This is a genomic window from Ktedonobacteraceae bacterium, assembly GCA_035653615.1.
Classification (GTDB): domain Bacteria; phylum Chloroflexota; class Ktedonobacteria; order Ktedonobacterales; family Ktedonobacteraceae; genus DASRBN01.
This window is the reverse complement of sequence record DASRBN010000037.1, coordinates 1-115,343: the sequence shown is the minus strand read 5'-3', so window position 1 is coordinate 115,343 and position 115,343 is coordinate 1. Positions and strand designations below refer to the sequence as shown.

The 115,343-nt window shown below is 53.5% G+C and carries 100 protein-coding genes, 2 tRNA genes and 2 pseudogenes (1 of these 104 running past the window's edge); 36 read left to right on the top strand and 68 right to left on the bottom strand.

Translation table 11 applies throughout. The features are described from left to right. Positions 1-1,541, bottom strand: partial view of a tetratricopeptide repeat protein gene (locus tag VFA09_21675; GenBank protein HZU69894.1) — the 5' portion only. 724 nt of this gene lie to the left of the window's left edge; 1,541 of the gene's 2,265 nt are visible here — the first part of the coding sequence; the start codon lies at positions 1,539-1,541; its stop codon lies off the left edge, out of view. Positions 1,542-1,858: 317 nt separating this feature from the next. Here VFA09_21675 and VFA09_21670 point away from each other — a divergent pair, with 317 nt between their 5' ends. After that, positions 1,859-2,053: a hypothetical protein gene (locus tag VFA09_21670; GenBank protein HZU69893.1), complete on the top strand. Its 195-nt coding sequence runs from the start codon at positions 1,859-1,861 to the stop codon at positions 2,051-2,053. 6 nt (positions 2,054-2,059) lie between these two features. On the opposite strand, the gene VFA09_21665 is transcribed toward VFA09_21670, so the two are convergent. The 5 genes from VFA09_21665 to VFA09_21645 all read right to left on the bottom strand — a co-directional run bounded on the left by VFA09_21665 (position 2,060) and on the right by VFA09_21645 (position 6,113). After that, entirely contained in the window at positions 2,060-2,398 is a 339-nt protein-coding gene (locus VFA09_21665; GenBank protein HZU69892.1) for a hypothetical protein, read from the bottom strand. Positions 2,399-2,438: 40 nt separating this feature from the next. Continuing rightward, complete coding sequence (locus tag VFA09_21660; protein HZU69891.1) at positions 2,439-3,092, bottom strand: alpha-ketoglutarate-dependent dioxygenase AlkB; 654 nt, start codon at positions 3,090-3,092, stop codon at positions 2,439-2,441. Positions 3,093-3,383: 291 nt separating this feature from the next. Beyond that, complete coding sequence (locus tag VFA09_21655; GenBank protein HZU69890.1) at positions 3,384-4,367, bottom strand: ring-cleaving dioxygenase; 984 nt, start codon at positions 4,365-4,367, stop codon at positions 3,384-3,386. 223 nt (positions 4,368-4,590) lie between these two features. Next, complete coding sequence (locus tag VFA09_21650) at positions 4,591-4,968, bottom strand: response regulator (GenBank protein HZU69889.1); 378 nt, start codon at positions 4,966-4,968, stop codon at positions 4,591-4,593. Further along, positions 4,965-6,113, bottom strand: a complete 1,149-nt coding sequence (locus tag VFA09_21645; protein HZU69888.1) for a PAS domain-containing sensor histidine kinase — start codon at positions 6,111-6,113, stop codon at positions 4,965-4,967. Before VFA09_21645 ends, VFA09_21650 begins: the two co-directional genes overlap by 4 nt. Before the next feature lie 659 nt (positions 6,114-6,772). Here VFA09_21645 and VFA09_21640 point away from each other — a divergent pair. Next, positions 6,773-8,509, top strand: a complete 1,737-nt coding sequence (locus VFA09_21640; GenBank protein HZU69887.1) for a hypothetical protein — start codon at positions 6,773-6,775, stop codon at positions 8,507-8,509. Positions 8,510-8,546: 37 nt separating this feature from the next. Here VFA09_21640 and VFA09_21635 read toward each other — a convergent pair whose 3' ends face one another. After that, the gene (locus VFA09_21635; protein ID HZU69886.1) at positions 8,547-8,771 is read right to left on the bottom strand and encodes a hypothetical protein; all 225 of its coding nucleotides are present in this window, start codon (positions 8,769-8,771) and stop codon (positions 8,547-8,549) included. Between the two features lie 735 nt (positions 8,772-9,506). On the opposite strand from VFA09_21635, the gene argH reads away from it, so the two are divergent. Genes argH through argF form a run of 3 tightly spaced genes read left to right on the top strand, consistent with a single transcriptional unit; the run spans position 9,507 to position 13,222 of the window. Continuing rightward, on the top strand, positions 9,507-10,892 hold the full coding sequence (argH, locus tag VFA09_21630) for an argininosuccinate lyase (protein HZU69885.1): 1,386 nt from the start codon (positions 9,507-9,509) through the stop codon (positions 10,890-10,892). A gap of 14 nt (positions 10,893-10,906) precedes the next feature. After that, positions 10,907-12,172, top strand: coding sequence for an argininosuccinate synthase (locus VFA09_21625; GenBank protein ID HZU69884.1), 1,266 nt, complete (start codon positions 10,907-10,909; stop codon positions 12,170-12,172). Positions 12,173-12,205: 33 nt separating this feature from the next. After that, positions 12,206-13,222 carry an ornithine carbamoyltransferase gene (gene argF, locus VFA09_21620; protein ID HZU69883.1) on the top strand — a complete coding sequence of 339 codons (1,017 nt, stop codon included), beginning with the start codon at positions 12,206-12,208 and terminating at the stop codon, positions 13,220-13,222. Positions 13,223-13,404: 182 nt separating this feature from the next. Here argF and VFA09_21615 read toward each other — a convergent pair whose 3' ends face one another. Next, a complete protein-coding gene (locus tag VFA09_21615) occupies positions 13,405-14,985 on the bottom strand; it encodes an AMP-binding protein (protein ID HZU69882.1) in 1,581 nt (526 codons plus the stop codon). A gap of 337 nt (positions 14,986-15,322) precedes the next feature. Between VFA09_21615 and VFA09_21610 the strand changes: the two genes are divergently transcribed. Continuing rightward, a complete protein-coding gene (locus tag VFA09_21610; GenBank protein HZU69881.1) occupies positions 15,323-17,116 on the top strand; it encodes an MFS transporter in 1,794 nt (597 codons plus the stop codon). A gap of 158 nt (positions 17,117-17,274) precedes the next feature. Here the strand turns inward: VFA09_21610 and VFA09_21605 are convergent, their stop codons facing one another. From VFA09_21605 to VFA09_21590, 4 genes are all read right to left on the bottom strand, one after another. Further along, positions 17,275-21,006: an AAA family ATPase gene (locus VFA09_21605; protein HZU69880.1), complete on the bottom strand. Its 3,732-nt coding sequence runs from the start codon at positions 21,004-21,006 to the stop codon at positions 17,275-17,277. Continuing rightward, positions 21,003-22,352, bottom strand: a complete 1,350-nt coding sequence (locus tag VFA09_21600) for a metallophosphoesterase (GenBank protein HZU69879.1) — start codon at positions 22,350-22,352, stop codon at positions 21,003-21,005. Before VFA09_21600 ends, VFA09_21605 begins: the two co-directional genes overlap by 4 nt. Before the next feature lie 53 nt (positions 22,353-22,405). Continuing rightward, entirely contained in the window at positions 22,406-24,154 is a 1,749-nt protein-coding gene (locus tag VFA09_21595; GenBank protein ID HZU69878.1) for an ATP-binding protein, read from the bottom strand. Positions 24,155-24,291: 137 nt separating this feature from the next. Further along, positions 24,292-25,584 carry a DNA double-strand break repair nuclease NurA gene (locus VFA09_21590; protein HZU69877.1) on the bottom strand — a complete coding sequence of 431 codons (1,293 nt, stop codon included), beginning with the start codon at positions 25,582-25,584 and terminating at the stop codon, positions 24,292-24,294. Positions 25,585-26,103: 519 nt separating this feature from the next. Between VFA09_21590 and aceA the strand changes: the two genes are divergently transcribed. Together aceA and aceB are read left to right on the top strand one after the other, a co-directional pair. Then, a complete protein-coding gene (aceA, locus tag VFA09_21585) occupies positions 26,104-27,456 on the top strand; it encodes an isocitrate lyase (protein ID HZU69876.1) in 1,353 nt (450 codons plus the stop codon). A gap of 124 nt (positions 27,457-27,580) precedes the next feature. Beyond that, positions 27,581-29,182, top strand: coding sequence for a malate synthase A (aceB, locus tag VFA09_21580; protein ID HZU69875.1), 1,602 nt, complete (start codon positions 27,581-27,583; stop codon positions 29,180-29,182). 152 nt (positions 29,183-29,334) lie between these two features. Here the strand turns inward: aceB and thrS (VFA09_21575) are convergent, their stop codons facing one another. The 4 genes from thrS (VFA09_21575) to VFA09_21560 form a co-directional block, all read right to left on the bottom strand. After that, positions 29,335-31,173 (bottom strand): threonine--tRNA ligase, encoded by a 1,839-nt coding sequence (gene thrS / locus VFA09_21575; protein HZU69874.1) that lies wholly within the window; start codon positions 31,171-31,173, stop codon positions 29,335-29,337. Between the two features lie 499 nt (positions 31,174-31,672). Further along, positions 31,673-33,469 carry a threonine--tRNA ligase gene (thrS, locus tag VFA09_21570; protein ID HZU69873.1) on the bottom strand — a complete coding sequence of 599 codons (1,797 nt, stop codon included), beginning with the start codon at positions 33,467-33,469 and terminating at the stop codon, positions 31,673-31,675. Positions 33,470-34,029: 560 nt separating this feature from the next. Then, positions 34,030-35,955, bottom strand: coding sequence for a prolyl oligopeptidase family serine peptidase (locus VFA09_21565; GenBank protein HZU69872.1), 1,926 nt, complete (start codon positions 35,953-35,955; stop codon positions 34,030-34,032). Positions 35,956-35,968: 13 nt separating this feature from the next. Beyond that, positions 35,969-36,994 carry a dipeptide epimerase gene (locus VFA09_21560; GenBank protein HZU69871.1) on the bottom strand — a complete coding sequence of 342 codons (1,026 nt, stop codon included), beginning with the start codon at positions 36,992-36,994 and terminating at the stop codon, positions 35,969-35,971. A 442-nt stretch (positions 36,995-37,436) separates the two neighbouring features. Here VFA09_21560 and VFA09_21555 point away from each other — a divergent pair, with 442 nt between their 5' ends. Next, positions 37,437-38,765 (top strand): hypothetical protein, encoded by a 1,329-nt coding sequence (locus VFA09_21555; GenBank protein ID HZU69870.1) that lies wholly within the window; start codon positions 37,437-37,439, stop codon positions 38,763-38,765. A 94-nt stretch (positions 38,766-38,859) separates the two neighbouring features. On the opposite strand, the pseudogene VFA09_21550 reads toward VFA09_21555, so the two are convergent. Next, a pseudogene (locus VFA09_21550) lies at positions 38,860-39,078 on the bottom strand (thioredoxin family protein). Between the two features lie 12 nt (positions 39,079-39,090). After that, positions 39,091-39,546 (bottom strand): thioredoxin family protein, encoded by a 456-nt coding sequence (locus tag VFA09_21545; protein ID HZU69869.1) that lies wholly within the window; start codon positions 39,544-39,546, stop codon positions 39,091-39,093. Between the two features lie 423 nt (positions 39,547-39,969). Between VFA09_21545 and VFA09_21540 the strand changes: the two genes are divergently transcribed. Then, complete coding sequence (locus VFA09_21540; GenBank protein ID HZU69868.1) at positions 39,970-40,584, top strand: LysE family translocator; 615 nt, start codon at positions 39,970-39,972, stop codon at positions 40,582-40,584. Positions 40,585-40,958: 374 nt separating this feature from the next. Continuing rightward, on the top strand, positions 40,959-41,267 hold the full coding sequence (locus VFA09_21535; GenBank protein ID HZU69867.1) for a hypothetical protein: 309 nt from the start codon (positions 40,959-40,961) through the stop codon (positions 41,265-41,267). A gap of 70 nt (positions 41,268-41,337) precedes the next feature. Here VFA09_21535 and VFA09_21530 read toward each other — a convergent pair whose 3' ends face one another. From VFA09_21530 to VFA09_21520, 3 genes are read right to left on the bottom strand one after another with little or no spacing between them, the layout of a single operon-like run. Next, on the bottom strand, positions 41,338-42,156 hold the full coding sequence (locus tag VFA09_21530; GenBank protein ID HZU69866.1) for a MerR family transcriptional regulator: 819 nt from the start codon (positions 42,154-42,156) through the stop codon (positions 41,338-41,340). A gap of 53 nt (positions 42,157-42,209) precedes the next feature. Further along, the gene (locus VFA09_21525) at positions 42,210-42,671 is read right to left on the bottom strand and encodes a nitroreductase/quinone reductase family protein (GenBank protein ID HZU69865.1); all 462 of its coding nucleotides are present in this window, start codon (positions 42,669-42,671) and stop codon (positions 42,210-42,212) included. After that, the gene (locus tag VFA09_21520) at positions 42,664-43,263 is read right to left on the bottom strand and encodes a hypothetical protein (protein HZU69864.1); all 600 of its coding nucleotides are present in this window, start codon (positions 43,261-43,263) and stop codon (positions 42,664-42,666) included. Before VFA09_21520 ends, VFA09_21525 begins: the two co-directional genes overlap by 8 nt. Positions 43,264-43,623: 360 nt before the next feature. Here VFA09_21520 and VFA09_21515 point away from each other — a divergent pair, with 360 nt between their 5' ends. From VFA09_21515 to VFA09_21505, 3 genes are all read left to right on the top strand, one after another. Next, positions 43,624-44,121, top strand: a complete 498-nt coding sequence (locus VFA09_21515) for a MarR family winged helix-turn-helix transcriptional regulator (protein HZU69863.1) — start codon at positions 43,624-43,626, stop codon at positions 44,119-44,121. Positions 44,122-44,230: 109 nt separating this feature from the next. After that, on the top strand, positions 44,231-45,970 hold the full coding sequence (locus tag VFA09_21510; protein HZU69862.1) for an ABC transporter ATP-binding protein: 1,740 nt from the start codon (positions 44,231-44,233) through the stop codon (positions 45,968-45,970). 88 nt (positions 45,971-46,058) lie between these two features. Next, positions 46,059-47,960, top strand: coding sequence for an ABC transporter ATP-binding protein (locus VFA09_21505; protein HZU69861.1), 1,902 nt, complete (start codon positions 46,059-46,061; stop codon positions 47,958-47,960). A gap of 35 nt (positions 47,961-47,995) precedes the next feature. On the opposite strand, the gene VFA09_21500 is transcribed toward VFA09_21505, so the two are convergent. From VFA09_21500 to VFA09_21480, 5 genes are all read right to left on the bottom strand, one after another. Further along, positions 47,996-48,187, bottom strand: a complete 192-nt coding sequence (locus VFA09_21500; GenBank protein ID HZU69860.1) for a hypothetical protein — start codon at positions 48,185-48,187, stop codon at positions 47,996-47,998. Further along, positions 48,184-48,648: a MerR family transcriptional regulator gene (locus VFA09_21495; protein HZU69859.1), complete on the bottom strand. Its 465-nt coding sequence runs from the start codon at positions 48,646-48,648 to the stop codon at positions 48,184-48,186. Before VFA09_21495 ends, VFA09_21500 begins: the two co-directional genes overlap by 4 nt. Positions 48,649-49,332: 684 nt before the next feature. Then, the gene (locus VFA09_21490; protein ID HZU69858.1) at positions 49,333-50,589 is read right to left on the bottom strand and encodes a rhomboid family intramembrane serine protease; all 1,257 of its coding nucleotides are present in this window, start codon (positions 50,587-50,589) and stop codon (positions 49,333-49,335) included. Between the two features lie 4 nt (positions 50,590-50,593). Next, positions 50,594-51,406, bottom strand: a complete 813-nt coding sequence (locus tag VFA09_21485; GenBank protein HZU69857.1) for a rhomboid family intramembrane serine protease — start codon at positions 51,404-51,406, stop codon at positions 50,594-50,596. Between the two features lie 273 nt (positions 51,407-51,679). Then, entirely contained in the window at positions 51,680-52,045 is a 366-nt protein-coding gene (locus tag VFA09_21480) for a hypothetical protein (GenBank protein HZU69856.1), read from the bottom strand. Between the two features lie 634 nt (positions 52,046-52,679). Here VFA09_21480 and VFA09_21475 point away from each other — a divergent pair. The 5 genes from VFA09_21475 to VFA09_21455 all read left to right on the top strand — a co-directional run bounded on the left by VFA09_21475 (position 52,680) and on the right by VFA09_21455 (position 58,595). Beyond that, on the top strand, positions 52,680-54,197 hold the full coding sequence (locus tag VFA09_21475; protein ID HZU69855.1) for a sialidase family protein: 1,518 nt from the start codon (positions 52,680-52,682) through the stop codon (positions 54,195-54,197). 136 nt (positions 54,198-54,333) lie between these two features. Next, complete coding sequence (locus VFA09_21470; protein HZU69854.1) at positions 54,334-55,806, top strand: sialidase family protein; 1,473 nt, start codon at positions 54,334-54,336, stop codon at positions 55,804-55,806. Between the two features lie 182 nt (positions 55,807-55,988). Then, positions 55,989-56,474 carry a hypothetical protein gene (locus VFA09_21465; GenBank protein HZU69853.1) on the top strand — a complete coding sequence of 162 codons (486 nt, stop codon included), beginning with the start codon at positions 55,989-55,991 and terminating at the stop codon, positions 56,472-56,474. Between the two features lie 2 nt (positions 56,475-56,476). Further along, positions 56,477-57,142 (top strand): hypothetical protein, encoded by a 666-nt coding sequence (locus tag VFA09_21460; protein ID HZU69852.1) that lies wholly within the window; start codon positions 56,477-56,479, stop codon positions 57,140-57,142. Further along, positions 57,126-58,595 carry an MFS transporter gene (locus VFA09_21455; protein HZU69851.1) on the top strand — a complete coding sequence of 490 codons (1,470 nt, stop codon included), beginning with the start codon at positions 57,126-57,128 and terminating at the stop codon, positions 58,593-58,595. Before VFA09_21460 ends, VFA09_21455 begins: the two co-directional genes overlap by 17 nt. Before the next feature lie 134 nt (positions 58,596-58,729). Here the strand turns inward: VFA09_21455 and tatC are convergent, their stop codons facing one another. The 16 genes and pseudogenes from tatC to VFA09_21375 form a co-directional block, all read right to left on the bottom strand. Continuing rightward, positions 58,730-59,569, bottom strand: a complete 840-nt coding sequence (tatC, locus tag VFA09_21450) for a twin-arginine translocase subunit TatC (GenBank protein HZU69850.1) — start codon at positions 59,567-59,569, stop codon at positions 58,730-58,732. A gap of 196 nt (positions 59,570-59,765) precedes the next feature. Beyond that, positions 59,766-59,951: pseudogene (gene tatA / locus VFA09_21445) on the bottom strand (twin-arginine translocase TatA/TatE family subunit). A gap of 120 nt (positions 59,952-60,071) precedes the next feature. Next, the gene (locus tag VFA09_21440) at positions 60,072-60,356 is read right to left on the bottom strand and encodes a hypothetical protein (protein ID HZU69849.1); all 285 of its coding nucleotides are present in this window, start codon (positions 60,354-60,356) and stop codon (positions 60,072-60,074) included. Then, on the bottom strand, positions 60,310-61,095 hold the full coding sequence (locus VFA09_21435; protein ID HZU69848.1) for a sigma-70 family RNA polymerase sigma factor: 786 nt from the start codon (positions 61,093-61,095) through the stop codon (positions 60,310-60,312). The genes VFA09_21440 and VFA09_21435 overlap by 47 nt, the downstream gene beginning before the upstream one ends. Before the next feature lie 199 nt (positions 61,096-61,294). Further along, positions 61,295-61,531, bottom strand: a complete 237-nt coding sequence (acpP, locus tag VFA09_21430) for an acyl carrier protein (GenBank protein ID HZU69847.1) — start codon at positions 61,529-61,531, stop codon at positions 61,295-61,297. Next, positions 61,531-61,977, bottom strand: coding sequence for a transcription antitermination factor NusB (gene nusB, locus VFA09_21425; GenBank protein ID HZU69846.1), 447 nt, complete (start codon positions 61,975-61,977; stop codon positions 61,531-61,533). The genes acpP and nusB overlap by 1 nt, the downstream gene beginning before the upstream one ends. 108 nt (positions 61,978-62,085) lie before the next feature. Beyond that, a complete protein-coding gene (locus VFA09_21420) occupies positions 62,086-62,418 on the bottom strand; it encodes an Asp23/Gls24 family envelope stress response protein (protein HZU69845.1) in 333 nt (110 codons plus the stop codon). A 225-nt stretch (positions 62,419-62,643) separates the two neighbouring features. Next, a complete protein-coding gene (gene fabD, locus VFA09_21415; GenBank protein ID HZU69844.1) occupies positions 62,644-63,669 on the bottom strand; it encodes an ACP S-malonyltransferase in 1,026 nt (341 codons plus the stop codon). 61 nt (positions 63,670-63,730) lie between these two features. Then, the gene (gene rpmF, locus VFA09_21410) at positions 63,731-63,922 is read right to left on the bottom strand and encodes a 50S ribosomal protein L32 (GenBank protein HZU69843.1); all 192 of its coding nucleotides are present in this window, start codon (positions 63,920-63,922) and stop codon (positions 63,731-63,733) included. 52 nt (positions 63,923-63,974) lie between these two features. Further along, complete coding sequence (locus tag VFA09_21405) at positions 63,975-64,505, bottom strand: DUF177 domain-containing protein (protein HZU69842.1); 531 nt, start codon at positions 64,503-64,505, stop codon at positions 63,975-63,977. Between the two features lie 687 nt (positions 64,506-65,192). After that, positions 65,193-65,630, bottom strand: a complete 438-nt coding sequence (locus tag VFA09_21400; protein ID HZU69841.1) for a RidA family protein — start codon at positions 65,628-65,630, stop codon at positions 65,193-65,195. 206 nt (positions 65,631-65,836) lie between these two features. Then, the gene (locus tag VFA09_21395) at positions 65,837-66,475 is read right to left on the bottom strand and encodes a hypothetical protein (protein ID HZU69840.1); all 639 of its coding nucleotides are present in this window, start codon (positions 66,473-66,475) and stop codon (positions 65,837-65,839) included. 53 nt (positions 66,476-66,528) lie between these two features. Beyond that, a complete protein-coding gene (coaD, locus tag VFA09_21390; protein HZU69839.1) occupies positions 66,529-67,035 on the bottom strand; it encodes a pantetheine-phosphate adenylyltransferase in 507 nt (168 codons plus the stop codon). 143 nt (positions 67,036-67,178) lie between these two features. Beyond that, positions 67,179-69,953: an ATP-dependent DNA helicase RecG gene (gene recG, locus VFA09_21385; GenBank protein HZU69838.1), complete on the bottom strand. Its 2,775-nt coding sequence runs from the start codon at positions 69,951-69,953 to the stop codon at positions 67,179-67,181. Between the two features lie 55 nt (positions 69,954-70,008). After that, positions 70,009-70,341 carry a DUF5615 family PIN-like protein gene (locus VFA09_21380; GenBank protein HZU69837.1) on the bottom strand — a complete coding sequence of 111 codons (333 nt, stop codon included), beginning with the start codon at positions 70,339-70,341 and terminating at the stop codon, positions 70,009-70,011. Further along, the gene (locus tag VFA09_21375) at positions 70,338-70,670 is read right to left on the bottom strand and encodes a DUF433 domain-containing protein (protein HZU69836.1); all 333 of its coding nucleotides are present in this window, start codon (positions 70,668-70,670) and stop codon (positions 70,338-70,340) included. Before VFA09_21375 ends, VFA09_21380 begins: the two co-directional genes overlap by 4 nt. Positions 70,671-70,947: 277 nt before the next feature. Between VFA09_21375 and VFA09_21370 the strand changes: the two genes are divergently transcribed. Further along, positions 70,948-71,637, top strand: coding sequence for a hypothetical protein (locus tag VFA09_21370; GenBank protein HZU69835.1), 690 nt, complete (start codon positions 70,948-70,950; stop codon positions 71,635-71,637). A 55-nt stretch (positions 71,638-71,692) separates the two neighbouring features. On the opposite strand, the gene VFA09_21365 is transcribed toward VFA09_21370, so the two are convergent. After that, entirely contained in the window at positions 71,693-72,877 is a 1,185-nt protein-coding gene (locus VFA09_21365; GenBank protein ID HZU69834.1) for an ArsA family ATPase, read from the bottom strand. A 410-nt stretch (positions 72,878-73,287) separates the two neighbouring features. On the opposite strand from VFA09_21365, the gene VFA09_21360 reads away from it, so the two are divergent. The 5 genes from VFA09_21360 (at position 73,288) to VFA09_21340 (ending at position 77,218) form a co-directional block, all read left to right on the top strand. After that, positions 73,288-73,956, top strand: a complete 669-nt coding sequence (locus VFA09_21360; protein ID HZU69833.1) for a thiamine pyrophosphate-dependent enzyme — start codon at positions 73,288-73,290, stop codon at positions 73,954-73,956. 22 nt (positions 73,957-73,978) lie between these two features. Further along, positions 73,979-74,872, top strand: a complete 894-nt coding sequence (locus VFA09_21355) for a transketolase C-terminal domain-containing protein (GenBank protein ID HZU69832.1) — start codon at positions 73,979-73,981, stop codon at positions 74,870-74,872. Between the two features lie 187 nt (positions 74,873-75,059). After that, the gene (locus VFA09_21350; protein HZU69831.1) at positions 75,060-75,320 is read left to right on the top strand and encodes a hypothetical protein; all 261 of its coding nucleotides are present in this window, start codon (positions 75,060-75,062) and stop codon (positions 75,318-75,320) included. Between the two features lie 8 nt (positions 75,321-75,328). After that, positions 75,329-75,724, top strand: a complete 396-nt coding sequence (locus VFA09_21345; protein HZU69830.1) for a hypothetical protein — start codon at positions 75,329-75,331, stop codon at positions 75,722-75,724. Positions 75,725-75,940: 216 nt separating this feature from the next. Beyond that, the gene (locus tag VFA09_21340) at positions 75,941-77,218 is read left to right on the top strand and encodes a serine/threonine-protein kinase (protein HZU69829.1); all 1,278 of its coding nucleotides are present in this window, start codon (positions 75,941-75,943) and stop codon (positions 77,216-77,218) included. Between the two features lie 114 nt (positions 77,219-77,332). Here the strand turns inward: VFA09_21340 and VFA09_21335 are convergent, their stop codons facing one another. The 17 genes from VFA09_21335 to VFA09_21255 all read right to left on the bottom strand — a co-directional run bounded on the left by VFA09_21335 (position 77,333) and on the right by VFA09_21255 (position 93,608). Next, entirely contained in the window at positions 77,333-77,566 is a 234-nt protein-coding gene (locus tag VFA09_21335; GenBank protein HZU69828.1) for a hypothetical protein, read from the bottom strand. A 489-nt stretch (positions 77,567-78,055) separates the two neighbouring features. Next, the gene (leuS, locus tag VFA09_21330) at positions 78,056-80,527 is read right to left on the bottom strand and encodes a leucine--tRNA ligase (GenBank protein ID HZU69827.1); all 2,472 of its coding nucleotides are present in this window, start codon (positions 80,525-80,527) and stop codon (positions 78,056-78,058) included. A 157-nt stretch (positions 80,528-80,684) separates the two neighbouring features. Further along, a tRNA-Ala gene (locus VFA09_21325) sits at positions 80,685-80,760 on the bottom strand. A 297-nt stretch (positions 80,761-81,057) separates the two neighbouring features. Then, positions 81,058-81,130, bottom strand: a tRNA-Ala gene (locus tag VFA09_21320). Between the two features lie 190 nt (positions 81,131-81,320). Beyond that, positions 81,321-82,367, bottom strand: coding sequence for a hypothetical protein (locus VFA09_21315; protein ID HZU69826.1), 1,047 nt, complete (start codon positions 82,365-82,367; stop codon positions 81,321-81,323). Positions 82,368-82,452: 85 nt separating this feature from the next. Continuing rightward, positions 82,453-83,391, bottom strand: coding sequence for a hypothetical protein (locus VFA09_21310; GenBank protein HZU69825.1), 939 nt, complete (start codon positions 83,389-83,391; stop codon positions 82,453-82,455). 15 nt (positions 83,392-83,406) lie between these two features. Further along, entirely contained in the window at positions 83,407-83,895 is a 489-nt protein-coding gene (locus VFA09_21305; GenBank protein ID HZU69824.1) for a hypothetical protein, read from the bottom strand. A gap of 63 nt (positions 83,896-83,958) precedes the next feature. Beyond that, positions 83,959-84,555, bottom strand: a complete 597-nt coding sequence (locus VFA09_21300) for a hypothetical protein (GenBank protein HZU69823.1) — start codon at positions 84,553-84,555, stop codon at positions 83,959-83,961. Further along, positions 84,542-87,127 carry a baseplate J/gp47 family protein gene (locus VFA09_21295; GenBank protein ID HZU69822.1) on the bottom strand — a complete coding sequence of 862 codons (2,586 nt, stop codon included), beginning with the start codon at positions 87,125-87,127 and terminating at the stop codon, positions 84,542-84,544. Before VFA09_21295 ends, VFA09_21300 begins: the two co-directional genes overlap by 14 nt. Next, a complete protein-coding gene (locus VFA09_21290; protein HZU69821.1) occupies positions 87,127-87,558 on the bottom strand; it encodes a GPW/gp25 family protein in 432 nt (143 codons plus the stop codon). Before VFA09_21290 ends, VFA09_21295 begins: the two co-directional genes overlap by 1 nt. Beyond that, a complete protein-coding gene (locus tag VFA09_21285) occupies positions 87,555-87,896 on the bottom strand; it encodes a hypothetical protein (protein ID HZU69820.1) in 342 nt (113 codons plus the stop codon). The genes VFA09_21290 and VFA09_21285 overlap by 4 nt, the downstream gene beginning before the upstream one ends. 10 nt (positions 87,897-87,906) lie before the next feature. Then, the gene (locus VFA09_21280) at positions 87,907-89,430 is read right to left on the bottom strand and encodes a phage baseplate assembly protein V (protein ID HZU69819.1); all 1,524 of its coding nucleotides are present in this window, start codon (positions 89,428-89,430) and stop codon (positions 87,907-87,909) included. Then, positions 89,427-90,179, bottom strand: a complete 753-nt coding sequence (locus VFA09_21275; GenBank protein ID HZU69818.1) for a hypothetical protein — start codon at positions 90,177-90,179, stop codon at positions 89,427-89,429. The genes VFA09_21280 and VFA09_21275 overlap by 4 nt, the downstream gene beginning before the upstream one ends. Then, the gene (locus VFA09_21270; protein ID HZU69817.1) at positions 90,167-91,186 is read right to left on the bottom strand and encodes a hypothetical protein; all 1,020 of its coding nucleotides are present in this window, start codon (positions 91,184-91,186) and stop codon (positions 90,167-90,169) included. The genes VFA09_21275 and VFA09_21270 overlap by 13 nt, the downstream gene beginning before the upstream one ends. A 5-nt stretch (positions 91,187-91,191) precedes the next feature. Further along, positions 91,192-91,674, bottom strand: a complete 483-nt coding sequence (locus VFA09_21265; protein HZU69816.1) for a phage tail protein — start codon at positions 91,672-91,674, stop codon at positions 91,192-91,194. Beyond that, positions 91,675-92,913 carry a phage tail sheath C-terminal domain-containing protein gene (locus VFA09_21260; protein HZU69815.1) on the bottom strand — a complete coding sequence of 413 codons (1,239 nt, stop codon included), beginning with the start codon at positions 92,911-92,913 and terminating at the stop codon, positions 91,675-91,677. 8 nt (positions 92,914-92,921) lie between these two features. Further along, positions 92,922-93,608 carry a hypothetical protein gene (locus tag VFA09_21255; protein ID HZU69814.1) on the bottom strand — a complete coding sequence of 229 codons (687 nt, stop codon included), beginning with the start codon at positions 93,606-93,608 and terminating at the stop codon, positions 92,922-92,924. 367 nt (positions 93,609-93,975) lie between these two features. Between VFA09_21255 and VFA09_21250 the strand changes: the two genes are divergently transcribed. Further along, positions 93,976-94,770 (top strand): hypothetical protein, encoded by a 795-nt coding sequence (locus VFA09_21250; GenBank protein HZU69813.1) that lies wholly within the window; start codon positions 93,976-93,978, stop codon positions 94,768-94,770. Positions 94,771-94,784: 14 nt separating this feature from the next. On the opposite strand, the gene VFA09_21245 is transcribed toward VFA09_21250, so the two are convergent. After that, positions 94,785-95,837: a DUF1611 domain-containing protein gene (locus VFA09_21245; GenBank protein ID HZU69812.1), complete on the bottom strand. Its 1,053-nt coding sequence runs from the start codon at positions 95,835-95,837 to the stop codon at positions 94,785-94,787. A 521-nt stretch (positions 95,838-96,358) separates the two neighbouring features. On the opposite strand from VFA09_21245, the gene VFA09_21240 reads away from it, so the two are divergent. The 3 genes from VFA09_21240 to VFA09_21230 all read left to right on the top strand — a co-directional run bounded on the left by VFA09_21240 (position 96,359) and on the right by VFA09_21230 (position 99,880). Next, positions 96,359-98,596 (top strand): serine/threonine-protein kinase, encoded by a 2,238-nt coding sequence (locus VFA09_21240; protein HZU69811.1) that lies wholly within the window; start codon positions 96,359-96,361, stop codon positions 98,594-98,596. 102 nt (positions 98,597-98,698) lie between these two features. Next, positions 98,699-99,190, top strand: a complete 492-nt coding sequence (locus tag VFA09_21235) for a hypothetical protein (protein ID HZU69810.1) — start codon at positions 98,699-98,701, stop codon at positions 99,188-99,190. 57 nt (positions 99,191-99,247) lie between these two features. Beyond that, positions 99,248-99,880: a molybdenum cofactor guanylyltransferase gene (locus VFA09_21230; protein ID HZU69809.1), complete on the top strand. Its 633-nt coding sequence runs from the start codon at positions 99,248-99,250 to the stop codon at positions 99,878-99,880. A gap of 234 nt (positions 99,881-100,114) precedes the next feature. Here VFA09_21230 and VFA09_21225 read toward each other — a convergent pair whose 3' ends face one another. The 4 genes from VFA09_21225 to purB are packed head-to-tail and all read right to left on the bottom strand — an operon-like array spanning position 100,115 to position 104,898. Further along, the gene (locus tag VFA09_21225) at positions 100,115-100,819 is read right to left on the bottom strand and encodes a class I SAM-dependent methyltransferase (protein HZU69808.1); all 705 of its coding nucleotides are present in this window, start codon (positions 100,817-100,819) and stop codon (positions 100,115-100,117) included. A gap of 3 nt (positions 100,820-100,822) precedes the next feature. After that, positions 100,823-101,989 carry a type 2 isopentenyl-diphosphate Delta-isomerase gene (gene fni / locus VFA09_21220; GenBank protein ID HZU69807.1) on the bottom strand — a complete coding sequence of 389 codons (1,167 nt, stop codon included), beginning with the start codon at positions 101,987-101,989 and terminating at the stop codon, positions 100,823-100,825. Then, the gene (locus VFA09_21215) at positions 101,979-103,559 is read right to left on the bottom strand and encodes a hypothetical protein (GenBank protein HZU69806.1); all 1,581 of its coding nucleotides are present in this window, start codon (positions 103,557-103,559) and stop codon (positions 101,979-101,981) included. Before VFA09_21215 ends, fni begins: the two co-directional genes overlap by 11 nt. Before the next feature lie 28 nt (positions 103,560-103,587). After that, positions 103,588-104,898 (bottom strand): adenylosuccinate lyase, encoded by a 1,311-nt coding sequence (gene purB, locus VFA09_21210; protein ID HZU69805.1) that lies wholly within the window; start codon positions 104,896-104,898, stop codon positions 103,588-103,590. 94 nt (positions 104,899-104,992) lie between these two features. Here purB and VFA09_21205 point away from each other — a divergent pair, with 94 nt between their 5' ends. The 5 genes from VFA09_21205 (at position 104,993) to VFA09_21185 (ending at position 109,899) form a co-directional block, all read left to right on the top strand. Beyond that, entirely contained in the window at positions 104,993-105,832 is an 840-nt protein-coding gene (locus VFA09_21205) for a hypothetical protein (protein ID HZU69804.1), read from the top strand. A gap of 416 nt (positions 105,833-106,248) precedes the next feature. Further along, positions 106,249-106,458: a 50S ribosomal protein L31 gene (gene rpmE / locus VFA09_21200; GenBank protein ID HZU69803.1), complete on the top strand. Its 210-nt coding sequence runs from the start codon at positions 106,249-106,251 to the stop codon at positions 106,456-106,458. 77 nt (positions 106,459-106,535) lie between these two features. Further along, entirely contained in the window at positions 106,536-108,056 is a 1,521-nt protein-coding gene (locus tag VFA09_21195) for a glycosyltransferase (GenBank protein HZU69802.1), read from the top strand. A 103-nt stretch (positions 108,057-108,159) separates the two neighbouring features. Continuing rightward, positions 108,160-109,203 carry a DUF1385 domain-containing protein gene (locus VFA09_21190; GenBank protein HZU69801.1) on the top strand — a complete coding sequence of 348 codons (1,044 nt, stop codon included), beginning with the start codon at positions 108,160-108,162 and terminating at the stop codon, positions 109,201-109,203. A gap of 27 nt (positions 109,204-109,230) precedes the next feature. Next, on the top strand, positions 109,231-109,899 hold the full coding sequence (locus VFA09_21185) for a dual specificity protein phosphatase (protein HZU69800.1): 669 nt from the start codon (positions 109,231-109,233) through the stop codon (positions 109,897-109,899). Here the strand turns inward: VFA09_21185 and VFA09_21180 are convergent. Further along, positions 109,842-110,732, bottom strand: a complete 891-nt coding sequence (locus tag VFA09_21180; GenBank protein HZU69799.1) for a Cof-type HAD-IIB family hydrolase — start codon at positions 110,730-110,732, stop codon at positions 109,842-109,844. The genes VFA09_21185 and VFA09_21180 overlap by 58 nt on opposite strands. A gap of 224 nt (positions 110,733-110,956) precedes the next feature. Between VFA09_21180 and VFA09_21175 the strand changes: the two genes are divergently transcribed. Further along, the gene (locus VFA09_21175) at positions 110,957-112,423 is read left to right on the top strand and encodes an HD domain-containing protein (protein HZU69798.1); all 1,467 of its coding nucleotides are present in this window, start codon (positions 110,957-110,959) and stop codon (positions 112,421-112,423) included. Between the two features lie 54 nt (positions 112,424-112,477). Here the strand turns inward: VFA09_21175 and VFA09_21170 are convergent, their stop codons facing one another. Next, positions 112,478-113,551, bottom strand: coding sequence for a tetratricopeptide repeat protein (locus VFA09_21170; GenBank protein HZU69797.1), 1,074 nt, complete (start codon positions 113,549-113,551; stop codon positions 112,478-112,480). Between the two features lie 515 nt (positions 113,552-114,066). After that, complete coding sequence (locus VFA09_21165) at positions 114,067-114,855, bottom strand: hypothetical protein (protein HZU69796.1); 789 nt, start codon at positions 114,853-114,855, stop codon at positions 114,067-114,069. Between the two features lie 272 nt (positions 114,856-115,127). Here VFA09_21165 and VFA09_21160 point away from each other — a divergent pair. Next, the coding region (locus VFA09_21160) for a hypothetical protein (protein HZU69795.1) at positions 115,128-115,343 on the top strand (216 nt) is incomplete at its 3' end.

The following is a 115,343-nucleotide window of genomic DNA, read 5'->3' as shown; positions in this document are numbered from 1 at the left end:
CGAATGGCGAGGCTTTGCTGATGCAAGGCCTGAGATTGAGCATGGAATCCATGAACATACAGAAAAGCTCCGGCCTGGTACAGTAGTTGTGCTGACTGCGGGAAGTGGAGTTCGTATTGTGCGATGAGAGCGGCACATTGCTCGATATGGGGCAGGTAATACTGTACATCATACTGATAGTTTTTGTCGGTGCTATAGTCGATCTCAGGAAAAGCTCTATTCATCGCTCGCACGGCGCGCTCGGCCCAGGTGCGTTGCGTCTGCTGATCCATGCTGTCGCGGTGGACGATTTGCACGAGGCGATGAATAGAGAGCGTGTGGGTGCTTGCGTTGCGGCGCAGCAGGGAGTAGCGGCGCAGCACGCGCAGGGCTTCGTTCAACTTCGAGGGGCTGATGGCGGTAGCTTCGAGGATGGGACCCAGTTCAGATGCGCCTCGCGCCAGCATCTCTTCGGGGATGACATCCGGGGCCAGGAACGTGCATACGCACAATACATCGGCAGCGGCAGCGCTCTCCTTTTTGACCTGCTCAAAGGAGAGCGTCCAGGTGGTGGCAACCGTACCGGGATAGCCGAGCAAGAGCTCGCTGCGATGCTCCAGTAATGCTTTGCGGTTGACTGCATAGATGCTCAGGTAATCCTGCAGGCTGCACCCGGTTTCTTCGATATAGGCGCCGGCCTGCACGATGGCCAGCGGCAATCCCTCGACCTCTTTGACGATGCGCTCGGCGGCGGCACGATCCTGCGGCTGCGCTTGATCGAGGGTGTCCTCTATCTCCAGCAGTTTAGCGCAATGCAGCAGCAGCAGGGAGCCATCCTGCTGGTTCAATTGCTGCACTTCGATGCTGGCGGCAATGCCGCCCGAAGCCTGGGCACGGGTGGTGTAGAGCACAAAGCCTTTGTGGTTGGCAGGCAGAAACTGTCGTGCCTGCGGCAGGTCATCAGCGTTGTCCAGGATCATCAGCCAGCCTTCGTGGGTCGCCAGCCAGCGCTTGACGGCGTTTACGATCTGGTGTTGATGCTGCGAGTCTTTTTCCGGCAGCTTGAGCGAGTTGGCCAGTTTCACAAAGTCGGCGATGAGGGTGTCGCTGCTGGCGGCCAGCACCCAGAAGACATGAGTATACTCGTGGCTATAGCGAAAGGCGTATTCAGCCGCTGTCTGAGTTTTGCCGATGCCGCCGAGCCCATAGAGCGCCTGTGCCTGAGTCAACGCGGCCACACGCGTGGTCGAGAGCCGTTTGTTCAGCGTTTCTAGCAGCTTTTCGCGGCCCGTGAAATAGGGACTCTGGGCAATGGGGATATCCACTATCCTGTCATCGGATGATGGTGGAGATACTAAACCAAGCTCGGCAGGTGTTTTGCCGAAGAGTTCGCTGAGTTTCCGCTGATAATAAGCGCTGGGAGAGGTTTTGTTTTTTTCCCAGCGGCTGACATTGACGTCTGTCGTACCCAACTCCCTGGCCAGATCCTTCTGCGTCCAGCCTTGCTCTGCGCGAGCCTTACGCAGGCGAGTATTCACGGAGGATATCCTGTCATCTGTCATCGCTCCCTGCCTCCTTACAAATTGCGCCCGTTTTGCGAGTGGGAAGCAACACCTGGAACCTGTATCCGCTGCTATCGAGATCTATCTGATAAATTTTTGATAAAAATACGACTGGTTGCTAGCAATCAGATAGCGCATACTTCGTATAGAGTTGGCATGGCGAGTTCCCAGATGGCTACTACGTTTCTTGCTTCCCATTGTACCGGTACTCGCGCGCCAACGCAATAGCTCTCTCTTATCAGAGAGACGTTGTTTTGTACGCGGTCTCAATTCATCGTAGAGGTGAAAGATCGCAACAGAGAGGGGAAGGAAAGGCTATGCGAACGGTCCAGGTGCGCGTCCACTGCGCCGATAGGAACTCAGAGCTGCTTGCAGGTGATGAGCAGCGCAATGAGCTCATGATCGAGGATATCGTGGGTAGGGCATTATTGCAGGTTTTCGAGATGGTGCCTGTCGATATTGTGACCATCAATTGCTCTCCCGAAGACGACGATGGCGATGAAGAGTCCTGAAAGCTATCAGCGAGAGGTGGCGCTGCGCTGATGCTGGCTCAACACCTTCTCCAGGCGCCGTACCTCGGCGTCCGGCCTGGTTTCTTCATGCCATAGCTCCAGGGGAATGGCGGAGAGAGGATGCCCGCGCTCCTGCATCTGCTCCTCAAGTTTCAAGATGTCCTCTGCCACCTCCCAGAGGCGTTCCGGCGCGGCATATCCCAGGCAATCTTGATCCTGATCCCAGTAGCAGGTAATCCTGCCTTTCAGGCCGCCTTTGCGCAGGAGAAAGTACCAGTCCCCGAACTGCGCGACCAGTTCAAAGTTCCGGGCTGCTATGAGTTTGCTTTGGAGTTCCTGGAGCATGTGCATTTCCTTTCTGCCCGCGACAGCCTTTTTTGGGAAATTATTCATATTGCCTGATGGTGATACTGATCCTGACGGGGTCGAGGCCAAGCTCAGCAGGCCTGGTATCTGGAATGATTTTCTTGACGCTGTGATAGCAGTAGCGATGCTCTCCGCCAAAGATGAATACGTCACCGGAATGAAGCACGATTTCCTCATACGGCCCGAAACGCTCAAGGCCGCCAAATTCGAAGATGCCGTCTTCGCCAAAGCTAATAGAGATGACAGGCCGGTTGATTTTCTCTTCATAGTCCTGGTGGCGTCCAATGGATGCGCCAGGGGGGTAGTAAGACAGGTAGGCCGACTGTGCCTCATACTCAAATCCGTAGGCATCTGCAACTTCTTTGCAAACAGCGAGAATGCTTGCAGGGATGGGCGGAAATGGCTCTCCTGTTGTGGGATGCTTCTCAACGTACCTGGAACCGCAAGGGGGTGCATAATATCCCCAGCGCCCAAAGTTGGTGTTTTTGTAGGTGGCCTGTATGACGTTTCCCCCTGCGAAACAGCTTTCACAGTTGCCACTACAGTCACGCCTGCCTATGCCTCTGCGAGGCGCGTAGTTGCTGTAGAGAGGCGCGGCGCTGATGAGGCTGCTACAATCCTGCAGAAGCTGTTTTTGTTGGTCGATATCCAGTGTTTTGACTACCCCGTACATACATGTTCCCTTTCTGAGAGCAAGAGCGAAATGATTCGTTATCCCCACCTGCTCAGGCATCAGGCAGGCAGTATCACCTATTCATTTTAACGAAAAAAGAAGAGAATTCGTCGCATTCGCTGGCCAATAGCTGAGATTCGGATAGCATGTCTCCTATCATAAGGAGATTATACAAAGCGCGGGTGAGGAATGCAAGGGGAAACGTCTGTACAGTTCCATTGCAGAAAGGACATGAAAAACGGGCAATGGTGGAACTGGTCTCACCATTGCCCGCCTTGTGGAAGTTCAGCATTACCGGCTGAGAGGCGTCAGATCAACAGGTGTGATCGGCTTCAAATGGGCCTCGATAAGCTGGCGTTTCGGCTCCAGGAAAGGCGGCAGCGAGAGCCTTTCTCCGAGCGTATCGACATCTTCATCAATGGTAAAACCTGGCTCATCGGTGGCAATTTCGAAGAGTACCCCTCCCGGCTCGCGGAAGTAGATGGAGCGGAAGTAGAAACGATCGATGACAGGAGTCACGCCTGGATGAACTCTGGCGATGCGCTCCCTCCACTGGCGATGCTCTTCATAATTTGGGGTGCGGAATGCGACGTGGTGAACGCCTCCAATCCCGACGAAGCGATGGAAAGGAGCCTGGGGATCGACCTCCACATGCACCTCGGCGCCCGCTCCTCCGGGGCCGACCTCGAAGATAGTGACAGGCGTTTGCTGGGGGGTGGAATACGAGCCGGCGCGCCGGAAACCAAGCACTCCGGTCAGAAAACGCTCCGAGGATTCGAGCGAACGCAACGTGAGCCGCACGGCATAGAAGCCACGAATCGCCATCTCGGCAGGAACGGGACTCTTACGCCAGGGCGTGCTTACCAGCTTTCCGCCATCGTCGACCAGTTCGAGACGCTGCCCTTCGGGGTCGCGAAATGGCAGCACCAGCTGATCACCGTCCCCGCGCGTCTGAATACCATCATGAGAAACCTGGAAATTCTCAAAACGTCTGACCCACCATTCGAGCGCGTCGCGACCGGTAACGCCAAGAGATAGAGTTGAGATTGTTCCCGCGCCGGGGCGTTGAAATCCGATATCGGGCCATTCAAAGAAAGTAAGGTCGGTGCCAGGACGACCAAGTTCGTCGCCGTAGAAGAGGTGATAGGCAGAGACATCGTCCTGATTGACGGTCTTCTTGGTCAGGCGCATGCCAAGCACCTGTGTATAGAACGCGACGTTGCGGGAAGCGTTGCCGGTTACCGCCGTCACGTGGTGAATGCCACCTAATTGCATTGTTGTTGCTCCTTGTAGGACAAAGCTTAAACGAATAAACCCGGCTGCCGGGGCCGCATTCATTTATACAAGCTCATTTGCAGACAAATCATTCTATCATGAAGAACACATACACCGGCCAGTCTATTTCAATGCCGAAGAGCCTGCTTAGAAAGATTCTTCCCCATTCGCTCCGCTCACGGCTTCGGCATCTTGCGCTCAGCATGACACGAATTGGCGGCCCCTACGCTCCAGTGGCGCCATTCTCTTGCAGGTGGTAGGCGACTTTTGATAAGAAGTCTTCCATTTCGAATGGTTTGTCCAGGAAGTCTTCGACGCCGAGGGCCTCTGCTTCCGCTTTGGCCATGGGATGGGCGGAGACCATAAGGATAGGGATATGCATTGTCTGCGGCTGGCTTTTGAGATAGCGGGCAAGCTCACGCCCATCTTTGCCATAGATGAGGACATCCAGGATAATCAGGTCCGGCAGGAGATGGGCGTCGAGTTGTTGCAGTTCGTTGCCCTGATTGCTTGTTTCAATGAGGTAGCCAGCATCTTCTAGCATGACCTGCATGATTTCGACGATATCTGGCTCATCTTCGACGATGAGGATTTTCTTCATAGATGTTCCTTTTCTCTTGCAAGGGGTAGAATGACAAAAAAGGTGGCCCCTTGATCTGGCCGGCTCTGTACGGCCATATGCCCATTATGACGTTTGACGATTTCATTGGCAAGATAGAGGCCAATGCCGAGGCCGGAGAATGGTTTCTGTGTGGTGTCGCTGACCTGGTAAAAGCGCTCGAAGATTCTTTCCTGGTGCGCTTCGGCGATGCCGATGCCAAAATCCTGGACACTGACGATGGCGGAATCCCCGTCCTGCAGGATATGAACGAGAATGCGGTCGGCACCAGGCGAAAATTTGGCGGCGTTGGTGAGCAGGTTGACGAAGACCTGTTCAAGGCGGCCGCGGTCACCATAGATGGGTAAGTGCCGGGGGGCATCAAGCAGGATGGTATGCTGCGTTAAACTACCTTGAATAGCCTGGATGGTTTCATGAAGCAGTTCATACAGATCAAATGTCTGTTCTTCTAGTGGAAACGTGCCTGTTTGTATACGAGAAAGATCCAGCATGTCTTTGATCAAGCGCATGAGCCTGGTGAGCTGGCTATCAATTTTGATGAGAAAGTGCAGCGACGACTGGTCGCCCTGTTTTTGCAGGCGATGCTGCAAAATCTGGGTGAAGCCTTTAATGCTGGTGACGGGTGTGCGGAGTTCGTGGCTGGCCATGACGATGAAGTCATCTTTGCGGCGCTCGTTTTCGCGCTGCTCGGTGATATCTTCAATGGCGAGCAGGATTCGCTTCAGCCTGGTGCCGCGCAAGTGAATCTCGCGGGCATTGAGCAGCATGATTCTCCTGCCGATATGCGGGAAATCATGCTCGACCTCGAAATTATCAAATGGGTTATTAGCGGGCAAGATGCGTTCGAGCAGTTCTTTCAAGCGAGGTATATTCCATTGACCATTGCCAAGTTCGTAGATGAATAAGCCTTCGGTTTCGCGCGGAAAGACTTTGAAGGTTTCATAGAAGTAGTTATTCGCCTTGATAATGCGCATCTCGCCATCCAGCACGACCAACGAGTGCCGGACGGTTTCAACAATTCCCTCGGTCAATTCCTGCATATCACGCAGTATGACATCTATTGGTGCAGGTGTTTCTTCTCTCCTCTCAACAGAGATACCAACAATCGGCTGGTCTGAAGTTGACATTCACTTCTATCCCTTTCTTAAGGATCGCGACCCCACCGGACGACAGCAAGATGCCGCCCCTACCCTGCCCGAAGCGCCCGCGGAAAGCCCATCCAGGGTAGGGACGACATCTTATGAACTCTTGCGGTCGCCCGGGTTTCTCCCCGATACACCCTGCTTTATTGAAATGTATTTTCAAAGCTCGCGGATCGAAATGCGCTTCGCTGATGAAGGCCGCGAACACAATGTACCAACGATCACGGGCTGGCAGCTTCCTATGAAGGAGTATAGCCCCTACAATTGAAGGCACGTACCGCGGCAACAAATGGTTTCATCGCGAACCTCTACTATCATAGTGTACTCTACATTATAATGTTCATGTAATTCTAAGGAAATATTGTGACTTCTCCTGGCTTATGGCCGTATGTACATGACGATGCCGGAACAAGGGGGGACGAGATGGATGGGGGACACCTCTTATGGAAATTGAAAACCGGATAGGGGAAGCCTGTAGGGACGGATTGTAAGGAAAGGAAGTTTTTGTGGCGCTCAAGGTAGGGACTGGCACGGGTGCGAAGAATGATCGGGAAGATAGCCTTTACTCCAGGGGAATATCAGCGCGAAAACCATTGATGATGGTATCTCTCATACTGCTAGTTGTACTGGCAGGGGGTGTTCTTTTGTCTTTCACGAGCAGGGTTTTCTGGTTACCTGCTGTATTGCTAGAGCAGGTACTTTTCGCGGGGACATCCGCGGCTGGAGCAATGCCGGAGTCACTTTCTCTGCTTACAAACGCAACAGGAACGGGTATATTGATAGGGATGCTGGTAGGAGTTTTCGCGCTTTACTTGCTCGCCGTGCGTTCCCTGCCCCGTCTTGTATCACATCGTTTTGTGCTGGTCTCTACGCTGCTATCAGGAATAGCTTATGTATGTATTCCAATCGTCACGTCACAAGATATATTTTCTTATATCGCCTATGCGCGCATGGGTATTATCTACCACCTGAATCCCCTAACGACGTTGCCTACCAAAATTGCGTCTGACCCGGTCTATACACTCCTCTATTGGACGAAGCAGCCGTCGGCCTATGGCCCGGCATGGACTATGATAAGCTGCTCGCTGCAATGGATTGCTTTGCTGTTGGGATTGCGGCACCTGTTGTCAATGGAACTACTCTTACGCCTGCTTGGGCTGTCGATGCTGCTTGGGTCAACACAGTTGATCTGGTCAATCAGCGGGCAATTACAGGGGAAATTGGGCGGAACATTCTCTGGAGAGCGTCAGAGACGTAGGGCAATGCTTGCGTTCGCCTGGAATCCATTCCTGCTGTTCGAGGCATGTGTCAATGCCCATACCGACTTCACTATTCTCTTTTTTGTACTGCTGGCTCTCTGGATGCTGCTGGATAGGGCGCCGGCAAGGGCAGCCAGGGAAACCATAGTGTACGCGGACAGGGACAAGCCGCTGTCCCAACAGGACCTGTTCCCATTGCCCCAATCGGTCGTCAAAATTCAACAGGATTCTCGGCGGTCCAGGTGGAGACGAGGCAATATTCAGATAGCAGCGCTTATGCTGGCGATTGCGGCATGTATTAAGATCACCTTGCTGTTATTGCTACCAGGATTTTTGCTGTACCTATGGACACGACGAATTGCTGGCGCATCCGGCAAGCATCGTTTTCGAGATGTTTTGACTGCAACGGGGGTATATATAGGAGTGATCGTATTGCTCTATACACCATTCTGGCAGCATGGCGCGCTCTTACAAATAGTGCGCGTGAGTCCTGTGATAACTCACGACGTTAATAGCCCCTACCAGTTTGTTGTCTGCGTTATCGCCAGCTTAAAGGGCATACCTGTTCCCGCAGTGCTGGAGCCAGGCTCGCAGTTGGAAGCAATTTCGCACCTGGTGAGTATGACACTTTTTGGGCTCGCTTATGGGGGACTCTGCATATGGTCGTTGCTGAGGCCGCGTTATGTGAATACAGTGCCGGCGCTGATCCGTTGGTTGGCTCTGGCCGAATTACTGTACTGTGTGGTTGGTTCGCCCTGGTTCTGGCCCTGGTACGCTATTCCACTGATTGGGCTGCTGACGGTGATTGAGGCCGATGGCAGCATACATATCCGCCTTGTGCCCTTCTTGCGCGCCTTCCCTCTCGGGACGTTCGCACGCGTGTTGACGATCAGCATGTCCACTCTCTGCATCATCGGCGCGTGGAAGCCCGGCCAGAGCTCTCTACCCTTGCTATCCAATTTGAAATGGCTGTATTGGAATGGGTATTTTCCGCTACTGTATCATTTCCGCTGGGATTACTTTGCCGGAATGTCGATCTGGGCGCTGCCACTTGCGGCGATTGGGATAGAGGTATTGCTGAGGCAGAGAAAGCTCGCCAGGGCAACAGTTCGCTTACCCTGATCAGCTACCACCTCTACTCCATCAACGGGAGAATATACTATATCGCATCTGCGCGTTCGGTAGCGATGCGTTCTGCCTGGGCTCTTATGCTGGCGCGCTGCTCCTCAGAAAGGCGTTGCTGGGCCAGCTCGCGGCTGATGACTTCTAAAAAGGCGGGAGTTTGTAGTCCTTGTTGGCGGGCAAGTTCCTGAAACGTGAGAAATGCTTCATGGGAGAGTCGCCAGGCGCGTTTGTCTTTGTGAACGTTTGTTTTTCTGGCCACAGTAATACTTCCTTTCTTTGAATAAAACCACAAGCGTGCCTTCAAGATGCCTTCAAGATACCATACATATATCTATACGCTAGCAGGTTACACCCGGTGCTGGTTTTTTTTGCAAGATTTCGATCACTTTTCACCGTTCAATCACTTTTTTTACGCTCCACCGCGTGGTTTAAATAGAACTTCCCCTGGCCTGATCAGATGAGTATGATGCCGGCTCACCTTTCGGTTCAGCATCGCGATTCAATTCGCATTGACATTTCCTGAAACTGCTGGTATCCTTAGTAAGGGTAAACAAATGAGTAAAAATTGACCCGCGTTGAACGAACATAGTATGAGATGCAGGCAGCCAACAGCGATCCGATGCATGGTGAAAGTTCGGAATGGATTTGCCCTCTCAGAACGCCTTCGGAAGCGGCTGGCCGAAGAAAGTCTGTCCCTGAAATGAAAGAAAGCGAGCAAAACGCATTTCGGGCGCAGGCAAGTAGGATCAGGTGGGTGGTTCCCATGTACACAATAACCGGCAATCAAGCGGTCACTCTCATTTCTCACAACGGTGTGCGGAAAATGCGATGGAGCGGGTAGTGACAATCAGGGTGGCACCACGGGAGTAGCATAATAGCTCTCGTCCCTTCAACGTTGTTCGTCAGGAAGGGACGAGGGCTTTTTTATTTGTCCTCGCCCTTCCTTCCGTTCCAATGCTCACCATGTGAGCATTGTTTCAGGAGGTGAAGAGTTGTGACCAAACTCTGGCAAAAAGGCTACACAGTCAACGAGCGGGTGGAACGCTTCGAGGCCGCGCAAAACAGCATCCTCGACACGCGCCTGATCCGCCACGACATATGGGGATCGCTCGCGCACGCCGCCATGCTCGCGAAAATCGGCCTGCTTACGCAGGAGGAGCACCGGAAAGTGAGCGATGCCCTGCGTGGCATCCTGGAACTCGAGGCGGCAGGCGAGTTCACTATCCCACTTGCCGACGAGGATGTACACACGCGCATCGAAAATTACCTGGTCGAGGTAGCCGGTGAGGTCGGGAAGAAGATTCACCTGGCCCGCTCGCGCAATGACCAGGTGCTGGTAGACTTGCGTCTCTATGGCAAGGAGCAGCTGCATACAGTCGCCGCCGACCTGTGCGATCTCTGTATGGCATTATTGGAGTTCGCGGGTACGCATGCCAACACACCCATGCCCGGTTATACACATATGCAGCGCGCCATGCTTTCATCGGTTGGTTTATGGGTCGCTAGCTTCGCAGAGGCACTGCTGGATGATGAGCGATTGCTCTCGGCGGCCTACATGCTCAACGACCAGTCGCCGCTCGGTTCCGCTGCCGGGTACGGCGTCCCCATTCCCATTGACCGGCAATACTGTGCCGACCTGCTCGGCTTCTCGCGTGTGCAGAACAATGTGATCTACGTACAGAACAGCCGTGGCAAAATAGAGGGCGCTATCGTGCAGGCGCTGGCGCAGATTCTACTCGATCTGAGCAAGCTCGCACAGGATATCCTGCTCTTCACAACGACCGAATACGGCTTCTTCCAGATACCGCAAGAACTGAGTTCGGGCAGCAGTATCATGCCGCAGAAGCGCAACGTAGGCGTGATGGAACTGGTGCGGGCGCGCGCGCAAACGATGCTGGCACTGCAACAACAAATCATGGCTATAGGGAATGGCCTGCCATCCGGCTACAACATGGACTACCAGGAGACGAAGCGCCCCTTTATGGAAGCGCTGGATATAGCCTCGGAGTGCCTTCAGATATGCGCGCTTGTGATCAGTTCGCTGCACGTGAACACTGATCGCCTGGCAGCGGCCTGTAGCTACGAACTCTTCGCCACCGACCGCGCCTACGAACTCGCGCTCGAAGGCAAGCTGCCTTTCCGCGACGCCTACCGCATCGTCGGCACAGAAATAACCGCGCTCCTCGATAGCGGCCAGCCCCTGCCGGTAGAGAGTCAGGAACAGCTTGTTCAGCGCCTGGCCGCCCGCATCCACCTGGGAGGCAGCGGAAACCTGGGACTGGCGCAGGTTCACAGCCAGCTCGAAAAGGTCAAAGAAACCTGGCAGCAACGAACAGAAACGTTTAATGTCGCCATACAAAGACTGATTGGAAATGCATAAGGAGGAATACTACCATGGCAACAGTGGTGCTTGCTTATTCGGGCGGTCTTGATACATCGGTCGCCATTCGCTGGATTAAAGAACAATATGGTCTGGATGTGATTACGCTGACGGCTGATGTCGGCAACGCGCGTGATCTGCCGGCCATCGCAGCTCGTGCAGAACAGATCGGCGCTGTAAAAACAGTTGTTATCGATGGGCGGGCCGATTTCGTGCGTTACTTCGTCTGGCCCGCGCTGCAGGCAGGCGCAATTTATGAAGGACAATACCCGCTGGCGACGGCCCTGGCGCGCCCGTTGATCGCGCGCCTGCTGGTCGAGGTGGCACGCGCGGAAGGAGCCATTGCCGTAGCGCATGGCTGCACGGGCAAGGGCAACGACCAGGTACGCTTCGATGTCTCGATCCATACGCTCGCGCCCGACCTGAAGATCATCGCGCCCGTTCGCGAGTGGAGCATGACGCGCGATAACGAGATAGCCTACGCCGCCGAACATGGCATTCCCATCCAGGTGACGAATGCCAGCCCCTATTCTGTCGATCAAAATCTGTGGGGTCGCAGCGTCGAGTGCGGCATCCTGGAAGACCCCTGGGCCGAGCCGCCGGAAGAGGTCTACGAATGGACGAGAAGCAGCGGACCCTCTGAGCCAGCATACGTGGAGATCACCTTTCAAAACGGCATACCCACTGCATTGAATGGCGAAGAGATAGACGGTGTGACGCTGCTCGAGACACTGAATAAACTGGCCGGGGAGTATGGCATCGGGCGCATCGACCATATCGAGAACCGGCTGGTCGGCATCAAATCACGCGAGGTCTACGAGGCTCCCGCCGCCGTCGTATTGCACACGGCACACAGTGCGCTGGAAGGTCTGACCTTGAGCCGCGACCAGGCGCGTTTCAAAGAACTGGTGGCAGCCGAATATTCACGCCTCATTTATAACGGCCAGTGGTACAGCGCATTGCATCAAGATCTGGCCGCGTATGTGCAAAGCACGCAGCGTTTCGTCAGCGGTGCCGTGCGCGTGAAGTTAGCCAGCGGGCATTGCGCAGTGGTTGGGCGCAAATCCGACTATTCCCTGTACAACCACAGCCTGGCGACCTACGATACCGGCGATCAATTCGATCACAATGCCGCCCTTGGCTTCATCAAGCTCTGGAGCCTGCCGCTGACCACTCAGGCCCAGGCGCAGCTTTTACCATCCATGAGCAGCGAGGAAAATTTGCTGCAAGGAAGCGCGGGCATTCACAAGAGTACGCCCCTACCAGCAGGAAAGCAATAAACGAGAAAGGAGCCACACATGTTATTGCAAGAAATGACCGTCGACAATGCCACCGTGGTACTGAAAAATCGGTCTTTTTTGAAATTGGAAGACTTCACACCGCGGGAGATAGCTTATCTCCTGCACCTGTCAACTGAACTGAAAACGGCCAAATATACCGGAACTGAGAAACAGCACCTGAAAGGCAAACGCATCGCCCTGATCTTTGAAAAAGACTCGACCCGAACTCGCAGCAGCTTCGAGGTCGCGGCATTCGACCAGGGAGCCAATGTCAGCTATATAGGATCAACCGGCTCGCATATCGGCAGCAAGGAAACGATGAAGGATACGGCGCGCGTGCTTGGGCGCCTGTATGATGGCATCGCCTATCGTGGCTTCGAGCAGGCGAAGGTGGAAGAACTGGCGAACTACGCCGGTGTACCCGTCTGGAACGGCCTGACCAATGAGGCCCATCCGACGCAGGTGCTGGCCGACCTGCTGACCATGCAAGAACATTCCAACAAGTCACTTGAGAATATCTCATGCTGCTTCCTGGGAGATATCGGCTCCAATGTAGGCGATTCGCTGATGATCGGAGCGGCGAAGATGGGCATGGATATGCGGCTGGCCGGTCCCAAACAATGCTGGCCTCACTGGTCGCGCATCGAGCTGGCGCAGGCAATTGCACAGGAAACGGGAGCGCATATCACGCTGACTGAAGATGCCGGAGCAGCAGTACAGGGCTGCGATTTCCTCTATACCGATGTCTGGGTATCGATGGGCGAACCATACCAGCTCTGGGGCGAGCGCATCCGCCTGATGCTCCCTTATCAGGTGAACAGTGCGCTAATGGCCATGACCAATAATCCCAGGACAAAATTCATGCATTGCCTGCCCGCGCTACACAATACAGAGACAAAGCTGGGACGACAAATCCACGAGCAATATGGCCTGGAAGCATTGGAGGTCACAGACGAGATATTCGAGTCAGGCGCCTCCATTGTCTTCGACCAGGCCGAAAACCGCCTGCACACCATCAAGGCCGTGCTTGTCGCGACTCTTGGGGAGTAACGAATCTTAGATACCGCGGTTTAACAAACAGTTCGGCAAAACCACACAGGCCGATCAATCGGCGCTGGGCGCGATCAATCGGGGCCTACGAGCAATGCTCCCCCACGGCGGAGCCGTAGGGGCCGATTGATCGGCCACGCGTCCACTACCACATGATTTTGTAAACACCCGTCATGATATGTCTAAATCTTCCTTCCAACATCCTTCCAATATGGCTCGCGGATCTCCGTCTTGAGCAGCTTGCCCGCCGGATTGCGCGGCAATTCGTCGACAAAATCTATGGAGCGTGGCTTCTTGTAATCGGCCAGCAACTCGCCGCTAAAAGCGATCAGCTCCTCGGCACTGGCGCTGACCCCCGGCTTGAGCTGGACTACCGCTTTCACAGATTCGCCCCATTGAGCATCGGGAACGCCGATCACGGCTACATCGGCCACGGCAGGATGCGCGGACAAAGCCGCTTCGACTTCCGCCGGGTAGATATTGACACCACCGGAAATAATCATATCGATCTTGCGGTCACAGATATAATAATAGCCCTCTTCGTCGCGATAGGCGATGTCTCCGACCGAAAAGAAGCCATCCCGCATATTGCCAGCAGTCGAGTCAGGCTTGTTATAATATTCGGCCAGCCACGAATTGCGCGACCACATTTCGCCGGGTACGCCAGTAGGAACCTCATGACCTTCGGCATCGAGCAGGCGTATCTCCTGTCCTGGCCCGGCCTTGCCACATGATCCTGGCTTGCGCAGTTGATCTTCGGGCCTGAGCAGTGTCACAACTCCCGTCTCGGTGGCCCCGTAGAACTCCCAGAGAATTGGGCCAAAACGCTCCGTAGCCCGCACTTTCAATACATAGGGACACGGCGCTCCGGCCAGGATAATAGAGCGCAAAGAGCGAACATTATAGCGCGAAAAGATTTCTTCAGGCACATCGCAAAGACGCTGCAACAGTGTCGGAGCCATGAAAGTCGTCGTCACCTTATGCCGCTCGATCAATTGCAAAGCCTCAACAGGGTCATAGCGCGGCTGGATCACAATCGTCGATCCCAGAAGCACATGCAATGAGACAAAGAAGCTGGGAGCGCTATGATAATATGGTCCGGCCAGCAAATGCACATCCGACTCGACCAGCTCAAACGCCTGTATGATTCGTATGATGTCAGCGACCGGCACTCCATGCGGGCGATAGGCCCCCTTGGGTTTGCCCGTCGTACCGGATGTGTAGCTCATAGTGGAACCTATCCCGCCTTCACTGCCAGGCAAATCCTCGCCGGCACCGGCAAGCAGCTCTTCATAGCACCGCCAACCTGGCCTGAATTCTTTCCCGATTGTTATATAGACGACCTCACCCTCAACTTCAGCACGCGCTTTATCGACGACCTCGACCATCCCCGGCCCGGCTATCACCACCTTTGCCTGGCAGTCATTGACAATGTAGGCCACTTCATGTTCGCGCAGGCGATAATTGAGCAGCACGCCGGTAGCCGAAAGCTTCGACAGGCCACAGGTTATCTCAAGCAACTCGATGGAGTTGTGAGACATCACAGCCACACGGTCATTGGCCTTCACGCCCAGGCTGCTCAAGGCATTGGCAACGCGCCGGGCGCGAGCATTCAATTCGGCATAGGTCAGCGAACGCTCTCCACATATAAGTGCAGTCTTATTGGGGCGAACCTGTGCATGCGCGTCAAGATAATGAGGCGCCGGAGCAGCTGTTGAAGATGGTTGCGAAGTCGCTCCCGCTGGCCTATTTGATGTTGTCATAGCACCTTCTCCTGTCTCCCCCGCTTCAGGGGTCGCTAACGAGTTCGAACAACACAATGCGGTCAGAAAGGCCTGAACTATCCCTGCTGAACTATCATGGAATACTGTGGAACAACAGAATTATATCACGGGAAAGTGCCCCCGGGGCATGTCATTCTGAGCGAAAGGAGCCCCGGAGCATGTCATTCTGAGCGCAGCGAAGAATCTCTGCCCATCTTCTAGAGATTCACCGGTTAACTAACATTGACGTTCACGTAAACGATAGTATATACTTCTTAACGGACGGATTATAAGCGATGGTGAGCTAAAGGTATGCAATATGAATGATGAAGGAGTAATGATGAAAACCACTGAGCGCAATGAAGCGAAGCCTATCACACGCCGTACTTCACGCGCCAGGCTGCCCGTTGGCCCCCATTATAAATGGATCGCGCTGACCAATACTACGCTTGGCGTATTGATGGCGAGTATCGATGCCAGTATCGTCCTGATCTCCTTGCCTGCCATCTTCAATGGTATTCATGTAAATCCACTTGCGCCGGGCGAAACGGACTATTTCCTATGGATACTACTCGGCTATATGGTCGTCACGGCGACGCTGCTGGTCACATTTGGACGCATCTCTGACATGTTCGGGCGCGTGCGCTTTTACAACCTGGGGTTCGCGATCTTCACCGTTGGCAGCATCCTGCTCTGGCTAACGCCGGGAACGGGAAATACGGGCGCACTCGAACTGATCCTCTTCCGACTGATTCAGGGCGTGGGTGCTGGATTCCTTTTTTCGAACAGCGCCGCCATTCTCACCGATGCCTTTCCTGCCAACCAGCGCGGGCTGGCCCTTGGCATTAACCAGGTCGCGGCAATTCTCGGCTCCGTGATTGGCCTGATCCTGGGCGGCATACTCTCGTACTTCAGCTGGCGGCTGGTCTTCCTGGTCAGTGTCCCGGTAGGCATTGTGGGGACGGTCTGGGCCTACCTGATGCTGCGCGAGATCGCCTCAATTCGCGGCCATCAGAAGATCGACTGGGCCGGTAACATCACCTTTGCTTTTGGCGCGACCATCCTGCTGCTCGGCATCACCTACGGCATCCAGCCCTATGGCGGCGCCCCGACCGGCTGGGGCAATCCTTTTGTGTTGGGTGCAATTTCGCTTGGCATCCTTTTGCTCGCGCTCTTCATCTGGATCGAATTGCACGTTGAGGACTCCATGTTTCACCTGCGACTCTTCAAGATTCGCATGTTTGCCGCCGGAAACGCCAGCGGTTTCCTGGCGAGTATCGCGCGCGGCGGGCTGCAATTCATGCTCGTTATCTGGTTGCAAGGTATCTGGCTGCCGCTGCACGGTTACAACTACGATGTGACACCGCTATGGGCCGGCATCTACCTGCTGCCGCTCTTGATCGGCTTCGTGTTGATGGGGCCTATGAGCGGCTGGCTCTCGGACCGCTTCGGCGCGCGCATCTTCTCGACCACCGGCATGCTGATCCAGACGGCAGGCTTTCTCCTGCTGACCATCCTGCCGACCAACTTCAACTACATCTGGTTCGCGCTCCTACTCTTTATGCTGGGCATTGGCCAGGGCATGTTTTCATCGCCCAACACATCCTCAATTATGGGGAGTGTACCCGCGGAACAGCGCGGCGCGGCCTCCGGTATGCGCGCCACCTTCCAGAACTCTGGTTCGCTGGTGAGCATCGGCATTTTCTTCAGCATCGTCACCATCGGCCTGGCCTCGTCCCTACCAACGACACTGTTCAGCGGGCTGACGCAGGCGGGCGTGCCGACCACAACGGCCAATACCATCGCGCACCTGCCACCGACCGCGGCGCTTTTCGCGGCCTTCCTTGGCTACAATCCCATGGCCACGCTGATACCGGCACCGGTTTTGCACGCCCTGCCGCTGGCAAAACAGGTCAACCTGCTTGGACATAGCTTCTTCCCGAACCTGATTTCACAGCCGTTCATGATCGGGTTGCACGGCGTCTTCTACCTTTCCGCGGGCATGTGCTTCATTGCTGCCGTAGCCTCGTTCCTGCGCGGGAAACGCTACACCTACGGGCAGGAGAGGGCTAAAACGGGGTTGAATGGAGCGGGAACGGAGATCGAGCCGGTGACGGCGACGACGGATTAGGAGATTTTTTACTACCGCGTGCCTGCGATAGTTAGTATTAGCTCGTTGTTCATGGGGCTTCCATTATGGATATGGAAGCTCCACAACATGCGAGTATAAACATGCAAGAGACCCTTTTTCCTGGCATCCATTAAGATGTTTTTGGCTTTCATGCTCTGTTAATCACTCATAGCATTGGCCGGCTGCAATACTTCGCTATCAACAGCAGCCATTGCCGAAGCTGGCAGATCAGATTCGATAATCTGACCGGAGTCCATCTTAACATGATACTGGAAAGCCTCGCGGTCAAAGGCATGTTGATGTGAAATTAAGATCACCTGGTTGAACTGCTGGGCAATCGTTCCGGTTGTGACGAGTTGCACGAGAGCCTGAGCTCGCGCAGCATCAAATGCGCTGAGCGGCTCATCCAGGAAGATAAATCCTGGGGCTACGCCCAACTCTTGTGGAAGAGTGGCGAGCGCAAAGGCCAGGCGCAGCGCCAGCGAACATTGATCACGCGTGCCACCCGAAAAGAGATTTTTAGCGATATAACGACCGGCGGCAGGGTCCCAGACTCGAATACGATAATCCATTGCCTCCTGCTGACCATCTTTGTCTTCCGGCGTCAATCGCACGTCACGATAGCGCCTTACTGTCAGTTGCTCCAAAAGTGGCGCCATGTTGCGCTCCGTAACCGGCAGTACGCGACGAGCAATGCGATCATGCGCCTCTTTGAGCAGCTGCGTTGCCAGCCTGCATATCTCACGTTCCTCCAGTAGCTCTGTAACTTTTTGCTGGCACTCTTCAATACTCAAGGGGGTATTGGGATGCTGCAATTCCTCCGCCAGCAGGCTTTCTTGTTGCTGCGCTGCATAAAGGCGTTGTCTGGCAACATTCAGAAGTTCGGTGGCCTGGCGCTGCTCATCAGGAGATACCATCGCTAACAGAGGCCAGCAGGCAACCATCCTGTCATATGTATAGGTTCCCGGAGCGGTAATGCCGCGCGATGCTATAATCACATCTATCATCTGCCGGCTCTCCCTCATCTGACCCTCCACACCATCCAGTTGCTGCTCGAGTTGTCCTTGTTCTTTATGAGCTGCTTTAAGTTTCTCACTCGTGCCCTGCTCATCCAACTCTTCCAGCGTAGCTTGCAGCGCCTTTCTGGTTGCGTGAATTGTGGTACCGAACCTCTCCTCGTAAGGAAAAGAACTATCGTCCTCTTCCGGCAATGATGGTAGAGATGGCAATCCTGAAACAGGTAAGCGGTTCAACGTTGCTAAGAGATTCTTGATCGAAGTTGAGGTAGCAGCCAGGTAATTGGTAAGACTGGCCCAATAAGTTTTATAGTCCTCCTGGTATTGCGGACGAGCCTTCAGCGCGTTTTCTAACGCCTGTATTTTTGCTTCTGTCCGTCCTCGTTCCGGCTCTACTTCCGATTCATCATGCAGATGAATCATGTTTAAAAGTGGGAGAAGCGCTTCCTCTTGTTGATGACAAATTGCCTTCACCCCTGCCAGCATTTCCCGCGCCCTGGATAATTGTGAAGCAGGATCAAGAGTCTTTTTCGCAGCGACTAATTCTCGCGCTTGCCGCAAGGCATCTTCTGCCTTCTGCTTATCAACTTCGGCCTCCTGGATCAGGCGAGCCGATGCCAGTTCTCGTTGCTTCTGCTCCTCTGCGGTAGTGCGCAGTTCGGCCTGGCACGCTGAAAGCCAGGCCTGAATGGTATTGCTATCGACCGGCCATTGCGCGACTCCTGCCAGCGACTTCCTGGCAATTTCCTCACATGATGCCTCAACTTTTTCTTGCGCTGCCGCCCGTGCCCTCAATTGAGTCAGTTGTTCCACCAGATTACCTGATTGCTGAAAGGGATACAGGCCTTTCCTTTTCTCATCGATACTAGAGCGAACCAGTTTAAGTTGTTCAGCAAGGCGTATATGCTTGTCTCGAGCCGCTTGAGCAGTTACTTGCAAAGTTCGCTGTTCCTGCATGTTGTCGAGCTGTTGGCGAAGCGTGTTTTGAAGGTCATGAGCGGCTTCAAGATTTGAAGGTATGGCCAGGCCGCTTGCGCGAATCTGCTGTTCATACTGGTGTAATGTAGCGGGATCCCCTCCTACCTGGATTGCCGCCTGGCGCCGCATATCCAACTGCTGCAATTCTTGCGTTAAATGTGACCAGGTCGCGGAATGTCGTTGCACATCCTTTCTGGTACGGGAGTATCGTAACCAGGCGAAGATAGCCCCAACGAAGGAAATGACGGCGAGAACGAACGCGGGATGCCATAGGAATCCCAAAACTATTGTTACTATTGTCAATGCAGTGAGAATGGCTCCGGCCATCAAAGGTATGCGCGTTTTAGCGCGAGCAGTTGCCAGAGATTTCTCGGCCTCCTGGCGCCTGGCACTCAGTTCTGCCTGCTGCGGTACATATCCTCCCAGGGCCAGTTCAACCTCCTTTAATCGCATCCAGGTAGTTAACGCCTCATTTGCTGCTGCCAGGCGCACAGCCTCATTTGCCTGCCGCATTTCCTTTTCAGCAACAGTTATGGCATGCTCTAAGTTTCGTACTATTTCCTCTTGCTGTCGTATTTCGCTCTCAAGTTCGAGGAATCTCTGCTGCCTTTCTTCAGCCGCGCTTATTTCCTGCTGAAGAGCCTGCAAAGTCTTACTTGCATCCTCCCATTGCTTGACTGAAGCAAGTGCATCTTCCAGATAGCCTTCTCTAGCTTTCAGCTGGCTTAACCTCTCCAGGAAGTCTCGCTGTTCCTTTTCAGTCTCTGCACGACGTTGAACGACACGATTCTGGGCGAAGGTGCAATCATTTTCTTTCTGCCGCAGGTCCGCTTCGGCCTGCTCAAGCACCTTTATGCTTCGCTCTGCCTCACGGCAGGCCTCTTCCGCTGCCTGTGCCCGCTTGCGAGCCTCCAGCACCTGGTCAGCAGCATCTGCCGCTGCGCGAACATCATTCAAATAGGCGCGTGCCTGGGGAAGTTCGATCCGCTCGATAGCATCCAGGCGTTTAAGTTCACCGGCAATGCGCTGTAGTTCAGCGCGTGTATGAGCAATAGCCGTAATCTGGTGATCGATCCTATCGCACTGGCTCACATGGTCTTTCAGCTGGGAACAGAGAGCCAGGCGATCGCTGGCCTCTTGCGCGCGGGCCTTGCATGCTGCTAATAGTTTGTGAAAATCCTGTTCTTGCTTTTCCAGCATAGCAAGGCGACTCAACTGGCCGGCAACTTTCACGGCGTCAAGTCGCTCGGCCAATTCAGCCTCCCGAGCAGAAGCCGTGCGCACTTCATCCTGCAATTTCGCCAGGCGCAAAAGACCCTGTGCCATGACCAGCTCGCGTTCCTGTTCGCGCCTGAATTTGAACTGCTCTATAAGCTGGGTTAGCTTTTCCAACCCCAGCAGCTTTTGAATGGCTTGCTTTCGCTGCTCGAGGGACAAATCCTCAATGCGACCCAGTTCTTTCTGCTCGACAAAACAGGAGTTGCGCAGGCTATCTCCATCGAGGTTTCCCAATTCTTTGAGAATACGCTCGTCCACTGCCCTGACACGGCTGATCTCCTCGGGTTGCGCGCCAGGTCGCACGATCACAAGTTTCGCCTGTTGCGACTTTCCTCGCTCAAAGTGCCGGCTGACCGTCATTTCCTGCTGGTTTACATTGAATGTCAATTCAACAAACGCATGTGATTGACCAAACTGGATCACTTCCTCCTGCCTGGCCTGTTTGTCTTCTCCCACCAGAGGCTTCCCGTAGAGCGCAACATATACTGCTTCAAAAAGGGTCGATTTCCCTGCCTCGTTATGCCCTTCAATCAGCATCGCTCCCTGTTCAGGGAAAACCAGAGTGACCGAACGCAGACTTTTGAAGTTACTTGCTTGCAGTCGTATCAAAGTAATCATTGATTGCTCTCCCTTCCAGAAAGCTCATCGTAGCGGTCAAGAACTCGTTGGCGGGTTTTAGTCAGAATGGCTCGACCGTCCGGCATTTCAGTCTTTGCCATCCATTCCTGGGCAATGGCCTCCAGCATCTCACGTGGGGCGATGCGTTCGCCGCGTTCCACGGTTGCCTGAGAAAGATCAGTGGTTAAGAACAAGCTGCCCTCATCTATCTCGAAAGCAAATGCGCGCTGTTGTCCATATAACCAGACGCTGCGCAAATCCAGCGCGTGATATTGCTCGCGTGTAACCGGCCCCTCCACATTCAGCCGTACCATAGCATCCTCGCTGCAATACGGGTCTATTTTTTGGATGATTCGTTCTGTTACGGGGAGTGCCGGCACCTCATCATCCCGCGCAGGTGAAGACACAGGGGGAGCCACAACATTGGGCTGCTGGTGAGGCCAGAGTTCGGTGGTACGAATCGTGATGACATGGCGCGGCTGCGGCTTGATCGGCACATGTTCAGCATGTCGCAGTCCATCGTGCGTGAGTTCAAGATACACGAAGCCCGTTCTATCCTCGCTCTGGCCAAAATCCATGCGTTCTGTAGCACCACAAACCACTACCGCCCTGTCCTCTATTGAGAAACGGTCATAGGCATGAACATGTCCGGAGAGTATGACACGAAAACCTTCAAATCTGGTCAGGCTGCTGCGCCGCACGAATATTTCCTTTTCGCCCGGAAACGCATGGCCCTCGATTGCCGCGTGCAAGATCAGTATTCCCAGGTCAGACTCCGCCAGAATATGTTCAGGATCGACAATTTGCACATGATCTAATGGGTCACCACCCGGAACGACACCTGGATGGTAACTCAATCCGGCAAGAGCCACTCGCAATCCGGCTACATTCACTGCCACCGGTAGTAACTCATCGGATGAGGCAAAAAAGTGCATGCCATTCAATCGATGGTAAATGTTTTGGGGGGCATAGCCGCCTTGCTCAGTCCTCTGGCGAGGAGTATCGTGATTGCCGCTTACACCAAAGGCATGAATGCCTGCCGACTGTAAACGCCTGAGTTGTTCCGCGACAAAATCGCGCTCCAGGTTGCGCGGGTCAACAGTATCAAAAAGGTCTCCAGCCTGGATAAACAGGTGCGCGCGGCGCTCAATTGCGGTATCCACCACTTGTCTGAATGCCAATCCCAATCGTCGCCTGCGTTGAGCCAGGCGAGCAGGGGAAAGCCTCGGGCTATACGCTGAGAGGTGATTATCCGCCGTCAGTATTACTCGTACAATACCCTCCTCGCGGGCGCTTGTACTGTCAGGGCCGCCATTAGAGGTAGAAAAAGTATGCTGCCGATCCAATGTTTTTCCCTCCTGGTTCTTCGGTATCGCGCTTTTTGAAGTCTTTCAGGAATTTACCACTCCTCTTGCTGTCGTGGTGCTGTGGCCTGGTAGTGCAACTTCTCCGCCATACGACTGGTCTGTACATCCCGCCTGGCACGTTTCAGCGCGTCAACTATATCGACATCGCTGCCACCCTCAGCCGATGCGCGCCCGGTGATGCGCACCATTACTGGAATGCGTGTCAATTGCCCCAACACAATCGCCTCACCTTTGTTCAGACCCGGCAAATCATTCAGCAGTTCCGCCGATATCGCCTCAGAAGCCCTTTGCACCGCGCGCTGATCATCGGGATTGGTCAATTGCATGATAATCTGGCTCCCACATTGTGAAAGCGTATCGGGATTGATCTTGCTGGGCCGCTGCGTAATCAGGGTGAGAAATACGCGAAATTTACGTCCTTCGGCGGCAATGGTATTGATGATGCGGCTGGCGCGTGTCTGGCTGTTTGCCGGAATCAAGTTATGGGCTTCCTCAAGTACAATAAAAACAGGTTGATGTAATTGCCCGGTTATCGCGCGCTTCCAGATATCCCGTAACATGCGCTCTGCGGCGTAGGCCGCGACCAGCTTATCGGCGCCGGCCAGATCAAGCACGGTGAGCCGTTGTGGTTGCAGTACATCTTGCATACGAATATCCTGATAATTCCAGATCGAGAAGCGGCGCAGGTCTTCAATATATTGTGCTGCCTTACGAGCCGCCCGCCGTTCATCACTCCCTAATATTTCTTCCGGCGCATCCTCCTGGTTTTGTCCACTACCAGCCTCCAATTTTTGGGCCTGCGCGGTTGTTTTATTGCCGTTATCGGCAGCCGCGAGGTCTTTCAGGGCGGTAATCAATTCACCGGGCCGGTAATCCACTCCCTCTCGCTGCAGCCGCTCGCAGGCCAGTTCGATAGCCCTGCGCTGATTCGTGGCCCTTTCGGAGATTCCGGCAAGCTCGGCGATCTCATCATGGCTCAGGTCTGCAAAGCGCACAGTAAAAGGCAGCACATTGCCGATGAGCTCGTCCGGGAAACGCCTGCCCTGAATTTCGGGTATACGATAGATTCTGACATCGTCGGCAAAGGCTGTTTTCTCCGCGTTGTGATAGGGGCGTTCTTGCTGACCCGCTTTCTTGCGAATCTGCACGTAATCAGAATTTGGATCAAAAACCAGGATCGTTGCGCCAAGTTGTAAGAGGCTCTCGAAAAATTTGCCGGCCAGATAAGATTTGCCCGCGCCGGTTTGCGCAATGATTGCCAGGTGGCGACGCAGTCCATTGGGGTCTAACAGAACAGGCACATGCTGGCGATTGATCAGCGTCCCAACCTCCACTCCTTCCTCTACATCCGCGCTGAAAAATTGCTGTAAAAGCGCATCAGAGGCAATATAGACGGTACTTCCGGGAATAGCGGCGCAGCGCGGAGTACGTACCACTCCATGAAGCAGGTAGCCGATCACACGCGCCTTTCCGTACATCTTTGGCTGGGGAGCATACGAGCCTCGCAGTATCGCCATCGTCTCATCGTAAGTCAGGGCATCCGAAAGAATAGCCGAACCAACGCCAATTTCGACAACCTGAGCGAGAACATCTACATGGGTGCTGGGAGCTTCACTTGAAGGAACTGTTCCGCCCTTTTCTTCGACTCCTGGAACTACCAGGTATTCCAATCGTGGGGGAAGCAATTCCTGGCTGCTGACGAAAGTAAATTCCAGCGGGCTCGTTTCACCCACGATGAAGCCTGCCTCACGTCCGCAAATAGATGAAAGCGAGTTTTGCATGATTCTGTCCCTCTGTCCTCACATTAGACTATTCCTTTTGACCTTTTCGGATTGAAGAGGTATCCTTTCCGCACAGGCGACGCGAACGCTCAGGCTGGCTCGCCCGGTTGGGATTGAGATGAAATGGGATTGAACCATTACCGGATAAAGCGGCGGGTCGACCGGTCATACTCTACCGTCTGCCCAAGCTGGCGCCGCAGCACGGGAAGATATACATGATCTACCGTTGCGGCATGCAGGCGAACCTCTTTATCCACGACGTAAAGCGCCGCGTTATAAACCGAAAGGCCTCCATATTCGCCCAAAAGATACTGGACGTGTGGCAAAGCTGTAGTAAAAGGAACCAGCATCCGCGTAAACCCAAGCAGGTGAAGATCATCTCTACCAAACGTGCTTGCCAACGCATCCACCCGCAGAACTTCATCGCCTGGAGCAAGACGTACATAAAACGTGCCAATCGCGGGAGCATAAGAAAGCCGTCTCAGTAGCGCCTGCAGATCAGGAGATACCTGTGGTTCACGCAAAGCTTCCTCTATTTGTAGCGTTAATTTCTCATCCGCTATTACCCCGGCACGCCCAAAAGAAGATGATCCCAGCAACACAGGATCGGTGAGGCCCGCACCTTTCGTCCAACGGTGCATGATTTCTCCATCGGTTGGAATCCCATTCATGCCCGATCTTACACCTCGTCGCCTGCCTTTCCCATTCACCGCATCGCCAGGAGCCACTTCCTCATTTTCCTGGACATCCGCATCTAACGGCTCTGGGGTCCCGGATGCTGGTTGTTGCGCGATCAGGGACTGAGAAGTGGAATGTTCATCAAGCAGGGCGTGACCTAAAACTGCCGAGCGGGCGCTTTTTGAAATGCCTAAGAGCAGGACTCCACGTTTCTGGCAAAGATCGAAAAGCTCAAGATATTGCTCCAGTACTTGCAAGGGTACATCTTCGTAACCACGTATCGCGAGCCTGTAGAGCAGGTAAGGAAGATTAGCATAGAGCGAACCATCAAGGATCAGGATATGACCTTCTCCGCTCTCGACAAATTTCAGGGCCAGGTCCAATTCGAGCGACCGCATCATGAGCGCAGCGTAGCGCGCCACAGCCGGGCGTTCGGTCTCACCACGTAACAAATGGGTCTCGACATCAGACCTGCGAAGGCCGTTCGGGCCAATCAGCAAGGCCTGTGCAATCACCCAATCCGCTCCACTATTTAGAGCCCGTATCGCGCTCGAGCCATCTATCGCCGCTGCCAGTGATCTACTTTGATCCGCACCCCTGATCTTTTCAAGCTCGAAAGGGTGCCAGTGCGATTGAATTGCCTGAGCAAGAAGCTGCTCAATCTCATCACCTGGCTTGCTCGATAACCCGGCCAGGAATTCTTCTTTCCGTAAGCGAATTCGCTCGGCAACCAGATCCGTAAATGATGCCATCCCCCATTCCTCTTCTAAAGAAATACGATTGCATGACCAACTGCGAATAAGATGATGTGTCCGCGAACTAAAAGAAACGCTCTCGTGAACGGCTACACTACCAGGGTTGGCTCTGAAGAAAAAGATACAAACTACATGCTACTGATCCTATGCCTGTATCTCTCATTACAAGCATAAATAAAAAATCGCACTGGAAGGATTTATCCTTGAAATTATAAACTGCATGTATTGGATGATAGCATAACACAGCAATCGAAGAAGAGCAAGTAATTTCACTACATTATGATACCGTCCTGTCTGCTGGTGGTAAACACAAAGTTCCAATAAGCGATACAAGGCAGTAGCCCTTTTTCCATATATAACTATCGACTTATATATAACCTCAAATCCTTCGAAGCCTTTTCCTGGACGTTATGACAAGTAGCATGGTACGCTTTCTGTAGAAGATAGCAGGTAAAGTATAGACAACGGTGTCTCAATGATTAACCTGCGTTAGCCTCCAGAGGAAAGGACATCATCATGAGCGAACATAATGGGATGAATGGGAACGCGAATGGAAATGGCCGGCATACCATGAATGGTCATTCCAAACATGGAATGAAGAAATTTTCTGCATCAACGCTAGAGGCCGATTGGCAGGGCAACTTGCGTTGGCACGGAATCGTTCGTCCATATCGTGCGGAAGATGTACTCCGATTACGCGGGTCTGTTCAAATCGAATATACGCTGGCGCGCATGGGCGCCGAGCGGCTGTGGAACCTCTTGAACTCGGAACCCTACGTCGCGGCCCTGGGCGCAATGACCGGCAATCAGGCAGTGCAGCAGGTCAAGGCCGGATTGAAGGCGATCTATCTCAGCGGCTGGCAGGTTGCCGCAGATGCCAACCTCGCCGGGCAGATGTACCCCGACCAGAGCCTGTACCCCTCGAACAGCGTGCCAGAGGTTGTGCGCAGGATTAACCACGCGCTCCAGCGAGCCGACCAGATTCATTATACAGAGGGTAAGCAGGATATCTACTGGTTTGCGCCTATCGTGGCGGATGCCGAGGCAGGCTTCGGTGGCCCTCTGAACGTGTTCGAACTCATGAAAGCAATGATCGAAGCGGGTGCGGCAGGCGTGCATTTTGAAGATCAACTCTCGTCTGAGAAAAAATGCGGGCACATGGGTGGCAAAGTACTCGTGCCAACGCAAAGCGCGATTAAAAACCTGGTCGCCGCGCGCCTGGCAGCAGATGTGCTGGGCGTCCCAACCATACTCATCGCCCGTACCGATGCTAACGCAGCTAAACTGATTACCAGCGATATCGACCCCGCCGATCAGCAATTTCTCACCGGAGAGCGCACCCCCGAAGGGTTCTACAGGATGCGCAGCGGTCTGGAAACGGCCATCGCGCGAGGCCTCTCATATGCTCCATACGCGGACCTTCTGTGGTGCGAGACCTCAGAACCAAACCTGGATGAGGCACGCCGTTTCGCTGAAGCCATTCACGAACAATTTCCCGGCAAGATGCTGGCCTATAACTGCTCTCCCTCCTTCAACTGGCGCAAGAAGCTCGATCCCGAGACCATCGCCGTCTTCCAGAAGGAACTGGCAAAGATGGGATACAGGTTCCAGTTCATCACCCTGGCCGGTTTCCATGCCCTCAACTACAGCATGTTCAAGCTGGCGCACGAGTACCGTACACATGGCATGACCGGCTACTCGAAGCTGCAAGAGGCGGAGTTCGAGCTTGAGGACTTTGGATACACCGCGACCAAACACCAGCGCGAGGTAGGCACCGGGTACTTCGATGAGGTCGCACAGGTCATTTCCCATGGCATGTCCTCGACAACCGCCCTGGCAGAATCGACGGAAGTGGCACAATTCCGCTAATTGATATATCATCTTCTCAGGTGAATCTTGGTAAACAGGATGGATCACAAGGGCGAGGGTCATGTCCACCTTCGCCCCTATAGATGTTGTCGCCATTTCATCTAAGCCAGGAAAGGAAGCCCCCATGACTACCTACAAATCCCCGGTAGAAGGTATCGAAATTACGGAACCGGTTACCCCAGAATTTGCCGAAATATTGTCCCCCGATGCCTTGCGATTTGTCGCTACCCTGGTGCGCGCTTTCCGCGACAGACGCGAGGAATTGTTGCAGAGAAGAGCACGGCGGCAGGCCGAACTCGATGCCGGCAATTTGCCGGATTTCCTGCCCGAAACCGAGCATATTCGCAATAGCGAGTGGACGATTGCGCCTGTTCCGCCAGACCTGCAAGATCGGCGCGTAGAGATCACCGGACCGGTCGAGCGCAAAATGATCATCAATGCGTTGAATTCGGGCGCGAAGGTATTCATGGCCGACTTTGAAGATGCCTTCTCCCCAACATGGGAGGGAACCATTCAGGGACAGATCAACGTGCGCGATGCCGTCAATCGCACGATTACCTATACCAGCCCGGAGGGCAAACAATACGCACTCAATGACGAGATTGCGACGCTGCTGGTACGCCCGCGTGGCTGGCACCTGGTAGAAAAGCACGTGCTGATCGATGGCAGGCCTGTCTCCGGCGGCATCTTCGATTTTGGCCTGTACTTCTTCCATAACGTCAAAACGCTGCTCGCGAAAGGCACCGGCCCCTACTTTTACCTGCCCAAGCTCGAAAGCCATCTAGAGGCCCGCCTGTGGAATGATGTATTCGTGCTGGCGCAAAAAGATCTCGGCATTCCCCAGGGAACTATCAAAGCCACCGTGCTGATCGAAACCATCCTGGCGACGTTCGAGATGGACGAAATTCTTTACGAACTGCGCGAGCACTCGTCCGGCTTGAATTGCGGGCGCTGGGATTACATCTTCAGCGCGATTAAGAAGTTCCGCAACATTCCCGACTACATCTTCCCTGACCGCGCCCAGGTAACAATGACAACGCACTTCATGCGCTCCTACTCCTTGCTTACCATCAAGACCTGTCACCGCCGCAACGCGCACGCCATCGGCGGCATGGCGGCGCAGATTCCCATCAAAAACGATCCAAAGGCGAACGAAGAGGCGCTTGAACGCGTGCGGGCCGATAAGCGGCGCGAGGCTACCGACGGTCATGATGGCACCTGGGTAGCGCATCCAGGACTGGTGCCAATCGCGATGGAAGAATTTGACGCCGTGATGAAGACCCCGAACCAGATCTATAGGAAGCGCGAAGACGTGCATGTCACAGCTGCCGACCTGTTGAAAGTGCCCGAAGGCACGATTACCGAGGCCGGACTCCGCAACAACATCAGCGTCAGCCTCCAGTACCTCGAATCGTGGCTGCGCGGTTCCGGCTGCGTTCCCATCAACAATCTGATGGAGGATGCTGCCACGGTCGAAATCTCGCGCGCGCAGATCTGGCAATGGATTCATCATCCCAAGGGCATCTTATCAGATGGCAGAAAAGTGACGGTCGAACTCTTCCGCGAACTTGCGAAGGACGAGCTTGAGAAAATCCGGTCAAGGGTTGGTGAAGAGCGATTCGCCGGGGGAAAATACCAGGTGGTTGCGGAGATTCTGGACTCGATCATTACAGACGATCAGTTTGTGGAGTTTTTGACACTGCCCGCGTATAAGTACCTGGAATAGCCCGCGTGCGTTTCTTGATGGAACTTAGGGAGAGATAGGAAAGGGGGCTGGCAGGGTATGCGCCTCTTTTCCTATCCTCATGTACAGCTGATTTATAGCAGTTGATCGAAGTCCTGCCTTTGAGATCGTATTTTCTGCTCAAGTTACTCTGTTCACAATTGCCAACTTTTCGCCCGAATAATCCCCCGTAGCCGCTCGACAAAATTCTCTACCGGCATCATGCCCAGATTCTCGTTCGTTCTCAGCCGCACAGAGACCGCATTTTCCGCCTGCTCCTTATCCCCTACGACCAGCATGTAGGGAATCTTCTGAAGCTGTGCATCGCGTATCTTGGCGTTCATACGCTCGCTGCGCATATCGGCTTCGACTCGTATGCCCTCTACTTTCAGCGCTTCCATCACCTTGCCAGCATAGTCAGCATGGCGATCAGAAATGGGAATAAGGATGGCCTGCACAGGCGCGAGCCAGGCGGGAAACGCTCCTGCCGTCTGCTCGATCAAAATGCCGATGAAGCGTTCAAATGAGCCGAAGATGGCGCGATGGATGACGATTGGCGTCTTCTCCTGACCATCCCTATCGATGTACTTGCAGTTGAAGCGGCGCGGCAGCTGGAAATCAAGCTGTATCGTACCCGTCTGCCACGATCTTCCCAGCGCGTCTTCCATCACGATGTCGATTTTCGGCCCGTAGAATGCGCCGCCACCCTCTTCAACCGCGTAGTTTCCCGCTCCCAGGTACCTATCCAGGATGCCGCGTATCGTTGCCTCGGCCCGATTCCACGTCTCCAGGTCTCCGATGTATCCCTCCGGCCTCGTACCAAGCCGCAGCACGAAATTCAAATTGAAGAGTTTGTAGAATTCCTGAGCAAGTTCGAAAATGCTGTCGAATTCTTGCTCTATCTGCTCTTCCGCGACGAAGATGTGGGCGTCATCCTGCTGGAATTTTTGCGCGCGCATTAATCCGTGCAGCGTTCCCGCCCGCTCGTTACGGTGCAAGACGCTGACATCAGCAAGGCGCATCGGCAGATCGCGATAGCTGCGCGTCTTGAAATTGAACAAAATCATGGCGTTGGGACAGTTCATGGGTTTGATGCCGTACTCCGTGTGTTCGTCGCCCGGAACGAGAAACATATCCTCGCGATAATGCTCCCAGTGCCCGGAAATCTCCCAGATGCGCCTGTCGTTGATTAAAGGCGTTGCGATTTCCTGGTAGCCACGCTTCTCATGTTCCTCGCGCCAGAAGTCCATGAATTGCGAGAGCAGCTTAAGTCCTTTCGGCAGCCAGTACGGCATACCCGGCGCCGATGAATCGAACTGGAACAACTCCAATTCTTTGCCCAGCCTGCGGTGATCGCGTTTCTGCGCCTCTTCCAGCTGCCACAGGTACCGGTCAAGTTCCTCTTGCGTAAACCAGGCCGTGCCATAGACACGTTGCAACATGGGACGGTTTTCGTCGCCACGCCAGTATGCCCCCGCGACTCGCAATAGCTTGAACGGCCCGATTTGACCCGTATGCTCTATATGCGGCCCGCGACACAGGTCTAGAAAGTTGTGCTGGCGATAGATTGAGACCTCACGCGGCCAATTGCCCTCGTCCTGAGCGCGGCAGAGTTCGGGAAGTCCCTTGTGCTGCTCAGAAACATGCTGCTCTTCCGCGGGCAGATTTTCTATAATCTCCACCTTATAGTTCTGTCCCCGGTCTCGGAAGTAGTTCAACGCTTTCTCGTATGACCAGTAGTCATGCTCGAAAGGGTACTTCCCGGCGATGATGCGTGCCATGCGCCGCTCAATTTCAGGAAAATCATCCGGCGTGAGCGAACGCGGCAGATCGAAATCATAGTAAAAACCATCTTCAATGGCCGGCCCGATACCAAATTTAGCATCAGGAAACATCTCCAGGATCGCTTCCGCCATCACGTGCGCCGCGGAATGGCGCATACGCTGCAACGCTGAATATTGTCCCTCTGCTTGCAACTCTGCTCCGTTCAACATAGGATAATCCTCCTTCTCGAAACCAATGCTACGGCTCTGTCGTAGGGCTTGATGACCCGTTCTTGCCCGATCAGCAAGCCCAGCTATACTACGGCTCTGCCGTAGGGGCCGATTGATCGCGCCCAGCGCCGATTCATCGGCCCCCTGCGACGACGACAAACAAGAAAAAAGCCTTTTCATCCCAAACTGGGACGAAAAGGCTCTAACTTTCCGTGGTTCCACCCACATTCCGCGTTTCCTTTTGATACGCAAGCAAAAATTTGATACGCAAGCAAAAATTTGCTCTCATTCAAGTCAGAACGCGCTCTAACGACCGTAACGCGGTCAGGACGTGTACCTTTGTGTCAATATTTCGGCCCTTACAGGTACAGGCTGGCGAGGGGTATCCATCTCCTTGCTGGTAGGAACGCTTTCAGCCGCCGGCGTTTCCTCTCTGCATACCTCCGGGGAGGGACATGGCTCGCGTGTTTGCCATTTATATTTATTTGTTCGAGACGGGTTACAGTTCCCGGCTTTTCGTCTGAACAATATTCTTTATATGTTCGATGAACTCCTGCAGCGGTTTTGCCCCGAGGTTCTCGTTGGTGCGCAGGCGGACGGCGACGGCGTTTGCCTCGGCCTCCTTGTCGCCTACAACGAGCATGTACGGAATTTTCTGCAACTGCGCGTCACGCACCTTGGCGTTCATGCGCTCGCTGCGCGTGTCTACCTCCGCGCGAATGCCCGCCGCTTTCAACTCCGCCAGGACCTTGTTGGCATACTCTATATGCCGGTCGGCGATGGGGATAATCATCGCCTGCACGGGCGCCAGCCAGACCGGGAATGCGCCGGCATAATGCTCGATCAGCATCGCCATGAAGCGTTCCGTCGAGCCGGTAACCGCGCGGTGGATCATCACCGGGCGATGCGGCTGGCCATCCTCGCCGATATATTCAAGCTGGAAGTTCTCAGGTTGCACGAAGTCAAGCTGCACCGTCGAACATTGCCAATCGCGACCCAGGGCGTCACGTACCATAAAGTCCGTCTTGGGGCCATAGAAAGCGGCCTCACCGATCATCTCGCGATACTTGATACCTTTGTTCTCCACCGCCTCGCGTAATGCGCTTTCGGCTCGCTCCCAGACCTCGTCGCTGCCCGCGTAATCCTCTTTTTTGTTCGGGTCGCGCAGGGAAAGCGAAATCCAGTAGTCCGTCAGGCCATAAGTGTTGAACACCTCCAGCGTGAGGTCGATAGCGCGATTAAATTCCTCCTGAATCTGGTCGGGGCGCATGAAGACATGGGCGTCATCCTGTGTCAGGCTGCGCACACGCGCGAGACCGGTCAAAGTACCCGCTTTCTCATAGCGATAGAGCGTGGCAAACTCGGCATAGCGAATGGGCAGTTCGCGATAGCTATGCATCTGCGACTTGTAGAGCGTGATGTGGTGCGGGCAGTTCATCGGTTTCAGCACATAGGCATCGTCCTCCGATAGCTCCTGCTCGCCCTGCATAATCGGGAACATGTTCTCGCGATAGTTGTACCAGTGCTTTGAAGTCTTGTACAGCCTCACCTTGCCCAGGTGCGATGTCCAGACATGCTGGTAGCCATATTTTTCTTGCGTCTCGCGTACATAGCTCTCCATCAGGTGTCGTAGCATCTCGCCGTTCGGCAGGAACAAGGGCACACCCGCCGGTACCTCGTCGCTGATGACGAAGAGTTTCAATTCGCGGCCAAGTTTGCGGTGGTCGCGTTTAAGCGCCTCTTCCAGCCGCCACAGGTACTGGTCGAGTTCTTCCTGCGTGAACCAGGCCGTACCGTAAATGCGCTGGAGCATGGGGCGATTCTCGTCCCCGCGCCAGTAAGCTCCAGCAACACGCATCAGCTTGAACGGCCCGATCTGGCCGGTATTCTCGACATGCGGCCCGCGGCACAGGTCAAGGAACGTGTCTTGCTGGTAAATGCCCACTTCCTCATCAGGCAGGTTTTCGATAAGTTCAACCTTATACACCTGGCCGCGCTCGCGGAAGTATTCGAGAGCCTTTTCTCGCGGCCATCGGTCGCGAATAAACGGGTATTTTCCGGCGATAATACGCGCCATGCGCCGCTCGATATCCGGCAAATCTTCCGGTGTCAGCGTGCGCGGCAGATCGAAATCATAATAGAAGCCATCTTCAATCGCCGGTCCGATGGCCAGTTTGGCATCAGGGAAAATTTCCAGCACCGCCTCCGCCATGACATGCGCCGCGGAGTGCCGCATGCGCTGGATTGGCGTATAATTGATCGTTTCTTGCTCTTGCAATACTGCTTCATCAGGCATAAGACTACATTCCTCCTCATTCATTGAGAATAATAAAAAAACCTTTTCATCCCTCATTGGGACGAAAAGGTCAGATAAACTCTTCGTGGTTCCACCCGCATTCCGCATCTCCGATATGCAAAAACAGATGTGTCAATGCATGGAGAACGCGCTCTACTGACCGCTAACGTAGTCAAAACGTGTACCTTCTGGACGCCTCCAGGCGAGTCCCTACAAGTACAGGCTGGCGAGGGGTATCCATCTCCTTGCTGGCAGGTGCGCTTTCAGCCACCGGCGCATCCTCTCTGCATACCTCCGGGGAGGGACATGGCTCGCTTTTATGCCATAGTATTATGTGTAGCTTATATTACCACAGATGACCGCAGAAGTAAATAGGAAATCGAGCGAGTTCCTCTGCCTACAATTTCCATACAGTCGCGTTACTGAACGCAACCTCACTCGCCCTGGCAGGATCGAACGTTTTCGCGAGAGCACCTATCGAACCGTCGAAGTAGTTGCTATCCTGGCCGTTCCAGATGGACTGCTGATTTACATAAAGGGCGATAGTAGCTGTGAGCCTGTTACAGGTTCTCGATATGCACCGGCGCTATCGCATCGGCGGGCGTGAAATGAAAGACGCGCGAGTAAAAGTAAAACTCGCCGTCCAGAGCGCGCTTGATGTTCTTTGCCTGCCGGAAGCCATGTTGTTCGCCCTCGAATGCGATATAGGCAACGGGTAATTTTTTGGCGCGCAGGGCCGCTACCATTAACTCGGACTGTTGAGGAGGCACAACTTTGTCCTCAAGTCCCTGAAAGAAGATAATCGGACAGGAGAGGCGGTCCACATAATTGATCGGTGAGCGCTCGCGATAGAGGTCGCGTCGCTCAGGATAGGGACCAACCAGGCGATAGTTATACCGCGATTCGAATTTGTGATCTTCGCCCTCCAGCGCTTCCAGGTCACTGATACCAAAGTGACTGGCGCCAGCCTTGAAGACATCGCGGAAGGTGAGCGCGCAGAGCGTGGTATAACCGCCCGCGCTCCCTCCTGTAATGGCCAGTCGGTCTCCATCCACCAGGCCAAGTTCCACCAGGTAGAGCGCGCCATTCACGCAATCATCCACATCAACAATGCCCCATTGTCCCTCGAGTCGCCGGCGATAGGCGCGGCCAAAACCCGTACTGCCGCCATAATTTACGTCGAGGACGGCTATACCGCGGCTTGTCCAGTATTGAGTTTCCAGATCGAGCTCGCTATAGGCCATCCCCGTTGGTCCGCCATGGCTCATAACCAGCAGGGGAGGAAGTTCGCCTCGCGGTGCTTCATAATCGCTGTTTCTTGGCGGATAGAAGAAAGCGTAGGCGGTCAGCCCATGTTCCGTCGGAAACTCGATAAGATCGGGTACCGTGAGATAATGTGTTTCTATGCGGGTCTTGCTGGACCGGCGGAGCACATGTATGGATAATGTATCCAGATCTAGCTTTTTGACCGATGAATATTCAAGTGGCGCACTGGAGATATAAATGGCGTATTCCGGCGTCGCCCTTACCCACTCAATTCTGGAAGCAAAAGTATCAATGACTTCAAATTTGCCCGTTGTTATATTGAGACGTGCCAGGTTAGCAATTCCCTCTTCGAAATAGCTGCAAATAAGCATATCGGATGAGGCGAAAGCATAGGTAGAATAGGCAAATGCCCATTGTGGCACACCGAACTCCGCTTCCATCGGGTGCAGGGCTACAATATTGCCATCTTGCCAGCGATAGAGATTCCACCAGTCCGTCTTATCCGAAACAAAATGTAAGACACCGTCGGGAGACCATTCTGGCTGGAAGATGGATTCGCTCTCGCTCCCGGCGACGTGCTGTGCTTCGATTATTGAGCCATCCTCTGCGATTTTCCCAATCCATAGTTCCGTGCCATCCCAGGGCATATTCGGATGATTCCAGGTCAACCATGCCAGGCGCGATCCGTCAGGACTGAGACGCGGCGAAGCATAAAAATCATTGCCTGAAACGAGTACCCGGTTATTCCTGCTGCCATCAAGCGCGATGCTGACCAGCGTGTTCACCGGCTCATGACCAGAACGCGTGTGATCCTCGCGCACACAGATGATACGGTTATGGCGCTGGTCGATGATGTAGTCGGCATACCGCATCTGATCCATGAAAGCGATTGGCTTAGGAACGGAGCCTGCCGTCAAGCGGTAGAGGTGCTGGTCCGAGAAATTTGAAAAATAGATGACACCATCGCTGACGGTATAGCTGCCACCACCGTATTCATGGACGGTTGTGCGCGCATTGTATGGCGCTGGCAGCATATCAGTTATGGTTCCATCCGGCGTTCTACGCACGATCACATAACGACCGCCTTCTGCCGGACGCCTTTCAATCCAATAGATATCTGAACCATCGAGTACGACCTGCTCTAATTTAATTGTCTCCGCGACGATCAGGTCGGAAGTAATCGGTGACTTCCATGAGCCGTATGGCGCTATCTGGGGCATGATTGTTCTCCTCCTATCCCTTGCTCTGCGTCTTCTGTACTCCCAATCCCGGCCTATCCGGCAGCACCAGTTTCCCATTCACAACCCTCACACCCTCATAAGGGTCATTGTCGATGAGCAGGTGGCCGTCCAGGTCGGCGTAATCGGTGAGCGGCGTCAGGTGGGCCGCGGCCGTAATCGCCAGCGAGCTTTCGATCATGCAGCCGATCATCACGCGCAGGTTGCAGGCACGCGCAACGTGGATCATCTTCAGCACATTGGTCATGCCGTTACTTTTCATCAGCTTGAAGTTCACTCCGTCGACGCACTCCGCCAGCCTGGGAATGTCTTCGATAGCCACACAGCTTTCATCCGCGATAATCGGCAGCGGCACATTTTCGCGCACAAGTTTCAGGCCCGCGAGGTCGCGCGGCGCGACTGGCTGTTCAACGAACTCAATGTTGTAAGGCGCGAGCGCGTTGATCATTTTAATGGCTTCTTTGGGTGTCCAGGCAGTGTTGGCATCGACGCGGATGGTTGCTGAGGATACTTCGCGAATGGCTTTCAGGTTCTCAAGGTCATGCTTGGTGCCCACTTTTACCTTGAGGATTGGGTAATCACGCGCAGCAAGTGCCTTTTTGGCCATGTTCTCAGGCGTATCGATGCCGATGGTAAAAGAAGTATGCGGCGTATGCTTCGGGTTCAGGCCCAGTAGTTTATACACCGGCACATTCAGCATTTTGCCGATCAGGTCATAGAGTGCCATATCGACGGCGGCTTTTGCGGCCGGGTGAAAGCGAATAAGATGATCAAGGTTGCTCATAATATCCTCTATCAGAAAAGGATCATCGCCCAGATTGCCCGCGAAGGTCGCAATGCATGCCAGCACCGTCTCCTGGTTTTCCCCGTAAAACTCATCGGGGGCGGCTTCACCGTAGCCTACATGGTCATTATGATGTATTTGCACAACCACATTAGGGGCGGTATGTTGCACACCTCTCGAAATACGAAAAGGCGTTGTCAGTTTGAGATCAACCGGTTTGGCATCGATATGCAGCATGTACTTTTCCCTATCTATCGGCTCCCTCGATTCATCCTCATGCGGGAGTGTGAATATGATTTGTTTTGCCTATGCTATCACTTAACCACACCAATGGCAAGCCACTGAAAGCCAGTTCGGACATGTCATTCTGAGCGCAGCGAAGAATCCAACCGGAAGAACTCAGGCATGTCATTCTGAGCAGAGCGAAGAATCCAAAAGGAGCCGGATCGATCAGGGGCTTGCTTCAGATTCTTCGCTCCGCTCAGAATGACATGCGAGGAAGGCTTTTTCAGAGCAAGCAAGAGGCGCTGACGTTTACCCACAAATTCTCAAGCTGCTTCGATTGTCTCTAGAGGAACTATGAGCCGTTGCTGCTAAAGTCGGAACTATTCTCATGCTTTGTGCATCTTTCTTAAAAAGAATACATACTGCATTCCAGCAGCAAAGAAAGAGGCGCGACATGAACAATCCCCAAGTATTTATCAGGAGCAATCGCCTGAAGCAACGTCGCATCATCTCCGTTTCAATGATAATGCTCTCCCTCTGCCTGCTCGTTCCTTTCATACTCGCAAGTTGTGGTTATCAGAATAAGACGGGGAGCCAATCATCTACGCAAGGAAATAATCAGCCAGGTACAAATACACCGGCAGGTGATTTGACCGGACTGCATATGATCAATGCAATGGTCGGATGGGCAGTCAGTTGGGATGCTCTCGGCTCCGGTGCATACACCATCCTGAGAACAACCGACGGCGGGAGCCATTGGAGTACCACATTAAAGTGCAAGCCTACCGAGAGTCTAGGCATGGGATATGTTGAAGGCTGTTCAACCAACTTTCGTTCAGCATCGATTGCCACCGTCGTGCAGCCGGAGTATGACAGCAAAACCCAGGTATCTCAATTGCGCATCTTTCACAGCAGCGATGGCGGACAGAACTGGCAGAGTGCCGTAATCAAGGCGCGTGACCTGGAAACATCGCCCGTGTTTGTCGATGCATTACACGGCTGGGAACTTGTCACCGATAACTTCCCCGGCCCTGACCCCGGTAGCGCCTACATCGGCAAAGAAATCGCACTCTTTCATACCAACGACGGCGGGAGAACGTGGCAAAAGATAGCAGGGGGTCCATCGACTTCGCAATTGCCGGTAACCAGTGATGATGCATATGGCATACCCCCGCTTACCGCCAGCACCAGGATGCAATTCGTCACGCCAGCGACAGGGTGGCTTACTGGCACTTCCTCTCACCAGGATTCTTCCGATTACTCCTGGCTCTATGTCACACACGATTCCGGTGCTACCTGGCAGCCGGTAACGCTCCCTTTTCCACCTGGCAGCCTTATCGTGTGGCCGCCGCAGTTTTTCACCGAGCAAGATGGCCTGCTTTCAGTTCTCACCTCCGGTCCGAACTCCAGTGGGACGGCACTTTATACGACCCACGATGGAGGCAAGACATGGACTCAAACGGCCGTGCCTTTCGATGTGACCAGCGCCGATTTTATCGATATGAATCATGCCCTGGCAATGGCTTCTGATTCGAGGAGTAAAATGGTCTATACAACCAGCGATGGTTGGCATCATTGGACGCAACTTCATCTTAATGCGCCGTTTCAACTTGTGTATAATTTCAGCTTTGTCTCACCCACTCTCGGGTGGGCACTTGCCAACAACATCACGAGGACTGGTCCGCCGGGAAGCATTAATCTTCGTAAGGGCGATACTATCGCTATGCTTAAAACTACTGATGGAGGGAAAACATGGCAGGAGATTGCGCATTCGGTAGTATAGCCGGTGCCGCTATGGTTCTATCAATAATTGGATTTACAGTAGGGGCGGAGGAGCTTGCTCCGCCCCTTATCTCGGATAGCCGTAGCATCTGCTGTTATTTTTGTGTCTCTTGATCGAGCGCCTGCAAGACCTGCTGGACAAAGCGCGGTTCCGGCAATGCTCCGGTAAACTCGACGCGATCATTGATGATGGTTTTGGGCACACCGTGGACGTGGTAACGCTGTGAGAGGTCCATAAACTCGGATGCCTCTATCACATCGGCGGTAATATGCTCGTTCTCAACGGCTAATCTGTGAGCCAAACTGGCTGCTCTTGGACAATAGGGTCAGGTAGGGGTGACAAAGACCTGAATATGCAGGTCTGAATCGACCCCAGCCAGGGCCTTGCGCGTTTGTTCGCTCAACTCTGTCTTTCCGCGAGAGACATCGAGCAGTGATTCGACCAGGGTCGAGAACTCGTATCCTGCCGGAATGCCGAAGTAACGCACCTTGCCTTTAGCCTGCCCCGAAAGCACGAACGCGGGAACGCGCGTAATGCCCAGTTCCTGCGCCTCCTGCTTATTATCCGCGATATCCTTCACGTCCAGGTGCAGTTTTTCCGAAAGATTCGCGACTTCTTCAAGTAGCTCGCCTGTTTCCTTGCAATACGCACACTTCTCCTGCCCTGGGACAAACAGGACAGACTCGCGCTGCGTAAAGTAGGTAATTGTCACATCATTTGGCAATTCTTCAGCAAAAACCTTTTTCAACGATTCCTGATCTTGTTGCGATATCAATGCCATACACTTTACCTCTCTTTCCCATGATAGTTGTTTGCTAGATGCAGGCACTACTAGTATATGACATTATGGTGCCGGCTGATAGTCTCTTGTGAAGCCACCAGGCATATGCTATTATTGAAGTGCCAATCCTGTCCGGCATTGTACTGTTGAGCAGCCGGTAATTTGAGAGCAGGATGGGAATCCTGAAAGCAAAAAGGTACTCTATCAGTGGCTGAGCATCATCGTAACTTTTATGCGCTAGTTCAAAACCAGCAGGCAAACCAGCCTTGGAGAAGGTCTGGTTTACTTCGCTTGCCTTTCAGCACCTGAAAATAAGCAAACGTAGACGTATTAGTCGCCAGACCTTAATCAAGAGGTCTGGCGACTTTTTTTGTGCAAATAACACCGGTTCCTGGCCCATGCAGGGGAAAGAGGAAGGAAGTAATGGACATAGGTTTTCTTGTGCGCGGTCTGATTATCGGCTTTTCTATCGCGGCTACCGTTGGCCCGATGTGCATTCTCTGTATTAACCGGACGCTACGTCGAGGACAACTCTATGGACTGGTATCAGGACTTGGTATCGCAACGGCTGACGGCGTGTATGGCTCGATTGCAGCTTTCGGATTGACCGTCGTAACAGGTTTCCTGGTCAGCCAACAAATGTGGATTCGCTTGATCGGGGGCCTGTTTCTGATCTACCTTGGCATCAAAATCATATTGAGCAAGCCTGCCGAACGAGCGGCATCGGCTAAAGCAGACGGATTTGCCGGAGCCTATGTCTCGACATTCCTGCTGACCCTGACCAATCCGCTGACTATCCTCTCGTTCGCGGCCATCTTTGCCGGCATCGGAGTAGGGGAAGCGAACAAAAGTTACCTCTCCGCCGCGCTAGTTGTTTGCGGCGTCTTCCTTGGCTCGATCTCCTGGTGGTGTATCCTCACAAGCGGTATCAGCCTGCTGCGCAAGCGGTTTACGGCGCGCTGGCTGGTGTGGATCAACAGGATTTCGGGAGGTATCATTCTGCTCTTCGGTATCCTTGCATTGCTCAGTTTAAAATGAAATCGTCAAGTTAGCTCATACCTCTCGACAGCAAGCTTCCCCTATGTTACACTTTTGTCAGAATACCATAGGGGGAAACGTAGGTATGGCGACGCCGTATGATGATACGTTCAAGATTTTTATCAGTGAGAATGCGCAAGATTTTGCGTCATGGTTAATCAGATGAGTTCAAGCTATTAGGTCTACCGGGGTTATTGCCTTTTATGATCTTAACAAAAGGAGGAGCCACTCGTGAACTGGCCGATGAAATCTTCAGCGGTCTTGAGCGGGAGGATAAGCGCGATTCTCTGGCTGCAGCATATACGTTAACCTCGTTAGCATTTGGAAAAGAGAGGAGCCTCGACCAACGTTTGCTCTTAAGGAGGGTAAGCGAAATGGATGATGTTTTGCGGGAAACTCCTGTCTATCAGGAATTCACTCGTTGGGCGCGTGAAGAAGGTCGTGAGGAAGGTCGTGAAGAGGGGCTTCAGAAAGGGCGTCTGGAAGGCAGTCTAGAGGCCCTTCGGGGGGCTGTTCTAGCCATCGTGAGAGAAAACTTTCCAAAATTGGAACGGCTAGCAAAGAAGCAAGTGGCCGGAGTAAAGGACCCCCAGACCCTACAGCTCTTGATCGTCAAAATGAGCATTGCCAGGAACATGGACGAGGTGCAAGATTACCTGCTTGCGCTAGACGAGGACGAATAAATGAGGAGATAGCCACAGCGATTTGCGACTATCTCCTCAAAAACTATCCGTTAGCAGGTAATCGTGTTACTCACCCCTGCCTTTCATTATGAAGCTTTATCGCCTTCTCCAGAAAAGCCTCACCTTCCTTACTATATGGATAGGCGAACGGCGCTTCATTGGCAGGCATCTCTTTCAGGGTTCCGTAATACTTTTTCAGGCCTTCGGTGATGCCGGGGTCTCCATGCGTGAACTCTCCGATCAGGGCAAGCCAGCGCCCGATAAAATCTTGAGCCTCCGGGCTGGCCGGGTCAGCGCCTGTTGCCAGCAGGCGTTGTAGCTCCGCGAGCGTGGTACTCCATTTCTGGCTGGCAACGCGCTGATCTTCCTCGCTCCAGTTCTTGCCCCACTCGGCCAGCTTCTGCCTTTGCTCAGGAGTATAGGACTTCTCACTGAGTTCCTGCATCTTCTGCAACTGCTCATCAGTAAAGTACTTGTTACGCCACTCGTTTGATTGTGTCATTTGCATCACCTGGATCACGTGAATGATCGGTTCCCAGTCATCTTTGTGAGTTCGCAGCAGTTTTTCCGTCTCATCAATCGCCGCGATGATGGCATTCAACTGCTCCCTTTTCTCCTGCATCATCGCCTTCTGGAGGGCCAGCGATGCCTGCAAAGCGGTCGGCCCGACCTGCAGGCAACACTTGATCTCCTCCAGCGAGAAGCCAAGAAACTTCAGGGCCAGAATTTGCTGGAGACGGAAAAAGTCGGCGTCCGTATAGAGGCGATATCCGGCTTCCGTATATTGGGAAGGCGTTAATAGCCCTACTTTGTCGTAAAAGCGCAACGTGCGCACCGATACCGACGCTTTCTGCGCAAACTCGCCGCTCGTATAAAAATGTTGACCCAGGTGCTTCCTCCTTTCTTACATTCAGCAGTATAAAGGGTGACGTAACGTCAGAGTCAAGCCCTTCTGGGTATGTTTTTTTCCTGTTCGATCACGCGGAAAATCGGATGCTCCGGCGCAATAGCGGCATATTCTTCGAGAGGCGCATCCGGGCTAATTGTGTATCCTCTACTCGCGCCCGGAGCTCTCCGTACAAACTCTCGCAGCACGCTAGCCCGAACTTGCATATCCTCCACTTCAATAACCTGTACCTTTTCTCTCATGCGATCATGGAATAGCTCACACCATCCTGCCGCGCGTATATTTTTCACCCAATCGGAGCCTGCAAACCCGGCGACAAGCCAGCGTTGCCCCTCATAATGCAGGACAAAGAGCGGGATCGTTTGTATCTTCCCACTCTTGCGCCCTGGCACACTCATCAAATGCGCACCCGGTATCATCCCCAGGCGCACCATCGTAGCAAAAATTGCGTTCATTAGACGCTGCCCGCGCGGCAGGTAGTTCGCTTTTTTAGGCATTGTTTTCCTCCGTAGTGTTTCGCTCGTTCTCATTCATGCGCGTGATGACTCGTTCGCGCAGATGTTGTACCCAACTCAGTTCTAATTCCCACTCCTGCTCTGTCAACTTCATCAGGTCAAGTGCCGTCGTGAGAAAGAATTTGCTCACTGGTTCCTTTTTCGTTGGATTAGTCGCCATATCCTGCGCTTCGTTCCTCATGTAACGTATGCCCATCTGGCAGTAATACATGTAATGCTCGATCAAGAAGAGTTGATCTTGCGATGGTATAAATTCCAGGTGCAGTGCCTTGATATGGAAGATGCGCTGGTATGTCCCCGGGTTCGAGCTGGTATCCATCATCAGTTGGTAGAAACGCTCTCGTCCTGCCGCTGTTATTGCGAAGACCTGCGACGCGCGTGCAGACGGAAATGGCACCTGTGCCGGATCGCCTGGTTCGATGAATCCATCCTGTTCCAGTTTCTTCAAGAGCGCCGACAATGAGCCGCGGCTGATCTTCTCCCACGGTCCCATAATGTTATTGGCCATAGCGACAATGAGTTGCGCATAGAGCGGCCAATGCATGAGCAAGGCCAGCGTCAGCAATTCATACATGAAGCTTCTCTTTCTCGTATAGTATGTTCTAGTAGTACATTCTAATAGAACATACTATACGAGAAAAACGTATAGATGTCAAGGGTTTTCTGAATGGGTCTTCTTTGTGATTTCTGCCTGGCGCTTTCCAGAAGTTTGCCAGGGATTCTTCGTTGCACTCAGAATGACAGGCCCCGGATACAGCCAGGTGTCTCCGGGGCCTGTCATTCTGAGTGCAACGAAGAATCCCCGCCACATTACAAGTGACTTTTGACCCTTGACAAACCATTGCTTTTGGGATATTCTTTGTTAGTACATATTATTGATACTCGCAATGATTGTTAGAATCAATGGGTTGCTTGTGGTAGATATGGAGGGACAATGACAGATACAATAGTGACTGCACAGAAACAAGGGGTGGTGGATGAGGAGGCCGAACGCTTTATTACTTCGTTTTCAGACCTGCGTAAAGTATTGGGGGCCGGGTTCAAACATGCGCACCAGCATGGCTTCAGTACGACACAATATATGGTGTTGGGGCTGGTTGAGAGAGCGCAGGAGAACGAACCCTGTACCATCGGTTCGATTGCAGGGAAGCTGGGAATCGATCCTGCCACGGTCGTGCGTACGGTCGATAGCCTGGAAAAACGCGGGCTGGTCGAGCGCCGCCGCGATAAGCAGGATCGTCGCCAGGTCTTCGTCGTCTTTACCGAGACCGGGCGCGCGGCTTTGATTGAAGCGCACCAGCACTTTATCAGGCGCATCCGGGCAATCTTCCTGGCTATGAGCGCGGAGGGGCGCGCGGCTCTGCTCACCGGATTGGAAGAGTTCGTGCGAGTTGGGCAGGAGATTCCGGCTGAGCAAGAATGTAGCAAATAAGCGGACATCAGATAAATTGCTCCCTTTATTCCCTTGACAGAATACGATATATCGTTATAATCAGAAGGAGAATACGATATATCGGTAATTTGAATGGAGACGAAAACGTATGATTAAATTGTTGCGGTTCATGAAGCCGTATCGATGGTTACTCGTTCTCGTGGTATTATTCGCCTTTGGGCAGGCCATCGCTAACCTGTACCTGCCAACCTTGATGGCGGATATCATCGATAACGGAATCATCAAAAACGATATCGGTTACATCTGGCGCACCGGGGGAATTATGGCGCTGGTAGCCATCGGTGGCACGATTTGTGCGGTGATCGGCATTTTCATTTCTTCCCGGGTCGCGACCGGCTTTGGCAAGATTATCCGCGCCAAACTTTTTACGCATGTACAAAAATTTTCACTGCATGAATTTGATACTGTCGGCACTGCTTCCCTGATAACCCGCACGACGAACGATACAACGCAGGTGCAGCAGATGCTGGTGATCATCTTGAATATGATGATCACGGCGCCGATTACCATGGTTGCCGGCATCATCCTGGCGCTCAATCAAGACGTTGGCCTCTCCTGGATTCTGGTAGTGGACATCCCTGTCCTGGTAGCCGCCATTCTTATCCTGATGAGCAAGGCTATTCCACTCTTCCGACTCATACAGGTGAAGCTAGACAAACTCAACCTGATCCTGGACGAGGGCCTGACCGGTGTGCGCGTTGTGCGCGCGTTTGATCGCCAGAAATACGAGGAGCAGCGTTTCGATGTAGCGAACCGCGACCTGACGGATATTTCCATCAGGGTCAACCGCATCGTAGCCACACTGATGCCGCTCATGATGTTCATACTGAACGTTTCAAGCATCGCTATTCTCTGGTTCGGCTCTATCCGTATCAATAATGGGGATTTGCAGGTCGGGGCGATGATCGCTTTCCTGCAATATGCCATGCAGATTCTGTTTGCCTTGTTGATGATCTCGATGATGTTCATCATGCTGCCACGCTCCGCGGCCTCGGCCACGCGCATCAATGAAGTGCTGGAGATAGAGCCTGAGATCAATGATGCGGAACAGGTGAAACGCGCGGACGAGATGAGGGGCTACGTGGAGTTCGACGACGTGACCTTCAGCTATCCGGGTGCGGAGGAACCGGCGCTGTCGCACATCTCCTTCAGTGCGCGTCCTGGCGAAGTGACCGCCATCATTGGTGGAACAGGCGCGGGCAAATCGACGCTGGTCAGTCTCATCCCGCGTTTCTATGACATCGACAGCGGCCGCATCCTGGTTGATGGCGTGGATGTGCGTGAGATGTCCCAGGAGCACCTGCGTTCGAAAATCGGCTTCGTGCCACAAAAAGCAGTGCTGTTCTCAGGCACCATTGCCGAGAACATTCGCTACGGCAAAGAGGATGCGACCGAAGAAGAGATCCAGCACGCCGCCGATGTTGCGCAGGCGAGCGAGTTCATCGAGAAAATGGAGTATGGCTTCGATTCGGTGATTGCCCAGGGTGGTACCAACGTATCCGGCGGGCAGAAGCAGCGCCTCTCGATAGCCCGCGCGCTGGTTCGCAAACCCGAAATATACATTTTTGACGATACCTTCTCCGCGTTGGACTTTAAAACCGATGCCAAACTGCGAGCCGCGCTCAAAAAAGAGACGCAGAATTCGACCGTTCTGATCGTCGCCCAGCGCGTCAGCACCGTAATGGATGCCGACCAGATCATTGTCCTGGACGAGGGCAAAATCGCCGGCCTCGGCACGCATCGCGAACTGCTGCAGACCAGCGAGGTCTATCGCGAAATCGTCTTCTCGCAGCTTTCAAGTGAGGAAATCGCGGAGGGAATAGCATGAAGGCAAATCGTAGGGGCCGATTCATCGCGCCCACCGCCGATTCATCGGCCAGCTGCCTATATAATAAAAAAATCACGGGGGAAATAGCATGAGTATGCAAAATAGAGGACAACGACCTGGCGCAATGGGGCCGGGTCCGATGGGCAGAGGTGGCTGGGGAGCCATGGGCAGGCCGGTAGAGAAGGCCAAGGATTTTAAAGGTACGGCATTGCGCCTGCTCCGCTACTTCCTGCCGCAGAGATTCCTGTTGATCGTCGTGCTTATCACGGCCATTATTGGCACCGTGTTCAATATTGTTGGCCCAAAAATTTTAGGATTAGCCACAACCAGGCTGTTCGAAGGCTTAATCGCGAAGTTCGAGGCGTATCAGAGGCACCTGCCCATACCCTCGATCGACTTCCATTACATCGCGACGGTGCTGCTGATTTTGCTTGGATTGTACGTGATCAGCGCCATCTTCATGTACATCCAGCAGTATGTGATGGCGGGCGTAGCACAGCGCACCATGTATCAATTGCGTAAAGAGGTCGATGAGAAGCTCTCGCGTCTTCCTCTGAAGTACTTTGATTCGCATACGCACGGCGAAATTATGAGCCGCATCGTCAATGACATGGATAACCTCAGCACCACGCTCCAGCAGAGTGTCACGCAGTTGATTAGCTCGGCAGTGACGCTGGTTGGTGTGCTGGTGCTGATGCTAACCATCAGCCCATTGCTCAGCCTGATCGTCCTGCTGACCTTCCCGTTAAGCCTGTTCATCACCATGGGCATCGCGAAACGCTCGCAGGAGTACTTCCGCAGGCAGCAGAGGTCACTTGGTGAACTGAATGGGCATGTCGAAGAGATGCTTGCAGGTCACAAGATTGTCAAAGTATTCGGCCACGAGCGCGAAGCCATCGACGAATTCGACCGGCGCAACGAAAAGCTGTATGACGCAGGTTGGAGAGCGCAGTTTGTTTCGGGCATTATCATGCCATTGATGCGCTTCGTCGGCAATATCGGCTACGTCTTCGTAGCCGTGGTGGGCAGCATCATGGTGACAAAGAATGCCATTGCGATTGGCGATGTGCAGGCGTTCATCCAGTACGCGCAGCAGTTTACGCAGCCGATTACCATGCTGGCCAACATCGCTAACGTTATCCAGTCGGCGATGGCCTCGGCGGAGCGCCTCTTTGAACTACTCGATGAGCAGGAAGAGGTTCCAGAGGCCGTTGACGCGAAGGTCATCGAGCATCCAGAGGGCGCGGTGCAGTTCGAGCATGTCAGGTTTGGCTATAGCCCGGACAACATCCTGATGCAGGATATGAACATCGATGTCCAGCCAGGGCAGATGATCGCCATTGTCGGCCCGACCGGCGCCGGAAAAACAACGCTGGTCAACCTGCTGATGCGTTTCTACGAGGTCAACGGTGGGCGCATCCTGGTCGATGGCGTCGGTATCACGGAGATTAAGCGTGGAGCGTTACGCCGCATGTTCGGTATGGTGCTTCAGGACACCTGGCTCTTCAACGACACCATCCGCGCCAATATCGCCTACGGTCGCGAGAATGCTACTGAAGATGAGATCGTGCGGGCAGCGAAGGCGGCCAATGCCGATCACTTCATTCGCACGCTGCCTGAGGGCTATAACACCGTTCTCAACGAAGAGGCCTCGAACATCTCACAGGGCCAGAAGCAGTTGCTGACGATTGCTCGCGCGTTCCTTGCCGATCCCGAAATCCTGATCCTGGATGAGGCGACCAGCAGCGTGGATACGCGAACCGAGATTCAGATTCAGAAGGCCATGACCGAACTGATGAAAGGCCGCACGAGCTTTGTGATTGCCCACCGGCTCTCCACCATTCGCGACGCCGACCTGATCCTGGTCATGAATCACGGCACCATCGTGGAGAAGGGAACCCACGAGGAACTGCTGGCCAAGAACGGCTTCTACGCCGACCTGTATAACAGCCAGTTTACAGGGCGAACGTTGCTGGAGGAGGCAGTGTAAGCAATATTGTGACAGGCGTCTTAAGATTGTAGTGATCAGAGCATTTCCTGGCCTAAAGTGTTCCAATCGAGCACAAGTAGGCCAGGATTGCTTTTTTTCGTGATATGATTTAGGGAATAAATAAGCACATCCTGCATCATATCTTCCACCCAATGGCTCATTCCGTTTTTGATAAAGATGAAGTCTAGCTCTTCTAGCAACGTATTTTTTAAGTCGATGGTATTCATCGGATCGCTTCCTCATCCCTCGCAGGTTCTTTAATCTCACTGGTGAGCTGATAGGCTTCTTCTATTAGCATCTCTACAACAATGCCCATGACTTGTTGTCCACCGACGCTCAGCGCATCAATCGCGATTCGTTCGCCTTCTTTTGTTTTGCAGAGGGCAATGAGCATATTTTTCCCATTCACCAAAATTGCATACTTGAGTGGATCAGATACATTCATTACCTCTCGCAGTGTTTTTGCTGCCTGCCCAATCTTGCGTGTTGACCACCCATAGCTTTTGAGATGGCGAATGAATTGTAGTTGTACCAGGTCATCTACAGAGTACAGTCTACGGGTACCTGGTCCATGCGATTGCTGCTCACTAGGCACAAGCAACCCTGTCGAGGCCCAATAATCCAGTTGCTTATGAGAGAAGCCCGTTGTCCGCACAACCTCAGCAGTTGTATAAACGTGAGATGCCATCTATTCTCTCCGTTTTTGTACCCATTCATACTCATTCTAAGTCGAAGCATACACGATAAAAACCCTAATGTCATTTGCTTTTTGGGGTTTGTGAAAAGATCTTCACATTCGACACTATAGAGAGACGTGAGCAACAATTCACAACAAAAGGGTATTCGTAAAAGTGTGTGGAATCGTGTGAAATATTCACAGGACAACTTCCTTGTTTGGAGCAGGGCTCAAGCGGAGGCATCGGCATTCCCTCACGATGAAATCATGACCCTTTCCACGCACTTTTGCGATTAAGCCCATTCTCTGTTTGCAGGATACAGCTACCGCATGTCGCGCAACTGGAAGCATATCGTGTCGTCAGCGCCAAGTTATGGTTCTAGTCACAGAAAGAAAGGGGAAAAGAGTCGAGCAAGGGGGGTAAAGGGCATGGATAGGATCCTTCGTGACTCAGCCGGGTCACAGCAAGATTGCATGCTCGACTCCTTATCTCTAGTGTACCAGAGCATCCAAACCGGACTGATCACGTTTCATTAAGCGTCAGAATATTTCTTTATCTCTATCAGGATAAAGAGCGGACATGAGGGATCCCGAATTGGGGAACAGGCAAGGAGGAGAGTGCGACCACCAGGCTACGCCCTCCTCTCCCCGTTCGTCAAGCTTCAATATGACTCATATTTGCTCTTGATGATCGCCTTATGATCGCCCGAGCCTTCTCCTGGGCATGAGGATGATGGCCAGGATTATACCGGCAATCAGGCCACCTATGTGGTCCTGAATGCCGATGCCGGGCGTCTCGAAGCCGAATACCAGGTTCAAGCCCAGCCAGAATAGCCAGTTCATGATGGCGCCCGTGCCATACCTGCCCAGCGCCTGCCGGTTCGCAATATAAAAGACTCCCAGGGCACCGAAGACGCCGAAGATGGCTCCTGAAGCGCCAGCAGCTATAGTATTCGATGGCAGCGTGAAGTAGGTGACAATGCCACCCACGATGCCAGATCCCAGGTAAATCACCAGGTAGCGCCATTTGCCAAAGAAGACTTCAACTGCTACCCCTATCAGGAAGAGCGAGAGCATGTTCAGACCAATGTGTATCAGGTTGAAGTGCAGGAACATAGCAGTGAAGATACGCCATACCTGCCCCTGTGACACGTAGAGGTTAACCTGCGCTCCTGCGTTTATAAGCACGCCCTGGTCAATATCACCCAGCGAACCGATGCCCTGTCCGATGGTAGCACTCAACACGAGCAGAACCAGGTAAATCACCACATTGATGGCAATTAAGATGTTGGTCACAAAGCGCGGATTCTGGCTCATCCAGAAACGGGTGCGCACAACCTGGCGCTGCATAGGGTTCGGGCGCGACCATGTTGGTACTTGCTCTCGTTCAATTCTCGGCGGAGCAAATCCATTCATAGCCTGTCCATTGGGTATATTTTTCCCCGGGGCGCCGGGTATAGTGGGTGCGCCGGTGTAGCCGGCAGCATAGACAGGCTCGACGGGCGGAAAGACGTTTTCGAAGGTTCCACCATACGAGAGGCGAGCAGCTCGCGCCCGCGCCAGACCTGCATCGTAATCCTGCCGGTTGAGACGCAGCAGGTAAGAGCGCAGTGCATGCGCGTAGGCATTGCCCGGGTCCTCGGCAATTACGGCGTCGACATCCTGCAAGGCGCGTTCGTAGCGGCGATCTAACAGGTCGAGCAGCGTCTTTGCCATATCGCTCTCGACGCCGCCCTCCGGCTGCAACTCCTGCACCTTGCGGCAGGCCATATAGACAACGCCATAGGAACCAAGGGCCAGATTTGCCTCGGCGAGACCCAGGTGAACTAGCGGGTTATTCGGCTCGATCTGAGCGGCATGCGCGTAAGCGATAGCTGCTTCCCGCCCCTGACCCTGAGCAAGTGCCCGCCTCCCTTGCTCCAGGTAGGTCTGAATATCTGTTTGTGCATCCAAAAGATTATCCTCCACTAAAATGTACTGCGATAATTGCAAGAAATATCGTGATTGCTATCGCTATCAGGGCAAGAGGCCAGCGGCGGGATAAGCTATGCATATCCAACAACTGCGATTTTCCCTCTTCTGGTAATACAACGTAGAACGGGGCGAAAAAACATCCCAACAGACAGCCACTCACGAATCCGCCTAGATGAGCATAATTGTCCACGTTAGGAATGACCAGTCCGATGCCAAGATTCAAGCCAATAATGACCACCAGCCAGGCGATGGCAGGGATACCGCCATGGCTAAACGCGCGGCGATGTATCAGAATGAAGACGCTATAAGCGCCCACCAGCCCGAAAATAGCGCCCGACGCACCGACGCTGACATCTTGCGGCGCGAAATAAAAACTCGCGATAATGCTGACAACTCCCGTCAGCAGGTAGATCAACAGGAAACGCAGGTGACCGAACAGGCGCTCGATGAATAGGCCCAGAATAAAGAAATTGAGCATATTCAGGCTCACATGCAGAATATTGACGTGCAAAAAGATAGGCGTAATAAAACGCCAGTATTGTCCGGCGATAATCGCCTCATTATATTTTGCCCCATACCGGATAAGCACATCGGCGTTTTGTGTATCGGCAAAAACGTTTGCCAGGATAGCATGAAAGCCATAAGCGCCAGATGCCAGCGCTACCTGATACGCAGTGAAACACCAGAAGCCGGTGGTTCCAATCGTAATAATCCAGGTAAACCAGGAGATACGCTTGAACTTTGACAACCTGCTGTTTGCGTGCATAGCGGCCCGGTAGCTTGCTCGAACCCGCATGGTACGAGTATCTTTATCGTTTGTAAGAAGAGTATTCTCCACCAGAGCCTCATAAACAGCGCGCAATTCGCCCTACTCGTACCAACCATTATATCCTAAGGAGTAATACGTTCAATGAGATTGGAAGTTGCCCTGCACCCTTATTTCTCCGGCCAGGTCAATTGCACGCATACCACGACAACATGATCGTAAAAACCGCAAAATAAAACCCTCGGACAGAGTATACTGTAGCAAATACCCTGTCCGAGGGCTACTAACCGGTCAAGCTTTTGTTCACACTCTGCGGTAATAGCGCCGACGGCGGCGATAGAGTGGGTATGTTATCAGGTGCCATATCGCCACTAATATGATGGCTCCGATCAATGCTCGTAGCAGATAGACCGGCGGCGTCGTATTGATTTTAATATCGGGCAGGCCAGTGATAATGATCACGTTGGTCATCAGCCAGATGCCGATCAACGCTGCGATGATCGCTCCGATGAAGCCAAACGGCAATCGCCAGCCGACAATAAACTCCGCAATCAATCCAATAATGGCCGCAATGATCAGGTAAATGATGAAATTGAGGCCAAATGTCCAGACATTGTCTCCGATTTTGATGGTCACACCATCTGCCAGAATCAGGCTCAGTGCTAGCATTTTCGCTCCTTCTCCAGGTTGCTGGATATCTATTCGGTTAGACAGACTTATGCTTAAAACTGATGTATCTACTCTCAAAATAAACGCAAGCGGGCGCCGTTGCAAGTCAACAATAGAAAGTCTCAGTATTTTTTCAGTTCATGCTCAGGTTTCTAAGCTCGTGCTAATTTGTTTGCTTTTCATCTACCAGGCAAGTTGAAATTTGTTGTGGTTTTCCCTTTACAAAGGCCTGTTTATCGGTTATACTCTTTATTGTGTACAATGAAGTGTTTATCTAATGGTATGCCTGGAACAGGTATACCGGGTGCCAAAATCGATTGCAAACTACGTGGCTATGATAGTGGGGGTCTTCTAGCAGCAACGAGGTGATTGATGCTCTTTTCAAGGATTACCTCGTAATAATTGCCTGTTCTTTTGCCATTTCTCCCAGGTACATGCTGAGTGAGAATGAGCCGTATGGCAAACAGTACAGCCGTGTTGATTATTGGATACATCTGTCCCGTGTATCTCTCATGCAACACGACCAGTTTGCTATAGAGTAGCCTCACTTTTATAGGATAAGCTGTTGTCAATTTGTCCTGATATCTGCAAGTAATAACCCGCAGATGTCAAACTGGAGGAAATGGAATCCAATATGAAAAAGATTGCACGTCTGCTGTGCGGCCCTGTATTTATTGGGCTGCTCATGCTGGTAGCTTTCTCTGCTTCGGCCAATGCACAAAGCACTATCAGCCAGGGTAAGCAGCTGTTACCAAAGAGTCCACTCTCAACAGGCGTACTCGTAGCACAAGGCATCCATAACGGCACCATCCACTTAAATGGTCATGCCCCTGCTCCCGGTATCTCCCCTGATCTGAAGTGTAAACCCGCTCCTTGTGCCTTGAAGGATAAGCAGGTCTCACAAGGGTCACAACCCAACAATGAAACCCCTATTGTGGCCAACCCTAAAAACAGTAAGCAACTCTTAACGGGTGCTAATGACTACAATTGCCCCAATACACAGGGGTTTTATAGCTCCAGTACCGCGGGCAAGAAGTGGAGCCTCTTCTGCATGCAGAATCTTACGGGGCAATTTGGTGAGGGTGATCCTGGAGTCGGCTACGATCTGAACGGCAACTCCTACATCACCGGCATTGATAGTCCCAACGGATCCACCGGTGAGATCATCTTTCAGAAGTCCAGCAATAACGGCCAGACCTGGAGTGCCCCGGCCATTGCTGTGAATCCCCTCATGTCTGGTGGCCTCACCGATAAGGACTGGCTGCAAATTGATACCAATCCCAGTAGTCCGCATGCCAATGCCCTCTACATCTCAGTCACCCAATTCAATTCAAGCGATACCGCTGACCAGATCTCCGTCTCGCATTCGACCGATGGTGGCGCTACCTGGAAAACGGTGGCGGTCGATACGGTTCAGAACCTGCCCAAACTTGACCAGTTTAGCGACCTGGCCGTTGGCAAAGACGGTACAGTCTATGTCACCTGGATGCGCTGCTTGACGAGTGGCCCGGCAGGCGACTGTGGTGGCACCAAGGTGAACCTGATGTTCTCCAAGTCTACCGATGGCGGCAATACCTGGAGCAATCCGGTGACCATTGCTTCGGTCCAATTGGTGCCCGATAGCTGCGGTTGCGCCTACTATGGCAATGTTCCCAATACCGACGAGCGCGTGAACAACCCTGCTGTCGTTGATGTTGACAACAGCAGCGGATCCAACAGCGGCCATCTCTACGCCGCTTTCTATAATTATACTGGAACCCAGATGCAGGTGGAGGTCTCCACCTCCTCCAATGGTGGCTCCTCCTGGGGCAGTCCAGTACGTGTAACCACCGCCGCCAACGACGAATTCTTCCCCTGGTTGAGCGTCAGCCCCACTGGAGTCGTAGGTGTCACCTGGTTGGATCGTCGCAATGACCCCAACAATGTCAACTATGAAGAGTTTGGCGTTCTTTCCACGAACGGTTCGACCTTTGGCACAAACTTCCAACTGGCCTCCAAGCCCTCGAATCCGTTCAACGATGGTTTCGGCGGTTCATTCATCGGAGACTATACAGGCAACTACTGGGATGGCAAGACCCTTTATGCTGTCTGGACCGATACCCGTAACGGCATTGACCAGGAGTTCATCGGCGGCATTCGAAATAATGCGTAGGACAAATGATCTCCGGTCGCCTCTTCCAGAGCTGCTGGAGATCTTTGCTTGACGGTATGGGCGAATTGTGGGGACAGCAATTCGCCTGTCCCCTTTTCAAACCGCTGTCTCTATTTTGTTTCAAGGAGAAACATCTATGCCTATCTCTCACTCTCACCGGCCAATGCGCGCTGCTCTAAGCGTGACTGTTGCCCTGCTGCTGGCACTCGTAACGGCCTCATTAGCATTTGCCTCTGTGGGGGCGAAAGGTACCTTGCTCAGGCTGAGCAAAGACCCTTTCACCAATCAGACGAGCCAGCACAAAACGCAAGTAGAGCCAGACACCTTTACCTTTGGTTCTACCATCGTCTCCGCATTCCAGTCTGGGCGATTCTTTGATGGTGGCAGTTCGGACATCGGTTGGGCTACCTCGACCGATAATGGCGCAACCTGGAAGAATGGCTTCTTGCCGGGTACTACGCCCTACTCTACTCCTCCAGGACCATATGCGCGTGTCAGCGATCCATCCGTTGCTTACGATGCAAAGCATAATGTCTGGATCATTTCTTTCCTGGGGCTTTCAGGGGCCGAACAACCACCGGTGGATGTGGATGTCAGCCGCTCAACCGATGGAGGGCTAACCTGGAGCAACCCGGTTCCGGTCGATAATTCAGGGGCGTTCTTTGATAAAAACTGGAGCGTCTGCGACAACACATCAACCAGCAAGTTCTACGGAAACTGCTACACCGAATTTGACAACGTCAATAACAATGACCAGGAGCTGATGAGTACCTCCACGAATGGCGGAAGCACATGGGGAGCTGCCAAATCTCCGGCCAACAATCCCTTTGGCCTGGGAGGACAACCATTAGTGCAGCCCAACGGTACGGTAATCGTGCCTTTTGAGGATCTCAATGGCACCATCTCCGCTTTCACCTCGACGAATGGCGGCTCCAGCTGGACGGCTGCTGTCACCGTGGCAACTTTGGATACCTTCACTGAGCAGGCGCCTATTCGCACCAGTCCCCTCCCTTCAGCTGAGATCGATGGCTCCGGTACCGTCTACGTTGCCTGGCAGGACTGCCGCTTCGAGAACGGCTGCAGCGCCAACGATATCGTCTATAGCACCTCCTCCGATGGCACCCATTGGTCAGCGGTACAACGTGTCCCTGCCGACCCCGTGGGCAGTAACGTCGATCACTTCATTCCCGGTATTGCTGTAGACAAGTCGACGTCGGGCAGCAATGCACATATTGCAGTGACGTACTACTACTTCACGAATGCCAGCTGCACCAGTAACTGCCAGTTGGATGTTGGCTACATTTCTTCGACCAATGGTGGGGCTTCCTGGTCCGCAAGCAAACAACTTGCAGGCCCAATGATGCTCACGTGGTTGGCTAACACCAACCAGGGCCGTATGGTAGGTGACTACATTTCGACCTCCATCGCCTCCAATGGCAACGCTTATCCCGTGTTCGCCGTGGCTAAGAAGAACAAGGGCACTAAGTTCAATGAGGCCATGTATACCGTCAAAGGTGGATTACCTGTAACGGGTGGCACAATTGTCTCGACCGCCCCGGTCGTATACACGGGAACCGCCCGGCCCATCACTCATCCTACGGCGAATTAAAACGCGTCTATTCTCTATTGGGATACACAGTAGCCACCGCTCCTGATATGAGCGGTGGCTTTTCTGTCTGCTTTGTAGCCTTTTGCCGCCTCTAATCCGTGTACAGTAAGAAGAGATAGCTATTTTCAGCCGTCATGAGCTATAATCAAGTAGAACTACTCACTAATTTTCGGAGGGCGTTTATGAAAGGTGCAATACGATACGCGATCATCGCGGCAGCCGTCATCGGTATACTCGTCATTGCGGGTTTTATCATTGCTGGTATCTTTGGTGTACTGCTGGATGTGCTTTACGTTGCATTGATCATCCTGGCGGCCGTTACACTGATCTCGACTGCTCTGTTGATCTTTGCCATATTCGAGCTCATTCAGACCATTACCCTCGTGCGGAACGAGGTCAAGCCCTTAATGGCATCGGTGCAGGAGACGCTGGGTGCAGTGAAAGAGACGGCAAGGAATGCGGGCGAGACAGCAAATACGATTGGCACTACCGCCAAACTGACGAGCGAATTTGCGGTCGCGCCAAGTGTGCGAGCGGTTTCTACCGTTGTTGCCGCGCAACAGATGTTCCGTGTGTTTCTGGGCAAGGGGCGCACGCGCAGCCGCTATGATGAGCGGGTGGAGCGGCAAAAACGATTGGAGTTGGATTCCGCTGTGGGAGGTGATTGACGATGTTATCGTATATACTGGCAGGTGACCCCCTGGCTCCATGGGGACAGGCGGCAGCCATTCTCCTGGGCCTCTACATGTTCATCTATATCCTGATTGGTCTGGCCCTCGCGGCAGGTTTGATGTTCGCTTTTACCTGGGTGCATCAAAAAACCGAATTGATCAAAAAATTGCGCCCGACCGTCGAAAGCGTCAATCACTCGCTTGAAGAGGGCAATAAGGGAGTATTGCCTCCGCCAGAACCAGGTGAAAATAAAATTGTGCGAGCGGTCGGCCAGGTTCCGATGCAGGCGACGAAGATCGAAAAGAAAATTGACCAGGGCAGCGAGCGCGTTGCGCAGGCCGTCATCGAGTTTCGCGCCCGTACTGTCATGGTGCAGCAGATGGCAAAAGCCTTTTTCCTGCCGGGCCTGACGAAACGGGACTCCCATCCAGAGTTGGAAAAGGCCGGTATTACTTTCAAAAGCCCGGGATACAGGATACTGGTTGACAAGGCGGAAAAAGAGAGCAGTGATGGCACCGTGGGCGCCAGCCAGATTCGTGCCTTAGGCTCGCAGGACGCGGAACACGAGGCGGCCCAACATCTGGCGGAAGCCGCAGGAATCCAGGCTCCTCAACCTGTGCAGGCAATCGACAGGCCGCAATCCGACGATGCATTTATTCGTTGAGTATGCACGGCAGTTTGCTCGTTTTTCGCGCAATGCTCGCCTGTACCTCATCAGTAATGCGCTGAGTGGCGTCACTGCCGGCATCCTGCTGGTTCTCTATAACTTATACCTCGCGTCTTTAGGCTACGGTGCCGATTTTATCGGTACCGTTCTTTTCGTGGGAACGGTAGGAGCAGGACTGGCAATCTTCCCGGCAGGTATCATCATCGACCGTTTCAGTGGCAAGGCGATCCTGATCTGGTCGAGCGCGTTGATTGGCCTGGCAGGGGCAGGACAGATCCTTTTTCGTCAACCCTTACCGCTGCTGGCCAGCGCTTTTGTCGCCGGTATCGGCCTCGCCTTTATTCTTGTGATAAATGCCCCTTTCTTGACGCTCAATAGCACGCCGGATGAGCGTCCCCAGCTCTTCAGCATGAATATTGCTATCAGCCTGATTACCTTAGTGCTTGGCGAAATCCTGGGCGGCATCCTACCTATCTGGTTGCGTGGGATACCCTGGTTGATGGCGCCTCTACCATCCTCTGCCTCGGGGCTGCTCGCAAGCCAACCCTATCCGCGCTCCTATCAAATAGCCCTTCTGTTTGCCGGCATCATAGCGGCGCCGAGCTTCATCCCTCTATTTCTTATGAGCAGTACGAAGCCACGCCAGGATCAAGAGGGTAGGGACGACCACGAGCGCGATCAATCGGCTCTCTACCGGTCGTCCTGGCGCTCAATGGCAGCTTCTATCGCATCATTCAAGGCCTGGTTCCTGGCGATCAGGCGAGCGCAATGGAAAAAAGTGTTAGCAAGTCCTTTTTTTGTGCTCCTTCTGGTGCAGATATTTATCGGGTTAGGGGCAGGATTATTTATTCCGTACTTCAATCTTTTCTTCGTGAAACACCTTGGAGCCTCTTCTGCACTCTTCGGATTTATCGATGCTGGCGCAAACACCATTACCGCGCTGCTCACACTAGCTGCTCCCTGGCTGGCTTTACATATCGGCAAGGTCAACACCATGGTCTGGACAAGGTTAATAAGCATTCCCTTGATGATCACGATTGGCCTGACCGGACTCTTGCCATTGGCTGCCGCGCTCTACCTTTTCCGGCAAGGAGCAATGGATATGTCGAACGGTATTCTACAGGTCTTCTCAATGGAAGCCGTCTCAGAGCAAAAACGAGGTCTGGCCAATAGCGGGTATCAGGCCGCGTTTCAAGGAGCCGAGGCCATTACAACGCCCATTGGGGGGCTGATGATCGTGCATCTGGGCTATTCATCAGTCTTTCTGCTGGCTCCCATATTTTACCTGCCTGCCATTGGAATTTTATGGGGGAAATTTGGGCGGGGAAGAGGGCGACGTGATGACGATAAGACCGCGCCAAGAGCAATAAATACAACCCCAAACAGCAGCAAGGTTTTTCCCACTGCCAGCGGTGTGAACTCCGCGAACCAGGCCAATCCACCGAATTGAAGACTCTCCATTGACTGAGAAAGAATCGCGTTGAGGGATTATATGGGCAAGGGAACGGCCTAGAGGTTCATCGGAACCTATCAGACCATTCCCTTGCCCATATGAGATGGCAAATGGCACATTAAATTCATATGTTATGCGACAGCCTCTGACTCCTGGCGGTTGAATATGCGGATGAAAATGACCGTCAACTCAAAGAGGAACGTCATCGCCACTCCCAGAATCACCGGACTGTATGGGTCGGCTCCGGGCGTTAAGAACGTCGCCGCAACCCACATGATTACATAGGCCATCGCTCGCCGCTTCGTGAGTGTCTTTGCCGTAATCAGCCCGAGTTGGGCCATGAACGTTAGCACTAACGGAATCTCAAAAACGATACCGAAGGCCAGCATGAAGTATGTTACAAAGGTAAAGTAGGAATCGGCTGTTATAAGCGGCGTAAAGCTGTCCGAGGCAAAATTGATCAGCCATTCCACCGGGAAACGCAGTACAATGTAACCGAGCGCAACGCCCATAACGAAGAGAACAATGCCGATGACGATAAACGGCACCGCATTTTTCTTCTCTTTTGCTAGAAGCCCTGGTGATATGAATGCCCATATCTGATAAAGGACGATAGGCAACGCAAGCAGAAGGCCTACAGCAAATGAGATCTTGAGATAGACAGTAAAGCCCTCGCCTACTCCTGTAACGACAATCTTACCGGTACCCAACGCATCGGCTGTCTTGGGCAAGGGATAAGTAAGAAACTTCTCAATTGGGTCACGGAAGATGAAGGCAACGATCCCAAAGACTACGATGGCAATTGCTGATTTGAAGATGCGCCAGCGGAGCTCCTCCAGGTGCTCTATCAGGGTCATAGTAGCTCCGCCTTCGTCCTCCTCCTCGTCATCATCGTCATCGTCGTCGTCCTCTAAATCGAGGTCGTCGACGATTTCGTCTGGATCGCGCTGATCTATGTTTCTGGTTGCCATAGCTTCTCCTGTAGGGGCAGGTTATGGGCCTGCCCTATGTTACGAGCAACCAACATTAGTCGACATGAACTTCACTGACTTCCGGGCTGGCAGGCTCGGCCGGGCTACTCATTTCGCTGACACTGGACTTGGGGGCAGGCTCGGTGCTGACCTTGCTCTTCAGTTTCTTCATATCCTTAGAGCTGATGGGATGTGCCTCCTCTTCGTCGTCATCGTCGTCATCGTCATCTTTATGACCTGTGACTTCTTTCATCCCTTTCTGGAACTCTTTGATGCTCTTACCGATGGAAGCGCCCATCTCCGGCAGCTTTTTGGGGCCGAAGATCAGCAGCGCGATAACGAGAATAACGACGAGGTCGAGTCCGTGAAATCCGAATGGCATGGTAGGTATCCTTTCTGAATCTGTATGGTCTACGTACTGTGTAGGGGGCTACTCGTATGGTCCCCTCTTCAACAGAATACTACGCTAAAATACGACAAATGGACTATTGCAAACGACGCTTCACGAATAGGCAGGCTGCGCAACTTTCGAGGCGGGCAAGGCTGTTTCAAGCGCGTGCAGGCTCGCTACGCCGATACTCGATGTGCCAAGACCAACCACGAGCCGCATCACCTGGCGGCGGCTAAAGCGCCGCTGCATCAGGGCAGTCGCCTCGCGTTCCTTTTTGCGCATGGCAGCCGCCTGCCGGCGCACCGAAGTGCGCAGTTGCTCTTCCAGGTAAGCGGGCGCTTGCGCTGTACTACCATAGTGGCGTAACAGCAGGGTCTCGATAGAGTCGTTCTGCATGGTTCCTCCACAGCGGCGAGGGCTGAGAAATATCCATTGCTGAGTGGCTCTCAACCCGCTCCAGATGTTTTTGTTGCCTGTCTGGATGCTTTTGTGCCGCATCCGCATTGCGGGCGGCTTTTGCGTCGTCAACGATTTCTTCATCGCTCTCAAGCGCGTAAAAGTGCTGGAACTGCTTGCGCGCTCGTGCCAGGCGCTGGCGCACCGCTGACTCCTCAAGATGCAGCATTTCAGCTATCTCTGGCGTTGAGAGACGAGCGACCACCGAGAGCAAGAGACAGAGACGTAAATTCTCTGTGAGATGCGCCATCGTTCTTTGAACGGCATCCCGCTCTGCCACGAACGTTTCGAGGTCAACCCCCTCAACTGCGCCGTAGCCGGCCGGTTGTAGTGGTGCCGCGCGCTCATTCAGCACATCCGTATCTGATTCATACCCTTTTTCTTTCTGCTCTTCCCTCTGCACCAGCGAGAAAGGAATGAAGCGGAAAATGGCTCGCCGCCGCCTTTGCATACGGACAGTATTTAAGGCAATGCGTAACAGCCAGGCCTTGGCGTGAAACTCATCACCGCTTTTGGCACGAGCCGCGTCAATCGACTTCAAGGCCTGGTGGAACGTATCCTGAGTCAGGTCTTCGCTTTCCTCCCAGTCGCCTGTCAAGCCATAAATGGTATGGAAGACCAGCTTGCCGTATTCTTGAATAAGCGTTTCTACTGCTTGAGCAGCAGGTATTGTTTCCACTACCTACTCGTTTCGTTCGCGTCTCACTTACGCGTGTACTAATGAAGATGCATGACGATGGAGGAATGTGACATCCAAATACGTGAATTCAGAAACAGAAAGGATTTTTTCATAGTCTGAGAAACGCAGGTATGTAGGAATGAGATCCGCGGATCTCATTCCTACATACCTGCGTTTCTCAGACTATGAAAATTCTAAATTATCGCAAATGTTCTTCGATATAATCTTCGGCCTCTTGCACCGTCGTGATCTTCTCGGCGTCCTCATCGGAAATCTGAAGTTTGAATTCCTCTTCTAGGGACATAATTAACTCAACCAGGTCAAGAGAATCGGCATTCAGATCCTCGACGAAAGATGCGCTTGGAACGACCTCGCTCTCATCTACGCCGAGCTGGTCAACAATAATCTTCTTCAACCGTTCTGAAACTGTAGCCACTATTTCACCTCACTTTCAGCAATTGGGGTGGGCTGCTGTTGTGCCCTATTAAATATTGTACCGAGGACGCCATTAATAAAGCGGCTCGAAGTATTGCTGCCAAAGATCTTGGCCAACTCCACCGCTTCGTTAATAGCAGCCTTTGCTGGTACCGTATTATTAAACAGAATTTCGTAGATTGCAAGTCTGAGAATATTTTTATCAATTCGGGCCATCTGCTGTAATGGCCATTCGCGCGCCGCACTTTGTATATGCGCATCGATCTCAGCAAGATGATCGCACACACCTATGATCAATTCGCTCGCGTATTCAACCACTTTTGGTTGCAGATGACGCTCCTCGGCATGCCGCTGCAGGACCTCATCAGGCGCATGTTGAGCCGTGTCATATTCGTAGAGCGTTTGCAGTGCGATCATACGTGCTTGTCTGCGTATCCCTATTGGCATACTATCCTCACAGGATTGCTTGTAGGGGCGATATCTTGTAAACCTTCGCGATCGCCCCCGGTGCGAATGCTCAATGGAACCGGCGACCACAAGGGTGCGCCTCTACGCTCAGGCGACATCTTGAACATAGACATTCACCTCGCGTACCTGCATTCCAACCATATGTTCAATTGCCGCGGCGACTTCTTCCTGGATAGCCGAGCCTACGTCGACGACTCGCACGCCCGTTGCCACAACAATATAGAGGTCTGCAGAGACAGTAGTATCTTTGATGGTCAGGCTGACACCCTGCCTGGGTACCTCGCGCCCCAGAAAGCGCGACCATTGATCCGTAGCCTGCGCCATGCGCACAACACCCGGAACCTGTAATGCCGCATTGATCACAATGGTTGTAAGCACCTGCCGCGCAACTCGCACGACACCCGGCGATTCTGTTGACATCAAAATCCTTTAAGTAGGGGCGCGAGCTTGCTCCGTCCCCGCCTATCTAACCACACATCATACAATGGGCCGCGAACTTACTTCACTCGCGTACACTCAGAAAAACCTGCCCTCATACTGCTAAGATAGCCACTTTTGCATATGCTTGTCAAGTTTTCAATCCTTCGGGAAACCAATCTGTTTAGACTACCTTCTCAGTACCGGTAGGGCAACCTCTTTTCTAAATTATAACTCAGATCGGAGACCCATTTCATGCAAGATACCCACCACTTTTTCAATATCTGCCGCATTGCCAACATTCAACGTCGTGGTACCCTTGGCGATCCGTTTCACCATACCTGCTAAGGCCTGGCCCGGACCAATTTCAAGGAACGTGGTCACTCCCACGCTCACCAGCAGTTCAATAGTGCGCGTCCATTGCACTGATGAGGCAATCTGCTGTGTCAATTCTTCTCGAATAGCCTGCGCGCCGGTCAAAGGCAGTGCGTTGATATTGCCGATGACGGGTATAGTGGCATCGTGGATAGTTGTTGCGGCCACCGCCTGCGCAAGACCAGCTGCCGCCGGCTGCATCACCGGTGAATGAAAGGCCCCACTGACATCCAGCGTGATAACGCGTTTCGCGCCGCGTACTTTTGCCAGTTCCATCGCCAGGGCTAAGGCATCCTGTTCGCCCGAAATGACGATTTGTCCTGGCGCGTTATAATTGGCGATGACTACCTGTCCCTGCCCAGGGTGAGCATGTGGTGGAAGATTCGCGACCGAATCCGCCGTTGCCTGCCGGCAAATCTCCCGTAATGTCTCCTCGTCCATGCCGATGATAGCCGCCATCCCTCCTGGGCAGACTGTTCCCTCATGGTGCATCAGGCGACCTCGTTCGCGTACCAGGGTAACAGCGCTGCGCAAGTCTATGGCACCGGAAGCGACAAGCGCCGTGTATTCACCCACGCTGTGACCGGCAGTATAGCTGGGAACGAGCGGCGAAGACCAGGAATAATCGGGAGAAAGCGATTCTTGTAAGGCCGCTAACAGTGCCAGGCTCACGGTCACTATCGCCGGTTGGGCATTAATCGTCTCACGCAGCACATCTTCCGGCCCATTAAAACAAAGATTGCTGAGTGAGAAGCCGAGCGCTTCGTCTACCTCTTCAAAGACCTGCCGCGCTGCCGGAGATTGCGCAAAGATATCCGCTCCCATCCCTACAGACTGGCTACCCTGACCTGGAAAAAGAAAGGCGACAGGAATTGTCATGCTGCTTCACTCTTGAATAAAGACGAGGCAGGAATGGCCTCCTGCCTCTCAACTCGTGTATTTACTTCTTATCTGCTTTAGGATAAAAGACCTGGCGTCCGCGATACATCCCACAATTTGGGCAGGCGTGATGGGAAAGACGCGGTTTCTTGCAGTTAGGGCACAGGACCAGCTGTGGCAAGTCCAGGTGATGATGTGCGCGTCGCTCGCCCTGGCGCGCGTGCGAGACTCGTTGTTTAGGTAACGCTCCCATAGTTTATTCCCTCCTCTTCCTTTCCTGGGCGCCGGTGACGCCCTACAATTTGTTATGATTGCGATCCGTTTTGTAGCAATTTTTCCAGTACGCTGAATCGTGTATCGACCTCTGGTTCGCATGCACAAGTGCCAAGATTCAGATCGCACCCGCACTGCGAGCAAAGTCCCTTACAATCCTCCTGGCATAGCGTCACTATCGGAAGCGCAAGTAGTACATCCTGCCGGAGCATTTCGGTAAGATCGATTTGATGGTGATCATCGATAGGAAAAATCTCTTCCTCGTCAAATGGAGGCAGAGGCATACCGGTCACGACATCGACAGTTGGATAAAACTGTTCTTCAAAATTCACATGCATTGGCTGCTCGAATGTCTTCAAACAGCGGGTGCAAGAAAGTTCAAGCGTGAGGTCAGCCCAACCATCAACCAGCAACCCCTGGTTAGTACGGCGCATGCGTACATGCCCATCAATCGGGCCAATCACCTTGATATCGTCATCGAGTTGAACATCTTCTTCATGAAAATCATCGACTAATGCAGTCCCTACTGGAGCCTTCATTAGCTGCGCCACGTTGTAAAACACTGTCAAACCCTCCATCATTTCATACCCATAATCAGATTATATGGCTATTACATAAAATAAAACATGGCGGTGGCGCATTCCATTTCGTTTTTCCTTACAATCTCCTTGCTGGTAGGTAGATGGCACGATGAAGAAGACGCTCAAATCCTGTGCTTGCACATTATAGGCCAGTGTGTTGAGGGTGTCAAGGCCTTTGTGCGACAGGTCAGTACCCCTCGAGGAGTGTAGGGCCAGATTCGTTGCGCCTCCAGCTGGGAAGACTTTTCAATCCCTCTCCAGAATGTAGAGCTATACAGCGAAGTCTACATCCATAGGTAGTGGACTGACCCCTTTCACGTGGACGGACGAGCCTGGTTACTTGTCTCCCCAGACAGGGTTCCCGCCAGGGGTGCCACTACATATCTTTCTGTCACATCCGAGGAGTAGGATGCGTTTGTTGCCCAAGCCGGTCTCCTGTCTGAGGACCCAAAGCTATGATCTTACTGCCTGCTGTGTAGATACAGAGCTGGCAAGTAAAGTATATCCCTGATCTCTCTATTGACGATATCGAGTCCATAAGGCCATAACCGTTCGCGGATACTATTGATACGCTTCGACAGTGAGCGACGTGGATTGCTGTGAAGTTGAAGGAGCGATGCTTTGGCTAGCTCAGCTTTTCCCCAAAAATCTGGGATGATTCATGTTTCTTCAGGCAAGCGGAACAACCGCAACCGCATCCATTTCGATGAGAAAGTCCGGGTTCCCCAGCCCGGAGACATATGCCATAGTAATGGTAGGCGGATTGGGACGAAGCCCCCAGAACTGCTGAAACGCTTCAAATCCTTCCTGCAGCGATTGTCCCTGAAGCAGGAATATATTCCATTTAATGATATGCTCTGGCCCGGCTCCAGCAGCAGCGAGTGCCTCGCGCAGATTAGCGAGTACCTGCGCGGTCTGAGCTTTAAGATCTCCTTTGCCAACAATGGTTCCCTGCACATCGACTGCATTCTGACCACCGACGTAGATGGTTTTCACGGGTCCACTGACGCTAATCACCTGGGTAAACGCCGGATTTTTATGCAATCGGTCAGGATTGATATACGCTACGAGCGCATGGGCTGACGGGAATGTTGTCTGTTGAGTCATCTATTTCCTCTTTCATGTGAAGTATCTGGGATGTTTACGACATCCTGCTTTTTCATGATAGTATGCCACAGAAAGAGGACAGAAGTGTTCCGCTTTAGAAGCGACAAGAGCGAAGTCAGAAGCTTGTTAGCTCAGCGATTTGGGTTGTCAGAAACCGAACAATCAGACTTTGCAAATCCTGACGAGGGAGGAGCAAGCTCACGACCCTATTGGTAGTTCGAATCCTGCGAATACATCGGGCCGCCCCTGGTATCAACGGCCAGCGAAGAACGCCGTGGAACGGGGCGCGGCGGGGATGCATTGGCCTGCTGCTCATAATCGTCATAATCGTCCCCGGATTCTCCGCCGTCCTCGCCCTCCATGTTCTCTTCTTCCGGTGACAGTTCCAGGCTGGCGAGACCTTTTTCGATGCTTAAAATAGAGCGACCAACCTCCATCTCGATGCTGGCAAGGTGGTCGCGCAGCCCCCGCAGAGTTTCCGCGACATAGGCATCGGCCTCGGTTTTCAGTTGCTCCGCGCTCGCCTCGGCCTGCCGCAGCATTTCTTGCGAACGTTCCTCCGCTGCCCGCAACAGCCCTTCGCGATTTATCGCTCGTTCTGACTCCTCGCGCGCTCGTGCCATCAGCTTGTTGGCGTCAGCCTGAGCCTGGGCCATAATTCGCTCTTTATCCTGAATAATGCGTCGCGCCTGCTTGATTTCGTCGGGGATGGATGTGCGCATCTGATCAATAATGCTGAGGATATCAGATTCACGAATCATAATCTGATTCGTAAGAGGCATTCTACGGCTGCCCGTAACGAGATTTTCTAAGCGATCTACCAGGTAGAGGATATCTATATCCACGCTCTTTCTCCATGCCCAATTGCGCCGCTGCCAGTTCAAGCGGCCTGAACGCACTACGTACCATATTTTGCTTGTAATGCTCGCAACACCGGCGGTGGGAGCATATCTCTCACATCCCCTCCCAGGCGGGCAACCTGCTTGAGCAGGGAAGAACTCACAAAGAGATTTTGTAAATTCGTCAGCAGGCAAACGGTTTCAATTTCCGGCGCTAGCTTTCGATTCATCAATCCTTGCTGGAACTCAGACTCAAAATCGTTAGGCGAGCGCAATCCCTTGATAACGACGTGCCCTCCTACTTCACGCACATATTCTACAAGCAGTTGCGTAAAATGGTCGACCCGCACATTGGGCAGGTCTTCTGAGGCCAGCACCTCTTGCCAGAGCTGCTGGCGCTCCTCAACCGTGAAGAGCAAATTCTTTTCAGGAACGGCATAGACAGCCACAATCAGCGTATCAAAGAGGCGGGCGGCACGCCGCGCGATATCAAGGTGACCATTGGTGAGCGGGTCGAAACTGCCCGGATAGACGGCGATACGCCCTGTCTGTTGCTCTCTACTCAAGCTGCTATCCCTTCAAAGTGCCAATTCAGCACTAAAACGACTTTGAGATGCTTCCATTAAATCATATTGGCTAGCTTTCGGCAATAGGGTGTAGAGACCGGATTATGGGTTTCACAAAATATTTTCGGCAACCCCGCGTAGGATTAATGTGCCATAAAACCTTGCCAGAACAGGTGCATTCTTTCGCGCAATGCTGTATGCTCAGGCTTGCGCAAATAAGGGTCGCTCTCCCACAGCTTCGCGGCCAGCGAGCGCGATAGTTCGATCAATGGTGTATCGCTCAGGTCGGCCATGCGCAGTTCCGGCACACCGCTCTGGCGCACCCCAAAAAAGTCCCCTGGCCCGCGCAGTTTCAGATCCTGCTCTGCCAGCCGGAAGCCATCGTCCGTTATCTGAAATACTTCCAGGCGTTCTTGCGCCTGCAGGCTTGCATCCGCGCTCAGTACATAGCAATACGACTGGTATTTGCCACGACCAACGCGCCCGCGAAACTGGTGCAGTTGCGAAAGACCGAATCTATCGGCATCCTCGATTACCATTACCGTGGCATTCGGCACATCGATGCCTACCTCTATTACCGAGGTCGCTACCAGTATATCCAGGGCACCATCGCGGAACTGGCGCATCACCATATCCTTCTCGTTCGACTTCATGCCCCCGTGCAGCAGGCCCAGGCGTAGATTGGGAAAGACATCGCGACTCAATCGCTCATATTCGACGGTAGCCGCTTTGACCGCCAGCGTTTCAGACTCTTCGATCAAGGGACAGATGATAAAGGCCTGCCTGCCTTCCGCGACCTGCTGGGCAATCAACTTATAAGCCTCGTCGCGACGATTGCCCGCCCGCCAGCGTGTAATAATCCTCTGGCGTCCAGGCGGCAGCTGGTCAATCACCGAAACGTCCAGGTCGCCATAAAGTGTCAGGGCCAGCGTGCGTGGAATAGGTGTAGCTGTCATCACCAGCATATGCGGGTGATAGCCCTTTTGTCGCAGCGCATCGCGCTGTTCGACGCCGAAACGATGCTGCTCATCGACGATGACCAGGCCTAAGCGCGAGAAATTCACATCCTCTTGAATCAGCGCGTGCGTGCCAATGGCGACCGCCGCCTGCCCATTCTCGATAGCGGCCCGTCCCATCGCCCGCTCGCGCTGTCGCAAACTCCCGGTAAGCAAGACAGTTCGAATACCGAACGGCTCCAGCATGGCGCTGATACTGTGGGCATGCTGTTCCGCGAGCAATTCGGTCGGCGCCATAATCGCTCCCTGGTAGCCATTGAGGGCCGCCATGAGCAGCGCCGCCGCCGCTACAGCCGTTTTGCCCGCGCCGACATCTCCTTGTAAAAGACGTGACATCGGTTTGCTTTGCGCAAGATCGCCAAAAATCTCGATAATCACGCGGCGCTGGGCCTGGGTAAAACGAAACGGCAGCGTGGCCTCGAAAGGCTTATCCGTGGCCATCGTTGACCAGAGAGTAGAACCCGCCAGCGCCTGTTCATCGATCTTGCCTTGTCCCTTTTCTCTTTTGTTGAAGGCTTCAGGAATATCCGCGGTGTCAATGAAGACTTTTTCCAGATCGATGTCGAAGGCATGGCCCTCTGGAGCCTCGCGCTGCCAGCGCGTGCGCCGCTCCTGCATACCAAGCTGGATCAAGAACAATTCATCGAAAGCCAGGCGGCGGCGAGCGGCGAACAGCGCATCCTCATTTTCTGGGTAATGTATCTGCGACACAGCTTCAGGCAAGGGCATAAGCCTGGCCGCGGAGCGAATTGAGGCCGGCAAAAATTCTGGCACCATGGCGGCGTAACGGTCAATGGCCCACTTGGTGAAGCGCCGCAGCGTCTTGGCATGCAGGCCTTCTGTGAGGGGATAAATAGGTACCAATCGCCCTGTGTTCAAGAGGTCGCCCTGTTCCGGCAGTTCGTGACTGCGCACGACGAACTCGATTTTGTTGCCGAAGCGCTGCTTGACACCCGTTACAACCAGATAAGAGCCTTTGGCGGCTTGCAATTGCTTCTGTAAATAGGGCTGGTTGAACCACATCACCTTCAGTTTGCCGGTATCGTCCGAGATAGTTGCCATTGTGCGTGTCCGCCTGCCGCCACCATGCGTCGTCTCCACTTCCCAGATGAGGCCAATGGTGGTTGTCACCTCGTTAAAGGGAAGCTGAGCAATTTTTGTAAGCTTGCTATAGTCGCGGTGCTGGCGCGGGAAGTAAAAGAGCAGCTCGCGCACGCTGCGAATACCCAGGCTGCGCAACTTCGCCGCTACCGATGGTCCTACCCCCGGCACTGCAGTAATATCGGCGCTCAACAATGTGAGAGCGGTATGGCCTGCCGACATACCGGCTTCCAGGTGAATAGGATTTTGCGCTGTTCCATTAGAAGATCGCGCCGGTTGAACGACCTGTTGAGCCTTAGCACCCTCGTTGACACTGTCAGAGGCTGTTTGAGCGTGCGATGAGGTCTTGCCACCGGTTGAAGCAGTTTTTGCTGCTGAACCCGCTGTCTTACTCCCATACGTTTCAGCGCGTACAGAAGGTATATTCCTATGCGTTGAAATACCCGGTTGATCGCGTCCGAGGTCTGCCGTATTGACAGGAGTGTTCTCCACCTGCTGGCCATTCTGACTATCGCTGCCAAGCTCGCTCAGGATGGCGAGAACGGCACGCAGGCTGGCGGCCCGCTGCATCGGGTCCTGCTGGCGATAGCCCTCCAGGTGTTCGGTGAAGCGATGAATGGGAGTGAGGTCAAGTCCGGCATTTTGGCAAATGGCACTCACTTCATCGGCCCAATGCACCGCGAACAATTCCAGGCCGCCTCTCACGACGCGATCCTGATGATTTCCACGCTGTTCATACTGTATAACTTTACGCGCCCGCTCAATATATTGGGCAAGCTGGGCATTAATTTGATCTGGCATGGTTATTACAACTTAAAAAAAGAAATTAGGTAACAGGTAGATACTCAATGCGGTCTTAGAAATCGCTAATTGTGCCTATCTCAGCAATTAAAATAAGCTCTTCTATTGTTTCTCCGACGCTCATCTCTCCATTGAGGGTAATGATACCAGGGATATGCCGTCCTTGCGCTAGATGTTCTCCAAGATGAGTAGGCATGGACTTGCGGTTGTTAGTAACAAGAATAAAACCGTTTTCTTCACACCAATATAAAATTTCTGGATCAAGTGTTCCCTTGACTGGAGAGCCTGGATCTCCCACAGCATATACCACAAGATCAGGTTTCTTCCACAACAATTGAGCCTTATAAAGTGGATCAATATTTTCATCCATGAGATAGCGAATACTCATGCGATTCCTTTGTAAGCCTGCCTCTCCTCTTTAATCTTTCGAATCCTTTGACTGACCGGTGACGGGTGACTGGCCTGCCGCCTTCGTTCTTCCCTCCCCCACTCTAACCAATCTGACAGATACTTTGATACGGCATCTTTATTGTGAAGATAATAAAGGATTGTGGCATAAACTTGCTCAAGGGTAAGTGAAGGATACGTTCTCGCAATGACTTCTGGTGAGCGTTGACGATGTATATAATCATAAAGAATAGTTTCGATGCCGATTCTAGTGCCCTTGAGACGAATATCGTCTTCCGACAAGAAGTCAAAGTATTCTTCCAACTTCATAATTTTCCTCTCTCTCCTTTCAAATGTTTCTTATGATATACATCACGAGATATCACTTCACATTGAGAAGTCGCTCTTGCTCGTTACGATTCGCCATGAGTCTGACCGTTGCCATCATTCTAACATAAAGAGGTGGCTGTTACTAGCTGTGTAGGTATCGATGGCGCGGCTACTCATGTAACTTTACGCTAACTTCAACCGTGTCAATAGCGGGGTTACGAAATTCAACATCTGGATGCCAACAGGCATCTCATCATAACACATAAGGAGTGAATGTATGACAACAACCGAACGTTCAACAGTGGTAGGAGTCTTCGAGGACAGGGCTTTGGCAGAGCGTGCCTTAAATGAACTTCACCAGGCCGGTTTTAGTAATGACCAGGTTGGGTTCGCGGTTCGTGACGAGACAATACAGGAAAGCGTTCCGCGTGTTGCAGAACCTGAGACGACAACGGCAGCAGGCGCCGCGACAGGAGCCGTCTCAGGCGGAGTAATTGGTGGCCTGTTAAGCGCTGCTGTGTCCCTGCTGATCCCCGGTTTTGGCCCGGCGATAGCAGGTGGCATTCTCGCCGCTACCTTGAGCGGAATAGCGCTGGGAGCGGTCGCAGGTGGTTTTCTTGGAGCGATGATCGCGCTCGGCATACCCGAAGAGGATGCCCGCCACTATCAGCAGGAGTTCGAGGCAGGGCGCATTATCGTAACGGTCAGGGCAGGTGATCGCATCATCGAGGCGCTTGACATACTGCGACGTAATGGGGCGTTAGAGGCCAATAGTCGTTTCGGCCAGCCGGTCGATCCTGATGTCATTGCCAGCAACAGCGTCGAAGACGAGGCGACGCAAAAATACGATAGGCCGGTCAAATGGAATAAGCCCGATCTCGATAAGGATAGCTTCTTCGAGCAGCCTGTCCGGCCCGGCACTGATGAACCGGATATTTTCGATAATTCGAATGCCCCACGCCCATAGGGACAAAAAATGGGAGCATCTCTTAAGATGCTCCCAGACCTTTCTAAAAGACCGGTTAAGCCACCTCTGATGTAGATGAGGTATCCGGCGCCGCAAAGTGGATCTCCAGCGCCTTATTCACAAATTTTGCGACCGTCGCCTCCGAATTGGCCAGCATGGCGGGCAGCGTGATATCGCGCTTGAAATTGCCGATCTCGACGATCATCTCGTCGCCTTTTTTGGTCATCACAACCTTGTCCATCTCCACATGTGGCAGGGGCAGGCGCAGTACATAGGTATCTCCCTGGCGGAATACTTCCTGGATCGGTCCGCGGTAGAAGACACGCGTGGGGTCGGTATCGCCAAACACTTCCTGGGCTAACTCACTGAGCTGTGGAATACCGAGTATTTCGTGCGAATAATAGGGGGCTTCCCAGATTGGCAGAGGCGAGAACGTTGCGTGTATCTGGTTGCGCAGCTTCTCCTGGTTGCGGTAGAGTTCCTGCATAAAAGGATCGGCATAATTGCCGGGTTGAATGACGCGATTGCATACCACGCCATCGATGGGGTAACCGAAGAGCGCCAGGTAGGTTTCCGCGCGCAGTGCCTCTTTGATCACCATGCGTTCCGGATTGACCACCGGTCTATAAGAACTGATATCGGGATTGCTCAGAACGCCGCGCAACACTTTGACGCGCTCGCTGAGGAGATTGATTGTATCTAAGATCTCCCCGGAGGGCATGAAAGCCTTGATCAACGGGCGCGCGAGACTGAGCGTGCCGCTGTTGAGGCTCATGATACGACCCGCGTACCACTGAAAAGTATCGGGCATGCTAAGCAGGCGTACCGTCTCGCCGGTGGGAGCAGCATCGATTATAACGACCTCGAAGTTGCCGTCGCGCGCATTGCGATAGATATTGAGCAGGCTGACAATCTCATCCATCCCTGGTATGAGGGCCAGTTCTTCCGACATTATCGAATCTAACCCCTGCTTGCGCAGCACTTTGCTCATCGATGCCTGCACTTTGCCCCAACCGTGACGCATCTCTTCCAGCACATTGACTTCCTGCGCCCACAGGTTTGGCGATAGTTCCTTCGGCTCTGATGTAAGTGGAGTATTGAGGCAATCGGCAAGACTATGTGCCAGGTCTGTGCTTACCACAAGAGTACGTTTGCCCAACGCGGCAGAACGAACAGCAGTCGCGGCGGCAATGGTTGTTTTACCAACGCCGCCTTTCCCAAGGTAAAGTATGATACGCATAAGGTCCTTATCTCTCGGCTTTCCTGATTTGATTCATCTAGTTCTATTATAAAACGGCTGTCGTTTGTTTACACAGCCGTTCGTGCTTGTGTTTCTGCTTACATGTACGTAGATGGCCTCTGTTTGGTTATCTTTTGGGTAATCCGAAGACCTATGCTGTGCGCATACTTTTTTTCTGGTATCGCTATTTTCGGCAAACTCTACTTCTATAGAGAAGCCTGGCTTGATGATAACATTGGCTATAAGATATCGGCTATAAATAAATAGGGAAAGGTTTTTTTGCATAGTAAGATCATACATTAACTGTCCTTCGGGACAGTACATAACTGGCCTTTAGCGCCTTGTCTGTGAGCGATGCTCCTTGTAGACTGTTTTTAGGATTTTAAGTAAACAGTTATATGGAGCAAATCATGAACGCTGATCTTTTTCGTATCCGCCAACTGATGGATATAACTCGTGGTGACGAGAAGCATAGCAGCAGCACAAGTTCTACTCTCGACGTGTTATGGGTGTTGTATGATCGCATCCTACGCTATGACCCCAAAAACCCCAGAAGCGAAGACCGGGACCGCTTTGTATTAAGCAAGGGACATGGCTGCGTCGCGTTCTACGCTATCCTGGCCGACAAGGGCTTTTTCTCACCTTCTCTGTTGCCGACTTTCATGAAGTGGGACAGTATTCTGGGCACGCACCCTGATCGTAACCAGGTGCCGGGTGTAGAAGCATCTACCGGTTCGCTGGGACACGGTTTTCCGATGGCGGTCGGCATGGCGATGGCGCTGCGCATTAAGCGGAATCCGGCCAGGGTCTTCGTATTGATTGGGGATGGTGAGTGCAACGAGGGCACTATCTGGGAGGCCGCCCTTCTGGCCGGATTCCGGCATCTTTCGCGCCTGACCTGCATCCTGGTCAATAATCACTCCAGTTCTGAAGATCTCGGCGACCCGGCAGCAAAATTCGCTGCTTTCGGCTGGGCCACGACCACTATTAATGGCCGCGATCACGAACAAATCTATCAAGCGCTATCAAGAACCGATCCAGACCGTCCCACAGTAGTTATCGCGGAGATACTGGACTAGCTAACACAGGAGAGAAATAATAATGACGACAACCATGACAATGCGGCAGCAAATGATTCGGACCGTGAGCGAACTGCTGGAGAATGACGAACGGCTTGTCCTCGTACTCAGCGATATAAGTGTCGAAGTCTTCAATGCGGCTCTCCGATCAGAGCGCATCATCAATGTGGGAATTATGGAGCAGACGATGACCAGCGTAGCGGCCGGTATGGCCCTGGAAGGCTTCATCCCGATATTGCACAGCATCACACCATTCCTGGTCGAGCGTCCTTTCGAGCAGATCAAGGACGATTTCTGCTATCAAGAATTGGAGGGCAACTTCATCAGCATCGGAGCCTCCTACGACTACAGCACCGAGGGTATGACGCATCACGGCCCCGGTGATGTACAGATTTTGCGCAGTCTGCCAGGCATGCAGATAGTTGCTCCAGGGACGGCTGGAGAATTCGACAGGCTCTTCCGCGAATCATATGCCAATGGCTCGCCAACGTACTATCGCCTGAGCGGTTCAACCAATTCCCAGGATTACCCTGTTCATTTTGGCAAGCTCGAAGTGATTCAGACCGGCAATCAGGCAACAATTCTCGCGGTAGGTCCCTCCCTATCCTATACGCTGCCAGCCGTGAAGGATTTAGATGTGACCGTACTTTACTGCACTACTGTAGCGCCATTCGATGCTGAGACATTCCGCGCGCATTGCCGCAGTAACAAGATCGTGCTGGTCGAGCCATACTACGCTGGCGTGCTGATACCCGATATCTCCGCCGCGATGGATCGCGTTCCGGTCGCCATCGAGTCCATCGGCGTCCCTCATAAAGTGCTATCCCGTTATGGCACGCCTAAACAGCACGATGAGGCGCTGGGGTTGACGCCGGAGGGGATTCGGTGGAGGGTGGAACGGTTTTTGAGGGAGTAAGCAGAAAGTTTTTACGCGTTGTTCTCATTTTCACCTGTTGATGATATTATAATGAGGACAACGCGTAAGCTTGCGGTGCGGAATTTGATAAGAATCCCTCGCACACTCGAATCCTCTTGCGAATTTATGGGTAATCACCGGGAATTTATACTTGTTTTCTGAGCATTTACATGGTAAGATCATTGCTATGAGCGAACAAAATCCCTTACAGACCGAACTTGAATACTTTCAGAAACACAAACAAGAATATCAAAAACTCTATAAGGGTCAGTTTGTCCTGATTAAGGGTGAGATGTTAGCGGGTGCATTTACTACAGATGCAGAAGCATATCAGGCAGGTCTTGAGACATTTGGCAATCAACCCTTTTTGATAAAGCAAGTTCTGGACGGCGATGACACTATTTTCTATCCTGCCTTAACTGCTGGTTTGCTCCATATTAATTTTTAGAGTTTTGTATGCCAGTTTACAATAGTCAAGCATTTGCGAATGTCCCAGGTGGCCAGCAAATAACTCATGCAGTACTCACTGTCAATGGCCCCATTCTTGATATTTCTGTGTCTATTCCCCAGGCACTTGCAAACCTTTATGCCAGGCAACAAATACCTCTTCCTTCACCTATCACTGGTATTGCATTAATAGATACTGGCGCAACAAGAAGTTGTGTGCATGCTCCCATAATGGGTCAATTAGGGGTAAATCCAATAGGAGTGGTAACTACTGGGACCGCAGCAGGTCCAGTTCTCCATAATTTGTTTCCTGCACACTTTACATTTCCAGCGGCGGGTATTGATTTCGATTTCTCTGCTGTTGCAGGAGTGGACTTATCTGGACAGATTATAAATGGTCAATAGCTCATTGCTCTAATTGGTCGGGATGTTCTCGCAAGAGGCATTTTTGTATATAATGGGCCTTTGGGAGCATTCACTTTTGCGGTGTAAGAACTATCTCCTTGACTCCCACCCCTTGCATGCTCTACAATACCTCTAACCAATCCAAGACAATTGGCAATTGATGAATCTGCCGTATGAACATCGCGATCTCAATCAACTCTTAAGGGAGCAGCATCCATGCCAGACCGCGTAGGACAACAACTCGGCAACTATCGCCTTGTTCGACTGCTAGGCGAAGGCGGCTTTGCCGAAGTCTATCTTGGTGAACATATTCACCTGGGAACTGAAGCTGCTATTAAAGTCCTGACCGCCAGATTGACCTCCGACGAAATCGAGCAATTCCGCAACGAGGCCCGCACCATCGCTCGCCTGAAACACCCGCATATCATCCGTGTCCTGGACTTCGGCGTCGATAACGGCACTCCCTTTCTCGTCATGGATTATGTTGCCGATGGCACCTTACGGCAGCGTTTCCCCAAGGGAACACGATTGCCACCTGCAATAATACTCCCCTACGTCACCCAGATTGCCTCTGCCCTGCAATACGCCCACGATCAAAAGCTCATCCATCGCGATATCAAACCGGAGAATATGCTGCTTGATGGAGAGAATGCCTTACTGAGCGACTTTGGCATTGCCGTCGTCGCCCATAGCTCACGCTCAATGAATACACAGGATCAGGTCGGAACGCTACCCTACATGGCACCCGAACAGTTGCAAGGCAAACCGCGCATAGCCAGCGACCAGTATGCATTAGGGATAGTAGTCTATGAGTGGCTTACTGGCACCAGGCCATTCGATGGGACATCCTGGGAGATCGTCTCCCAGCATTTTTCGACGCCACCACCGCCGTTGAGGGAGAAGGTTCCAAATCTTTCATCTGAGATTGAGAAGGTTGTGCTGAAGGCTTTGGAAAAGGAGTATGAGAAGCGTTTTGCCAGTGTGCAGGAGTTTGCGCAGGTATTGGCTGTGGCAGTTCAACAGTGCGATCAAGCTATATATGCTCCGACTGTTTTGGTCAAACCATCTATGGCAAGTGCGCCGTCTCCAATGAAAACCACTCAGTCGCAAGTTTATACACCATTGCCCCGAAAGACAAAGGAACAATGGGTAAAGGAAGGAGTCGCTTATCGTAAAGCTGGAAGATATCAAGAGGCTATTGCAGCTTATAATCAAGCTATCGTTCTTGATTCCAATTATGCTCTTGCGTACAACAATCGTGGCAATATTTATAGTGATCTTAAAGACTATAGACTAGCAATAGCTAACTTTAACCAGGCGATTAGTCTCGCCCCCAATGCTACACGTTATGCTAATCGAGGACTGGCTTATTATTATCTCCAGGATTATTATCGTGCCATTCAAGACTTCGACCGTGCGCTCCAATTAGATCCTGGTATTACCTGGTTCAAGTTAGAGAGAGATGATGCCTTGTGGAAGCTCGGGAGAAAGTGAGGCGGCAGGCAAAAAGGAACAGATGACCAATCATAGCTAAATGTACAAATTACAAGAAGAAAGCCGAGAAGCATAGGGACAGTAGTTCGATGCTGTGCCTCTCGGCTTTCTCTCCTACAGTTCTATCCGTCCGCTCATGACCATCAGCTTGAGGAATTCAAGGCGGCGCAGGACCTCGACGCGGTCACTACCACCGTTTTGATACCACTGGCGCAGCCAGAGCAGAGAAGTCACTTCGTCCTCGGTGAACTTGCCCTCAGCAAGAAGAGCCATATCGGTTTCTGTGGTCGCCGTTTCAACAGTGGACAGCTGTTCAATTTGTTTTTCAGATTCGATTTGCGGATTCATTATAGTTTCCTTCCGCCCTTTATTCGTGGGCTAACGGTGAATATATTCCGCGTTTTCAATAAGTGTTTATGGCCCCTCGCCTATTGTCATATGCATATTGTTTTAGACGAATGGCCCTATACATTTTCAAATACGAATGCGATAGTAACCTTCACAACATACATCCCCTTCTACTTATTCCTCACGAACAAAGTATAAACGGAAAATATGCGCTCCGGCTATCTATCAACTTACCCCTGCGCTGTGAGTTACCTCACATTGCTTCAACTTATGACAGATATACGTTTTACCTATCCCATAAGTTCCACGAAAAACCGGCCAATCCTGTAGACATACATAAACCTATGCTAGAGGATAACCAGGTCATATTTCTTACTATGATATTAACGTTGGAAGGTTACAAAAAATGGTGATGGAATCTGGACATAGCAAAACCAACCCAAAGTGATCAGTCGCTTTGGGTTGGTTTTGCTATGTCCAGGTGTGAAACTACTCGTTTCTTACCACAATATTAATCAGTCGCTCAGGCACGTAAACGACCTTCTGGACCGTGGCATCACCGATGAAAGAGGCCACACGCGGATTGTCCAGGGCCAGCATGCGAATCTCACCCTCGCTGGTGCCCGAGGCGACTTCAATGCGCTCGCGTACCCTGCCGTTGACCTGGACGACCAGCGTGAAGGTCTCGTCGCGCGTCAGGGCCTCGTCATATGCAGGCCATTCACTCACGTGGACGCTGCCGATGTGACCCGTCAGGTGCCACAACTCCTCGGTGATGTATGGAGCCATCGGCGCCAGCAGTTCTATCATCGTCTCCAGCGTGTCGCGATAGGCTTTGCTGCGCGCCACCGGCTCGTTTTGCTGCTTGATCAGCGCGTTGTTGCATTCCATCAGCGCGGCCAGCGCCGTGTTGAAGCGGAAATTGCTCAGGTCTTCGGTCACGCGCTTGATGGTCTTATTGCGCAGCCGCTCGATTGTCTTGCTTTCGCCGGTCTCCTCAAAGGTTGGATTATCGATCCAGGACTCGGTGACCAGGTTCCAGAAGCGGTTCAGGAAGCGCCACACGCCCTCCAGGTTGTCGGCCTTGAAGGTGCCGCCCTGATCGAACGGTCCCATGAACATCAGGTAGCAGCGTACCGCGTCGGTGCTGTACTTCTCGACGTATTCGTCGGGAGCCACGACATTGCCATGCGACTTGGACATCTTCTGACCATCGGGTCCCAGCACCATACCCTGGTGATACAGGCGTGTGAACGGCTCGTCGAAGTCCAGGTAGCCCATATCGCGCAGCGCCTTGATGAAGAAACGCGCGTACAGCAGGTGCAGGACTGCGTGTTCCGGCCCGCCGATGTATTGATCGACGGGCAGCCAGCGTTTCATCGCCTCCTGGCTCCATGCCTGCTGCTCGTTATGTGGATCGGCATAGCGCAGGAAGTACCAGGACGAACAGATGAAGGTGTCCATGGTATCGGTCTCTCGCGTCGCCGGACCGCCACAAATTGGGCAGGTTGTGTTGACGAAGTCAGGCTCGTAGCGCAGCGGTGACTCTCCGGTTGGCTTGAACTCCACATTTTCCGGCAGGATCACCGGCAGTTGATCCTCTGGTACCGGCACTGTCCCATGCGTTGGACAATACACGATAGGGATGGGCGAACCCCAATATCGCTGGCGGCTGATCAGCCAGTCGCGCAGGCGATAGGAAACCATGAATTTGCCAATGCCCTGTTCCTCTACGTACCGGGTAACGGCGGTAATCGCCTCATCCGCGGGCGTGCCGTCGAATGGGCCGGAGTTAACCATCACGCCCAGCGCCACTTTCGCCTCAGTCCAGGTATCCGGATCGCTCGGCTCCTCGCCGGCTGGCCGAATTACCTCGCGTATGGGAATGCCGAACTTGCGGGCAAACTCGAAATCGCGCTGGTCATGCGCCGGAACACCCATGATTGCGCCCGAACCATAGCCCATCAGCACGTAATCGGCGATCCATACCGGAACCTGCTCGCCGCTGACCGGATTGGTTACATAACCACCGGTGAAGACGCCCGTCTTCTCCTTTTCTGTATTCATGCGCTCGATCTCGGTCATGTGCCTTGCCTGGTCCACATAGGCATCGACTTCGGCCTTATGTTCGGGCGTGGTGATCTTTTCGACCATCGGATGCTCCGGCGCCAGCACAAAGAACGTGACGCCGTAGATCGTATCCGGGCGCGTGGTGAAGACCGGAATCTCCTCGCGCTGCCCATTGACCTCGGCGTAGAAACGAATCTCAGCTCCCTCGCTGCGCCCGATCCAGTTGCGCTGCATGGTCACGGTCTTTTCAGGCCACTCGATCTTGGAGAAGTCCAGCAGCTCCTCGGCATAGTTGGTGATTCGCAGCAGCCACTGGTCGATCTCCTTGCGAATCACCTGGCTGCCACAGCGCTCGCAGGTGCCATCGGCCAGTACCTGCTCGTTCGCCAGCGTGGTATTGCAGCTGGGACACCAGTTGGCAGGTGCCTTAGTACGATAGGCCAGCCCGTGCTTATAGAATTGCAGGAACAGCCATTCCGTCCATTTGTAGTAATCGGGCAAGCACGAAATGATTTCGCGCTCCCAATCCCACGCAGCACCCATCCGGCGCAGCTGCCTGCGCATGGTTTCGATATTTGCCAGCGTCCACGTGCGCGCCTGAACACCACGCGAGATGGCGGCATTTTCGGCGGGCAGACCGAAGGCGTCGAAACCGATGGGCTGCATGACATTATAGCCATGCCTGCGTATGAAACGCCCATAGGCATCGGCGGGCGCGAAGTTGTACCAGTGGCCGATATGCAGGTCACCGGACGGGTAGGGCAACATCACCAGGTTATAGAATTTTGGTTTCGGCGAGTCATCGGGAGCATGATACAATTGTTCGGCCTCCCACTGCGTCTGCCACTTCTCTTCGATTTCTTTGGGGTTATACCTGGTTCGGGTAATCATAATACACCCCCCTTTCTCTAAACAACATGGATAATAACGATTTGATTTGGGACAACTTCAACAAACAGGGAAACAATAAAAAAGAGCCTTTCATCCGCAAGGGACGAAAGGCTTTTCTTCCGTGGTACCACCCAAATTTATTCATTCTGGACGCGTATGGTGGACCTGAGGGGGCTCGAACCCCTGACCTCATCCATGCCATGGATGCGCTCTTCCAGCTGCGCTACAGGCCCATATCTGCTAGTTCCTGTTAAGCGTCCGAGAACGAAACTCATTCTACGCGGTAACGGGCGTTCCGGCAAGCGCTATTACTCTTACGGTACATAAGTACCATCGAAGAATGAATGCTTCACGCTTGCTGCTCACAGGCGAGTTCGGTCAAAAGGTTGTAGCCTTGCACCACCCGGCTACTCTCTGCAAGAGATTGACCTACTACTCCTGCTCACTGCTTTGCTCTTGCTTACTTCCTCTGTGCATTATACTATACCACAATGATTTGCGATTTGCAAGGCATTATGGCTTGTACAGGGTGGAGATGAGGGGGCTCGAACCCCTGACCTCGACAGTGCGATTGTCGCGCTCTCCCAGCTGAGCTACATCCCCTGGCAAGATGATAATAGCACATTGGAGCAGAGTTGTAAATAGGGTATATTCTGGTAATTACCCAGAAGTCCGTCAGCTCAGATGCGGTGGCTTGGCTTAATGAAAGGGGGGACCAGAGATTCTTCGCGAGAAGTGTACGATACGTATATTCGCTCCCAGGTTCAGCAACGCTGGTAGCCTGTAAGCATTTTCAAAGAACAGCGCTATCCTTGACATAAGAATCTCGTGACCCTGAAGGTAGAGGAGCATTCAACAAATTGGGTGGATATTCGGTTGGAATAGACCCTTGTGATATTTTATCTAAAACAAACGTGCCATCCGGCTGAGTATGGCCAGGATAGAAATAAACACCATGTAAGCTGCCATCTTGATAAACCACTGCATCGAATGAGCAATTTAAAACAGCTATACATAAATTAGCGATACCTTTGGAGCCTGGCGCAAAAGAAAGATTCGTGAAATCTACAAAAATCCCGGTGCCATTTCCAAAATGCTGAATTGCAAATTGTAAGCGGTTCTGGGCATTAGGAGCAAAGAGATTCAAATTACCTTCGGTGCCTGTTATGTTTTCAACGGTTGCTCCTTCAAAATGGCTCTGATCTAATGTTCCCGCAATTGCGCCATTCTGAATAGTGTTTACTATTAAAGAAAATTGTATCGGGCCATTATCAAATTGTCCTTGCCAGGTTCCAGGGCTGAATAGAGGCTTAGGTGTTGGAGTCGGAGTAGGAGGTAGAGGAGTTGGTGTGGGTTTGGTGACCGTAGCTGTTGAGGCCACGGTGGGATTTTTATGGCTGAGCTGGACGAGACCATAGGTTCCTGCCCCTATCAGGATCAGTATGCCTACTGCAACGGCTACAATCCACCAGGGAAATGGCCTTTTCGCCGGCACAGGAGCGGGTACTACGAATTTGACCGTCGGCCCTTCGCTGAAATTATCATCGGGATTGGCCAGGTCTACCACATCCAGCCGGAAGGTGTAATCTCCGGCTGGCACACCGGGTGGAACGATAAGTTGAACGACGTATTGCTCGCTTTCGCTGGCGGCGAATTCGCGTTCAGCCTCTCCCTGCATCCTCAACCACGGTTCCGCGCTGGATGGCTGGACTACCAGGTGGGCGCGTCCTCGGATGGTGTGACTCGTCGTATTGGAAACCGTAAAGGAAGTCTGAGCCTGACGATTGTTGTCCAGCAGAACTGTATTGCTTGCAGCCGTGATGGCAAATGGACTTGTCATAATTATTCCCTCCGAAGCTACTTCACTTGAAGCATGCTTGCATACTCTTGTCCACAATAACAGGGTTCAGTTGTAATGAACCCTGTTATTGTCTATTCAGAACAAATGAGCCATCAGGTTGGGTATCGCCCGGTTTGAACCAGACTCCGTGTAAACTGCCATCGGGGAAAACAACAGCATCGAACACAGAATTTAATGGGAAATTGATCCCCAGATTCCCATATGAATTAATCGTAAATTCTAGATACATCCCTGAGCCATTCCCGTACTGGTTTATTGCTTGCTGCAAGCGGCTCTGAGCGCCAGGGCTGAATGAGTTCAAGGCAGCTTCTTGTCCGGATATATTGCCGGAGCTTGGCCCTTCACCTACTCCTGGCCCAAACAATCCTCCCGTAAATGCGCCATTTTGCAATGTACTCAACTGCAATAGTGCTGAAGTTGTGGGTTGGCCATCGTTATGTACGATCCTACCTTGCCAGTTTCCCAATCTGAATACTGGGGTCGGAGTCGCTGTTGGGGGCATAGGAGTCGGAGTGGGCCTAGTGACCGTAGGTGTTGCGGTAACCACAGGCTTTTTATGCGTAAGCTGGATTATACCATAGGTTCCAGCTCCAACCAGGATCAATATACCAATGATGACCGCTATAATCCACCAGGGAAATGGCTTTTTCACCGGCACCGGCGCTGGCACCACAAACTTGACCGTGGGTCCCTCACTGAAGTTATCATCAGGATCGGCCAGGTCCACCATATCCATGCGGAAGGTATAATCTCCGGCTGCCGCACCAGGGGGGACGCTGATTTGTACCACGTATTGCTGGCTACCACTGGCGGCGAATTCGCGTTCAGTCCGCCCTACCAGCGTCAACCAGGGTACGGAGGTTGTTTGCAGGGCAACAATATGGGCACGTCCACGAATAGCATGACTCGTCGTGTTAGTAACCGTGTAGGAGGTCAAGCCCTGGCGGTTGTTATCCAACAGGACAGTATTGGTCGCGGCTGTGATAGCGAATGGGCTTGTCATAGTTTTCCTCTGTGCCTACTTCAGTTGGAGTATGCAGGTCGGCCCTCCGCCTGCGCTCAGACATTGTATGCTTAGCATCCCGTGCGCTTTGCCCGGGTAAACCTTTAGATTGGCATCCGACATGACACCGGCAGTTGAAAGCCTTTCTTGTACCGGCAACACCTGTTCCTGCGTGAGTGTCACCATCGCCGGTGATCCTTGAACCAGTTGCAGCGTAACCACTCTTGAAGTAAATGATGATTGCGAAATGCCAAACGTACAGGCACTCCCAGGCGAGATAACGAATTTACCTTGCTGGAGGCAATTCCCGGATACAGGAGTGAGATCACTCAATTTCAGTGGCTGCGAATGCGCCACTGTTCCACCAAGACTGTTCACCCAGCCGGGCGTCGAAAATGCCGTATCATTCGAGTGCGCGGCCCCAATATTAATGCCAACGATGAAGAGTAAACCTATCAGAAATAATACAACAATGAAAACCTTTGTGCTGTTCGGTATGCTCATAGCAATATGTTCCTCCACCCATGTCATTCTTAGTTCAGCCATCTCATTCTGGACACAGTCCTGTCATTCTGAGCGCAGCGAAGAATCTCTGACCCCACCCTGCCTGCTATCCTGCGCTTTACCCATCACCAGCAGTTCATAGGTGACGTAGGCCGGTTTCTCTGACTCAACGATGCGCTCGATCATCATCCGGTACGATGCCGCTTCCTGTGGAACGCGCACACGCAGGTGAAAGGGCTTGAACTCTCCATCAGGGCCTAATACCTGCTCCTCGATCACAAATCCCTGCACTCCCGTCGCCGTCTCCAGGAAACGCAGCAACCCTTTCGCTGTACCACGCCATTGTGCCAGAAAGGTCGCCGCCGCTACCAGTTCGCGTAGCCGTCCTATCCCGCTCGGCAGCGGTGGGGGCGCTGTCTCCTCAAACTCCTCCGGAACCGCTAGTAAGAGTCGATCCAGATCGACCCAGCTTGCCAGAAACGGCACAAACGTATCGGGCGCGCGATATGGATCAAAGAACGCATCGAGCTGATCCAGCACCGCTTCGTCCGGCGCGTGTAAATCCTCCATTACCTCCAGCAGGGCAAATAGAGGCGTGCCTTCCAGTACCGTGCGCTGAAAAACGCCGGGGAGCATTTGCTCAATTTCATTCAGCTTCATCTTCACCTACCACCGTAATATCATGCTCGCCTGAAACGAACAACCAGGTCGCAGGCAGGGTCACTTTGTCCGAAAATTCCTTGCTCGAAGCTGGTAAGTACGTTGTGCCGCCATCTTCGCTGCGAAAAACTCCTTTCGCTCCACCTGCCATCACCAGCCGCCCTTCTGGATCTGTCGCCAATGCGAGAACCGGAAGGAAGCGTCCGGGGTCTCGCAGCGGCAGGCCGCATCCTACATCGGATGCTTGCCACGCGGCATCGTGCGCGTGTAGATCGAGATGTAGCACTCCTGACCGGTGAGAGGCGGCCAGAACCTTTGCGCCTACAAACGTGATTGACCGGCAAGTCCCCCCGGTCCAGTTTTTGCCGAATCCCTGCCATCCATTCGGAGGGTCTTCCGAACCGAGTAATTCGCGAGTGAAGCACCCCTTGCCGGGATCATCACCGCCCGGCGCAGCTGCCCCTGCCCAGAGGAACGAACGCGGACCGTCATGCTGTACTGTCAATTCGCGAATGTCTTCTCCGCGCAGTCCGGTGTGCCGGAACGTGCCTGTTGAGCCTCCGCTGCTGGAAAGATAGACGCCTCCCGTATTCTGGGCCGCGACGGCGACGTTTACTACACCGCGCACATCTGTGCTTGCTGCTATGGCATAAAAGCCCAGCGCCTGATTTGTACGGTCTACTAGCACCTGTATCGGGCTGCTTCCCGGCTGCATGGAGAGTTCATATAACCCCGCGCTTGTCGCCATCAACAGCACCGGCACTCCCCCGCGCAGCGTCCAGGCCATATCCTGCACCTGGAAGGCGAAGGTATAGGCCGTAGCTCCCCATGTCTCAGCGCAATCCCATGAAATATGTAAGCGCGATCCCCCATCGCCAGGCAGCCGCGTGACGGTAGCTATCAGCCCAGCACGATCTGCGTGGGCCTGCACGCCGGTAATCTCCTCATCTGGAAAGCGGCCCGCCGGTTCCCAGCCCTCGCCGTCGTTTAATGAGCGGAACAGCGTGGGGCCGCTTCCAACATACCAGGTTCGCGCCTGCGTTGTATCTGCCACAATCGCTGCTACATTCGCTTCAGGAACCTCATCCACCACGAGCCGCACCCGGTCCACCCAGCGCACTCCTGGCTCGGTCAATGCCACATCGTAAACATGCGATGCGCGTAAGGCCTGTCCAAAGGGCCATCCGGTCGAACTGAAGCGCGTCGGCAATGGGTTGATTGTCGAGTGCAGGCGCTCGATAACGCGCTGTTTGACAGCCTGAGGATCCTCTTCGCGCCGCACAACAATCCGCGCCGTCACACGAACCGTCTTGTAGTGCGCCCAGTTCACGAGGCAGGTCGTTCCAAGCGGCCGGCGCTCGTTCAGCACCTGTTGCACAAATGTCCGCACCTCTGGCGTCTGGTGTTCTCCCAGGACAGCAATCGTTACCTGGCCTCCACCGCGCTTTTCCTCCTCAATATAAGGCACGAGCAATACTTCTACGGTACCCGGCGTAGCAAAAGCCCACAAAGCTGCCCGTGTCAGCGCTTTCGCGCGCGCGATTGCCCTTGAGCTATAGAGCGCGGCCAGCTCGAAATCGCGCGCCGTAACCGCTCGTTGCAGCGAATGCAACTGCTGCGGTCCTCGCACCAGCGCATTCTCCAACGTTTCAGCGGCACGCCCGCCAACTGCCGGGGTTGGATTAGTGACCTGCACTCCCGTAATTGCATCCTTCAGCTTCGTGAGCGTATTTGCCTCGACATTTCCCTCCGGGCCACCACCACGCCGATACCACAAGCGTATCTCGCGTCTCACTCCTGGAATAGCCGCCAGCGCGTGAGCGGCTTCCTCCAGATTTCCATCTTCACGCTCGAGACGCGCAGCGGGGGCGAACAGAATCATCCCTGCCATGCGGTCGGCAACGTAGACATACGGGTCATCCCCCACATTGGTAAAGCTTTCCACCTCGCGCCATACGCGATAGGTCTTATCTCCATACTTGATAGCCGGGACGCGCTCGCCCAGTTCGCCAGGCGCCGCTTCGACACCGACAACCAGGTCCAGTTCATCACCTGTTGCTGCTACAATCGGCGGCCTCTGCGCTTTTACAACCAGGCCGGGCAAACCGCTACCTGTTCCGGCCAGTTCGCCCTCGATCAGATCACAATGATGGGCAAGCACTTCTACCTGGGCTGCGCCCGAGGGAATAGTGGCATTGGCTGCTGTCGTAAAGACCAGCGCATCGCTAGCGCCGCTCGAACGGCTTAGCGTCACACGCGTGCCACGCGGAATCTGGATCGGAGTATCCTCTGCTCGCGCCCGGCTGAAGAGCAGGCTGGTGCTGGCTGCCGACGGGGGTTGCAGGCGTATGCCAATCAATCGCAAGAACTCGATGTACATCTTATCCGGCACGCGGTTCAGCCGGTAAATCATCGTCTCCGTCAGGTAGGCGAAAAGCTCCAGCAGCACCATCCCCGGATCTCCGGGTGAAAGGTCTGTCCACCCGGGGGAAGATTGCATAATACGGCGGCGTGCCTCCTCCACCAGCTGGCGAAAGTCGCGGTCGTCGAGGTTGGGTGACGGTAGTGGCATCAGCGACTCCCTCCTGCCAGATCGAAAGCAAAGGCGACAGTATCGGATTGCTGCGTTGCTCGTACCCGGTATTCGAGGCGAATGATCAATTGTTCTGCATTATCTGCGTTCCGCTCCGCGTCCAGCCGCAGCACATCGATGCGTGGTTCCCACAGATTGAGCGCCTGCCGCACGTAATGAATCGCCAGCCCGGCGGTGGTCTCGTCGTTGGGAGAGAAGACCAGGCGATGCAACTGGCAGCCGTAATCTGGACGCATGACCCGTTCCCCCGGTATGGTTGACAGCAAGAGCAGGATTTCCTGTCTTACCGAATCATTACCCTCTACCATCGCAATGCTGCCACGCGGCGTGAGGCCGAGTCCCACTATGCCTTCTGGAGAGTCCAGGTCAGGATGCACGAATTTCCAGGCGCGGTAACGCGAAGTACTCATGATACCTCCGTGACGAAATCCTGCCCGGGAGTGCGCACCGTGTATTTGACCACGCCGGGCGGCGTCCCGTCGGTAAGGCCGGTCACCGTATCCAGGCAGACGCGCTGCCCATTGATGCGCAGAAAATCGGAATAGCCGGTCTCCACCTTGAGTGTATGCAGGCAGGGCTTGATGGTCGCGCCAATATTCGGGCAGCCGGTAATAGGCCTGCTCTCTGGATTGTTGTCCACCAGCACCCTGCGGTGTTCGATGGTCACCAGGTCCTGGGTTGGCGCGATATGTACAATCCCTAACTCGTGCTTGCAGTTAAGGACGGCGTCTTCAGTCAGCCACTTCATCTTAGTATTACTATCCCCTCTCAAAATCGATGTTCTTGCCTCGAATGACCACCCGTTGCCCCGGCGCCTCAATCTCCAGGTCAACTGCCGCGTGTATCTGCACCTTATGCGGCGAGAGTTCATAATAACTGCCGTCGCTGTTCTCCAGGCGGATCGAGCGTTGTCCATCGTCCAGCCGGATACGCTGGCCGCCTGGGGTCAGCAGCGTATAACGCCGCACCACGCCGCCATCGATACCCGTATCAGGCGGTTCGTGCGCGCCATAAAGACCGCCTAGCACGATGCCTTGACCGGGGTCTTCGTGGGCGAAGAGAACCAGCACGTGATCGCCTATGTCCGGCAGCGTCATAAACCCCTTGCCCGTTCCCGCGCCCGCGCTCAAAACGCCCATCCAATCCGTTTCCAGGTTGCCATAGGTTGGCAGCGAGACTCGGACGCGCCCCAATTTCTCAGGATCGTCTATCTGGGTGACCACTCCCGGCGCTACCGCGCTGCCACGCATTTCTGGCCGGCGCGCGGGCGGCGCGCTGGAGATTTCAGAAAGAAAGCCCTTCTGCCCATCAATAGTATGCGTGACCGACGACAGCACATAGCGTCCGGCGACAGAATCGACCACTCCCGTAACCTCTACCGGTGTGCCCACCTGCAAGCGCGTATTGCCTTCTGCTACTCCCCAGAATATAACTTCTCGCGCCAGGCGCTGATCTAATTCAGCCTGCGCAAGCGCCGTCGCGTGATCATCGCCAGGTGTTCCCTCATCCACAAGTTCGCGCTTACCGCTGCCTCCGACTCTTGCCGGCAGTACCTCCTCGGAGACAACGCGCCCTATCCGCGCCTGCGATACCTGCCCTTCGTGTGTTTCGATGCGAGAGGTATCCCATCCCACCGCTGTTACCGACCGGCAGGCGGCGTCGGCGTTGACTTCAATACGCGCCTCCAGCAGGGTCTCGCCGAGTGCCAGTGGTACCGCCTCGCCTATGCCTTGCAGCGTCAGCAAATGCAGGGTATTGCCTCGCACAGCGAGATAGAGGCCGCATCGCTCAGCTACTTCCTGCAACAATTCGAGGTCCGATTGCCGGTACTGCATGAGGCGCGTCCAGAGCGGCCCTGATTCTGCTGCCTGCACCGTTAACCCCAGGTCGGCCACCAGTTCCTGCGCGAGGTCTCGCGTTGTCACCTGCACGTGTGCCCGCACCGGCTGGCGTTTTCGTAGTCGATGCAAGAGGTCATAGCCACGAACACGAATTTCTCTGTCGCCCGTTGGCCCGTAGCAATATTCGACAGCCGTCACCTGCCCCACAAACAATGGCTCCTGTTGCCCTATGACCATCACACGTAGGGCCGTTCCCGGCTCAAACCGCCTCGCGCCTGTTAGCGGACCGGGCACATCCGAGAAGGCCAATTCGCATAATGCCGGCAGAGATAAGCGCTGCTGGACACGAATTTCTGCCAGCGCATAGAGTTCTCCGGCAGTCAGTGGCACTCCCTCCGCCTCCACCTGTATTTCTGGCAGAGCCTTGATCGGATAGCTCATGACGTGCCTCCTAGCGCCGAGAGCGGTGGTATGCGCAATACGGTGCCTGGTGCGATATGAAGCGGGTCTTCCAACCCGTTGTACGAGGCCAGCAGCCGCCAGAGCGACGGAGCCTCCGCTGCCGGGGAATCTGGATAATAACGTGCCGCGATCTCGTCCAGACGTTCGCCCGCGCTTACTACATGCGTTTGCACCTGGTCAGGCGGTACGCTTTCAGGCGCCAGCTCCAGGTCTGCCGGCGAGAGCGCCTGAGCCTGTAGCCGTTGCTCGCCCGGTGTTGTTTCATTCTGTGGCTCGCCTACTCTCAGGAGCCGCATACTCAGCCACGAGCGCTGGGGCACACCATCAGCTGAGAATTGCTCCAGGTACTCGGCTACCGCGGCCACAATGCCCGGTATGTTCCAGGATTTGCCCCACACAAAACGCACCAGCGGCGGACGACGCGTGCCATTGATGCTGCGCACATTCTCCGCCAGGTTCCACAGCGGCCCCGTGAGATCGCGCACATCATTGGTGACAATAGATGACCCCGCCAGCGAGACATCGAAGAGCAGGTGAAGCTCCAGTTCAGTCCTGCCTCCCCCTGTATAGAGCAGCGGATTGTCCCTTAATCCAGCGCCTGTAAACTGCCCGCCGAACGAGCGGCGCGGAAGCACTCCTGCCACCCGGCGGACGACCAGGCTATCAGGATTCAGTAAACATCCCAACCGCTCGTTCGTCTCCTCTAGCAAAAATGCTACGCGTTCCATGTCCTACCTCGCTGCTCCTCGTCCAATCGTCGCCGTCGTTCCCATGCCCGCCGCACCATTTCCCAATCCTGGTTGTCTACTACCTCTTCCTCAGGAAGAGCCGGCCAGGATGATAGCTGCTGTATTTGTTCGTCGGCCTCGCTTATACTCGCTTCCGCCTGGTGATTGCCATATATCGGCCTGGATAGACCCGCTTGCGACCGGCGATGATGTCCTGTGTCCTGTTTGGTATTAGCAGGTCTTTTCACTTGCAGGAGCGAATTTTCCTGCTCCACCAGCTGGCTCAGACTTCCTCTTTGAGAAGACAATCTAGAAATCACTTCCTGGTTACTGTTTTGCACCTGCTCTCTGTTCTGTCCTACCTCTCCTACCTCGTGCTGTTTCAATACCGGAGCGAAAACAGTAGTTTTGTCCTGGCGCATCTCGTTTTCTTCGCGTCGCGGTTTGTCTTTTCCCTCCGGTTTACCGGCCTCTTTCACCCCCGGCGCGGTTCCGGCCTCGTGACTTTTTAGCTCAATGCCCATATCTGTAACCGGTGCGGTATCCACATTGGGGACGTATTGCTGCGTGTGAGGTTGCCCTGCAGCGTCGCGATCCTGGCCCGCTCCAACGCCTGTCAACTGCGCATGAATATCCGCCTCTCTGGCAGGCAAAAGGCGAGGTTGAGCCGCAATCGACTGTTTGGGAGTCGCTCTCTGTGTAAGCAGCGCCGGTGCATCCTTCTGCACGCGCGCCAGCCAGTCTGCCGACGGCTCAGCAGCTCTTACACGCGCTAACCAGTGGGGCGGCATACCCTCGGTATTCTCGCTTTCTACCTCTGGCTCAGGAGTAGAAACCATGCCCGCATCATCCCCCATGCTTACCATCTGGGCTGTTTCTATGTTTACCTGCTCCCGCGCGCCTGGCCTTTCATCTCCGCCTGCTTGCCTGGATAGGAAATCGACCCAGTGTTGCAATCGATGGGCGAGAATGCGCAGGATGTAGAACTTGAAACCTTGCTTTTCCATGGCCGCTAGGCTCGTTGCAGTGTCTCATACACCAATGTCAGTGTCTCGATGGCGACCTCGCGATTCAAGGCGTCAAGCGGCGCCCCACGCCACTCAGAGGGCCACGCGTTGATTAAGTCCCAGCGCATCACCTCACTTACCCCATCGCTATCGAGCATGAGGATAGAGACATTCTTGCGCTCAACTTTCCCTACTACGGCGGTCATCAACCAGTCCCAGACTTCGTGTGAGGCAGTCAGGCCATAGCGCAGCGTGATATCCGCGTATTCCACCGGACCGGGGATGCAATGCACCACCTGGTTGGTTCCTCCCTCGCGGTACTTAATCACCTGCACTTTGACGCCTAACCCGCTGCAGGCCGTAAAGTGTCCCTCCGTGACTCCCTGAATGACGAGTTTAAAGTTATAGGCCCGATAGGGATCGTTGAAGACTCCTGGTTGCGCACCAGATGGCGCTCCTTCTGGTGCTGTATCTACTCCATCAGGCATTTAGAAGCCTCCTATCGTTTCGGTTTCAATACCACCAGCATACTGGCTAATGCGGAAAACAATGAACTCCGCCGGTTTAACCGGGGCAATGCCGATCAGCGTTACCACTATACCCGCGTCGATGACATCCGAGGGATTGGTTTCTTCATCACACTTGACAAAGAAAGCTTCCTGCGGTGTGCGGCCCATCAATGCGCCATCGCGCCAGAGGCGTGTCAGGAAAGCAGCGATATCGCGGCGGATCGATTTCCACAATGTCCTGTCGTTTGGCTCAAAGACGATCCAGCGAGTACTGGTGGCAATTGATTCCTCGATCATGTTGAACAGCCGCCGCACATTCAGATAGCGCCATTCGCTGCTGCCATCAGCGATGGTACGCGCTCCCCAGACGCGAATCCCCTCGCGGGCAAATGAGCGGATGCAGTTGACGCCGTTCTGATTCAGAATGCCCTGTTCTTCGCGCGTCAGTAAATAAGTGAGGTTGAGCGCGCCTCGCACGGCCTCGTTGGCCGGCGCCTTATGCACTCCCCGCGTGGCATCCGTTCTTGCCCAGATGCCGGCAAGATGGCCGGAAGGCGGCACGTTTACCAGCGTGTTTGGCGAGAGCGGGTCGCGCACGGTAATCCAGGGGAAGTAATACGCGGCATAGCCACCGTCGGACTGGCGCGCCCGCAAACCCCGGCCCGCCTCGCCACCCTGCAGCTCCTTTGTGCCACCGGACTTCCCTGAACCACCTCCTTCACCACTTGCCTTCGCTGTTGCAACCTGCGTCAAAAGGGTAATATCTTCTACTTCTCCCGGCGCATCCAGTATCCCCACCCGGTCTTTGAGTTTTTCGCAATGCGCGACGACGGCGTCATACGAGGCGGCATCCGTATATCCTGGCGCCGCTACAATGGCGACCTCATCGACCTGCTCCAGCACATCCAACCCGACGCGCGTGCGTCCTCCCGAGGCAATCGCTCCGCCCTTGCCCACATTCACCACGAAACAACGACTGCCCCCGTTCAGGAAGAAACCATATACAGCGTGTGAGAGCGCCGTACTGCTACTACCCTCGGGCACAAAAATACGCGTGAACTGCGACCAGTTGTTGATGGCAACCGCTTCGTTCACGCGCGCATTGGGATCTGGAGCTTCGCCCACGAATCCTGCCGTGCTTGTGCCAACAGCCTGAATCGGCCTGGCACCTCCAGCTACTTCCTCAATGTAGATATCGGGTGCAATGTAGATGACCATGCTGTTCCTCACTTTGTATCAAATGAGTCGAAACGTATTGCCAGGGGCTCGCGGTCTGAGGCAGGTTGCTCTACCGTTACGCTTTGCGTGCGTCCCCTTGCCTTTACCAGCAATTGGATGCTGCGCGGCTCCCCTGGTACCGACGAAAAGTAGAATCGCCCTTTCGCATCAGTATGATTAGTTAGCGAAAGCGCGGGAATCTCCACGCTCGCTCCAACGATCGGTATGTTGCCAGGCCCCAGCACAACCCCTTGCAGGCTGGTTACCGGCGCGCCTCGTATCACTAAAGGCCCTTTGACCAGCTTCGTGTCCGGCACAGGTGGCTCAATATGTAGGGGCGCGCACAACGTAAACGAGGGCCGGGGCGCTATACCTAAAGCTGTCCACAGTGCCGCCGGCAACGCGGCAAGGTCAAGCTCGTATTGACGATTCTCCATCACTGCCACGACGAGCTGTCCCAGTATACGATGGGCCTCTATCTCATCTTCCGCCCAGGTCGTCACCAGATAGCGCAGCGCAACACGCGTGGCAGGTTGGCGGTTCATCCACGCCGGCGGGGGATCGCTTAACGCCAGCAGATACAGGCTAACTCCCTGTTTGCCATCCAGGTGTTGAGGCGGGCCTAAGAAAACCTCGACACCAGGAACAACCGTCCTGACCCATGTCTGCAAGTCCCTGTCCGCTGAATCAATCACGATGTGCCTGCTTCCGAGTCTTTGCAGGGATTGATTCGTAGCTGTTAGATGAGGAAGGATGAAATATGCCAGTACCCACGAGCAAATATCTCCTTTCCGTATATTCGGTCTAGTAGGGAACTATTATTCTGATGTACTGGCTGAAGGTTCGCGCGCAAGTATAGTCTAGCTGAGACTATTCTACCTGTGAATTGTCCGGCTGTCAAGGGCGCAAGCAAGTTTGATTATACATATCATGTACTTGACCGCTTCCCTGCTCTTCAGTTATAATCAGGTAACAGGTTCCAATGCCAATCAAAGAGCAAGAAAGGGGACGGTGCCTTTACCTGCCGCTTGAACGCTGCCGGAAAGCCCTGGCACACTGAAGATGGAACGCCTGCGTACTCCTTTTCTGATACTTGCCATCATCCTGATTTTTTTAGCTATACTCATTGAAACGGGTACAGCTCTTCCCGGCGTGCTGCGCGGCAATCAGGTTCCGCTCGGTAACTTCCAGCAACTGCCTCCACAGGTCAGTGCGGCCGTCTCTCACCTCAATAGCGATCAACAGAACATATTGACCCAGTTGAACAAGCAGGGGCGTCCACCGGGGCTTGGCGTCCCCTACCTTGCCCTTGTGGATAGCATTGTGCTTTTCACCGTCGCACTTATAGGCATCGCGTTATTGCTCCCCGAACGACTGCAAGGAAGGGTACAGGGAATAGCCACGCTTATTTTCTCGCTCCTGTTGATCGTTACTGCTCTCGTACTGGTATTGCTCGCGGTTGGTCAGCTCATCCTGATGATATCGCTGCTACTGGCTATCCCGTTCGGCACCATTATCTATCTCATCATTTACGGCTTCTTTAACCGGACGGGCGCCGATATCGCGTTGAGCCTCATCATGTTGCTCAAGTTCGGGTTCGCCGTCAGCCTCTTTTTAGCCCAACAACGCTTTCTCCAGAGCAAGGGCCTCGTGCTGCTGGTGCTGACCTCTCTACTTGCTAATGTACTGGTCACCTTTCTGTTGGGCATTGTTCCAGGTTTTCTGGTCAGCATCACCGACGCAATCTCCGCGATTATCGTTGGCGTCATTGCGATCATCTGGGGCATTGTATTATTGGCTGGCGCCATCATATCGATCATCAAGGTGATCCGCCTCGAGGGCGTCGTAAAAGCCTGATCATAGAAATCATCTCAGGAAGCAAAATGCTTGACGAGCGCGTCCATTAGCTTTTCCGTCCCGAAACGAAATACGTCGGTGGCCGGCAGTCCTGTCTCGTCCTCGACCTGTTTGATAGCATCAAGCGCAGCCTCTTCAGAAAGGCCATGGGTTACCAGCGCAAGCCCCACCACTTTGCATGGCCGTTCGGGGCGTACCCAGCTGACGGTGTCTTCATTGATCTGGATCATGCGGTTCAATGAAGGAAGCGGGCAATAGGTGTATCCCTCGATGGCAGTCGCACCAACCTTGTGACAAAAGATCATCGCGTCCGGCATCGAACCATGAATAAGGCCGAGCGTGACAGGTGAATAACCCGGATGATTCAACGCGCCCTGTCCCTCGACAAAGACCCAGTCATACTCGCTACAGAAATCCAGCACCATCTGTTCCACCATACCGGCCACGAAGTCACTGATGATGCGGTCTACAGGCAGGCCATTGCCCGAGATCATAATGCCGGTCTGCCCGGTTGCCACAAAAGCGCTGCTCAGTCCACGTTTTTGCGCCTCACGGTCCAATTCCAGCGCCGCCGTCATCTTGCCTACCGCGCAATCAGAGCCTACCAGCAAAATAGTATGGCTACCGGGACGATGCGGCGTGAATTGAGCGACACGGTTCGTGGCCGGTGGACGGCGAACATCCCAGATCGTCACGCCGCGCTTTTCGGCGGCGGCGCGCAGTTCTTCGTCTTCAGAAAGAAAGAAATGCAGCCCGCTAATGATATCCAGTCCGGCATCAATAGCTTTCAGCAATTGCCAGCGCCAAGCTGCCGGTAGCGCGCCGCCCATAGGCGCAATACCGATCAAAAGCGTATCCGGCTGCAAACCCAGGGCCTCATTAATATCACGCACAACAGGAATACCCACGCCAAATGATGCTCCCAACGCCTGTGCCACATCCATCCCGGCTTTCGTGCTATCAATTACTGCCACCACCGTATCTTTTCCATAACGAATCACGCCCGTGGCCGTCTTGCCATAGTGCCATTCAAACGAGCCCTCGGCCAGAATTACTATTCGCCGCATATCATTTCTCCTTCATCATAAATAATAAATAGCAGTTTGCAGGTCGCGGTGTCCTCGCCAGGCAAAAATACCTGCACGTGTAAGACCCGCATAGTCGTTCTCGCTCCAACCTCATTATAACATCGCTGTGCTTCAAAGAAGGCAGTGGTTGGAAGTGAGCGAATCTGACCTCGTGCCTGTTATTTCTCTCCCTTTCCTTATTATCAATATGACTTGTTTCCTGAATTTTTATTTTCTATTAAATTTCAGGTGTGAAAGCAGAGCTTCTCTTCTTATCAGAGAATACCCAAATTTGCTATTCACTTGACTCATCTATCGCTATTCACTATGATTTTGTCGGTACATTACGAATTGTACGTACTAGAATTCTGCTTTTGCCTGCTTTACATTTTATACCTGGAATATATTGTAACGCAAAGAGAAAAACGCTACATGGATGTGGGCGTTGGGTGCGAGCAAGGTCGAGAAGGGGAAGGATCGCTATGACCTGAGAGTAATTGCTTAAGAAGGGGGCTGATACAGTGAATAATCTCGCATTCGACAGGTTAGTTGGAACAAACCTGGGAAAGTACCGTCTGGAACAACTCATCGAGCAAGACAATTATGAGCTCGTCTTTCTTGCCCGCACCAGTGACGCGCAAGCAACCTATCTCATCCGCATTCTCGCCGAACCTGGCGGTCTTTCACCAAGAAACCGCGAGGGCTACCTGGAACGTTTTCTTTACCGCGCCAGGGAGATCGCAGCTTTACAGCATCCTTATATCCTTCCCATCGTTGACTATGGAGTTGAACGTGGCACGCCATATCTTGTTTCACCACAGATTCCTATGCGCTCATTACGCGCCCGGCTGGCAAAGAGCGGCCCTCTGGATATCTATACTGCCGGTCGCTACCTGGATCAGGTAGCCGCTACTCTCGAATATGCGCACCAGCACAATGTGTTGCACGGAAATCTCACCATCGACAATATCTTCATTCGATTGGATGGCCAGCTCGTCGTAGCAAACTTCGGCATCATGGACCTTATTGAATTGAACGGGCAAGATGCGCAGCGGCATCTTCTTCACGGGCGCGGTGAGGTGTGCGCGCCGGAGCAATTGCTGGGAAAAACTATCAGTTCCTATACGGATGTCTATGCTCTCGGAGCCGTTCTCTATCACTTGCTGGCCGGTTCGCCTGTCTTTGCCGGCAACACACCTGAGGAACTGGCCCAGCAGCATCTCTATGCCTCGGTTCCTCCATTGAGCAGGTGGCGCGCTGATCTACCCTCCGGTCTTTACAGCATCGTCGCACGTGCGTTGGCCAAGGACCCGGCACAGCGCTTTCATCAACCCGGAGCATTGGCCAATGCCTACCAGCGTATCGTTGATCCGCATAATCGAACCCGCGTGCCGTTTGTCGCCAGCGAGACAGCTGACAACTCGCTTCAGCGCCAACACGCATCCGTAGTCTCTCTGACGGATGTGCAGGCCGCCGAAATTGAGAAGAGTAGTAATAGCCTTACACGCGACGAACACATGGCTGGAACGCAGCAACCCGTTCTGCAAAAACCCTTCTCTCAGGCACTTCCTTACGAGCCTGCTGACGCGAAGCGTAGCCGCGAGAGCGACGTTGCAGGCTCGCATTTCAAGGCACGTTCCTTCCATTCAGACCCCGACTCTCTTGACGATTTTAATACTCCCCGCCTCTCATTGATGCGTCGCTTTCAGCGTAGAAATAGGCAGCGTATCGTCATCGTCTCTGTCGTCATCCTGCTGGTGCTTGTGGCCGGCAGTATCACAGGCATCCTGTTGCTCACGCAGAAAGGAGCAGGGGCTGTAACCGTGAGTGGGCAGGTGACGTTTCTAGATGCAAGCCATATTACTCCAGGGAACTCCAATGCACTCAGTATCGTTGTTCATGGCTTGAGCGCTCCTCCCACCGGGTACGAATACGATGCGTGGTACATCAATGACCAGAGCGAACAGGTCATCATATTAGGAACGCTCGTACTACATCAGCAAACCTACTCATTATCCTATAGTGGGGGTAGTACCAATCTATTGGCGAGCGGAAACAAACTTGAAGTTACTCTGGAGCGCAAGGGAGCCAGGCTACCCACCGGTAATGTTGAGCTTTCCGGTTCATTTCCGCCCCAGGCTTTTGCGCATATTCAGCATCTACTTGTCAAATTTCCTACTACACCTGAGCAAATCGGCGTGCTGGTTGGGAGCCTCTTGCAAGCACATCTGCTGAATATCCAGGCAGATGTCTTACAGAATTTTGCATACAGCCATAATACTTCTGCCATTCAATGTGAGGCGCAGAGCTTACTCGATATTATCGAGGGATCGAAAGGCCCTGATTACCGGACACTTTCCTCAGTATGCACGCAACAGGATATTACAGAGGAAGGCGATACCTTTGGGCTATCAGGTTCAGGCGACTATCTATCTAAAGCAACAGTACATGCTACTCTCGCCATCAGCCAGCCTGATGCAACCAGCATTATGCGCCAGCACGCGGCATTGCTGGCAGTTGCGCTCTCGAACGCAAAGGGATGGGTAACCACAATCAAACAGGATACTCTACAACTACGGGCCAATCCTGCTGATCTATCGAGGGTCTCCGAAATAGTTGCTCTCGCCGATGCAGTGTATCATGGAGTGGATGCCAACGGTGATGGACTGATCAGTCCCGTGCCGGGAGAAGCAGGAGTACTTACCGCTTATACCCAGGGACAGTTGATGGCGACCTTACCACTCGCTCCCGGAAATTAAACCAAAAACTCTAGACTCTTCACTGCAACCGTGTTATCATTATCCTCAATGCTAATACAGGTTCCGTGTCGTGTTCGATAGTATGAAGGGGCGAGATCATTTATGCACTTCAATCTGATTAACTGGCTGTTCACCGATCCGTGTACAGCGACAAACTGTGTGGCGGCCTCTCCGGGTGTTCCGGCAGTTCCACCGGAGACGTTCCACTTCTATATACCCTGGCTTATCTTTTGTAGCCTCGGCGTTTTGATCGCCTTCTATTATTCGGTCGAGGGCCGCAAGCGCTTTGTGAGAAACAAACCGGTGCTTAAGTACATGTTTGATCGTTACCTGGGATGGTTTGCTATCATCTGCCTGCTTGGGTATCCATTGATTTTCGCGCGCGCCTACCTCTACGAATACTTCTTTGCCTGGCGTGTCTGGCGCTATCTCTGGTTGCTGGCCTTAGTGATATGGGCCATCGTATGGGTAATCTACCTTGTGCGCAAATATCCGCAGGAACGCGCAAGTTACCTGGCTCGTCAGAAGCAGCAGCAGTACATGCCAAAGAGCAATAAGCAAGGAAACCGGCGTAAAGCCGCCACCTCACGGTAGAATCTATGTGGTATCGAATGCTCATACATCCAGCTATCTGACCAGGTGGCTGGATGTATGAGCATCCGATACCAATTTAAGTTCATGAACTCATCAAACATCATCTCCAGTGGCATTATCCTGGCCGGCGGATACAGCAGGCGTATGGGCAAGAATAAGGCCCTGCTGCCACATCCCGGGAGTCAATCCATCACTTTTGTGGAATATCTTGCCTCTACACTCGCAACCGTTTGCCCCGAAGTATTGATCGTCGCTCGCCATGGCACGGATGCTTCCGGTTATAATTTGCCGGGCGCGCGCCTCGTTTTTGACCTGGAACCTGATCTCGGCCCCCTGATGGGCCTCTATAGTGGATTGAGCGCCACGACGATGTCACGTGCCCTGGTGGTCGCCGTTGATATGCCGTTTGTGCAACCGGCCCTGCTCTCCTACCTGCTCTCGCTACCCCTGACCGGAGCCATGCTTGTGCCGATGGTGAATGATGTGCCCCAGGTGTTGCTGGCGATATATCCGCGCTCCATCCTACCGTTTATTGAAGAGCGCTTGCGCCAGGGACGTCGCGACCCGCGCTCGCTGCTTGAGGTAGCGCCTGTGCAGTACATTCCCGAAGAACGGTTGCGCCAGGTTGATCCTGAACTGCGCTCGTTCATCAACGTGAATACACCGGACGAGTTGCAAAGATTGATGTAGAAGATCGGATGAATATTAAAAAGTAAAATCGGCCCTCTCATAAAGCCGGTCGTGTCATTCTGAGTGGAGCGAAGAATCCGCGCCCACCGCGCCAGAGATTCTTCGCGGAGTTCACCTTCGAGCGAAGCGAAAGGCTCAGAATGACACGACCGATCCTGCTCATTAATTTTCAGAGCTCGTCTGCCGCCTGGATAGCGATAGGCGGTATCCGAATGACACGACCGATCCTGCTCATTAATTTTCAGAGGGGCCGTAACCGTAAAGAAAATACGTTGCCGTCTCACACACTTTGACGTCGAGTCCGGCGGCTGCAAAACTTGCGGCAAGCGAGGCCGGTTCATAAAAATTCTTGACGATTTGAAATTCGCGTCCATCGTTTAACCGGCGCGTCATCACCTGCTCATCCTCTGCTGGCAACTGGTGATCCGCGGCAGTACCGGTCGGCTCGCGTCGCCCATCGACGAAGAAGATTTTGCCTCCTGGCCGCAGTGCCTCCGCAACCATACTCAGAAATGTGTGCAGCCTCTCAAGCGGTACATGGGAGATCCAGAAGCAGAAACAGACAGCGTCATATGTTCGCGTAGGATGCCATTTGAAGAGGTCAGCCTGCACATAAGAGACGCGATCGCTCGCAACCCTGGCGCGGTTAATAGCAATCATTTCGGGAGAGGCATCAACCGCGGTAATTGAGGCGGCAGTACGCAGGAGACGTTCGGTCCAGATGCCGGTGCCGGGAGCCAGTTCAAGCACATCGCCCTTGATATCCAGCGCATCAAGTGTGGCAAAGACTTCCTGCATTTCCGAGTTCCAGCGTGCATTTGCCCCGGCGCCACGGTCGTAGCGACCGCGACGGTAAAACCACTCATCGTACTCGCTGGCGCGTGCTCTGTAGTAAGCCATCATCTCATCGAGCGTCTCGGAAGATACAGGTTTGTCCATTGTTCAAGCTCCTTTTGATACAGAGTCATTCTCATTGAATGTAGCTTGCATCTTTGACCAGCGTCTTTGTGCCATCTGTTTCAACGCCTCGTCGAAGCCGCGCATCGTTAGCCAGGCGCGCGTCTCTCCGCCGATCACCACGTCGGCCTGTTGCAACTGGGCAATATTCGCGGCCCCGCTCAATTGCATCGCCACCTTCAATTCTGCTACCAGCGTCTCCAACAGTTCGCAAACGGCCTCGTAGCTTTCGCTGGCCGCCTTGAGGAAAGGAAAGCCTATACCGACGAGACTTGCTCCCAGCGCCAGCGCCCGCGCTATATCCAGTCCATTGCGCACTCCCCCGGTTGAGATCAAGGGCAGGCCGGCTGTGCCTGCCTCGACGACTGCGATGGGTGTGGCTATACCCCAATCGCGGTAGAGCATACCGATAGCGTATGTACGCTCATCTCCTCGCGCCTGCGAGCGAGCCGCTTCCATGGCCGACATGCTACTGCCGCCTGCTCCCCCAACATCGATGGCGGCCACGCCACAGGAACGCAGCAACAGCGCCTGTTCGCGGCAGACACCTGCCCCCGTCTCCTTGGCAATAACCGGAATGGCGATATTGCCGGTCAGCCCCTTTAATGCTGCCGCCTCGCCGAATGCACGCCGGTCACCCTCGGGCTGGGCCGCCTCTTGCAGGCTGTTCATATGCACTGCCAGCGCGTTTGCCCCAATCATGTCGATGGCTCGCTGGACCTGTTCAAGTGTGAAGGCAGGATGGCGCGGTTGCTCGATCAACTGCGGCGCGCCGATATTTGCGATCAAGAAGGTATCCGGGGCCTGTTCGCGCGTGACGGCATAACTCCCTGCCACCTCTGGATTGACAATACCTGCCCGCTGGCTACCTACGCCCAGCGCCAGGCCATATTCTTCCGCCGCACGCGCCAGGTTGCGGTTGATCGAGGTAACATCGGGATGCCCACCTGTCATGGAAGAGATAAAGATGGGATAGCGTAATGTATGGCCGAGGAATGTTACCGAGGTATCCACTTCGTCTAGATTTACCTCCGGCAATGCCTGATGTACGAGTTGGATGTCATTCCAGTTGGCCCGCTGCGCTACGGAAATACCCTGTTCCAGGGCAACACTGACATGTTCGATCTTGCGTTGTTTGACTTCATCCGCCATAAAAGAGTTTGTTCCTTTCTGACCTTCGCATTCTACGTGGCAATACATAGACGAGAGGTATGCCGAAGATGAGTACTGATGCATAAACGGCTACCGGCCCGCTGCCAATAGAGAGTAGTGGATAGATAAGTAGAGCAGTGTATGAAAGCAGCAGAACACTGATATTCAAGGCGTCAAAACGACGCAAGGCGGTTACCCACAGCGCCCACAAAACGAATGACGGCCAGAATGCTCCCACTGCCAGTATTATGTATCCCACGAGCGCAATGCTCCAACTCGTGTAGGGTAGGGACGTGCCTTGCGGTCGCTCTTGCTTGTTCTCCTCCTGCTCGCTTTTGCGCATCTTGCCCAGCAGGTAGAGATAGATGAGGGCATACAGAAAGATGCACGTGCCCAGCACCGTGGCATTGGCGGCGGGTATTGGTTCGACATCGGGCGAATGGTAGTTTGAAACCACTGCTAAGAAACTGAAGAACGCTCGCAGCGGTGTCGCCAGCATATTGACGAATGAGATTCCCGCCGGTTCTATACTGGTGTTCGAGGTAATTGCCAGGTACGTGGAACTTCCATGCCAGTATGGAATGTAGAGCAAGACGACGGGAATAAGTACCAGCGCTATCCTCCAACCGGCATTCCGGCTCACTCTGGCTATGCCGCGATAGTTGCGTACTACGAACCAGGCAAATAGCACCGCTACCAGCAAGGCGATAAAGTTGATGGCCGCGGCAAGTCCCAGCAGCACTAACGCTCCAATCTCATACCAGATTCCGCTGCCCTGCACATAGAGCCATATTGCCAGTAATAAGAGCAGGATCAACGCCGCCTCGTTATGGCCATTGCCGGCAATTTCGATCAAGACCAGTGGATTCCAGGCGTAGAGCAGTGTTCCCAGGAAGCGGCGCGCGGGGGCAATCTTTCCTAGAATGGCCCAGATGAGAACACAATCCAGCAGGTGAAAAATGAGCGTAGAGGACTTGAAAAGCAGCAGCATGGTTAAGGGGGAACTATCGATGCGCGCCAGCAGGGATGTAAACGCGAGCCATAATGGGCCATAGACATTCGGCGTACCGGGCGAGGCTATCCAGGAAAGGTACGGGTCATGCGGAAATTGCGCGGGAGCTGCCGTCATAGGATCAGCATGATAGAGAGACAGTATGCGACCGGAAAGGATGTAGCGAAAGACATCATCCGAAAAAAGCGCCGGTTGCGCCAGGAGAGTTATGCCGAATATAGCTGCTGCTATCAAAAGCAAGAACAATCCGCCAGCAGAGCCGGTAACATCTTCAGCGGTCACATCGCGTTTATTGATCTTGCCAAGCGCGAGCAGGTGGAGAGCGGCAAGCGCGAGCAGGACGATGACCAGTAGCAAGATGTAGGGCCAGGCGGCGCTCGCAGGATGGCCAGTTCCTATCCAGGCCCCTGGAAAGAGCAAGTGTGAAAGTAGGGACAGCGGCTGGTCCCTGTCCTGCCAATCCGCGAGCAAGGGCGTGGGCTGAAGATGGAGCGGCGGCAAGGCTGAGAGAGCAACGAATAAGAGGTACAGGAGTTCAAGAAGTATGGCGATGCTCAATAACCAGCTCCTTGAATCTTTCCCCATGTTACAGGCCAATCCTCTTAAATGACGTGTCGATATACTTTATATAATAGTCAGTATTCGTCAAGGATGCTAGCTCTGCCGGCGTGAGGTATTCAGTAACTTCAGGATCGTTGCTGAGCGCTTCGAGGAACGCCGGCCCCGCGGCTGGCCCCTTGCTCGCCATGCTCCAGACTTTTTTCGCGTTGCGCTGCACCATCTTATACGCTTCCTGCCTGCCCACGCCTTTATCGATCAGAGCGAGCAAGATGCGCTGGGAGAAAATCAGACCGCCCGTCATATGCAGGTTGGCAAGCATGCGCTGCTCATCAACCTGCACATCGCTCATGACGCGTGTGAAGATGTGGAGCATATAGTGCAGCAGGGTGCAGGCATCGGGTATGATGATGCGCTCCGCAGAGGAATGGCTGATATCGCGTTCGTGCCAGAGCGCTACATTCTCCATCGAGGTCGCCGCGTATCCGCGCAGCACTCGCGCCAGGCCGCAAATGCGTTCGCAGAGTTCGGGATTGCGTTTGTGTGGCATGGCCGAGGAACCCTGCTGGCCGGCGCTAAACGGCTCAAAAGCCTCGCTCACTTCCGTTCGCTGCAGGTGACGAATCTCCTGCGCCATCTTTTCCAGCGAACTACCGATCAAGGCCAGCGTGGTCATGAAATGGGCGTGGCGGTCGCGCTGCACAATCTGGCTGGAAAGCGGCGCTACGCCAAGGCCCAGTTGCTCGCACACAAATTCCTCGATCTGAGGCGGCACGGTGGCATGCGTGCCCACGGCGCCGGAAATCTTGCCCACCGCCACCTGCTCCAATGCTGCGGCCAGGCGTTGCTGGCCGCGCCGCAATTCATCTACCCACAGCGCCAGTTTCAAGCCAAAGGTAAGCGGCTCGGCATGAATGCCATGCGTGCGCCCCGCCATCAAGGTATACTTATAGCGTACTGCCTGCTTTGTGACCGCCTGGGTCAATGCGGCCAGCGACTCGCTCAACAATACGCCGGCCTCTTTGATCTGCGCGGCCAGGGCGGTATCCAGCACGTCTGAAGAGGTCAGCCCCAGGTGAATAAAACGCCCCTCCGGCCCCAGTTGTTCCTGAATCGAGCGCAGAAACGAGATGATGTCGTGATGCGTTTCCTGCTCGATCTCTTGCATGCGCTGCAGGTTGTAGCCTGCGACGCGTATCTTTTGCATGGCTTCTTCGGGTATGACGCCTTCATGCGCCCATCCCTCGCACACGAGCAATTCGACCTTGAGCCACAGATCTGTTTTATGAACTGCCGACCAGATGCTGGCCATCTCCGGCAGCGAATAACGTTCTAGCATAATGAAAAAGGTTCCTCTATGTGTTACACTGCAACGGGATAGTTTGTTCTCACTAGTAGTGTATCATACATCTTTTTTGATTGGGGTATCCGGTATGTCCGTTTTACGCTATCGGTTCGCGCTGCACGAGCGCCGTATCACGCTCTTGACCGCGATCTGTGTTTTCCTTTTAGTCGTTTTTGGCGGTCTGGCCATTCTCTCAAACGTTATAGTGCTGCCTGCCGATCTGAGCGCCTATGTTGTCTTTGCCTATATCCTGGCCTTGATCGGCTTTGTTTTTCTGATGCCCATGCTCTACTTCCAATACAGTTACGCGCGTGCCGGTTTGTGGATTGAGCCGGATCGTCTGCGCGTGCAGTATCCAGGTGAGAAAGAGCAGCAGATGGAATGGGCTGAAGCACGCTTTGCCGTCGATGAAGGAGAAGATTACCTGCGCGCCAGCAAGGGCAAGGAGGGACTGGGGCATCTGATCGGGAAGACGCGCTTTGTTCGTCTCCATTTAGAAGGCATGTGGCCCCAACAGCGCGCCGCAGTTGAACAGGCGATAGCCGCGCATGTGGAAGTACGTCACCCACGCCTCTTCACGCTGATAACCCTGCTCAATACACAGGGCGAGCTGGTAGCAAGAGGAAGGCTCTACCTGTTCGAGAATCACCTGCTCTGCACAGAAAATCGTGGTGAGAAGCGGGTATTTTTCTATGCCCCCTTCAAAGACCTGCGTTCCGTCAAGCAAAGAGCCTCGTTTTATGTGGGGAAACTCGAATGCGAAGCCTTCAACCTGCAATACAAAGATAGCACCTACGTCATCATGCTTGGCTATGAGACGACGATCTCCAACACCCTTGGCAACAGTTCGCACTGGTCGGTCACCGGCTCAGCTTCCGAATGGGTGGAGGCCCTGTTGTCAATACAGACCACTGGTGATTACCGGTAAGTTGCGAGATTCTTCGCTACGCTCAGAATGACAAGGCCCCGGAGACAGCCAGGTGTCTCCGGGCCTTGTCATTCTGAGCGCAGCGAAGAATCTCTGCCGTCCGCGGGCCTTGTCATTCTGAGCGTAGCGAAGAATCTCTGCCGCATGAGAAATTCGGGCATAAACATGCTGAAATTGTTGTTATCTATGATAGAATATGGTCATGGAATATGGATATTGGGGTCAGATGTACAGCCCTCTGTAGGGACAGCGGCTTGTCCCAGGCAGGGTTGCAGGACAGGGACAAGCCGCTGTCCCTACAGGACGAGAAGTTGACTTGACGGAAACGCACCATCCATGTACAATCATGCTCACAGCCATATATGAATCCCACCAGGCGTTGGCCTGGATTGCCAATCTGAAGTTACGGAGTTGCGATGAAAAAAGGAATACATCCAAATTATGTTGAGGCCACGGTCAGTTGCGCCTGTGGCAATAGCTTTAAAACCGTTAGCATTAAACCCGTTTTGAAGGTTGATGTTTGCTCAAAGTGTCATCCATTCTTTACGGGGCAGCAGCGCATTCTGGACTCCGCCGGTCGCGTGGAGCGCTTCCGCAAACGCTTCAATTTGCCGGAAGAGGCGTAATTGCTCAGGATATGGAAATGCAGGGATGAAGGGTTTGTCCAATCCTTTGTCCCTTTTTTCTATGTGTGGGAGGTCATATGCATGAGGAGAATTCCTCGTTGAAAGCGCCTCAAAGAACCATTCTGTTCCTCATTGCTGACACCGGGGCAGGGCACCGCAGCGCCGCAAATGCTATTCGGAATGCCATGATTTTACTTGCACAACATGAGCAAGAACAATGGGGCGCGCAGCAACAGGCTCTTGATGAAGATGCAAGCGGGAAGGATTCTTCATCACTCCTACCCCCACCGCCAACGTACCGCATTGAGATCGTGGATGTGTTCAAAGAATATAGCCATTTCCCTTTACGAGAGGCGGTTAGACTCTACGGCCCGACGATTCGCTTTAATCCCAAACTCTATGGGCATGTTTTTCATTTGAGTAACCGTGCCGGGAGAGTTCTGGCTGTAGAGCAGGTAGCAGGCCCGCTCGTGTATAACGGCCTGCTGCGTCTCATAATGAGTGTGCGGCCTGATGTGATTGTCTCTATTCATCCGATGCTCAATCACATCACGATTCGTGCTCTGCAAGACCTGGGTCTGCACATTCCTTTTATTACGGTGGTGACCGACCTGGTGAGCGTTCACCAGGCCTGGATTGCTCCAGGCGCCGATGCCTATATTGTACCGACTGAGCAAGCCAGGGATATTTATATTCAAAACGGTATCGATCCAGAACGCATTCACCTGCTCGGCATGCCCATCGATCCGAAGTTTACGCTGCCACCTGAGAGCAAAGAGGCATTACAGCGCAAATTGGGATTGGAACCGGGCAAGCCGGTGATCTTATTAGTAGGCGGAGGTGAAGGCTCACGTGGCCTGCGCGCCTCGATAAATTTTATCTCCCAGGCCCATTTGCCTGTCCAATTGCTGATTGTTACCGGTCGCAACAAGCGCCTGTACGCGCACCTGCAGCGTTCGCGATCTAGCTTGCAGGTGCCCGCAAAGATTTTCGGTTTTGTGCATAACATGCCCGAAATGATGCACGCCGCGGACGTGATTGTGACCAAGGCCGGCCCTGGCACGATCTGTGAAGCGATGGCCTGTAACCTGCCGATCATTCTGAATGGCTATGTGCCGGGTCAGGAGGAGGGCAATGTGACCTATGTGCTTGAAAACAAGGTCGGTACGATGGCCTATGATTCGGTTGAGCTGATAGGTGCGCTGCGTCGTTTGTTAAAACCAGGATCAGAGGTTCTGATCGAGCAACTGGCGAATGAGAAGCGCATTCGTCGCCCATATGCCGCTTTCGATATCGCTCGAAGCATCCTGAGTTTTCTACCCGCCACCGGCGCTCCGGGTATCTGGCAGCATTTCGAGCCGGTGAGACAACCATACCTGATGCCGATTCAAGTGCGTTCGGGCACATCCATGCACGTTCTGCGCCGGCGTTACGCCTCGCAGCGGCTGCGCCGTGGCACATTGATGCGCCGCAGGCTACCTTTACCGCGTTTAAGAATTTTGCGGCGCTCGGCACGCAGGACGTTCAATGCCGGCAACCCTCACAGTCGTCCATCTCACCTATCGCTACAGCAAACGCGGAATAAATCTTCCCGCTAAGAGGAGCGTAGAGACGAGATGATACAATTACATGATCTCATACATATAGCAGCAAGCACTGAATCAGGTTACGAACCGTAAGGCACGGAGGAGAAGAGAAGGTATGGCAAAATTCTATTACGGCGGTCAGGCAGTAATGGAGGGGGTGATGATGCGGGGACGCACATCGGCTGCCGTAGCCGTGCGGCGCCCTGATAACAGCATCTTTATCTATGAAGAGGCCCTCAATCCTCGACTCTACCAGAATCGCTTCTTTCGCCTTCCATTTCTACGCGGCATGTTGCTGTTATGGGAAATGCTCGTACTCGGCACGCGGATGATGACGCTTTCGGCAAATATCGCTAGCGGCGCTATTAACCCTGATACTCGAACCGGTGAAGAAACTTTAGGGCGACCACAAGGGTCGCTGACAAGCCCCACAATGGTCGGTATTGAGAGTACAACCGGTGATTTACCTGAGAACCCCGCGCCACCCCCACAGATCGGCGGCGCAGCTTTAGTATTGACACTGGTTGTCTCATTGGGGTTTGCCATTGTCGTTTTCTTTCTCAGCCCGTTACTGATTACAGGACTGCTGCACAATCAAATTGGCCAGGGCTGGCTCAGCCTGGTCATCGAGGGGTTGATTCGGCTTGCGCTCTTGATTGGCTATATCTATCTTATCGGGCGAGTACCGGACATCCAGCGCGTCTTCGGCTATCATGGCGCGGAACATAAGGCCATTAATGCGATGGAACACGGCGATCCGCTAGATATTGAGCATGTTCGCAAGGCCTCGCGCGTGCATACACGTTGTGGCACCGGTTTTCTCCTGCTGGTGGTGGTTGTTTCAATCATTGTCTTCGCTTTTGTCGGCTCGCCCTCCTTTTTGATCAAGGTCGCCTCCCGCATACTTCTCGTGCCTGTTGTGGCCGGGATTGCTTATGAATTGATGCGCCTGGGAGCTGCTAACTATCGTTTTCGGGTCGTTCGCTGGCTGCTTGCGCCAGGTCTTGCCTTACAGGGTTTGACCACGCGCGAACCCGATGATGGCATGATCGAATGCGCCATTGCTTCCCTCAATCGTGTCATGCGTCGAGACGCCCAATATGCTCAGCAAAATTCGGAGGTGGACGCGTCTTTACCTCCGCTCGTTGTTTCTCTTTAAAAATACATCATGAAGGATAACTCTGGCATGTCATCTGACCCAACTATTACTCCACCTCCCGCCGATGCCCCTGTAACCGAGGCCGTGGAGCGGCCAACAGTGCAATTTTCAGGTTCGCGCTGGGTCTTTTCCGGCATCATTCGGGTGCTGTATAGACGCTGGACACGTGTCGCGGCCCATCTCTTTCCCGAAAATTCAAAAGCGGAGCAATTCGCGCAATCCCTGCACATTCCCCTGCCCGATCAACTCAACATGAGTTGGATAACCGATCAACTCGCGGTGGGGGGACGTATACGCCCGCAAGATATTCCGGCGCTCGCGCGCATAGGAGTAAATAGCGTCGTGGATACACGCTCCGAATATTGCGATGATGCCGTGGCATTGGGCAAAGAGGGCATTGAACTCCTGCACCTGCCCACCCCGGATACGCGTCCCCTTTCGATTGAGCAAATGCTGATGGGAGCGCAATGGGTACAGCAGCGCCTGGACGAGGGCAAACGCGTACTCATCCACTGCGAACACGGCGTTGGTCGCAGCGTCTTACTGGCTTGCGCGGTACTCGTCTACGGGGGGATGCATGCGCAGGCGGCGCTCAATCTGGTGCAGCAACGACGCTGGCAGGCATCGCCTAACCACGGTCAGATCGTGCGCTTGCGGGAATTTGAAAATGTGATTGTAGAGCGGCAAAGCGCGTAACGTTCAATCGCCAGGGCGACTCCATCCTCGCTATTGCTGGTGGTGATAGCTCTTGCCACTGCCTGTACTTCTTCAGGTGCGTGTCCCATTGCCACTCCCCAGCCAGCTGAACGCAGCATCTGTATATCATTGGTGTTATCGCCAATGGCCATAACCTGCTCAAGCGCAATGTCAAAATGTTCTGCCAGGGCCTTCACTCCGCTGGCTTTTGAGCAACCCGGGTCCATCAAGGCTATCTCAGCGCTGCCGTAGTTGCCGCGTTTCGTCACGATCCACGAACAATCGAGAGCGGAAACCGCGGGTAAAAGGCCCATAATCCTCTCCTCGTCCGCGAAACCTACTACTCGCAACGGATCGGGATGTCCGTGACACAGGTTCGCATAGGGCATGCGGCGCATCTGCTCAGGAAATGTCGTGAAATAGGCTTCCACCCACAAATTATCGAGTTCAGCAGGACCTGTCCATATCTCTTCCGCCGTCCCTGTCGCGGGATGAACGATGGGTTGTATACCATTGCTTGCTAACAAATCGACTGCCTGCTGTCCCACCGTTGCCGCAAGTGGGTGCGTATGCAATATCTTTCCCTGGGGATGTTCTACAATCAAGGCCCCATCATACAGGATCAGGGGAATATCCAGGCCGAGTTCTATAGCGATGGGAGCCGTATTGCAATAGCGACGAGCTGTGGCCAGCGTTACCACAATACCCGCCTGCCGGGCCGCCTGCACTGCCGCACGAGTAGCGGGCGTGATTTCTCCCGACGGGTTGAGCAGCGTACCATCAATATCGATGACCAGCATTGTAATAGTTTCAGGAGTTATTTCTATCGTCATTTCACGCAATCATCACATTCATTTGTATATAATAACGATGCGACGGGACAGGAATCCCGTCGCATATTCCCCGGAGTGGGGCTATGAATAGTATATATCCCATGTCCAGCCAGGCGCAATTAATGTTTTTTACAACCAGAAAAGGGAACTGCTCTAGGGACAGCGGCCTGCCTCGCCCAGGGTGGGGCTAGACTTGCTTCTCGCGCTTCTGCTACAATCACATCATGAGTATACGAGAAGAATTACCTGGAAAGCCTGTCAAACCACGCACGAAACGGCTGGCCAGCGTCAATCGGCATAGCGCCCGAGATACTGTGCAGCAGGGGAAACCGCCGTGGTTGGATGCCGCCGGTTTCCCCCTGTTGCCTGATGAGCAGCCCATAAGTACCGTGCGCGATAGTTTATATGACCTTATCCCTCTTGGACTGCGCGAAGAAAAACTCATCGGCACCGCCCCTTTTCTCCGTTTGCAAAAGGTGAAGCAGCTAGGCTTCGTTTATCGTGTCTGGCCCGGTGCCACGCATACACGCTACGAGCATAGCCTTGGTGTCTACTACCTCGCGGTTCGTGCCCTGCGTTCGCTGCTGCAACGTGGTAATGATGGTGGTCTCTACGGCATCTCTATCAGCAGCATACAGACCCTCGTGGTTGCCTCATTGCTGCACGATATCGGGCATTACCCTTACTCGCATACTCTTGAAGAGCTTGGCTACCCCATCATTCCTCATGAAAAGGTGGGACGCGCCATTATTGAAAAGAGCGAGGTCGCGGATATCCTGGAAAAAGAATATCTTCTTTCGCCTGAACGCGTCGCGGATTTTATCGATCCACCGCGCACAAAGCCTTTATCCCCCGATGATGAGCTACTGAGGAGCCTGTTAAGTGGCGCGCTCGACGTAGATAAGCTCGATTACCTGGCACGCGATGCCCGCGCCTGCAATGTCCCTTATGGGGGAGTGGATGTGGCCCGCTTGCAAGCGGCATTGCGCATCCATCCCAACGTTCATGGCACGCGCCGCATCGTCGTTACACATAAGGGCATCAGCCCCCTGCACTCACTGCTGCACGCGCGCCAGGAAATGTTCGATAACATTTACTGGCATCATACCAGTCGTGCCTTGCAGATCATGTTGCTGCGCGCCGTGCAGGAAGCATTTTTGGCGGGCGCGCTCCAGGCACCGCAACTGGCAGGTCTGGATGATGCCTCCCTGCTTGCCTTGCTGACTTCATCATCCATGCCACCCAACACTCGCGCCTTAGCCGAAGGTTTAGAACTGCGCCATCCCTACAAGGGCGTATTGGAAATCAGCCGCCTGGCGGGCACCCTCTATAAGCGCCTGGATGCCCTTTTCTGGGATGCACAGCGCCGCCGCCGCATCGAACAACTGCTCGCCACCGAACTGGCAGCCGCGTTAGAAATGGACATCGCCGATTACGAAGTCCTGCTCGATATTCCACGCCCCGAAAAATATGAAATGGATGTCTGGGTCACCTTTACCAATCCGCCCGTCGGCATGGATTCCCTCGTCACATGGGTACAGGCTACTGGCCTCCAGCCCGATGACCTCGCTCGCTACGAACAGCACCAGCGCCGCATTCGTGTCATCGTCAACGAACGCCTGCGCCCTCCGCTGCTGGCTCACCGCGACGATATCCTCCTGCCGCTACTGGAAAAATTAGTTGATATGTAATAAAACCTCTACAATGCAAGCATGTTCGCATTGTAGAGGTTTTATTACAAGTTTTTACTTTTTCTTTCGTTTCTGCTGGTACATTAGCTTCGTCGCCTTCTCGTGAACGCGACGGGCCGGCGCGTACTCCTCATCGAGCTTCAAGGCGCGTTCTGAGGCACGAACCGCCTCGCGATAGCGCTCCTGCCGATAAAGATTATCGGCCTTAATCGTCCAATAGCGTACATTCGTAGGGTCTAACTCCAGCACATGGTCGATCACCTCTTCTGCCTCCTCGAATCGACCCAGGCCGCGCAACCCATACATGTGACTCTCCCATGCAAACAGGTTATCGGGCACCAACGTGACCAATTTGGTCGTTATCTCCAGGAGCGCGTCGTACTCACCAAGCGCGCGCAGGGCATGTGCCATCAAATTCAAACACGCTACGTCATCCGGAGCAATCGCCAGCGCGTGTCGCATCGTCTGCTCAAGTTCCTGCAATCGCGCATAGCGGCGCAGTATTTCGCCTTTCACTTCCAGTGCCACAAGATAATCGGGGGTGAGGGACAGGCCTGTATTGATCGCCTCTAGCGCCTCGTATGCACGGTTCAAATGCAATAAGGCCAGGCCCCTGTTAGCCCAGGCTCGCTCATCGTCTGGATTCAGCTCAGTGGCTCGTTCGGCGTAGCGCAATGCCTCGTGGTATCGTTCCTGCAAAAGTTGCTGCCCGCTGCGATTAAACCAGGCCAGCGGCAGGTTTGTATCAAGCAGCAATGCCTGGTCATTCGCGATTGTGGCCTCGGAAAGCCGGCCCAGCTTTTGCAGTGCCCGCGCCTTACACGCCAGCGCCAGCGCCGAACCTGGATCGAGTTGCAGGGCATGCTCCGCCACCTCAAGCATCCGCTCATGCTCTTCCAACCTGTCAAGGGTCACCGCCAGCCCAAGCAGGGCATCTTGATCATCCTCGTCTTCTCCCAATAATGTAGTATATGCTACCTCGGCTTCATGCCATTGTCTTGCCCGCAAAAAAGCGCGTGCCTGCTGTCGCAGCGTTTCCATATCCTTCCTTACACCTGGATCATTTCCATCGTTTACCGCGCTGATACCTTGTTTGCTCCCCTCTATGCGTTTTGCGTGCCTGTCCAACGAAAATATTCCTCCATCTTATTTTGCCGTCTATTATCTCATTCTTGCGGGCTGGCGGCAATAGATCATCTCATATCATGCCCGGCCCCTGTCATTCTGAGCCACAGCGAAGAATCCCGACGGCCGCGATGCAGATTCTTCGCTGTCGCTCAGAATGACAGGAAAAATCAACCCAATCACCGCTGGGGGCATGCCAGAAGCGATGCAGATTCTTCGCTGTCGCTCAGAATGACAGGGGGAGACTGCTCGGATTACTGATACCGTTGGTTAAAACTCATCATCGGCCCGGTATGGATGACGCCTAATTCGTCACAAGGCATCCCCCAACGCATATCTGTTGGTTAAAACTCATCATCGGCCCGGTGTGGATGACCGCTGTATTTTGTCAAACTGCATCATCGCGCCCATTGCAATTCACCGGCATGTCCGGGACTTCCGACCTGTTTGCTCAATTGCACAGTCACGCCGGGGGAATATTCGCTAGCCGCGCGCAAAGCATGCAATCTCCTTGAATGCTATGCCGGAGCAATTGGCCCTCTAGCATCCGCCGGGTTGCGCACATCGACCGTTGGCCTTGCCGTTGCCGGGCGACGGCTGGTAAGCAGCACGCCGGCATAAAAGACGACCCATCCCAGGGACATAATCAGCCAGAAGCTACTTTCCAGACCGAAGAAACGTGCAAAGCTGCCGGCTGCCGCGTTCAACAGTTCTCCTATCAGAATCAGCACATTGGCCCACAAAAGGTTGCTCGCCCGGAAGCCCGAAACGTTCGACTGCCGCAGCACCATCTTCCAACCGGAATAGATCGCTACCCCCACCACGGCCAGCACGCCAAGCGTATTGAGAATAATGATCATCAGCGTCCACGCGCCGAAGGTTGGTTGTAGAATGCCGGTGCCTGGCGTACCGGCGATCTGGCGAAGCGCCTTCATATCAATGCCGGCTGTGGCAACCAGGGCGGCTGCTATTATACTCAGTACGATTAAAATAACGAGGCAGATGCGCGAAACACGCTGACTCGTTACCAGCGCAATGCTGCCCAGGCCTAGCCAGGCAGGCGTCAACGCGCCCCCCAGGATGTAATAGAGGCGGAAAAATACCACTCCCGCGTCGCTCGTAGGCCCTACGATCACCATCAGCACATAGGCCAGCGTCGCGATAAAAGCCATGATCAAAGCGATGCTCCAGAAGAGTTGGTATGTACGATGACGCCGCATATACTGGCTCAATACCAGGCCCGCGAAAAGCGCCAGAACCACCACATTGATAACTGCGAAGAGCAGCAAAATGGAGTTGTTCGTCATAATCTGATCCCACCCGTTTAGACAAAGCTTGAGAAACGCAAAATATACGCTATAGAGCATACTCCTTCCTGGCAGAATCGTCAATTGAAATGCAGGCAAAATTGCAGAAATCTCCTTCATCCATCGCCGCCCCGCCCAATTGCATCTTGACAACAAGCAGTTGAGTATTTATACTTATCCGTAGTAACGCTATTTCTCTCATCGAGCGTTTTTGCCACATTGGCATCTCATAGGTGTTTTTCGCTGTCCAGAGCGGGGAGACAGCTCTCAGCATGTGGACGCTCTCGCTGGGGTCAGTCAGCGCCGATGTCTATCCCAACACGGGCACCACCTGGTATTTCATCAGCGGCGTGGCCAATGTCGGCGACCGCCTGATCCCCAACGGCTCCTTCTACGATACCGAACATATCTCTTACCTGCGCATTCAACAGGTGACCAACAATGGCCAGCCCTGCTTCCATGTCTGGGACAGATCGGGCACCTACTAT

What these genes read in the sequence shown, in the direction of transcription:
- VFA09_21670 (HZU69893.1), top strand. Translation starts at nt 1,859, where the DNA reads ATGCGAACGGTCCAGGTGCGCGTCCACTGCGCCGATAGGAACTCAGAG.
- VFA09_21665 (HZU69892.1), bottom strand. Translation starts at nt 2,398, where the DNA reads ATGCTCCAGGAACTCCAAAGCAAACTCATAGCAGCCCGGAACTTTGAA.
- VFA09_21660 (HZU69891.1), bottom strand. Translation starts at nt 3,092, where the DNA reads ATGTACGGGGTAGTCAAAACACTGGATATCGACCAACAAAAACAGCTT.
- VFA09_21655 (HZU69890.1), bottom strand. Translation starts at nt 4,367, where the DNA reads ATGCAATTAGGTGGCATTCACCACGTGACGGCGGTAACCGGCAACGCT.
- VFA09_21650 (HZU69889.1), bottom strand. Translation starts at nt 4,968, where the DNA reads ATGAAGAAAATCCTCATCGTCGAAGATGAGCCAGATATCGTCGAAATC.
- VFA09_21645 (HZU69888.1), bottom strand. Translation starts at nt 6,113, where the DNA reads ATGTCAACTTCAGACCAGCCGATTGTTGGTATCTCTGTTGAGAGGAGA.
- VFA09_21625 (HZU69884.1), top strand. Translation starts at nt 10,907, where the DNA reads ATGGCAACAGTGGTGCTTGCTTATTCGGGCGGTCTTGATACATCGGTC.
- argF (HZU69883.1), top strand. Translation starts at nt 12,206, where the DNA reads ATGACCGTCGACAATGCCACCGTGGTACTGAAAAATCGGTCTTTTTTG.
- VFA09_21615 (HZU69882.1), bottom strand. Translation starts at nt 14,985, where the DNA reads ATGACAACATCAAATAGGCCAGCGGGAGCGACTTCGCAACCATCTTCA.
- VFA09_21610 (HZU69881.1), top strand. Translation starts at nt 15,323, where the DNA reads ATGATGAAAACCACTGAGCGCAATGAAGCGAAGCCTATCACACGCCGT.
- VFA09_21605 (HZU69880.1), bottom strand. Translation starts at nt 21,006, where the DNA reads ATGATTACTTTGATACGACTGCAAGCAAGTAACTTCAAAAGTCTGCGT.
- VFA09_21595 (HZU69878.1), bottom strand. Translation starts at nt 24,154, where the DNA reads ATGCAAAACTCGCTTTCATCTATTTGCGGACGTGAGGCAGGCTTCATC.
- VFA09_21590 (HZU69877.1), bottom strand. Translation starts at nt 25,584, where the DNA reads ATGGCATCATTTACGGATCTGGTTGCCGAGCGAATTCGCTTACGGAAA.
- aceA (HZU69876.1), top strand. Translation starts at nt 26,104, where the DNA reads ATGAGCGAACATAATGGGATGAATGGGAACGCGAATGGAAATGGCCGG.
- aceB (HZU69875.1), top strand. Translation starts at nt 27,581, where the DNA reads ATGACTACCTACAAATCCCCGGTAGAAGGTATCGAAATTACGGAACCG.
- thrS (HZU69874.1), bottom strand. Translation starts at nt 31,173, where the DNA reads ATGTTGAACGGAGCAGAGTTGCAAGCAGAGGGACAATATTCAGCGTTG.
- thrS (HZU69873.1), bottom strand. Translation starts at nt 33,469, where the DNA reads ATGCCTGATGAAGCAGTATTGCAAGAGCAAGAAACGATCAATTATACG.
- VFA09_21565 (HZU69872.1), bottom strand. Translation starts at nt 35,955, where the DNA reads ATGCCCCAGATAGCGCCATACGGCTCATGGAAGTCACCGATTACTTCC.
- VFA09_21560 (HZU69871.1), bottom strand. Translation starts at nt 36,994, where the DNA reads ATGCTGCATATCGATGCCAAACCGGTTGATCTCAAACTGACAACGCCT.
- VFA09_21555 (HZU69870.1), top strand. Translation starts at nt 37,437, where the DNA reads ATGAACAATCCCCAAGTATTTATCAGGAGCAATCGCCTGAAGCAACGT.
- VFA09_21545 (HZU69869.1), bottom strand. Translation starts at nt 39,546, where the DNA reads ATGGCATTGATATCGCAACAAGATCAGGAATCGTTGAAAAAGGTTTTT.
- VFA09_21540 (HZU69868.1), top strand. Translation starts at nt 39,970, where the DNA reads ATGGACATAGGTTTTCTTGTGCGCGGTCTGATTATCGGCTTTTCTATC.
- VFA09_21535 (HZU69867.1), top strand. Translation starts at nt 40,959, where the DNA reads ATGGATGATGTTTTGCGGGAAACTCCTGTCTATCAGGAATTCACTCGT.
- VFA09_21525 (HZU69865.1), bottom strand. Translation starts at nt 42,671, where the DNA reads ATGCCTAAAAAAGCGAACTACCTGCCGCGCGGGCAGCGTCTAATGAAC.
- VFA09_21520 (HZU69864.1), bottom strand. Translation starts at nt 43,263, where the DNA reads ATGTATGAATTGCTGACGCTGGCCTTGCTCATGCATTGGCCGCTCTAT.
- VFA09_21515 (HZU69863.1), top strand. Translation starts at nt 43,624, where the DNA reads ATGACAGATACAATAGTGACTGCACAGAAACAAGGGGTGGTGGATGAG.
- VFA09_21510 (HZU69862.1), top strand. Translation starts at nt 44,231, where the DNA reads ATGATTAAATTGTTGCGGTTCATGAAGCCGTATCGATGGTTACTCGTT.
- VFA09_21505 (HZU69861.1), top strand. Translation starts at nt 46,059, where the DNA reads ATGAGTATGCAAAATAGAGGACAACGACCTGGCGCAATGGGGCCGGGT.
- VFA09_21500 (HZU69860.1), bottom strand. Translation starts at nt 48,187, where the DNA reads ATGAATACCATCGACTTAAAAAATACGTTGCTAGAAGAGCTAGACTTC.
- VFA09_21495 (HZU69859.1), bottom strand. Translation starts at nt 48,648, where the DNA reads ATGGCATCTCACGTTTATACAACTGCTGAGGTTGTGCGGACAACGGGC.
- VFA09_21485 (HZU69857.1), bottom strand. Translation starts at nt 51,406, where the DNA reads ATGCGGGTTCGAGCAAGCTACCGGGCCGCTATGCACGCAAACAGCAGG.
- VFA09_21480 (HZU69856.1), bottom strand. Translation starts at nt 52,045, where the DNA reads ATGCTAGCACTGAGCCTGATTCTGGCAGATGGTGTGACCATCAAAATC.
- VFA09_21475 (HZU69855.1), top strand. Translation starts at nt 52,680, where the DNA reads ATGAAAAAGATTGCACGTCTGCTGTGCGGCCCTGTATTTATTGGGCTG.
- VFA09_21470 (HZU69854.1), top strand. Translation starts at nt 54,334, where the DNA reads ATGCCTATCTCTCACTCTCACCGGCCAATGCGCGCTGCTCTAAGCGTG.
- VFA09_21465 (HZU69853.1), top strand. Translation starts at nt 55,989, where the DNA reads ATGAAAGGTGCAATACGATACGCGATCATCGCGGCAGCCGTCATCGGT.
- VFA09_21460 (HZU69852.1), top strand. Translation starts at nt 56,477, where the DNA reads ATGTTATCGTATATACTGGCAGGTGACCCCCTGGCTCCATGGGGACAG.
- VFA09_21455 (HZU69851.1), top strand. Translation starts at nt 57,126, where the DNA reads ATGCATTTATTCGTTGAGTATGCACGGCAGTTTGCTCGTTTTTCGCGC.
- tatC (HZU69850.1), bottom strand. Translation starts at nt 59,569, where the DNA reads ATGGCAACCAGAAACATAGATCAGCGCGATCCAGACGAAATCGTCGAC.
- VFA09_21440 (HZU69849.1), bottom strand. Translation starts at nt 60,356, where the DNA reads ATGCAGAACGACTCTATCGAGACCCTGCTGTTACGCCACTATGGTAGT.
- nusB (HZU69846.1), bottom strand. Translation starts at nt 61,977, where the DNA reads ATGCCAATAGGGATACGCAGACAAGCACGTATGATCGCACTGCAAACG.
- VFA09_21420 (HZU69845.1), bottom strand. Translation starts at nt 62,418, where the DNA reads ATGTCAACAGAATCGCCGGGTGTCGTGCGAGTTGCGCGGCAGGTGCTT.
- fabD (HZU69844.1), bottom strand. Translation starts at nt 63,669, where the DNA reads ATGACAATTCCTGTCGCCTTTCTTTTTCCAGGTCAGGGTAGCCAGTCT.
- rpmF (HZU69843.1), bottom strand. Translation starts at nt 63,922, where the DNA reads ATGGGAGCGTTACCTAAACAACGAGTCTCGCACGCGCGCCAGGGCGAG.
- VFA09_21400 (HZU69841.1), bottom strand. Translation starts at nt 65,630, where the DNA reads ATGACTCAACAGACAACATTCCCGTCAGCCCATGCGCTCGTAGCGTAT.
- recG (HZU69838.1), bottom strand. Translation starts at nt 69,953, where the DNA reads ATGCCAGATCAAATTAATGCCCAGCTTGCCCAATATATTGAGCGGGCG.
- VFA09_21380 (HZU69837.1), bottom strand. Translation starts at nt 70,341, where the DNA reads ATGAGTATTCGCTATCTCATGGATGAAAATATTGATCCACTTTATAAG.
- VFA09_21375 (HZU69836.1), bottom strand. Translation starts at nt 70,670, where the DNA reads ATGAAGTTGGAAGAATACTTTGACTTCTTGTCGGAAGACGATATTCGT.
- VFA09_21370 (HZU69835.1), top strand. Translation starts at nt 70,948, where the DNA reads ATGACAACAACCGAACGTTCAACAGTGGTAGGAGTCTTCGAGGACAGG.
- VFA09_21365 (HZU69834.1), bottom strand. Translation starts at nt 72,877, where the DNA reads ATGCGTATCATACTTTACCTTGGGAAAGGCGGCGTTGGTAAAACAACC.
- VFA09_21360 (HZU69833.1), top strand. Translation starts at nt 73,288, where the DNA reads ATGAACGCTGATCTTTTTCGTATCCGCCAACTGATGGATATAACTCGT.
- VFA09_21355 (HZU69832.1), top strand. Translation starts at nt 73,979, where the DNA reads ATGACGACAACCATGACAATGCGGCAGCAAATGATTCGGACCGTGAGC.
- VFA09_21350 (HZU69831.1), top strand. Translation starts at nt 75,060, where the DNA reads ATGAGCGAACAAAATCCCTTACAGACCGAACTTGAATACTTTCAGAAA.
- VFA09_21345 (HZU69830.1), top strand. Translation starts at nt 75,329, where the DNA reads ATGCCAGTTTACAATAGTCAAGCATTTGCGAATGTCCCAGGTGGCCAG.
- VFA09_21340 (HZU69829.1), top strand. Translation starts at nt 75,941, where the DNA reads ATGCCAGACCGCGTAGGACAACAACTCGGCAACTATCGCCTTGTTCGA.
- VFA09_21335 (HZU69828.1), bottom strand. Translation starts at nt 77,566, where the DNA reads ATGAATCCGCAAATCGAATCTGAAAAACAAATTGAACAGCTGTCCACT.
- leuS (HZU69827.1), bottom strand. Translation starts at nt 80,527, where the DNA reads ATGATTACCCGAACCAGGTATAACCCCAAAGAAATCGAAGAGAAGTGG.
- VFA09_21315 (HZU69826.1), bottom strand. Translation starts at nt 82,367, where the DNA reads ATGACAAGTCCATTTGCCATCACGGCTGCAAGCAATACAGTTCTGCTG.
- VFA09_21310 (HZU69825.1), bottom strand. Translation starts at nt 83,391, where the DNA reads ATGACAAGCCCATTCGCTATCACAGCCGCGACCAATACTGTCCTGTTG.
- VFA09_21305 (HZU69824.1), bottom strand. Translation starts at nt 83,895, where the DNA reads ATGAGCATACCGAACAGCACAAAGGTTTTCATTGTTGTATTATTTCTG.
- VFA09_21300 (HZU69823.1), bottom strand. Translation starts at nt 84,555, where the DNA reads ATGAAGCTGAATGAAATTGAGCAAATGCTCCCCGGCGTTTTTCAGCGC.
- VFA09_21295 (HZU69822.1), bottom strand. Translation starts at nt 87,127, where the DNA reads ATGCCACTACCGTCACCCAACCTCGACGACCGCGACTTTCGCCAGCTG.
- VFA09_21290 (HZU69821.1), bottom strand. Translation starts at nt 87,558, where the DNA reads ATGAGTACTTCGCGTTACCGCGCCTGGAAATTCGTGCATCCTGACCTG.
- VFA09_21285 (HZU69820.1), bottom strand. Translation starts at nt 87,896, where the DNA reads ATGAAGTGGCTGACTGAAGACGCCGTCCTTAACTGCAAGCACGAGTTA.
- VFA09_21280 (HZU69819.1), bottom strand. Translation starts at nt 89,430, where the DNA reads ATGAGCTATCCGATCAAGGCTCTGCCAGAAATACAGGTGGAGGCGGAG.
- VFA09_21275 (HZU69818.1), bottom strand. Translation starts at nt 90,179, where the DNA reads ATGGAACGCGTAGCATTTTTGCTAGAGGAGACGAACGAGCGGTTGGGA.
- VFA09_21270 (HZU69817.1), bottom strand. Translation starts at nt 91,186, where the DNA reads ATGGAAAAGCAAGGTTTCAAGTTCTACATCCTGCGCATTCTCGCCCAT.
- VFA09_21265 (HZU69816.1), bottom strand. Translation starts at nt 91,674, where the DNA reads ATGCCTGATGGAGTAGATACAGCACCAGAAGGAGCGCCATCTGGTGCG.
- VFA09_21260 (HZU69815.1), bottom strand. Translation starts at nt 92,913, where the DNA reads ATGGTCATCTACATTGCACCCGATATCTACATTGAGGAAGTAGCTGGA.
- VFA09_21250 (HZU69813.1), top strand. Translation starts at nt 93,976, where the DNA reads ATGGAACGCCTGCGTACTCCTTTTCTGATACTTGCCATCATCCTGATT.
- VFA09_21245 (HZU69812.1), bottom strand. Translation starts at nt 95,837, where the DNA reads ATGCGGCGAATAGTAATTCTGGCCGAGGGCTCGTTTGAATGGCACTAT.
- VFA09_21235 (HZU69810.1), top strand. Translation starts at nt 98,699, where the DNA reads ATGCACTTCAATCTGATTAACTGGCTGTTCACCGATCCGTGTACAGCG.
- VFA09_21230 (HZU69809.1), top strand. Translation starts at nt 99,248, where the DNA reads ATGAGCATCCGATACCAATTTAAGTTCATGAACTCATCAAACATCATC.
- VFA09_21225 (HZU69808.1), bottom strand. Translation starts at nt 100,819, where the DNA reads ATGGACAAACCTGTATCTTCCGAGACGCTCGATGAGATGATGGCTTAC.
- fni (HZU69807.1), bottom strand. Translation starts at nt 101,989, where the DNA reads ATGGCGGATGAAGTCAAACAACGCAAGATCGAACATGTCAGTGTTGCC.
- purB (HZU69805.1), bottom strand. Translation starts at nt 104,898, where the DNA reads ATGCTAGAACGTTATTCGCTGCCGGAGATGGCCAGCATCTGGTCGGCA.
- VFA09_21205 (HZU69804.1), top strand. Translation starts at nt 104,993, where the DNA reads ATGTCCGTTTTACGCTATCGGTTCGCGCTGCACGAGCGCCGTATCACG.
- rpmE (HZU69803.1), top strand. Translation starts at nt 106,249, where the DNA reads ATGAAAAAAGGAATACATCCAAATTATGTTGAGGCCACGGTCAGTTGC.
- VFA09_21195 (HZU69802.1), top strand. Translation starts at nt 106,536, where the DNA reads ATGCATGAGGAGAATTCCTCGTTGAAAGCGCCTCAAAGAACCATTCTG.
- VFA09_21190 (HZU69801.1), top strand. Translation starts at nt 108,160, where the DNA reads ATGGCAAAATTCTATTACGGCGGTCAGGCAGTAATGGAGGGGGTGATG.
- VFA09_21185 (HZU69800.1), top strand. Translation starts at nt 109,231, where the DNA reads ATGTCATCTGACCCAACTATTACTCCACCTCCCGCCGATGCCCCTGTA.
- VFA09_21180 (HZU69799.1), bottom strand. Translation starts at nt 110,732, where the DNA reads ATGACGATAGAAATAACTCCTGAAACTATTACAATGCTGGTCATCGAT.
- VFA09_21175 (HZU69798.1), top strand. Translation starts at nt 110,957, where the DNA reads ATGAGTATACGAGAAGAATTACCTGGAAAGCCTGTCAAACCACGCACG.
- VFA09_21165 (HZU69796.1), bottom strand. Translation starts at nt 114,855, where the DNA reads ATGACGAACAACTCCATTTTGCTGCTCTTCGCAGTTATCAATGTGGTG.